The 115,343-nt window shown below is 43.4% G+C and carries 112 protein-coding genes, 7 tRNA genes, 6 rRNA genes and 4 pseudogenes (1 of these 129 running past the window's edge); 83 read left to right on the top strand and 46 right to left on the bottom strand.

The features are described 5' to 3' along the window. The 17 genes from TI10_RS19020 to cpxR all read right to left on the bottom strand — a co-directional run. Positions 1 to 615: the 5' portion of a DMT family transporter gene (locus TI10_RS19020; protein WP_049584926.1), read on the bottom strand. 345 nt of this gene lie to the left of the window's left edge; 615 of the gene's 960 nt are visible here — the first part of the coding sequence; its start codon is at positions 613 to 615; its stop codon lies off the left edge, out of view. 433 nt (positions 616 to 1,048) lie between these two features. Then, positions 1,049 to 2,923, bottom strand: a complete 1,875-nt coding sequence (locus TI10_RS19015) for a polysaccharide biosynthesis protein (RefSeq protein WP_049585040.1) — start codon at positions 2,921 to 2,923, stop codon at positions 1,049 to 1,051. 9 nt (positions 2,924 to 2,932) lie between these two features. Next, the gene (locus tag TI10_RS19010) at positions 2,933 to 3,544 is read right to left on the bottom strand and encodes a sugar transferase (RefSeq protein WP_049584925.1); all 612 of its coding nucleotides are present in this window, start codon (positions 3,542 to 3,544) and stop codon (positions 2,933 to 2,935) included. Beyond that, positions 3,545 to 4,702, bottom strand: a complete 1,158-nt coding sequence (locus tag TI10_RS19005) for a DegT/DnrJ/EryC1/StrS family aminotransferase (protein ID WP_049584924.1) — start codon at positions 4,700 to 4,702, stop codon at positions 3,545 to 3,547. Between the two features lie 10 nt (positions 4,703 to 4,712). Continuing rightward, positions 4,713 to 5,723 (bottom strand): glycosyltransferase family 2 protein, encoded by a 1,011-nt coding sequence (locus TI10_RS19000; protein WP_049584923.1) that lies wholly within the window; start codon positions 5,721 to 5,723, stop codon positions 4,713 to 4,715. A gap of 175 nt (positions 5,724 to 5,898) precedes the next feature. Next, positions 5,899 to 7,089 carry a glycosyltransferase family 4 protein gene (locus tag TI10_RS18995; RefSeq protein ID WP_244161660.1) on the bottom strand — a complete coding sequence of 397 codons (1,191 nt, stop codon included), beginning with the start codon at positions 7,087 to 7,089 and terminating at the stop codon, positions 5,899 to 5,901. Positions 7,090 to 7,133: 44 nt separating this feature from the next. Continuing rightward, positions 7,134 to 8,204 carry a non-hydrolyzing UDP-N-acetylglucosamine 2-epimerase gene (gene wecB / locus TI10_RS18990; protein WP_049584921.1) on the bottom strand — a complete coding sequence of 357 codons (1,071 nt, stop codon included), beginning with the start codon at positions 8,202 to 8,204 and terminating at the stop codon, positions 7,134 to 7,136. A 5-nt stretch (positions 8,205 to 8,209) separates the two neighbouring features. Continuing rightward, positions 8,210 to 9,298, bottom strand: coding sequence for a glycosyltransferase (locus TI10_RS18985; protein ID WP_244161659.1), 1,089 nt, complete (start codon positions 9,296 to 9,298; stop codon positions 8,210 to 8,212). Positions 9,299 to 9,309: 11 nt separating this feature from the next. After that, complete coding sequence (locus tag TI10_RS26210) at positions 9,310 to 10,104, bottom strand: hypothetical protein (RefSeq protein WP_244161658.1); 795 nt, start codon at positions 10,102 to 10,104, stop codon at positions 9,310 to 9,312. A gap of 424 nt (positions 10,105 to 10,528) precedes the next feature. After that, positions 10,529 to 11,641: a D-glucuronyl C5-epimerase family protein gene (locus tag TI10_RS18975; RefSeq protein WP_049584918.1), complete on the bottom strand. Its 1,113-nt coding sequence runs from the start codon at positions 11,639 to 11,641 to the stop codon at positions 10,529 to 10,531. A 1-nt stretch (position 11,642) separates the two neighbouring features. Further along, positions 11,643 to 12,866: an oligosaccharide flippase family protein gene (locus TI10_RS18970; RefSeq protein ID WP_049584917.1), complete on the bottom strand. Its 1,224-nt coding sequence runs from the start codon at positions 12,864 to 12,866 to the stop codon at positions 11,643 to 11,645. A 5-nt stretch (positions 12,867 to 12,871) separates the two neighbouring features. Continuing rightward, the gene (locus TI10_RS18965) at positions 12,872 to 13,942 is read right to left on the bottom strand and encodes a DegT/DnrJ/EryC1/StrS family aminotransferase (RefSeq protein ID WP_049584916.1); all 1,071 of its coding nucleotides are present in this window, start codon (positions 13,940 to 13,942) and stop codon (positions 12,872 to 12,874) included. Between the two features lie 15 nt (positions 13,943 to 13,957). Further along, a complete protein-coding gene (locus TI10_RS18960; protein ID WP_049584915.1) occupies positions 13,958 to 14,545 on the bottom strand; it encodes an acyltransferase in 588 nt (195 codons plus the stop codon). A gap of 18 nt (positions 14,546 to 14,563) precedes the next feature. Next, positions 14,564 to 15,613: a Gfo/Idh/MocA family protein gene (locus TI10_RS18955; protein ID WP_049584914.1), complete on the bottom strand. Its 1,050-nt coding sequence runs from the start codon at positions 15,611 to 15,613 to the stop codon at positions 14,564 to 14,566. Positions 15,614 to 15,627: 14 nt separating this feature from the next. Continuing rightward, positions 15,628 to 16,938: a nucleotide sugar dehydrogenase gene (locus TI10_RS18950; RefSeq protein WP_049584913.1), complete on the bottom strand. Its 1,311-nt coding sequence runs from the start codon at positions 16,936 to 16,938 to the stop codon at positions 15,628 to 15,630. Positions 16,939 to 17,339: 401 nt separating this feature from the next. Continuing rightward, complete coding sequence (gene cpxA, locus TI10_RS18945; protein ID WP_049584912.1) at positions 17,340 to 18,710, bottom strand: envelope stress sensor histidine kinase CpxA; 1,371 nt, start codon at positions 18,708 to 18,710, stop codon at positions 17,340 to 17,342. Continuing rightward, entirely contained in the window at positions 18,707 to 19,402 is a 696-nt protein-coding gene (gene cpxR, locus TI10_RS18940) for an envelope stress response regulator transcription factor CpxR (RefSeq protein WP_049584911.1), read from the bottom strand. Before cpxR ends, cpxA begins: the two co-directional genes overlap by 4 nt. A gap of 157 nt (positions 19,403 to 19,559) precedes the next feature. On the opposite strand from cpxR, the gene cpxP reads away from it, so the two are divergent. Beyond that, positions 19,560 to 20,051, top strand: a complete 492-nt coding sequence (gene cpxP / locus TI10_RS18935) for a cell-envelope stress modulator CpxP (protein ID WP_049584910.1) — start codon at positions 19,560 to 19,562, stop codon at positions 20,049 to 20,051. Between the two features lie 231 nt (positions 20,052 to 20,282). Here cpxP and TI10_RS18930 read toward each other — a convergent pair. After that, a pseudogene (locus tag TI10_RS18930) lies at positions 20,283 to 20,722 on the bottom strand (tyrosine-type recombinase/integrase); the annotation flags it as partial. A 131-nt stretch (positions 20,723 to 20,853) separates the two neighbouring features. Between TI10_RS18930 and TI10_RS18925 the strand changes: the two are divergent. From TI10_RS18925 to TI10_RS18910, 4 genes and pseudogenes are all read left to right on the top strand, one after another. Then, positions 20,854 to 21,027 carry a hypothetical protein gene (locus TI10_RS18925; RefSeq protein WP_155416497.1) on the top strand — a complete coding sequence of 58 codons (174 nt, stop codon included), beginning with the start codon at positions 20,854 to 20,856 and terminating at the stop codon, positions 21,025 to 21,027. A 2-nt stretch (positions 21,028 to 21,029) separates the two neighbouring features. Then, positions 21,030 to 21,929 (top strand): annotated as a pseudogene (locus tag TI10_RS18920) (DNA cytosine methyltransferase); the annotation flags it as partial. Between the two features lie 458 nt (positions 21,930 to 22,387). After that, the gene (locus TI10_RS18915) at positions 22,388 to 22,723 is read left to right on the top strand and encodes a type II toxin-antitoxin system RelE/ParE family toxin (RefSeq protein ID WP_015836364.1); all 336 of its coding nucleotides are present in this window, start codon (positions 22,388 to 22,390) and stop codon (positions 22,721 to 22,723) included. An 8-nt stretch (positions 22,724 to 22,731) separates the two neighbouring features. After that, entirely contained in the window at positions 22,732 to 23,037 is a 306-nt protein-coding gene (locus TI10_RS18910) for a helix-turn-helix domain-containing protein (protein WP_015836363.1), read from the top strand. Positions 23,038 to 23,245: 208 nt separating this feature from the next. On the opposite strand, the gene TI10_RS18905 is transcribed toward TI10_RS18910, so the two are convergent. Continuing rightward, complete coding sequence (locus TI10_RS18905; protein WP_049584908.1) at positions 23,246 to 23,530, bottom strand: type II toxin-antitoxin system RelE/ParE family toxin; 285 nt, start codon at positions 23,528 to 23,530, stop codon at positions 23,246 to 23,248. Next, positions 23,523 to 23,765: a type II toxin-antitoxin system ParD family antitoxin gene (locus TI10_RS18900; RefSeq protein WP_049584907.1), complete on the bottom strand. Its 243-nt coding sequence runs from the start codon at positions 23,763 to 23,765 to the stop codon at positions 23,523 to 23,525. Before TI10_RS18900 ends, TI10_RS18905 begins: the two co-directional genes overlap by 8 nt. A 299-nt stretch (positions 23,766 to 24,064) precedes the next feature. Between TI10_RS18900 and TI10_RS18895 the strand changes: the two genes are divergently transcribed. The 5 genes from TI10_RS18895 to TI10_RS18875 all read left to right on the top strand — a co-directional run bounded on the left by TI10_RS18895 (position 24,065) and on the right by TI10_RS18875 (position 28,965). Then, the gene (locus TI10_RS18895; protein WP_049584906.1) at positions 24,065 to 24,739 is read left to right on the top strand and encodes a CDP-alcohol phosphatidyltransferase family protein; all 675 of its coding nucleotides are present in this window, start codon (positions 24,065 to 24,067) and stop codon (positions 24,737 to 24,739) included. Further along, a complete protein-coding gene (locus TI10_RS18890; RefSeq protein WP_049584905.1) occupies positions 24,732 to 25,373 on the top strand; it encodes a lysophospholipid acyltransferase family protein in 642 nt (213 codons plus the stop codon). The genes TI10_RS18895 and TI10_RS18890 overlap by 8 nt, the downstream gene beginning before the upstream one ends. Then, complete coding sequence (locus TI10_RS18885; protein ID WP_049584904.1) at positions 25,370 to 26,314, top strand: phosphatidate cytidylyltransferase; 945 nt, start codon at positions 25,370 to 25,372, stop codon at positions 26,312 to 26,314. The genes TI10_RS18890 and TI10_RS18885 overlap by 4 nt, the downstream gene beginning before the upstream one ends. A 510-nt stretch (positions 26,315 to 26,824) precedes the next feature. Next, on the top strand, positions 26,825 to 27,796 hold the full coding sequence (pfkA, locus tag TI10_RS18880; protein WP_049584903.1) for a 6-phosphofructokinase: 972 nt from the start codon (positions 26,825 to 26,827) through the stop codon (positions 27,794 to 27,796). A gap of 173 nt (positions 27,797 to 27,969) precedes the next feature. Further along, the gene (locus TI10_RS18875; protein WP_049584902.1) at positions 27,970 to 28,965 is read left to right on the top strand and encodes a sulfate ABC transporter substrate-binding protein; all 996 of its coding nucleotides are present in this window, start codon (positions 27,970 to 27,972) and stop codon (positions 28,963 to 28,965) included. Positions 28,966 to 29,015: 50 nt separating this feature from the next. On the opposite strand, the gene tpiA is transcribed toward TI10_RS18875, so the two are convergent. Beyond that, a complete protein-coding gene (gene tpiA, locus TI10_RS18870; RefSeq protein ID WP_049584901.1) occupies positions 29,016 to 29,783 on the bottom strand; it encodes a triose-phosphate isomerase in 768 nt (255 codons plus the stop codon). A gap of 123 nt (positions 29,784 to 29,906) precedes the next feature. Next, positions 29,907 to 30,515, bottom strand: a complete 609-nt coding sequence (locus tag TI10_RS18865; protein ID WP_049584900.1) for a YiiQ family protein — start codon at positions 30,513 to 30,515, stop codon at positions 29,907 to 29,909. 61 nt (positions 30,516 to 30,576) lie between these two features. On the opposite strand from TI10_RS18865, the gene TI10_RS18860 reads away from it, so the two are divergent. Then, positions 30,577 to 31,011, top strand: coding sequence for a DUF805 domain-containing protein (locus tag TI10_RS18860; protein ID WP_049584899.1), 435 nt, complete (start codon positions 30,577 to 30,579; stop codon positions 31,009 to 31,011). A gap of 2 nt (positions 31,012 to 31,013) precedes the next feature. On the opposite strand, the gene fpr is transcribed toward TI10_RS18860, so the two are convergent. After that, the gene (fpr, locus tag TI10_RS18855) at positions 31,014 to 31,760 is read right to left on the bottom strand and encodes a ferredoxin--NADP(+) reductase (RefSeq protein WP_049584898.1); all 747 of its coding nucleotides are present in this window, start codon (positions 31,758 to 31,760) and stop codon (positions 31,014 to 31,016) included. 331 nt (positions 31,761 to 32,091) lie between these two features. Here fpr and emrD point away from each other — a divergent pair, with 331 nt between their 5' ends. After that, on the top strand, positions 32,092 to 33,276 hold the full coding sequence (gene emrD, locus TI10_RS18850; protein ID WP_049584897.1) for a multidrug efflux MFS transporter EmrD: 1,185 nt from the start codon (positions 32,092 to 32,094) through the stop codon (positions 33,274 to 33,276). A 67-nt stretch (positions 33,277 to 33,343) separates the two neighbouring features. Here the strand turns inward: emrD and glpK are convergent, their stop codons facing one another. Beyond that, positions 33,344 to 34,867: a glycerol kinase GlpK gene (gene glpK, locus TI10_RS18845; RefSeq protein ID WP_049584896.1), complete on the bottom strand. Its 1,524-nt coding sequence runs from the start codon at positions 34,865 to 34,867 to the stop codon at positions 33,344 to 33,346. Positions 34,868 to 34,892: 25 nt separating this feature from the next. Beyond that, a complete protein-coding gene (locus tag TI10_RS18840) occupies positions 34,893 to 35,723 on the bottom strand; it encodes an MIP/aquaporin family protein (protein WP_049584895.1) in 831 nt (276 codons plus the stop codon). Positions 35,724 to 36,027: 304 nt separating this feature from the next. On the opposite strand from TI10_RS18840, the gene zapB reads away from it, so the two are divergent. Further along, positions 36,028 to 36,270: a cell division protein ZapB gene (gene zapB, locus TI10_RS18835; protein ID WP_049584894.1), complete on the top strand. Its 243-nt coding sequence runs from the start codon at positions 36,028 to 36,030 to the stop codon at positions 36,268 to 36,270. A gap of 67 nt (positions 36,271 to 36,337) precedes the next feature. Here the strand turns inward: zapB and rraA are convergent, their stop codons facing one another. The 7 genes from rraA to priA form a co-directional block, all read right to left on the bottom strand. After that, the gene (gene rraA, locus TI10_RS18830) at positions 36,338 to 36,847 is read right to left on the bottom strand and encodes a ribonuclease E activity regulator RraA (protein WP_049584893.1); all 510 of its coding nucleotides are present in this window, start codon (positions 36,845 to 36,847) and stop codon (positions 36,338 to 36,340) included. A 108-nt stretch (positions 36,848 to 36,955) separates the two neighbouring features. After that, complete coding sequence (locus tag TI10_RS18825) at positions 36,956 to 37,870, bottom strand: 1,4-dihydroxy-2-naphthoate polyprenyltransferase (protein WP_049585039.1); 915 nt, start codon at positions 37,868 to 37,870, stop codon at positions 36,956 to 36,958. Positions 37,871 to 37,965: 95 nt separating this feature from the next. Continuing rightward, entirely contained in the window at positions 37,966 to 39,297 is a 1,332-nt protein-coding gene (hslU, locus tag TI10_RS18820) for an HslU--HslV peptidase ATPase subunit (protein WP_049584892.1), read from the bottom strand. Positions 39,298 to 39,308: 11 nt separating this feature from the next. Beyond that, positions 39,309 to 39,839 carry an ATP-dependent protease subunit HslV gene (gene hslV, locus TI10_RS18815; RefSeq protein ID WP_049584891.1) on the bottom strand — a complete coding sequence of 177 codons (531 nt, stop codon included), beginning with the start codon at positions 39,837 to 39,839 and terminating at the stop codon, positions 39,309 to 39,311. Positions 39,840 to 39,977: 138 nt separating this feature from the next. Then, positions 39,978 to 40,805 (bottom strand): cell division protein FtsN, encoded by an 828-nt coding sequence (ftsN, locus tag TI10_RS18810; protein ID WP_049584890.1) that lies wholly within the window; start codon positions 40,803 to 40,805, stop codon positions 39,978 to 39,980. 67 nt (positions 40,806 to 40,872) lie between these two features. After that, positions 40,873 to 41,901 (bottom strand): DNA-binding transcriptional regulator CytR, encoded by a 1,029-nt coding sequence (gene cytR, locus TI10_RS18805; protein WP_049584889.1) that lies wholly within the window; start codon positions 41,899 to 41,901, stop codon positions 40,873 to 40,875. A 324-nt stretch (positions 41,902 to 42,225) separates the two neighbouring features. Continuing rightward, positions 42,226 to 44,424, bottom strand: coding sequence for a primosomal protein N' (priA, locus tag TI10_RS18800; protein WP_049584888.1), 2,199 nt, complete (start codon positions 44,422 to 44,424; stop codon positions 42,226 to 42,228). A gap of 209 nt (positions 44,425 to 44,633) precedes the next feature. On the opposite strand from priA, the gene rpmE reads away from it, so the two are divergent. Next, on the top strand, positions 44,634 to 44,849 hold the full coding sequence (rpmE, locus tag TI10_RS18795; protein ID WP_036780114.1) for a 50S ribosomal protein L31: 216 nt from the start codon (positions 44,634 to 44,636) through the stop codon (positions 44,847 to 44,849). A 130-nt stretch (positions 44,850 to 44,979) separates the two neighbouring features. On the opposite strand, the gene metJ is transcribed toward rpmE, so the two are convergent. Further along, the gene (metJ, locus tag TI10_RS18790) at positions 44,980 to 45,297 is read right to left on the bottom strand and encodes a met regulon transcriptional regulator MetJ (RefSeq protein WP_011148822.1); all 318 of its coding nucleotides are present in this window, start codon (positions 45,295 to 45,297) and stop codon (positions 44,980 to 44,982) included. Positions 45,298 to 45,584: 287 nt separating this feature from the next. Between metJ and metB the strand changes: the two genes are divergently transcribed. The 5 genes and pseudogenes from metB to TI10_RS18765 all read left to right on the top strand — a co-directional run. Next, the gene (gene metB / locus TI10_RS18785) at positions 45,585 to 46,745 is read left to right on the top strand and encodes a cystathionine gamma-synthase (RefSeq protein ID WP_049584887.1); all 1,161 of its coding nucleotides are present in this window, start codon (positions 45,585 to 45,587) and stop codon (positions 46,743 to 46,745) included. A 2-nt stretch (positions 46,746 to 46,747) separates the two neighbouring features. Beyond that, complete coding sequence (locus tag TI10_RS18780; protein WP_049584886.1) at positions 46,748 to 49,183, top strand: bifunctional aspartate kinase/homoserine dehydrogenase II; 2,436 nt, start codon at positions 46,748 to 46,750, stop codon at positions 49,181 to 49,183. A 341-nt stretch (positions 49,184 to 49,524) separates the two neighbouring features. Further along, on the top strand, positions 49,525 to 50,409 hold the full coding sequence (gene metF / locus TI10_RS18775) for a methylenetetrahydrofolate reductase (RefSeq protein WP_049584885.1): 885 nt from the start codon (positions 49,525 to 49,527) through the stop codon (positions 50,407 to 50,409). A 749-nt stretch (positions 50,410 to 51,158) separates the two neighbouring features. Further along, positions 51,159 to 51,542, top strand: a pseudogene (locus TI10_RS18770) (hypothetical protein); the annotation flags it as partial. Beyond that, a pseudogene (locus TI10_RS18765) lies at positions 51,538 to 52,425 on the top strand (Tc toxin subunit A-related protein); the annotation flags it as partial. The pseudogenes TI10_RS18770 and TI10_RS18765, both read left to right, overlap by 5 nt. Before the next feature lie 643 nt (positions 52,426 to 53,068). Here the strand turns inward: TI10_RS18765 and TI10_RS18760 are convergent. Next, positions 53,069 to 53,725: an IS1595-like element ISPlu21 family transposase gene (locus tag TI10_RS18760; RefSeq protein ID WP_049581402.1), complete on the bottom strand. Its 657-nt coding sequence runs from the start codon at positions 53,723 to 53,725 to the stop codon at positions 53,069 to 53,071. 921 nt (positions 53,726 to 54,646) lie between these two features. Beyond that, positions 54,647 to 54,916 (bottom strand): type II toxin-antitoxin system TacA family antitoxin, encoded by a 270-nt coding sequence (locus TI10_RS18750; protein WP_049584881.1) that lies wholly within the window; start codon positions 54,914 to 54,916, stop codon positions 54,647 to 54,649. 326 nt (positions 54,917 to 55,242) lie between these two features. Here TI10_RS18750 and TI10_RS18745 point away from each other — a divergent pair, with 326 nt between their 5' ends. Both TI10_RS18745 and TI10_RS18740 read left to right on the top strand, forming a co-directional pair. Next, a complete protein-coding gene (locus tag TI10_RS18745; RefSeq protein ID WP_049584880.1) occupies positions 55,243 to 56,178 on the top strand; it encodes a hypothetical protein in 936 nt (311 codons plus the stop codon). Between the two features lie 128 nt (positions 56,179 to 56,306). Continuing rightward, positions 56,307 to 56,576, top strand: coding sequence for a hypothetical protein (locus TI10_RS18740; protein ID WP_244161657.1), 270 nt, complete (start codon positions 56,307 to 56,309; stop codon positions 56,574 to 56,576). Positions 56,577 to 56,724: 148 nt separating this feature from the next. On the opposite strand, the gene TI10_RS18735 is transcribed toward TI10_RS18740, so the two are convergent. From TI10_RS18735 to argE, 3 genes are all read right to left on the bottom strand, one after another. Next, on the bottom strand, positions 56,725 to 57,306 hold the full coding sequence (locus tag TI10_RS18735; protein ID WP_049584878.1) for a YolA family protein: 582 nt from the start codon (positions 57,304 to 57,306) through the stop codon (positions 56,725 to 56,727). Between the two features lie 317 nt (positions 57,307 to 57,623). Further along, positions 57,624 to 60,260, bottom strand: a complete 2,637-nt coding sequence (gene ppc, locus TI10_RS18730) for a phosphoenolpyruvate carboxylase (protein ID WP_049584877.1) — start codon at positions 60,258 to 60,260, stop codon at positions 57,624 to 57,626. A 283-nt stretch (positions 60,261 to 60,543) separates the two neighbouring features. Next, positions 60,544 to 61,701 (bottom strand): acetylornithine deacetylase, encoded by a 1,158-nt coding sequence (argE, locus tag TI10_RS18725; RefSeq protein WP_049584876.1) that lies wholly within the window; start codon positions 61,699 to 61,701, stop codon positions 60,544 to 60,546. Between the two features lie 101 nt (positions 61,702 to 61,802). Here argE and argC point away from each other — a divergent pair, with 101 nt between their 5' ends. The 5 genes from argC to oxyR all read left to right on the top strand — a co-directional run bounded on the left by argC (position 61,803) and on the right by oxyR (position 67,482). Beyond that, positions 61,803 to 62,807 carry an N-acetyl-gamma-glutamyl-phosphate reductase gene (gene argC, locus TI10_RS18720; RefSeq protein WP_049584875.1) on the top strand — a complete coding sequence of 335 codons (1,005 nt, stop codon included), beginning with the start codon at positions 61,803 to 61,805 and terminating at the stop codon, positions 62,805 to 62,807. A gap of 25 nt (positions 62,808 to 62,832) precedes the next feature. Beyond that, positions 62,833 to 63,606, top strand: coding sequence for an acetylglutamate kinase (gene argB, locus TI10_RS18715; RefSeq protein WP_049584874.1), 774 nt, complete (start codon positions 62,833 to 62,835; stop codon positions 63,604 to 63,606). 68 nt (positions 63,607 to 63,674) lie between these two features. Continuing rightward, positions 63,675 to 64,889, top strand: a complete 1,215-nt coding sequence (locus TI10_RS18710) for an argininosuccinate synthase (protein WP_049584873.1) — start codon at positions 63,675 to 63,677, stop codon at positions 64,887 to 64,889. A 153-nt stretch (positions 64,890 to 65,042) separates the two neighbouring features. Beyond that, complete coding sequence (argH, locus tag TI10_RS18705) at positions 65,043 to 66,422, top strand: argininosuccinate lyase (protein WP_049584872.1); 1,380 nt, start codon at positions 65,043 to 65,045, stop codon at positions 66,420 to 66,422. A gap of 154 nt (positions 66,423 to 66,576) precedes the next feature. Further along, positions 66,577 to 67,482: a DNA-binding transcriptional regulator OxyR gene (oxyR, locus tag TI10_RS18700; protein WP_049584871.1), complete on the top strand. Its 906-nt coding sequence runs from the start codon at positions 66,577 to 66,579 to the stop codon at positions 67,480 to 67,482. Here the strand turns inward: oxyR and sthA are convergent. Next, positions 67,474 to 68,871, bottom strand: a complete 1,398-nt coding sequence (gene sthA / locus TI10_RS18695; protein ID WP_049584870.1) for a Si-specific NAD(P)(+) transhydrogenase — start codon at positions 68,869 to 68,871, stop codon at positions 67,474 to 67,476. The genes oxyR and sthA overlap by 9 nt on opposite strands. A gap of 390 nt (positions 68,872 to 69,261) precedes the next feature. Between sthA and fabR the strand changes: the two genes are divergently transcribed. Both fabR and TI10_RS18685 read left to right on the top strand, forming a co-directional pair. Then, entirely contained in the window at positions 69,262 to 69,906 is a 645-nt protein-coding gene (gene fabR, locus TI10_RS18690) for an HTH-type transcriptional repressor FabR (RefSeq protein ID WP_049584869.1), read from the top strand. Between the two features lie 23 nt (positions 69,907 to 69,929). Next, on the top strand, positions 69,930 to 70,301 hold the full coding sequence (locus TI10_RS18685; protein ID WP_049585038.1) for a YijD family membrane protein: 372 nt from the start codon (positions 69,930 to 69,932) through the stop codon (positions 70,299 to 70,301). A 64-nt stretch (positions 70,302 to 70,365) separates the two neighbouring features. On the opposite strand, the gene trmA is transcribed toward TI10_RS18685, so the two are convergent. Then, positions 70,366 to 71,469: a tRNA (uridine(54)-C5)-methyltransferase TrmA gene (gene trmA / locus TI10_RS18680; RefSeq protein WP_139180590.1), complete on the bottom strand. Its 1,104-nt coding sequence runs from the start codon at positions 71,467 to 71,469 to the stop codon at positions 70,366 to 70,368. 179 nt (positions 71,470 to 71,648) lie between these two features. On the opposite strand from trmA, the gene btuB reads away from it, so the two are divergent. From btuB to birA, 10 genes are all read left to right on the top strand, one after another. Next, a complete protein-coding gene (gene btuB, locus TI10_RS18675) occupies positions 71,649 to 73,508 on the top strand; it encodes a TonB-dependent vitamin B12 receptor BtuB (RefSeq protein WP_049584867.1) in 1,860 nt (619 codons plus the stop codon). Then, positions 73,453 to 74,316: a glutamate racemase gene (gene murI / locus TI10_RS18670; protein ID WP_049584866.1), complete on the top strand. Its 864-nt coding sequence runs from the start codon at positions 73,453 to 73,455 to the stop codon at positions 74,314 to 74,316. The genes btuB and murI overlap by 56 nt, the downstream gene beginning before the upstream one ends. A 358-nt stretch (positions 74,317 to 74,674) precedes the next feature. Next, a 16S ribosomal RNA gene (locus TI10_RS18665) occupies positions 74,675 to 76,219 on the top strand. 82 nt (positions 76,220 to 76,301) lie between these two features. Then, positions 76,302 to 76,377: transfer RNA gene (locus TI10_RS18660), tRNA-Glu, on the top strand. A 191-nt stretch (positions 76,378 to 76,568) separates the two neighbouring features. Next, a 23S ribosomal RNA gene (locus TI10_RS18655) occupies positions 76,569 to 79,882 on the top strand. Positions 79,883 to 80,017: 135 nt separating this feature from the next. Then, positions 80,018 to 80,133 (top strand): 5S ribosomal RNA (gene rrf / locus TI10_RS18650). A 40-nt stretch (positions 80,134 to 80,173) separates the two neighbouring features. Then, positions 80,174 to 80,249, top strand: a tRNA-Thr gene (locus TI10_RS18645). A 21-nt stretch (positions 80,250 to 80,270) separates the two neighbouring features. Further along, positions 80,271 to 80,386 (top strand): 5S ribosomal RNA (rrf, locus tag TI10_RS18640). A 126-nt stretch (positions 80,387 to 80,512) separates the two neighbouring features. Beyond that, the gene (gene murB / locus TI10_RS18635; protein ID WP_049584865.1) at positions 80,513 to 81,538 is read left to right on the top strand and encodes a UDP-N-acetylmuramate dehydrogenase; all 1,026 of its coding nucleotides are present in this window, start codon (positions 80,513 to 80,515) and stop codon (positions 81,536 to 81,538) included. Then, positions 81,535 to 82,494, top strand: a complete 960-nt coding sequence (gene birA / locus TI10_RS18630; protein ID WP_049584864.1) for a bifunctional biotin--[acetyl-CoA-carboxylase] ligase/biotin operon repressor BirA — start codon at positions 81,535 to 81,537, stop codon at positions 82,492 to 82,494. Before murB ends, birA begins: the two co-directional genes overlap by 4 nt. 43 nt (positions 82,495 to 82,537) lie before the next feature. Here birA and coaA read toward each other — a convergent pair whose 3' ends face one another. Then, a complete protein-coding gene (gene coaA / locus TI10_RS18625; protein WP_049585037.1) occupies positions 82,538 to 83,488 on the bottom strand; it encodes a type I pantothenate kinase in 951 nt (316 codons plus the stop codon). A gap of 431 nt (positions 83,489 to 83,919) precedes the next feature. On the opposite strand from coaA, the gene TI10_RS18620 reads away from it, so the two are divergent. The 37 genes from TI10_RS18620 (at position 83,920) to TI10_RS18450 (ending at position 102,037) form a co-directional block, all read left to right on the top strand. Continuing rightward, a tRNA-Thr gene (locus tag TI10_RS18620) sits at positions 83,920 to 83,995 on the top strand. 16 nt (positions 83,996 to 84,011) lie between these two features. Next, positions 84,012 to 84,096 (top strand) — tRNA-Tyr (locus tag TI10_RS18615). Between the two features lie 100 nt (positions 84,097 to 84,196). Beyond that, positions 84,197 to 84,271: transfer RNA gene (locus tag TI10_RS18610), tRNA-Gly, on the top strand. Positions 84,272 to 84,277: 6 nt separating this feature from the next. Beyond that, a tRNA-Thr gene (locus TI10_RS18605) sits at positions 84,278 to 84,353 on the top strand. Positions 84,354 to 84,465: 112 nt separating this feature from the next. Continuing rightward, complete coding sequence (gene tuf / locus TI10_RS18600) at positions 84,466 to 85,650, top strand: elongation factor Tu (RefSeq protein ID WP_049584863.1); 1,185 nt, start codon at positions 84,466 to 84,468, stop codon at positions 85,648 to 85,650. A 771-nt stretch (positions 85,651 to 86,421) separates the two neighbouring features. Beyond that, positions 86,422 to 86,616: a bacterioferritin-associated ferredoxin gene (bfd, locus tag TI10_RS24190; protein ID WP_046393852.1), complete on the top strand. Its 195-nt coding sequence runs from the start codon at positions 86,422 to 86,424 to the stop codon at positions 86,614 to 86,616. Positions 86,617 to 86,692: 76 nt separating this feature from the next. Beyond that, the gene (bfr, locus tag TI10_RS18595) at positions 86,693 to 87,169 is read left to right on the top strand and encodes a bacterioferritin (RefSeq protein WP_049584862.1); all 477 of its coding nucleotides are present in this window, start codon (positions 86,693 to 86,695) and stop codon (positions 87,167 to 87,169) included. Positions 87,170 to 87,463: 294 nt separating this feature from the next. Then, positions 87,464 to 87,775: a 30S ribosomal protein S10 gene (gene rpsJ, locus TI10_RS18590; protein ID WP_001181005.1), complete on the top strand. Its 312-nt coding sequence runs from the start codon at positions 87,464 to 87,466 to the stop codon at positions 87,773 to 87,775. A gap of 32 nt (positions 87,776 to 87,807) precedes the next feature. Next, the gene (rplC, locus tag TI10_RS18585) at positions 87,808 to 88,437 is read left to right on the top strand and encodes a 50S ribosomal protein L3 (protein ID WP_049584861.1); all 630 of its coding nucleotides are present in this window, start codon (positions 87,808 to 87,810) and stop codon (positions 88,435 to 88,437) included. Positions 88,438 to 88,453: 16 nt separating this feature from the next. Beyond that, entirely contained in the window at positions 88,454 to 89,059 is a 606-nt protein-coding gene (gene rplD, locus TI10_RS18580) for a 50S ribosomal protein L4 (protein ID WP_049584860.1), read from the top strand. After that, positions 89,056 to 89,358 carry a 50S ribosomal protein L23 gene (gene rplW / locus TI10_RS18575; protein ID WP_021322796.1) on the top strand — a complete coding sequence of 101 codons (303 nt, stop codon included), beginning with the start codon at positions 89,056 to 89,058 and terminating at the stop codon, positions 89,356 to 89,358. Before rplD ends, rplW begins: the two co-directional genes overlap by 4 nt. 19 nt (positions 89,359 to 89,377) lie before the next feature. Further along, the gene (gene rplB, locus TI10_RS18570) at positions 89,378 to 90,202 is read left to right on the top strand and encodes a 50S ribosomal protein L2 (protein WP_036781895.1); all 825 of its coding nucleotides are present in this window, start codon (positions 89,378 to 89,380) and stop codon (positions 90,200 to 90,202) included. A gap of 14 nt (positions 90,203 to 90,216) precedes the next feature. Then, a complete protein-coding gene (rpsS, locus tag TI10_RS18565) occupies positions 90,217 to 90,495 on the top strand; it encodes a 30S ribosomal protein S19 (RefSeq protein WP_011148791.1) in 279 nt (92 codons plus the stop codon). Between the two features lie 14 nt (positions 90,496 to 90,509). Beyond that, on the top strand, positions 90,510 to 90,842 hold the full coding sequence (rplV, locus tag TI10_RS18560) for a 50S ribosomal protein L22 (protein WP_011148790.1): 333 nt from the start codon (positions 90,510 to 90,512) through the stop codon (positions 90,840 to 90,842). Positions 90,843 to 90,859: 17 nt separating this feature from the next. Continuing rightward, positions 90,860 to 91,561 (top strand): 30S ribosomal protein S3, encoded by a 702-nt coding sequence (rpsC, locus tag TI10_RS18555; RefSeq protein WP_015836279.1) that lies wholly within the window; start codon positions 90,860 to 90,862, stop codon positions 91,559 to 91,561. 12 nt (positions 91,562 to 91,573) lie between these two features. Continuing rightward, entirely contained in the window at positions 91,574 to 91,984 is a 411-nt protein-coding gene (gene rplP / locus TI10_RS18550) for a 50S ribosomal protein L16 (protein ID WP_011148788.1), read from the top strand. After that, positions 91,984 to 92,175: a 50S ribosomal protein L29 gene (gene rpmC, locus TI10_RS18545; RefSeq protein ID WP_010847484.1), complete on the top strand. Its 192-nt coding sequence runs from the start codon at positions 91,984 to 91,986 to the stop codon at positions 92,173 to 92,175. The genes rplP and rpmC overlap by 1 nt, the downstream gene beginning before the upstream one ends. Beyond that, positions 92,175 to 92,429, top strand: a complete 255-nt coding sequence (gene rpsQ, locus TI10_RS18540; RefSeq protein ID WP_011148786.1) for a 30S ribosomal protein S17 — start codon at positions 92,175 to 92,177, stop codon at positions 92,427 to 92,429. Before rpmC ends, rpsQ begins: the two co-directional genes overlap by 1 nt. A 178-nt stretch (positions 92,430 to 92,607) precedes the next feature. Further along, positions 92,608 to 92,979 (top strand): 50S ribosomal protein L14, encoded by a 372-nt coding sequence (rplN, locus tag TI10_RS18535; protein ID WP_036781889.1) that lies wholly within the window; start codon positions 92,608 to 92,610, stop codon positions 92,977 to 92,979. Positions 92,980 to 92,989: 10 nt separating this feature from the next. Next, positions 92,990 to 93,304 (top strand): 50S ribosomal protein L24, encoded by a 315-nt coding sequence (rplX, locus tag TI10_RS18530; protein ID WP_036781887.1) that lies wholly within the window; start codon positions 92,990 to 92,992, stop codon positions 93,302 to 93,304. A gap of 14 nt (positions 93,305 to 93,318) precedes the next feature. Beyond that, positions 93,319 to 93,858, top strand: coding sequence for a 50S ribosomal protein L5 (rplE, locus tag TI10_RS18525; protein ID WP_049584859.1), 540 nt, complete (start codon positions 93,319 to 93,321; stop codon positions 93,856 to 93,858). A gap of 12 nt (positions 93,859 to 93,870) precedes the next feature. Then, positions 93,871 to 94,176 carry a 30S ribosomal protein S14 gene (rpsN, locus tag TI10_RS18520; RefSeq protein ID WP_049584858.1) on the top strand — a complete coding sequence of 102 codons (306 nt, stop codon included), beginning with the start codon at positions 93,871 to 93,873 and terminating at the stop codon, positions 94,174 to 94,176. Between the two features lie 33 nt (positions 94,177 to 94,209). Further along, positions 94,210 to 94,602 carry a 30S ribosomal protein S8 gene (rpsH, locus tag TI10_RS18515; RefSeq protein ID WP_011148781.1) on the top strand — a complete coding sequence of 131 codons (393 nt, stop codon included), beginning with the start codon at positions 94,210 to 94,212 and terminating at the stop codon, positions 94,600 to 94,602. A gap of 14 nt (positions 94,603 to 94,616) precedes the next feature. After that, positions 94,617 to 95,150, top strand: coding sequence for a 50S ribosomal protein L6 (rplF, locus tag TI10_RS18510; RefSeq protein WP_049584857.1), 534 nt, complete (start codon positions 94,617 to 94,619; stop codon positions 95,148 to 95,150). 9 nt (positions 95,151 to 95,159) lie between these two features. Beyond that, the gene (rplR, locus tag TI10_RS18505) at positions 95,160 to 95,513 is read left to right on the top strand and encodes a 50S ribosomal protein L18 (protein ID WP_049584856.1); all 354 of its coding nucleotides are present in this window, start codon (positions 95,160 to 95,162) and stop codon (positions 95,511 to 95,513) included. A gap of 14 nt (positions 95,514 to 95,527) precedes the next feature. Next, positions 95,528 to 96,028 (top strand): 30S ribosomal protein S5, encoded by a 501-nt coding sequence (rpsE, locus tag TI10_RS18500; protein WP_011148778.1) that lies wholly within the window; start codon positions 95,528 to 95,530, stop codon positions 96,026 to 96,028. Between the two features lie 5 nt (positions 96,029 to 96,033). Further along, on the top strand, positions 96,034 to 96,213 hold the full coding sequence (rpmD, locus tag TI10_RS18495; RefSeq protein ID WP_036781914.1) for a 50S ribosomal protein L30: 180 nt from the start codon (positions 96,034 to 96,036) through the stop codon (positions 96,211 to 96,213). Positions 96,214 to 96,216: 3 nt separating this feature from the next. Beyond that, on the top strand, positions 96,217 to 96,651 hold the full coding sequence (rplO, locus tag TI10_RS18490) for a 50S ribosomal protein L15 (RefSeq protein ID WP_049584855.1): 435 nt from the start codon (positions 96,217 to 96,219) through the stop codon (positions 96,649 to 96,651). Positions 96,652 to 96,658: 7 nt separating this feature from the next. Further along, positions 96,659 to 97,990: a preprotein translocase subunit SecY gene (gene secY / locus TI10_RS18485; RefSeq protein WP_011148775.1), complete on the top strand. Its 1,332-nt coding sequence runs from the start codon at positions 96,659 to 96,661 to the stop codon at positions 97,988 to 97,990. A gap of 32 nt (positions 97,991 to 98,022) precedes the next feature. Next, the gene (gene rpmJ, locus TI10_RS24185) at positions 98,023 to 98,139 is read left to right on the top strand and encodes a 50S ribosomal protein L36 (RefSeq protein ID WP_002227352.1); all 117 of its coding nucleotides are present in this window, start codon (positions 98,023 to 98,025) and stop codon (positions 98,137 to 98,139) included. A gap of 149 nt (positions 98,140 to 98,288) precedes the next feature. Continuing rightward, a complete protein-coding gene (rpsM, locus tag TI10_RS18480) occupies positions 98,289 to 98,645 on the top strand; it encodes a 30S ribosomal protein S13 (protein ID WP_011148774.1) in 357 nt (118 codons plus the stop codon). 15 nt (positions 98,646 to 98,660) lie between these two features. Beyond that, positions 98,661 to 99,050 (top strand): 30S ribosomal protein S11, encoded by a 390-nt coding sequence (gene rpsK, locus TI10_RS18475; protein ID WP_002919257.1) that lies wholly within the window; start codon positions 98,661 to 98,663, stop codon positions 99,048 to 99,050. Between the two features lie 37 nt (positions 99,051 to 99,087). Next, the gene (gene rpsD / locus TI10_RS18470) at positions 99,088 to 99,708 is read left to right on the top strand and encodes a 30S ribosomal protein S4 (protein WP_011148773.1); all 621 of its coding nucleotides are present in this window, start codon (positions 99,088 to 99,090) and stop codon (positions 99,706 to 99,708) included. Positions 99,709 to 99,733: 25 nt separating this feature from the next. Further along, positions 99,734 to 100,723 carry a DNA-directed RNA polymerase subunit alpha gene (locus TI10_RS18465; RefSeq protein ID WP_011148772.1) on the top strand — a complete coding sequence of 330 codons (990 nt, stop codon included), beginning with the start codon at positions 99,734 to 99,736 and terminating at the stop codon, positions 100,721 to 100,723. Positions 100,724 to 100,763: 40 nt separating this feature from the next. Further along, positions 100,764 to 101,156, top strand: a complete 393-nt coding sequence (gene rplQ / locus TI10_RS18460) for a 50S ribosomal protein L17 (protein ID WP_049584854.1) — start codon at positions 100,764 to 100,766, stop codon at positions 101,154 to 101,156. 135 nt (positions 101,157 to 101,291) lie between these two features. Then, positions 101,292 to 101,708: a Zn(2+)-responsive transcriptional regulator gene (gene zntR, locus TI10_RS18455; protein WP_049584853.1), complete on the top strand. Its 417-nt coding sequence runs from the start codon at positions 101,292 to 101,294 to the stop codon at positions 101,706 to 101,708. A 128-nt stretch (positions 101,709 to 101,836) separates the two neighbouring features. Continuing rightward, the gene (locus TI10_RS18450) at positions 101,837 to 102,037 is read left to right on the top strand and encodes an alternative ribosome-rescue factor A (protein ID WP_049584852.1); all 201 of its coding nucleotides are present in this window, start codon (positions 101,837 to 101,839) and stop codon (positions 102,035 to 102,037) included. 324 nt (positions 102,038 to 102,361) lie between these two features. On the opposite strand, the gene trkA is transcribed toward TI10_RS18450, so the two are convergent. The 4 genes from trkA to def all read right to left on the bottom strand — a co-directional run bounded on the left by trkA (position 102,362) and on the right by def (position 106,640). Beyond that, positions 102,362 to 103,738, bottom strand: coding sequence for a Trk system potassium transporter TrkA (gene trkA, locus TI10_RS18445; RefSeq protein ID WP_049584851.1), 1,377 nt, complete (start codon positions 103,736 to 103,738; stop codon positions 102,362 to 102,364). 56 nt (positions 103,739 to 103,794) lie between these two features. Continuing rightward, on the bottom strand, positions 103,795 to 105,084 hold the full coding sequence (gene rsmB / locus TI10_RS18440; RefSeq protein WP_049584850.1) for a 16S rRNA (cytosine(967)-C(5))-methyltransferase RsmB: 1,290 nt from the start codon (positions 105,082 to 105,084) through the stop codon (positions 103,795 to 103,797). Positions 105,085 to 105,154: 70 nt separating this feature from the next. Continuing rightward, complete coding sequence (gene fmt, locus TI10_RS18435; RefSeq protein ID WP_049584849.1) at positions 105,155 to 106,102, bottom strand: methionyl-tRNA formyltransferase; 948 nt, start codon at positions 106,100 to 106,102, stop codon at positions 105,155 to 105,157. Between the two features lie 25 nt (positions 106,103 to 106,127). Then, a complete protein-coding gene (gene def / locus TI10_RS18430; RefSeq protein ID WP_049584848.1) occupies positions 106,128 to 106,640 on the bottom strand; it encodes a peptide deformylase in 513 nt (170 codons plus the stop codon). 133 nt (positions 106,641 to 106,773) lie between these two features. Between def and dprA the strand changes: the two genes are divergently transcribed. The 5 genes from dprA to TI10_RS18405 are packed head-to-tail and all read left to right on the top strand — an operon-like array spanning position 106,774 to position 110,135. Continuing rightward, on the top strand, positions 106,774 to 107,859 hold the full coding sequence (gene dprA / locus TI10_RS18425) for a DNA-protecting protein DprA (RefSeq protein WP_049584847.1): 1,086 nt from the start codon (positions 106,774 to 106,776) through the stop codon (positions 107,857 to 107,859). A gap of 53 nt (positions 107,860 to 107,912) precedes the next feature. Beyond that, complete coding sequence (locus TI10_RS18420; protein WP_049584846.1) at positions 107,913 to 108,452, top strand: DNA topoisomerase family protein; 540 nt, start codon at positions 107,913 to 107,915, stop codon at positions 108,450 to 108,452. 21 nt (positions 108,453 to 108,473) lie between these two features. Further along, positions 108,474 to 109,043, top strand: coding sequence for an L-threonylcarbamoyladenylate synthase type 1 TsaC (tsaC, locus tag TI10_RS18415; protein ID WP_049584845.1), 570 nt, complete (start codon positions 108,474 to 108,476; stop codon positions 109,041 to 109,043). 13 nt (positions 109,044 to 109,056) lie between these two features. Next, positions 109,057 to 109,875, top strand: coding sequence for a shikimate dehydrogenase (gene aroE, locus TI10_RS18410; protein ID WP_049584844.1), 819 nt, complete (start codon positions 109,057 to 109,059; stop codon positions 109,873 to 109,875). After that, positions 109,872 to 110,135: a DUF1488 family protein gene (locus TI10_RS18405; protein WP_049584843.1), complete on the top strand. Its 264-nt coding sequence runs from the start codon at positions 109,872 to 109,874 to the stop codon at positions 110,133 to 110,135. Before aroE ends, TI10_RS18405 begins: the two co-directional genes overlap by 4 nt. Here TI10_RS18405 and TI10_RS18400 read toward each other — a convergent pair. Then, entirely contained in the window at positions 110,111 to 110,656 is a 546-nt protein-coding gene (locus tag TI10_RS18400; RefSeq protein ID WP_049584842.1) for a gamma carbonic anhydrase family protein, read from the bottom strand. The genes TI10_RS18405 and TI10_RS18400 overlap by 25 nt on opposite strands. 470 nt (positions 110,657 to 111,126) lie before the next feature. Between TI10_RS18400 and TI10_RS18395 the strand changes: the two genes are divergently transcribed. From TI10_RS18395 to TI10_RS18385, 3 genes are all read left to right on the top strand, one after another. Then, positions 111,127 to 112,671: ribosomal RNA gene (locus TI10_RS18395) — 16S ribosomal RNA — on the top strand. A gap of 82 nt (positions 112,672 to 112,753) precedes the next feature. Continuing rightward, positions 112,754 to 112,829: transfer RNA gene (locus TI10_RS18390), tRNA-Glu, on the top strand. A gap of 191 nt (positions 112,830 to 113,020) precedes the next feature. After that, positions 113,021 to 115,343, top strand: a 23S ribosomal RNA gene (locus TI10_RS18385); the annotation flags it as partial.

Raw genomic sequence — 115,343 nt, 5'->3', positions numbered from 1 at the left:
TGATAATTGCCTTATAAAATAAGCGATATCAGCAGGTATATCTTTATTCATGCCGTAAGAGCTGATAACAACTTCGGAGCTCCAGCCGAGTGCGCATATAAAAGCAAAAATAAAGCCTATCCAGCCAGATATTGTCTGAGTTGATGCTGAATAACCTAGTATCATAGTACATACAACGGCTAGTATTAATCCCAATATACCGATAAGGTGAATACGATCTTTTAGTAGAAAAAAAGAAATTAACGCCCCAATAGCAGGGTAAGTTGCTGAAATAGTTGCTGTGTAGCTAATACCAATGTATTGAATAGCTAAAATATAACAAGACATGCCAATTGGGCCGCCAAATATAGCCGCCAGTATAATTATTCCATTTTTCTTATTCTTGGGGATAAGGCGTATCGTTCGGTATTTTCCTTTAACTACAAGATATATAAACATATATCCGCACGAAATCGTATCATTTAGGAATGCGAGTACGATGGGAATGAAAAAACAACAGGAAAGTGCGGTGTTTTTTAGTAATAATGCGAAAAGTACGCCACTTAGACCCCAGAAGACACCAGAGGAGAGTCCATAGGCATTGGCTGTTATTTTACGGTTGGTGAATATAGCCATTTGGGTACTGTTTCATAAATTTATAGACTCATGCTAAGAGATTAGCTCAATAATTTCCAGATGTTTAACCATTTTCCTTTGTTGAGGGAATAAATGAAGGAAGTATAATGCATATGATATATCTAATAATGAGATTTTTGTTGGCTTTTTATTTTAGTTTCCTGAATTATATAATTTTTAATTGCTCGTGTGTTAAAAATTTCATGGGATTATTGTTTATCCAGAAGACTAATATTGGCAATATAGACGGTTTTGTTGGTAGTTGATATATGGATATACTAGGTCTATTTAGTGAGAAGATTTATACCCAATAGATTTCGAGTTGCAGCGCGGCGGCAAGTGAACGAATCCCCAGGAGCATAGATAACTATGTGACTGGGGTGAGTGAAAGCAGCCAACAAAGCAGCAGCTTGAAAGATGAAGGGTATAGATATTATTTTAGAAGATCGTAAATATAATCTTTAGGATGAAAATCAATAGGAGCATTGATGAGGATCTTCCTAATATTTTCAAAATCGTAGTTTTCACAAGATGTTTTTAGATCATTTAATAGTGGATTTAATTTATCCCAGGTCAGAAAAACTTCATTGGCTGTCATTATTCTTGGGTGATTGGTGCCAGAAACATTATCACCAATTAAGAGCTCTTCATAAAGTTTTTCACCAGGTCTTAATCCGGTAATTTTGATTCCGATATCGCCATGAGGATTGGTTTCATCTTTCACTGTTAGTCCGGAGAGATGAATCATTTTGCGGGCGAGATCATAAATTTTTACTGATTCTCCCATATCCAGAACAAAAACATCGCCATTATTGCCCAGTGCCCCTGCCTGGATAACTAATTGGGCGGCCTCTGGAATAGTCATAAAATAACGAGTAATGTCTTTGTGGGTGAGGGTTATCGGTCCACCACTTTTTATCTGTTTTTCGAACAGGGGAACAACGGAACCGGATGAGCCAAGAACGTTGCCAAAGCGAACCATTGAGAATTTTGTGTGGCTGTTCTCTTTAGCAAAGGCTTGTAATATTAGTTCTGCGAATCTTTTTGTCGCGCCCATTGTATTTGTCGGGCGGACGGCTTTGTCGGTAGAGATTAATACAAATTTTTCAACTTTTTGATTGATGGCTGCTTTAGCAAGTGAGAGGGTACCAAAAATATTGTTATTAATGCCCTCTATGGTGTTCATTTCTACCAGTGGAACGTGTTTATATGCCGCCGCGTGGTATATGGTATTAATGTTAAATTTATTGATTATTCTGGTTATTTTGTCTGAATCTTTTATGTCGCCTAAAATTGCGGTAATCATGATATTCAGATTTCTATCTGAATTTATCTTTTGTAACTCTTTTTCTATTGAATAAAGGCAATATTCGGTTAATTCAAATAGGACTATCTGAGAGGGAGACTGAGTGATGATTTGTCGGCATAACTCTGATCCGATTGAACCGCCGGCACCGGTAATAAGAACATTTTTGTTTTTGATGTTTTTACTGAGTAGGCTTTGTAATGGATCAACTTGTTCTCTTCCTAATAGATCATTAATGGAAACGCGTTTCAGTGAGTTTATTTGCGCTTTGCCTTCAACCAGATCATTGAAGCTTGGAATGGTGAGGATTTCACAATGTTCTTTTTGGAGTCTTTCTAGTATTTTTTTTCTATTAGATATTGATGCGCTGGGTATGGCTAATAATATTTTCTTTATATGATATTTTTCTACTAAAATCGTTATCTTCTCTGGCGGGAAGACATAAACCCCATGAATCGATAAATGATGTAATTTATTATTATCATCAACAAAAGCAATTGGGTTGAATTCTCTATGTTCTCTTAATATGGGTAAGAGTTGCCGGCCAGATTCTCCTGCTCCATATATGATAACCGGAGCGCCTTTATATTTTATTAAATTACGTAGCGTTCTATAGACAAATCTTGTGCCGCAGAGCGAGATCACTAAGAAAGAAAAATAGATAATCGGTACGGTTCTAGGCAAAAATGCTTGTTGATATAAGGAAATGGCGGTTAATAGTAGAGTAGATAGAAATGAACCAATAATAGCCCATTTCAATATACTCATGTTGACATATTTTAATATCGATCGATAAAAGCCAATTCTTAAGAAAATGAATAGTGTGAAAGGTATGGTGAATATAATCGTTAACCAATGTTGTAAGCTGAAAATGGGTACTTCTCTATCAAGGCGTAGCCACATGCTTAGCCAGTATGAAATAATGATAATAAATATATCTACAATCAGAAGAACGATGGTCTTGATTAATCTCTCTTGGTTGAAAAGCATTTTCTTGTTCATCATGGTTAATTACCTAAAAACTACTTTGTAAATGGTTTTAAAAATAATTTTCAGGTCATAGAAAAATGACTTTTTATCAATATATTCCAGATAGTACTTGGCTTTTATCGGCATAATAATGTCGATATAGGCTTGATGAGGATCGTTATATTGGCTTAATATCTGGTTTTCATCGATCATTTCGATGGAAGCCAAATCTGTTATGCCGGGTTTTACCGATAATATTTTGTTTCTGACATCATCTGGATATTTTTCCATAAATTGTGGCACTTCAGGTCTTGGCCCGACTAAGCTCATTTTTCCTCGAACAACATCAATTAGTTGAGCTAATTCATCAATTTTATATTTGCGTATAAATTTTCCAGAGTTGGTAATACGGAGATCATGACCAATAGTAAGTTGTCCTTTTTGCTCCGATCCAGTGGTCATGCTCCTAAATTTGTGAATATAAAAATCGTGATTATATTGGCCCACTCGTTTTTGTCGGAAAAAAATAGGTCCTTTCGAATCCATTTTTATCCAGATAGCAATAGTGATTAAAATAGGGAGTAATAGGATGAGTCCAATGAGAGAAGAAACAAAATCAAAAAGCCTTTTTATCGCTAAATAATATGTCATCATTTATGCCAAGATCTCTTTAATTGTTTTGATAACGTAGATTTGGTCTTCTTTTGTCATTTTTGTGTATAAAGGAATGGATACAATTCTTTTAAAATTTTCTTCTGCAACTGGGAAGTTGTTTTCGTTAAGAGAATAGGTATTTTTCCATATAGGCTGTTTATGCAGTGGAATAAAATGGACAGAGCAGCCGATATTTTTTTCTGCCATTTTTATAATAAAGTCATCTCTGGATATGTTGACTTCATCATTTAATCTAATGGTATATAAGTGCCACGCGTGTTGGCTATTAGGTTCTTTAGGTTTCGTGGGTAAGGTAATGGGCAGATCTTTTAATTCATTATCATAGAGTTTAGCCATTTCCTCTCTTTTCTTATGAAAAGTATCTATTTTCTGTAGTTGGTGGATGCCGATGGATGCACAAATATCTGGCATGTTATATTTATAGCCTGGCTCAATCACTTCGTAATACCAGGCAGGTATTTTGGATTGATATCTATCAAAGGCGTCTTTGCTAATGCCGTGGAGACGCATTGTTTTTGCTCTTTTTATGATATTTGGATTTCTGGAGACTAGCATGCCGCCTTCCGCTGTCGTCATGGTTTTATTCGCGTAAAAGCTGAATACAGTGACATCAGTGTCTAGCGTGCCAATTTTCTTTCCCTTGTATAAAGTCGGAAATGAGTGGGCGGCATCCTCAACTATTCGTAGATTAAATTTTTTAGCGATTGCAATGATGGCATCCATATCACAGGATAAACCTGCAAAGTGTACCGGCATAATCGCTTTAGTTTTGGTAGTTATGGCTTTTTCTATTGCTGTTGGATCAATATTCAGGCTGTCAGGTAAGGAATCAACAAAAATGGGATGAGCCCCCAGATAACGGACAACTTCCGCTGTTGCGGTGAAGGTATAGGTAGGCACGATAACTTCATCACCCGGCTTAATATCTATGGCTTCCAGCGCTAAATGCAATCCCGCTGTTGCTGAATTTACCGCAATGGCCTCAACATCAGAATCTAAATATTGGGCAAAATCTTGTTCAAATCTTTTGGTTTTAGGTCCGGTGGTTATCCAACCCGTTTTAAGTGAATCAATAACTTCATTAATTTCTTCTTGACCGATTTCTGGGAGTGCGAAAGGGAGAAAAAAAGAGTTCATGTAATAATCCTTATCTTTTGTTTTTTACGTGGAATTTCTTATTGAATATAATTTTCATTATTCCAATGAGATACCCTGATCCATAAGATAAATGTATGCACAGAAATATTAATGGTAAGAAAATATAGTTTTTTTTATTTTTAAAATGGGCTTTTATTGTTACCAATAAAGTTAAGAAGAAATAAATAAAAATACAACCTATATATAGATATAAAAATATTGAACTAATGAATGAGAGGATTAATCCTAGGATTAACCCTAAGACAAAAATTGGTGGTATTAATTGCCGAAATGATGTTATTTTTTTCAATTTGAAATTGACTAGTGGTTTAAATAAACCGTATTGGTAAAACATAGAACAGATTTTTTTAATTGAGTCTCTGGGGTAATAATCAATAATAATATCTGGGGAAAGATATATATTACCTCCATGCTTTATAATTCTATTGTTAAATTCATCATCTTGGTTTCTGATTAAATCCTCATCAAATAACCCTATTTTATCGAATATTGTTCTTTTGAAAAACCCAAAAGGTACCGTATCAACTTTTTTTATATTATTAATGCCAGTTCGAAAATAGGCGTTACCCATTCCAAAGCGACTACTTAAGGAATATGCAATATTATCGGCAATGGTTGTAGAATTACATGGTTTTGTATTGAAAATTCCACCTATATTATCAGCATCAAGTTTTTTTGATAAACTATATAGTTTGGATAAATAGTTACTGGGATAGCTGGAATGAGCATCGATTCTGGCTATATATTCCCCTGATGAATTTTTTATACCAATATTCAGAGCAGCAGGGACATATTTCGCAGGGTTGTATAGTAATTTTATGAAGCCATACTTTTTAGTGTAACTCTGAATTATCTTTAAAGTATTATCTGAGCTATAACCATCTATAAAAATAATTTCTAATTGCCCGATAGGGTAATCTTGTTTTAGAAGTGATTCAATACACCCCTTTATATATTTTTCTTCATTTAATATAGGGCAAATAACTGATATGTTTATCATGGTTGAATAATCACTCTATTTGGATAGTAATGATAGCTATTTAAATGTAATTCCTATATTTTGTTCAAATCCTCCGGTTTTAGGTCCGGTGGTTATCTATCCTGTTTTAAGTGAGTCAATGACTTCATCAATTTCAGATTGCCCAATTTCAGGTAATGCAAAAAGGAGGAATTTATTATTCATGATTGATTATGGCCTTTAGGAAGTTATCTGCCAGTATGGAATAGGTGTGATTTTCTAAAGCGTAAATTTTGCCTTTTTGCCCCATTTGGTTTAATTTGTCAGTTGATAGCTTACTGAGTTTTAATAAGGCCTGAGCAATGTCTTCTGGCTTGCCTGATTTAACGCTGATACCGCAATTCACGTCAGAAACGGGATCGTTACCGGCATCAATTGCACATAAAATGGGTTTGCCTGCCATCATATAGTCAATAAGTTTATTCGGGCTGATGCCAAATCTGAATAATGATTGCTTTTGTAGTCCTATATAAGCAATGTCAATTTTATTGAGTAGTGTGGGTATTTGAGTTTTGGGGATTGGATCAAAGAATATAATGTTATTTGTTCCTAGTGATTGAGATTCTTTTATTAAGTTATCCTTTTCAAATCCTGTTCCGACTAATAAGAAAGTTATCGGTTTGTCATGAAGCAGTGAAGCCGTTTTGAGTAGTTTTCCCAGCGCATTTGGGCGTCCGTGGGCTCCGCTATAGCATACAATTTTATGGCCTTTATTTTTTTCAGTTATAATAAGTTCTTCTAGTGAATTGTCTAATGGAGTAAATTCACTTGCCCAATCCTCTACAACCACGCCATTAGGAATAATATGTAATTTGCTGAGGTCTAATCCATGTGCTTTCGTGTGTTCCTGTACATTTGGCAGCATGGAGATAACCACATCAGCATATTTATAAGCCGAGTTTTCAGCGAATTGACATAATTGAATAAATGGATGTTTAGGTGACATTCCACCTAATTCTATGGGTGAAAGAGGCCATAAATCATGAATTTCAAAGACCAGTTTTGCATTAGCTTTCTTAGCAAGACGCTTGGCAATCCATATATCCATTGGATATGTACTTGAAGCAATGACAACATTAGGTCGATATTTTTTGACTAAGTTATGACTATCAATCCAAATTTGTCGCAAAAAAGAGAAAATATTTTTGACTCTGGATAATCCATTTCCGCTATAGCTCGGGGTGGGATACCAGACATATTCTAATCCGTTAATATTTTCGGTGGTTTTTTTATTGTCTATCAGTTTAGGTTGTTTGGTCCGCACATGAGAATAAGAGGCGGCGAGTAGGGTAATATTATGTCCCGATTTAACCCATTCTTGCCCTAAATGATATGGACGAAATTCCATACCCAGGTCCGGCGAACCGGCATAATGGTTTATATAGACAATGTTCATAGTAATTTTTCTAATTCGTCAGCAATGCGTGTCGCGGCGATACCGCCGCCATACATGGATTGAACCGAGCTCATATCAATACCCATCATGTCATGAACGGATTGGGTTATTTTGTGACTGTCAGCCTCTGAGAGTTTGTTGACCCCTGCGGTAATTAATTCTATCCATTCAGTTTGATCCCTCACGGTTACACAAGGTTTGCGGAAGAAGAAAGCCTCTTTTTGAAGCCCGCCGCTATCGGTAATAATCAGGGCGGTGTTTTTGAGTAACCAGATCATCTCTAAATATCCCACTGGCTCAATTAAATGGACATCTAAATGCAAGCCGTATTGTGCTAACATTTTTTTAGTTCTTGGATGAATTGGTATTACAACAGTAGCGATTCTTCTGTGTATATCATTCAATGCGTTTACTATTTCAGTCAAACGTGCCTGATTATCGGTATTTTCAGCACGGTGGAGTGTGGTTAATATGAAGTTTTGTATCGAATCCAGCCCATCAGGTTTTTTGGCTGTTTGACTGAAATATAAAGCCGCATCTTCCATTACATCGCCGACTTTTCTGATATGAACGGGTTTTGAATTGAAGCCTTCTTCTTGTAGATTATTGACGGCGGTATCTGTTGGGCAGAAGAGAATTGAGCTGACATTATCGGTTAATATTCTATTGATCTCTTCGGGCATCTGCATATTAAAACTGCGTAGACCAGCTTCAACATGGATAATGGGAATATGTAATTTAGATGCGGCTAATGCGCCCGCTAAAGTTGAGTTTGTATCACCATATACCATAACGGCATCCGGTTTTTCTGTGATAAGGACTTTTTCAACTTCGATTAGCATCTTGCCGGTCATTTCACCGTGCGAGCCGCCATGAATATTGAGTGTGTAATTCGGTTTAGGAATGGCTAATTCATTAAAAAATATATCAGACATATTAGTGTCAAAATGTTGTCCGGTATGAATGATAATCTCTTTAAATTTATTATGATTTTTTAAAGCGCGAGACACTGGGCTGGCTTTAATGAATTGTGGTCTGGCGCCTAATACGGTAATAATTTTTTTCATATCGATTAACGTCCAATGTGTTGGTAAAAGTTGTTAAGTTTATTTTGTTCAATATCCCAATTGTATTTTTCATTGACTGCTATAAGCCCATTACTACCCATTTCTTCTGCTATATCAGGATTATTTGATAGGTAGTCTATCGCATTTGCTATTTCCTTAGGGTTTAATGGATCGATACAAATGCCACAGTGGTTTTTTACAACAATCTCTTTCCATAATGGGAAATTTGAAGCGATAACAGGGATACCCGCACTCATATATTCGAATATTTTATTGGGTTGGGCATCAATATGATTGGGGAGTGGATGATAGAGAACGATACCCGCAATAGATTTAGATAAGAGTTCTTTGGTTTCTATGCGATTTAAAAATCCCAATGCATCTATTTTGTGCCAATTTTTCATGCTTTTTATTTTATTCTCTAGAGCGTTATCCGAAAAATTGCCCGCGAGTTTCATTGTTGTATTCGTCGTGAGGTGAGAGAGGGATTCAACCATCTCGGCTATACCTCTAATGTCGGAGATGCCGCCGACATAGCAGACTTGTTTTTCTTTTTCGTGCCAGTTGGCATGTTTATTATGCAACTCGCCTAATATGGGGTAGTTATTAATGTCTAGGGTGTTGTTATTGAGTTTTAAGAATTTATCTCTTATTGACGGTGTGGCGGTAATAATGCCGTCAAATTTAGGCGTCGAATATTTCTCGTAGAGAGCGAATAATTTAGAGATAATCATCTTAGTCAATTTATTTAAATAGGGCTTGCCAAAAATTTGTTTAGGGACATCCTCATGGGAATCAAAAATAACTATTTTACCTTTCTTTTTCAGTTTTAGTCCGATAGGGATGAGCTCTGGATCATGGAAATGATATAAGTCAGAGTCTAATTCTAATGCTTTTTTATAAACTTTATGGGTTGTTTTAAAGATTCTATTTAATCGACCAGGTAATATACCGACATCAATGATAGCAATGTTATTCTTGATTTCATTACCTTTACCATCTGCGACAATAAGGGAGACCTCATGTTCTTTTTGTAAGGCAGAACATTCTTTTAGGAAAATACGGGTGTCGAAACGTGGATGTACCGAGGTCATGTGTGTGATTTTCATAAGGGTATTTTGTTAGTTTTCGTTGGGAATAAAAATAATAATATGCTTAATGCCAGCAGCCCATAGGTCAGTAGCAGTGCTGTAATCGCTGAGTTTGATATTGTGTATACGAAGGGTAAATAGAGTGTTGTTGAAAATTCAAATGGAACTTTTTTTGAACTCAGGTTCATGGCAAAGAGCAATATATTAAATATAAAAAAGTTTATGATTAAACCCAGTGTGCCGTATCTGGCGATACCGTCGCCAATAAAGCCGGTATTAGCTGAACCTGAGGTGCCATAATAGATTTGAGAAACTATTTGAGGCGCTTCTGTCGTAAATTCACTGTTGTTGTTGTAGATATAATCATAAAAGTAATAGGTATTTAATGTCGGTGTGAAGAATACTCTACGTAGCCAATGGATAAGTGGATCATAAAAATCGAAAATAAAATATAATACCCCGGCGGTAAGGAATAAATAGAGAATGATATTTATCACCGAATGACTTATCGATTTTGTTCCTTTTATATAGAAGTAGAGAATGATAACCGCAAGATTCATGAATGCTATGCTTTTTAATCCTGAAGAGCTGTAGATTAAATAGGAAATCAAAATGCTTATTGTAATGAGGAGATATTTAATCGGACCTCTTATATAGAGTGAAGCTAATAGTAGCAATGGTGAAATAACATATCCCCCATTGGTGATGATGTACATCGTGAGGAGCGGTGTGTTGTCTTTAAAGTGTTGTCTGATGGAGTAAACTTTAAATATATTAGGGGGTATTAAACTTAACCCAGGGTTACTCATGACAAATAAGAGTACAATAATACCACAGCCTATTATCAGTATTTTATATAAGTCCCACGGGATTTTTATTTTCGGTATCGTTATTCTATCTATTATCCGAAAGAATAATATCGATGAGAAAAATAATATATTTATTGTGCAGACGAAAATGATTGAATAGACAGAAGCTGAATTAATCAGTGGGAATATAATGGATACTGGTATAATGTAAGTGATATAGATTAACCATAAGAAAACCATCACCGGATTTTTTTGGTTGTTGAGTAAAATGAGCGGTAAAAATGATATCCAGCAGAAAAAAATACTTAAATAACCTTGTGGGGTAATATTATAGCCTCTTACCTCATGGAATGTGTCTAATATAAGCACAGAATTCAGGTAGATAATAACCTGATAGATAAATATTTTCAGGATTATTTTAATATTATTTTGCATTTTTTCTGATAAAGAAGTAAATGAGTGATAATACTAAGACAGACAGGAAATACATCGTGATAAATTGATAGTATGCCCAACTAATAGGGCCATGTTTTATGTAATAATACCCGCTATTATCTGCGGATTTATTCCAATTATTATATAAGTCTATTATTTCTTTGTTTTTGAAATTTTGATTTCTCTCTATTAGATCTTTTAAAAGAAGGGTATGTATTTTATGATATTTAATATTACTTGGATTGCCAATTAAATCATAACTGGACCATTCATTTTTTATGTCGAACTTAAATATATTATGACTGATTGATTGATATAATTTATCGGCTATTCGGGCATCTTCACGTATATTTAGATAATTCTCAAAGGATTCAATGCCATAAGTCGAGTAGATCATGCCGTTTAATACAAAAGCCAATTGGTCTGAATTGGCTTGGGGATCAACATATTCTTCAATCCAGGGCATATTATCTAAGGTTGTTAAACTGCCGCCTTTCTGGATAGGCGCTAGTGATGATTGATAGAGTAATTTCGACGTTAGCAGATATTTATCATCATCAAAATAGTCATAAGCTCTTAATAGCAGAATAATGGCATAGGCATCTGTTAGTCCAGACCACCAGGGGGCAGAGAGTTTATTATTTTTATAGCCTTTATATGACCAATCAAAATCATATAAGTAATGATTTTCACCATGAAATAGTTTTATGTTATTTAATAACCAGTCGGCTGAAAATTTAAAATTAGCCATTAATTCGTTTTGATTGAATGTCGGTGGCGGGACATTCCAGCCGGGTAAGGAGGAGTCAGTTCGCCATAATATATTGACGTTATCTTTATTTAAGCCTAAAGAAGAGTATATCAGGCCATAGTGAACAACATAAAATGGGGATAAGAATGGCTTTGAAATATGAGGTGAGTGTGATAAAGGAAAACCATTGCTATTAAATTCGCGCTGTGTGAATTTCCCTTTCATGACCAGGTTTCTCACATTACCGTTGAATTCATCCAGCTCATAAGCATATTTATTAAATGTATAGCTGACAATCATCACGATAATGAGATAGGGGATTATTTTTATTATATTTTTGCTTTTCTTCATTTTAACCTTCTTTGCGCATGAAAGATAATTTTAAAATATAGGCTGTACTTGTCATATAAAGAACAAAACTGATGAGTGAAAATAATAAAAGGGTCAGATAAATATCGCCTAATAGATATCCAGCAAATAGAGCTATTAATCTTAATATAATTGATGTTATCTGAATAAATAAATTGCTTTTCTGATGCTCATAAATCGATAAATATATCGATAACGATGAGTATATTATTTGTCCGCATAAGTGTGGTATTAAACATAATAGATATTTACCTGATTCATGCCATCCTTCACCAAAAATAAAGGTTATGATGGGTATGCCCGCGAAATATGTCACGATAGCAAATAGAATGGCAATGCCCGTTAGGCAATAAAATGTTTTTTTTATCTTGAAGAAAGGGGATATAAATGTGTCTTTTAAATATCCTTGTAATATAGACGAAACGGTTTGGCTTAATAGTGTAATGGGGGCGCCTGATATTCTGGCGGCAATTAAGTAAAACCCCGCGGATTTCAGCCCGTAGGTGGACATGATAAATAATTGAGGCAGCTCATTACTTAACGTGTTAATGAGAGCCGCAGGAAAATCATAAACGGGAAATTTATAATATTTATGAGCAAGCAGTTTTATTTTTCTAAATTCATGTTTGCCTATAATTAAACGATATTGGGATCTTTTACTTAAAAATAGGACGCCTAATGATTGACCTAATATTTGCCCTAAGATGAGGCTGCTTGCGCCTAAATGGGCAATGCCGCCAATGATTTGAGTGCCAATCATGGCAACGGTTTGCGTTATTTTAGTAATAGAGAGCGCATGGTATTGTTTTTCTCTTATACTATTGAAACTCACTGCCCGGTAAAACCCGTAGGTGATAATACCTAGCGGGATATAGTATAGATAATTTCCTATAATTATTTTCTCTGAAATATCAGATATTGCAAAAACAATGATAACTATTAGGCTAATGGTTATTGGAATAATGCAAGATAAGGTGACTAATGAATTAATTTCACGCGTTTTTCCTGATGAACTTATTGAAAATTCATAACGGAGACAAGCGCCGACGGCAAAAACACTTAAAAGCGATGAAAATGACGCATAAATACCTAATTCTTCCGGTGAAAATAATCTGGTTAATACAGGGGTTGATAGTAATAATAATATCTGGCTAATTAATGATGAGAGTAATAAGCCAGATATATTCCTCAATAATTTATAATTCATAGATTTTAAATTGAACGGGCAATTTTATTAATTAAATCTATGGATAAATAAGGATGCATCGGCAAGCTAATCACTTCTTGTGCGATTTCGTCCCCTATAGGCAGAACACTATGGCTGGCCACCGCCGGTTGTTTATTGAGGGGAATAGGGTAATGTACAGCGGTGGGAATGCCTTGTTCTTTTAATTTGTGTTGTAATGCATCGCGGTTTTTAACCCGGAGAGTATATTGGGCATAGGCGGAGAGATTGTGTGGCTCTATATATGGCGTGGTCAGGATGCCGATGTTATTCAATGCCTGATGATAGTTTTCCGCCACCGTCTGACGTAGTGCCATTTCTTCCTCAAATATCTCCAGTTTGGGCAGCAGAATAGCCGCTTGCAGAGTATCTAAACGGCTGTTCACCCCGACTCTGACATGATGATATCGGCGGTCTTGCCCATGACGGGCAATCTGACGAATAATTTTCGCCAGCTTTTCATCCTGGGTGAAAATAGCGCCGCCATCCCCGTAACACCCCAACGGTTTACTGGGGAAGAAACTGGTACAGGCAATGGTGGTGAGGTTACAGGAGCGTTTGCCTTTATAAGTCGCGCCAAAACTTTGGGCCGCGTCTTCGATGACGGTCAGGTTATATTTTTCTGCGATGGCATTAATTTCATCAAAATCGGCACATTGGCCGAATAAGGAAACCGGCATGATGGCTTTGGTTTTCGGGGTAATCGCCGCTTCGAGCTGCGCGGGATCTAAATTGTAGGTCGTGGGCTTGACGTCAACATAAACCGGCACCCCGCCCAGTAGCGCAACGGTTTCAGCGGTGGCAATGTAGGTAAAGCCGGGGGTAATCACTTCGTCGCCGGGTTTAATGCCAATCGCCATTAAGGCAATTTGCAGGGCGTCGGTGCCATTGGCGCAGGTAATGCAATATGGCGCCCCGGTGTATTCAATCAGCCTTTCTTCTAATTCGGCTACTTCGGGCCCTAAGATATATTTTCCGTGTGTGAGGACTTTCTGGATATTCGCGTCAATTTTATCTTTAATTCTCAGTTGTTGTGCTGCCAAATCAGTAAATTGCATGCCTTTATCCTTTAATTATTTTATTCGCACGACACGATTATTTTCTAGCTGATAAATATGGTGAGTATGAGGACAGGTGGCGGTGGCGTGTCCGTGTAGCGGTAAATCTAATTGTTCACCAAATTCACTCATCCAGCCAATCTGTTTAGCCGGCACGCCCACCATCAGGGCATAATCGGGGACGTCTTTATTCACCACCGCGCCGGCGCCAATAAAGGCATAAGCGCCAATGGCGACGCCACAAACAATGGTACAGTTGGCGCCTAAGGTGGCGCCTTTTTTTACCCGCGTGTTTTGATATTCACTTTTTCTTTCAATCAGTGAGCGGGGATTATAAACGTTAGTAAACACCATGCTAGGGCCGCAAAATACCCCGTCTTCCAGATGAACGTTGTCATAAACCGAGACATTATTTTGTATTTTGCAGTGATTGCCGATGGTGACTTGGTTGCCGATAAAGACATTTTGGCCTAAAGAACAGCCTTCGCCAATTTGCGCGCCAGAGCAGACGTGGGTGAAATGCCAGATACGGCTGTTTTTGCCGATTTGGGCCCCATCATCCACGATGGCGCTGGGGTGTATCATTACGTGTTCTGCTGACATGAGACCGGTTCCGTTGATTTAATAGGTTAAAGGCAAAGAAATAGTTTTATTGTCTCTGGCTGACAGATAGGCGGCGATAAGCAGCTCTAAGGATTTTAAGCCTTCCCGGCCATCGGTTATCGGTTTGGCTTCGCCTTTCATCACCTCAATGACATTTTTATAATAAAGCGGATGACCAAATCCGTACACCGACGTGGTTTCGTAATTGGCGGCTTTGACTTGCTGGTCATACTCTTTTTCATCAGCGAAATGCCATGCCTGGATTTCATTGACGGCTAAACCCCCCACTCTGACCGTGCCTTTTTCCCCTAAAATGGTGATTGACCCTTCGAGATTTTGCGGATAAGTGCACATGGTGACGGCCATCGACCCTAATGTGCCATCCCGCCAGCGGATATTGAGCACCCCGGTATCTTCCGTTTCGATATCTAAGTGGGTGGACGTCATGGCCTGAACATCTTTGACCGGGCCGATTAACCATTCAATTAAATCCACATAGTGGCTTGCCTGATTCATGAAGGCGCCGCCATCAAATTCCCAGGTACCCCGCCAGGCGGCCTGGTCATAATAGGCTTGGGGACGGGTCCAGAAAACATTGAGGTGGACCAGATGGATTTTGCCAAACCGTTTTTCGCTGACCGCGCGTTTCAGTAATTGCAGGGTGGCATTTAAGCGGTTTTGTTTGACGACAAAGAGGTGTTTGCCGGCTTTATCGGCGGCTTTAACCATGTTTTCCCCATCAGCCAGCCGGGTTGCCATCGGCTTTTCGGTGACGACATGAAAGCCTTTATCAAAGCAGGCCATCGCCTGTGCGGGATGCAGGCCGGAGGGGGTGGTCAGGATAATGATATCGGCGGTGATGTTATCCAGCATGGTATTTAAGTCGCTAAAACCCGGGACGCCGGTTTTTTCTACCGCCGCGTTTAATGCGTCTTGATCGTTATCACAGACGGCGACTAATTCGGCCGTTTCTTGATGTATTTCCAGCGAATTGAAATGATTTTTAGCGATCCGCCCACAACCGACTAAAGCAAATCTTATCTTTCTGTCTTTGATCATACTCAGCATATCTTATCCTAAAGTTAAGCTTTGATAATATTTGTGTGATTGGGTGAATATTTACCCCGGGTATCGACAATTAATGTGGCGTGGTTGATAATTAATTCATAATCAAATTTATCGTGGTCGGTGGCTAAAATAACGCAGTCGAAGTCTTTGAGACTATTTTCCGTGACAGGCTGGCTGATTAAATTAAAATGATGTTCCCGCATTTTAGGAAAGACGGGGACATGCGGATCGGCATATTCAATATCGGCCCCTAATTCTCTTAATTTTTCCATAATATGTACTGAGGGGCTTTCTCGCATATCATCCACGTTCTTTTTATAGGCGATACCGAGGATTAAGATGCGGCTGCCATTAATGGATTTATTCGCTTTGTTGAGGGCTAATACAGTTTTGGTGACCACATAATCGGGCATGGAAGAATTGACTTCGCCGGAGAGTTCAATAAAGCGGGTATTGATACCGTATTCCCGGGCTTTCCAGGTTAAATAGAAGGGATCAATTGGAATACAGTGACCGCCTAATCCGGGGCCGGGATAATAGGGAACAAAGCCGAAGGGTTTGGTGGCCGCGGCCCGGATCACTTCGTGGATATCAATCCCCATTTTATCGGCAACGAGTTTCATTTCGTTGACTAAGCCGATATTGACCGCCCGATGGATATTCTCCAGGAGTTTTGTCATCTCGGCGGCTTTGGTTGAACTGACGGGAACCACCTGGTCAATCGCGTATTGGTAAACGGCGATACCGGCTTTTAAGCAGTTTTCCGTGTGGCCGCCGATGACTTTAGGAATGGTGCGGGTTTCGAAATCAGGGTTACCCGGGTCTTCTCGTTCGGGTGAATAGACCAGGAAGATATCTTCGCCGACGGTTAACCCGCTTTCTTCAACCCGGGGAAGTAACTCTTCTTCGGTGGTGCCCGGATAGGTGGTGCTTTCTAAGGAGAGGACTTGCCCGGCTCTGAGATACGGTTTTACCCTGTCCGTGGTGTTAATCACGAAACTGATGTCGGGTTCACGGTATTTATTTAACGGCGTGGGGACGCAAAGAATAATGGCGTCGCATTGCGCGATGTGGGTGAAATCGGTCGTGGCTTCGAAGCCGGTCTTGATCGCGTGACTGATTTTGGCCGCGGGAATATGTTCAATGTAACTTTGGCCCTGATTTAATTTATCTGTTTTTTCTTGATCAATATCGAAACCAATGACTTTAAAACCAATATCGTTATATCGGAGCATTAACGGTAAGCCAACATAACCCAGGCCAACAATGGCAATGGTGGCGGTTTTATTATCAAATTTCTCGGTGAGAAGGTTGAGTGAGGACATATTTTGCCTTTTAAGATAATGACTTAAAAATAAAATTTATGAAAATAAGTTACATTTGGTTTTTAATAGGATGCTATTTATTTTCGTAAGTTTTATTTGGCAGGTGAAACTTTAATAGGTTTTTTAAATAGATTGTGTAAGATATATTGCTGAAATAATAAATAAAGTAATAACAAAGCTACCGCACTAGGTTATTGGCTCCCAGAACTCCATGAAATCCTATAGTTTTATCTACTGTTTTGATTTTTTAATGCTTTTGTCTGCTGTAATAGAAAAGCAATTAAAAATAATGTTTTTTAATGAATAACAGGGGAGGTTAAACCGTCAGACTTGCGGGGTCAAGCATAAACAAAGCTTATTTAATTAATTATTTTACTAAATAAGGTTAGCAGAAATCTGTATTACCGGCCATGAAGCGGTAACCAAATGATCAAGCGTAAGCCGCCGAGAGGGCTATCCTCGGCACGGACCCAACCGCGGTGCTGGTTAATCGCGGTTTCAACAATTGCTAAGCCAAGGCCAGTGCCGCCGGATTCCCGATCGCGGGCTTCGTCTGTACGGTAGAAAGGTCGGAATATGTGTTCGCGGTCTTCCGGGTTGACGCCCGGGCCATCATCATCAACGGTAATGGTGATCCCTTGATTATCGGTGTGAAATGCGACCGCAATATGGTGGTGGGAGTAGCGTAAGGCATTACGTACGATATTTTCAAAAGCACTGCCAAGTGCTAATGGGTTGCAGTAAATTGCCCAAGAGCTCGGTGGTAAGGTGGCTTCAAGGGTTTTATCCATCTGTTCAGCTTCGAAGCGGGCATTGTCAAGAATGTCGTTCCATAAATCTGTCATTTTGATGTTTTCTCTCAACAGTTCATTTTTATGCTGACTGCGGGAGAGCACTAACAGATCGTTAATCATGCTGTCTAGCCGTTGGGCTTCTGTCTCAATTCTTTCCAGCTCTTTATTTTCACCATGACGGCGGCGAAGTAATGCTGTTGCAAGCTGTAGGCGGGTGAGAGGCGTGCGTAGTTCATGAGAAATATCGGAAATTAGCCGTTGTTGTGCGGTGACCATTCTTTCCAATACACTGATCATCTGGTTGAAGCTGTTACCGGCGGCCAGAAATTCTTGTGGGCCGGCTTCCAGTTCTGGATGCTGACGTAAATTACCTTTAGCAACATCGTCTGCGGCATTTTTTAATTTGCGGGCAGGTTTAGCCAAACTCCATGCCAGCCATAGTAGGAGCGGCGCACTGATTAACATAGTAGCGGTTAATAGTAATAACGGCCGGTCAAACATCAGATTAATAAAATCCGATTGTGGGCTATTCGCTGGACGAACTAAATAAAGTTGATAATGATCTTCTCCATCTCGAATAGAAAAGGGCCCTAACATTTCAGAGCGACCATATTTTTTCTTTTTCGGGTGATCAGCGTTATCTGATTGTCCGATAAAGTTGCGGACAACTTGCATTTCACTCCTTTGCGCGCCAATAACTCGACCTTCGCTGGTGACCAGTATCAGGCGCTGACCTGGGGGGGCCCATTTTTCAATCGCGCGAAATAAACGGCGCCACCAAAGTAAATCGTTAGCGGGATCTTGAGCTAATTCTGCTTCAATATGTTGTTCCAGCATAACTCCCTGCCGGTATTCATTTTCCAGCAGAGAGGTGAGTTGTCTGGAATCCAGTTTCGGCACCATTAATACCAACATTAGGACTAACGCTAGAGTAAACCAAAAAATTGCGAAAATGCGTGCCGTTAAACTGTTTATCATGTCGCAGAAACCATTAAATATCCTCGGCCGCGTAAAGTCTTAAACCAGGGGAGTCCATCTTCCCGTTCAGGCAATTTACGGCGTAGGTTAGAGATATGCATGTCAATTGCTCGGTCAAATGGAGTGAGCCGTTTGCCTAATACTTCCTGGCTCAAATGTTCACGGGAGACAACTTGGCCTAAATGTTGAGCTAATAGATAGAGCAAAGTAAATTCGGTACCGGTTAAATCGAGAATGAGATTAGCAAAGCTGGCTTCCTGTCGGCCAGGGTTTAATTGCAGGTTATCCACCTGAAGAGTAGGTGGGCCATTGTCTGTTTGTTGTTGCTCACTCCAGTTTGAGCGGCGAAGAATAGCACGTATACGCGCCACTAACTCACGATCATTGAAGGGTTTGGCGAGATAGTCATCCGCCCCTAATTCTAGTCCCAGAACACGATCCAAATCACTTCCCCGCGCTGTCAGCATAATGACCGGAGTTTGGTGGTGTAGCCGAAGCTCCTTCAATGTTGTGATGCCATTTTTACGCGGCATCATAATATCGAGTAGTAGTAGGTCGATCGAATCGTCAAGGAATTTTAATGCCTGCTCTCCGTCATGAGCGATCACAACGTTAAATCCTTCCATTTCAAGTAGTTCTTTTAATAATGATGTCAATTCACGATCATCATCAACTAATAGGATTTTATGCATCGATTACTTCCTCCAAGAGCAAAAATACGATAACAAACTTTGCTATTCCACGACTTTACGTTCTTTTACAAGCTTTTGACGCTAGTTTGCAGCCGCGTAGGTATAGTTGTCCACATTGGACTTAATAGCATCGTTCGGGGAAACGAGGAGTTGTTTAATGCGTAACATAGCAGCGTTAGTTTTAGCGTCAATATTTGTTCTTGGCTCGACAGCATCTTTAGCTGGAACAGTAAGTACAATGCACGCTGCTACGGTACCCGATAATTGTGCGCCTTGCGATTATAAAAAGGTAGGAAACTATCATTATCGTAATAATGATGGTAGTGATAATTACCATATGTTCAGCGGTATCACTTTAACTGAGCAACAGCGTCAACAGATGCGTGATTTGGTCGGGCAGAAACATCAACCGCGTTCATCGATGTCAATGAATCGTACGGAGCGAGAAGAGATGCGCAAGCTGGTCACTGCGAAGAATTTTGATGAAGTGGCAGTAAAAGCTCTGATTGAAAAGATGATCAGATGTAATGTGGAGCATCAGGTAGAAATGGCGCGTATCCATCATCAGATGTACCAACTGTTGACGCCTGAGCAACAAGCACAATTGGAGCAACATTATCGACAGCGTATGTCTCAGTTACCGAACTGATTTGTAATACCCATAGCAGTTAAAGTAGTAGCAAATGAGAATTTTTCCTTGCCATAGACACCATCCCTGTCTTTTCCCCCGCCTTATGGCGGGATTTTTTTATCTGGCTAAGATTAATTCACTTTAAAATCAACCAGATAAAAGTTTTACAAGCAACTGTAAGTAGCGTGGAAATTTCTAAGTGTGGACACTAGTGTGGACACTTTTGAGTGCTACGGTTGCTTGTTACTGCTAAATTTCCATACCGCCATTCAGTGGATTTAACGTGATTGCAAATTGCAAATAGTCGGGTGCCAGATGAGCATACGCCATAGTTTGTTGTATATTGGCATGACCGAGTATTTGTTGCAGTGCAACATTCATCACAAAGTGACTCGCGAATGTGTGGCGTAGAACGTGGGTTGCTTGTCCTTCTGGTAAATCAGGTTTTACTACATGTAGGATCTTGCAGAAATTTCTGTAGTCAACATTGAACAGCTTGCCCATTTTTTTTACCGCGCATTTCTCTCTCCAATTTTTCAGAAATGGGAACGATACGTTGATCTCCATTTTTGGTATTTAGAAAAATTACACGGCCTTTTAATACCTGTTGAGCTACCAGACTTTCCGCTTCCCCCCAGCGCGCCAGTGCTAAGGCAGAGTAGAGCCAGCATTTTTTCCTCTTTATTTAGGCAGTAGTTCTTTAGGCAGTAGTTCTGTCAATAACTGTACGGGGAGTTACGGTACAGTCAGCGGGGGTGAGCGGTTAGTCGAAAAAATTATCGATTATGCGGATTCAATCGGGATGGATTTTTGCCGGGCTATGGCGAAATCATTAATCATTGGGGGAAAAATTAACATTGGTGAACAGTCGTTCAAGTTACAGGCGGATGGCAGCTTTATTCCGATAGAGACGGAGCGGCAGAGAGAGGAACGCCGCGTTGCGTTGCGGCAGCGGATTAAGAATATTGGTGAAATGAGGGAAAACCTATCGTGAATATGCGTTTCGGCTCGGTTTGTTCCGGTATTGAAGCAGTCAGTGTGGCATGGGAATCGCTGGGTATGTCTCCGGCATGGTTCAGTGAAATCGAAAAATTCCCCAGCGCGGTACTGCAATATCACTGGCCTTATGTCCGAAATCTGGGGGATATGACTGAAATCCCCGCCATGATTACCGAAAATCAGGCCGATGCGCCGGATATTCTGGTTGGGGGTACACCCTGTCAGGCGTTCAGCATTGCAGGTCTGCGTAATGGGTTGGACGATGAGTGGGGAAAACTAACATTATCATTCGCGGAGTTGGCAAATGTTATTGATTTCGTCAGAGCAGCAAACGGCGAACAGCCTTCAATTATCGTCTGGGAAAATGTCCCCGGAGTTCTATCCAGTAAAGATAATGCCTTTGGTTGTTTTCTTGCGGGACTTACCGGAGAAGATGAACCATTGCAGCCGTCAAGGAAGAAATGGACGAACTCAGGTTATGTGTCTGGACTACAAAGAGCCGTTGCATGGCGAGTGCTGGACGCTCAATATTTCGGAGTGGCTCAACGACGTCGCCGTGTGTTTGTTGTCGCAAGTGCTCGAACAGATGCCTGTCCCGCAAAAATACTTTTTGAGCCAGGCAGAATGCGCCAGGATTCTGAACCACGCAAAACGGCGGAGAAAGCAATTACCGGAAATGCTGGAAACCGTGTTGTTATCGGTAATCTCTGGGACTCAGAGTTAAACCCGCATCCGACATTAAGCTCAGGTGGTATTGGTATGAGCAATAAGGAGATATTTTCTCAGAGAACCAGCAGATTGGTATCTACGTATCGGTTGCTTTCGTTTGGTGAATACCGGACAGATGATGTTTCATCAGCACTGCGCTCCAGAGATGATAGAAGCGCTACTGATCTAATAGCAACTTATGGGGCTGTGCGCCGTTTCACACCAGTGAAATGCGAAAGACTACAGGGTTCCCGATAATCACACCCAAATTCCGTGGAATGGCAAGGCTTCGGCTGATTGTCCTGATGGTTACCGTTACCGGGCAATCGGAAATTCAATGGCTGTGCCTGTAATGGCATGGATTGGGAAACGAATTTTAATGCAAGCGAGGAATAAATAATGATGCGTTACAACGGAGTATCACTCTAGGAAATGACGAATTATCTCGTTAAATCGAAATTGTTCACTGAAACGACCGGGGCACGATCCCTATGAGGTGGTTGAATATCTGGCGTTGCTGATCCGCATCCGGTGACGGAATGCTGCTTCTTTGGCGAGGCTAGAGATTATTAGCGCAAGGGCTAAGTTAGCCCTTGCGCTAATTTGGCTAAAAGACTATTATTTAGGCATGAATAGGGGATTGCCGAATGTTTGAAATTAAGTTTCATGATGCTTTTAAGGAAGAATTAAAATCACTGCCTGACTCGCTGGAATTGCGTATGGTCGCGTTAATTAAGCGTTTGAGGGAAAACCCAACCAGCCTGAGAGAGCCGCATTCAAAACCGATAGAGGGATATAAAGGGCTGTTTGAGCTGAGAGCAAAAGCCAAAGACGGAATAGCCAGAAGTTTTTTTTGTTATGCCACAGGGAAGAAAATCTATCTGTTACGATGCTTTGTGAAAAAAACTAATGCTACTCCCCTGAATGAACTCAGGATAGCGATTGCGCGGAAAAATGAACTGACAGAACCATCAAGAGATTAAGAGGAAATATGATGCGTGATGACTTAGACCTCTACATTGAGGAAAGAACCAAAGAAAACCCTCGATTTAAAGCCACGTTAGCGGAAGAGGAGAAAGAGCTTGAGTTAGCGATTGAGATGCAGAATATGCTGACTGAATGGCGGAAACATGCTGGGCTGACCAGCGCTCAGGTTGCTGAAAAAATGGGTATCAAACCACCGACTGTATCAAAAATAGAAAGAAATATCGTTAAGGCATCCATTGATACACTCAGTCGCTATGCGCGTGCCTGTGGTGTTAACGATATCAAAATATCCTTATCTTTAACAAAGTGATCGTTTTTTATTCTTTTGTTGCGGGTGCGCAAAGGGGGCATAATCCCCCCGTTTCCCCGCACCAATCCGCAAGATCAAACAAGGATCTCATGCTTCGCCAAGCACCAGTACTGCTGGGCTTTTAACGATTCCTTACAGGTGCATAAAAAGCTTCACATACACCGCGCTGCTGTGGTGCGGTGCAGAGCACAACGTAGCCCCTGCCCGCTCAAAGAAGATAACGGGGGTGATTCATCTGTTGATGAAGGATACGCGCAATCAGAATATCGGTATCCCGGATAGTATAGAAAACCGTGTGGCAGTGAAACTCAACCCGCATTACACCTGGGACAGATGGGTATTCCCTTCCTATATGTGGCATCTCTGCTAGCGTGTCAAAAAATGCTTCCAGTGCTTTCGTATAATGGTCAGCCTGAGCTTCATCGAGCTGCAAAAGTGTATAATCATAAATCCCAGCAAAATCTTCAACAGCCTGATCCGTGAGCTTATACATTATGTCTGCGTTTCCGTTGTTCCGATATATCCCGTAGGGTCAGCGAGCTTTCCCCACTTTCCAAGCCAGCAATAACCGCCTTGCGTACAATCTCATCGTAAGCTTCTTGTTGCTCCAGCAAACGCAGCGCCGAACGTATAACTTCACTGGCATTTCCATAACGGCCACTTTCAATCATGCGCTGTACGAACCTGTCAAGCTGTTCGCCCATACTGACAGTAGTAATTTTTCTCATATCTCACCAATGTATTAATAGTTAATACGTCAAGTGTACAGCAAATCAGGCCGCATTATTAACGTTCTGAAGCCCCGAAAAAATCGGGGCTTATGTCGATGTGGTCAATGTGCGGGCACTTGTTGAAGTAAATTCTATTATTTCAAATTAATCAACAAGGGAAAATTAGCGCGATCTCCGTTTCCCTCCTTCCACCGACAGGTTTTTTTATTGTTGTTATTCTAACCAATCCTGTTTATCTTATTTCATTTAACTTAAGTAGATTTGATTGTTCATTTGTGCTCAAAAAGGGAAAGGATATGTCTGGTAACGAGGTAAAAGATCGGCGTCCGATCAAGACACGCAATGCAGTGTGGGCCGGTAAAATGGCTAAATGGTTGCAATGTAAAGGGGCGACACCAAATGGCATATCTGTTGCCAGCGTTGTTTTTGCTGCATTAGCTGGTGTGTGTTTTGCCGTGTGTTTTTTAGTCGAGTCTTTTTGGTTGACATCAGTTTTATTGATTATTGGCGCCTTGCTTATTCAAGGCCGGCTAATGTGTAATTTATTGGATGGCATGGTCGCTGTTGAAGGGGGATTGAAGACGGCTGCCGGTACTGTTTTTAATGATCTTCCTGATCGTATTGCTGATTCTTTTATTCTGATTGGGGTGGGGTATGGTTTAACACTTTTTCCATTTGCGATTTCTCTTGGCTGTATTGCCGCATTATTAGCTGTTTTGACCGCTTATATTCGCTTGTTAGGTGGGACTTGTGGTTTACCTCAGCGTTTCCTTGGGCCGATGGCAAAACAGCATCGAATGGCATTAATTACCGTGAGTTCAATTGTTGCTGCTTTTTTACCTCAGTTATGGGGCCAGTATCTTTTATTGGCGGTATTAGTCGTTATCACGTTGGGTTGTCTCTGGACATGTGTTCGGCGAACCAGAGTCATATTGGGTGAATTACAAGAGAAGGATGCTTGTAATGAATAGACCACAAGAAGTGACGCTGGTAAGTAAAGGTATGGGTTCGTTTCTGTCTGGGCTTTGCCGTTTGTTAACAGGAGTGAGGATTCGTTGGATTGGGTGTAAGCCGTCGGTAGCTTCCCGAATTTATTATGCTAATCATAGCAGTCATCTGGATGGGTTAGTTATCTGGGCCGGGTTTCCTCGGGTGCTACGTTCTCGGGTGCATCCAGTTGCTGCTCGTGATTATTGGAGTAAAACTTATCTGCGTAAATATTTTATTAATAAAGTTTTTCGGGCTGTGCTTATTGATCGTAAAGGAGAGGATTGTTTAAAGGGAAATACCCTGACGCCAATGGAAGATGTATTAAAACGAGGGGAGTCTTTGATTTTATTCCCAGAGGGGACGCGAGGAAGTGGGGAACAAATTAATAAGTTTAAAGGTGGTCTATATTATTTAGCGAAGAAATATCCTGATGTTGAACTTATTCCAGTTTATCTTGAAAATTTAAATAGGGTTTTGCCAAAAGGCTCGGCACTTGTTGTTCCTGTTATTTGTTCTGCAACATTTGGTCAACCTTTGGAAAAATTAGGTGTAAAAGAAGAAAAAGCTGATTTTTTACAGCGAGCTCGTTTGGCATTGGAGGCGTTAATATTATGATCATGCTTAATAAGCAACTGTTGCTATTGATGGGAGGCATGTTCGTACCATTAATTATTGCCAGTATTGTTGGGGCAATATTGGCCTCCAAATATTCAGGGGATAAGAATAATCCAGCAATCGATAACCTAAATGCCCGCATTCGCGGTTGGTGGATGATGTGCATTGTTTGTGTGTTGGCAGTTATTATTGGGCCAGTCGGCTCAGTTTTATTATTTGCAAGTATGTCATTTTTTGCCTTACGGGAATTTTTTACTTTGACGCCAACGCGGCGAAGTGACCATGAAGCCATGTTTTGGTGTTTCTTTATTTTTATGCCATTACAGTATGTTGCAGTTGGTATTCAGTGGTATGGCGTATTTTCTATTTTTATTCCTGTTTATGTGTTTCTATTTTTACCTGCCCGTATCGCATTAGCCGGGGATACGACTAACTTTCTGGAACGGACTGCCAAAATACAGTGGGGTATGTTAGTTGCTGTATTTTGTATTAGCCATGCTCCCGCTTTATTGATGTTAGATATTCCAGGCTATGAGGGGGAAAATGTCGAGTTATTGTTGTTTTTAATGATTGTGGTGCAGATGTCGGATGTTTTGCAGTATGTGTTTGGTAAATTGTTTGGTAAACATCCTATTGTGCCTAAATTGAGTCCGAATAAAACTGTTGAAGGTTTTGTTGGTGGCATTTTGGTTTCAGTGTTATTAGGAATGTCACTTTATTGGGTAACGCCATTTTCTCCGTGGGAGGCTGGCTTGATGTCGTTAGCCATTACATTGATGGGCTTTATTGGTGGATTATGTATGTCGGCGATAAAACGTGATAGTGGCATTAAAGATTTCGGCGAAATGATTGAAGGGCATGGCGGTATGTTAGATCGGATCGATTCGTTATGTTTTGCCGCTCCGGTCTTTTTCCACCTGACACGTTATTTTTATACATAGAGGTTAAATAAAAGATCATTTAAAGGCGCTTTTAAATGATCTAATGTCGAATTATATAGTTTATGAGGTGAGCAGCAATGGGATTATCTTGCTTGTTATTGCTATTGGTAAGCGGGCCGGAGATGTGGTTTATGCCCTCGCCAATGAACGGTAAAACGCACAGCGTATCTTGTTGGCATTAGCAAAAAACGCTGTAAATTCTTATCCAGTGTGGATGGGGGATATGCAAGAACGGGATTTCTCAGAGGTTGATTGATGAACGTAAGAGCTATGGAGGCATATTAAATGACTTTTTAGTCAACTTGATCTCAAAAAAGAGACTCAGTGTTAATGCAGACTTAGTTTTTTACCGTATTATATAAAGAGTTGAATCAATTCAGCCTGATTGTTTCAGTACGCTGGGCGATAACAGGTTAAGAAAAAGCGGATTTCAGTTCAGGCAAAGTGATTGCATATGGAGTCCGCCATTAGCGGGTTTGCAATTATTACATCTACAAGTCAGGGGTCATCATGAGTAATGAGATCAAAAGAATCGGTGTCTTAACGAGTGGCGGTGATGCGCCAGGTATGAATGCAGCTATTCGTGGTGTGGTTCGTGCGGGATTAACCGAAGGGTTGGAAGTTTTCGGTATTTATGATGGCTATCTTGGCTTGTATGAAAACCGCATGAAGAAACTTGACCGCTTTAGTGTATCCGACATGATTAACCGTGGCGGCACTTTTCTAGGTTCAGCCCGTTTCCCTGAGTTTAGGGATGAGAAGGTTCGTACTGTCGCTATTGAGAATATGAGAAAAAGCGGTATCGATGCTCTGGTCGTTATCGGCGGTGACGGTTCCTATCTTGGTGCGAAGAAACTAACAGAAGCGGGTTTTCCTTGTATCGGTCTACCGGGCACCATCGATAATGATGTGGCGGGTACTGACTATACCATCGGCTATTTCACTGCGCTGGAAACGGTGGTTGAGGCGATTGACCGTCTGCGTGATACTTCGACTTCCCATAAACGTATTTCCATTGTTGAAGTAATGGGCCGTTATTGTGGAGATCTCACTTTGTCAGCCGCTATTGCAGGCGGTTGTGAGTTTATCGTTCTGCCGGAAGTCTCGTTTAGTTGTGATGAGCTCGTGGCTGAAATTAAAGCGGGTATCGATAAAGGTAAACGCCACGCCATCGTTGCAATTACCGAGCATGTTTGTGATGTCTATGAACTTGCGAGACATATCGAAAAAGAGACGCATCATGAGACCCGTGCTACAGTTTTAGGTCATATTCAGCGTGGTGGTTCCCCGGTTGCCTATGATCGTATTCTGGCTTCCCGTATGGGAGCATATTCCATTCAATTACTGTTGGAAGGTTATGGTGGTCGTTGTGTTGGTATTCAGAACGAGAAACTTGTTCATCATGACATCATTGATGCAGTGCAGAATATGAAACGCGTGTTTAAACAGGATTGGTTGGAAACCGCGAAAAAGCTATATTGATCACGTCAATACCGGCAAATCTCAATCTGTTGCAGCCTCTTTGGAGGCTGTAATGTCTCCTTAGTATATTCCTATCACATATAAATAAATGCTTTTAATTATTTCTGAGTGATAACGCTTTCTGTCAGCCTTGAATGTCATAACCGTTAAAAATAGTTTGTGGAGAGATTCAAGTGAGAGTCAGATGGCATGTAGCATTGGCGTTACTATTGATTACCAGTAGCAGCGTATGGGCAAAAGATCTTCAACTTCTTAATGTTTCCTATGATCCAACCCGCGAGTTATATCAGCAGTATAATCAGGCTTTTAGTGCTTATTGGCAGCAGAAGACAGGGGATAAAGTGATAATCCGGCAATCTCATGGTGGTTCGGGTAAACAGGCAACTTCTGTTATTAATGGCCTTGAGGCGGATGTGGTGACACTGGCTTTGGCCTATGATGTGGATGCCATTGCGGAACGTGGCCGGATAGCGAAGGCGTGGATTAAGCGTTTGCCAGAAAATTCGGCCCCCTACACTTCAACCATTGTTTTTTTAGTGCGGAAAGATAATCCAAAACAAATTAAAGATTGGTCAGATTTAGTTCGTCCGGGTGTATCTGTTGTGACGCCTAATCCAAAAACATCAGGCGGCGCACGTTGGAATTATCTGGCTGCATGGGGTTATGGGTTGATTCATAACAATCAGGATCAGGACAAAGCGAAAGCATTTGTTAAAGCCCTTTACCAGAATGTTGAAGTGCTCGATTCTGGCGCAAGAGGAGCGACCAGTACTTTTGTTGAGCGTGGAATCGGTGATGTATTAATTGCCTGGGAGAATGAAGCATTATTAGCAATTAATGCGCTTGATAAAGATAAATTCGAAATTGTGACACCTAGCCTTTCAATCTTGGCTGAGCCGACGGTTTCTGTTGTTGATAAGGTGGTTGATAAACGTCATAGCCGTGAGCTAGCAACAGAATATCTGCAATACCTTTACTCTCCCGTTGGACAGGAGATAGCGGCTAAAAATTATTATCGGCCACGTGATAAAGCGGTTGCTGATAAGTACCGTTCCTCTTTTCCTGCATTGGAATTATTTACTGTCGATAACGTATTCGGCGGCTGGGGAAAAGCGCAAAAAGTGCATTTTGCGACGGGCGGTGTGTTTGATGAGATTATTCAACGCTAAAAATGAATAACCGCCGTAGGTATACGGCGGTCAATTATCATTAAAATGAATTATGCTTTTTTCGCAGCGGCTGCGGCTTTTACTATAACAGCGAAAGCATCAGCTTTTAGGGATGCGCCACCAACTAATGCACCGTCAATGTCTGGTTGAGCAAAGAGTTCAGTAGCATTATCTGCGTTCACAGAGCCACCGTACTGGATAATGACCTGTTTTGCGATTACTGCATCTTTTTGTGCAATATGATCACGGATAAATTTATGCACAGCCTGAGCTTGCGCTGGCGTCGCTGATTTGCCTGTACCAATTGCCCAAACAGGTTCGTAAGCGATGACCGCACCTTGGAATGCTTCTGCTCCCACTGTGTTCAGAACTGCATCAATTTGCCTTGCGCATACGGTTTCAGTCTGACCTGCTTCATTTTCCTGTTCAGTTTCGCCGATGCACAAAACAGGGATTAGACCTTGTTGTTTAAGAATGGCAAATTTTTTTGCAATGAATTCGTCACTTTCTCGGTGGTAAGTACGGCGTTCAGAATGGCCGATGATAATGTATTCTGCGCCAATGTCTTTCAACATTGAGGCGGAAGTTTCACCGGTAAATGCACCAGATAGGTTAACGTCAACATCCTGTGCGCCTAGGGCAATACGGCTGCCAGCCAACGCTTGTTTAGCCTGAGAGAGATAAAGTGCTGGTGGCGCGATAGCGACGTCACAGCCGGTAACACTGCTTAGTTCTTTACGCAGGCCAGTGATAAGTTCGTTTACCATATGGGTACTGCCATTCAATTTCCAGTTACCCATCACCAATGGATGTCGCATGTTTTTTCCTCCAACCAGAGAAGTTTAAGTAGTGAGCTGAATTTAGGATCGATTCGGTAGATCTAATGCTCCACAGTATAGTGATCATTGCAAGCAATAGCTTTTTTTTATTACTAATCTTGATTAGTTATCAGGTTCAGAGAGCCATAGCTTAATCGGTTCAATAGCGAAAGTAAGTGTTTTTTCGCTACTATTTACCACAATATAGCGAATGGCTCCGATGTTCTGGCTGTAAAATAGCGATTTTTTGCCGTTTCTGAGCAAATTATCAATATTCTCTTTGCTTTGTTCCTGTGAAAGCGTCGGGTTAAAATGGCGCATCAGGGCTGTCATGTACTGCTCTGCTAGAATTTGGTTTTGCTGAGTTTCAGCGGTATTTTCCGATGGTAGTAATGTCAGTTGCAGACTTTTTATTTTTTCACTTCCTCGCTCAAGTACGGCGGAAGAATAAAGTTTTTCATTAATTTTGCTGGCTGCTCGTGTCAATGGCAGATAAATGTTTTTACTTATGATTACCCGATATTCGCGTAGTGGCAATGTCGGGTTGCGGCGATTATATTTTTCGCGAAATCGCGGAATAGTTTCATCGAAGGAAGGGGCATTCGGCAGAAGATAGGTCGCTTGTACTGTGGGTTCTGTGGTTGTGGGTTTATCAGCATTGGCTACCAATGGTAAACCGACAATGCTTGCCGCTAATATTATGGTTAGAAATTTATTAACGTCCGTTTTCATGTTGCCGCTCGCTTAGGTTAAACTGCGCTGAGAAACAGAATACACGATTGGAAAAGAATAGATGACATTACAACAATGGGGTTTTTCATTCAAAGGACGAATTGGACGGCGTGAATTCTGGATTGGCATTGGTGTTTGCCTGGCCTTGATGTTTGTTATCTTGACTATTCAGGGAATGAATTCTTTGATCATGCACTATGCTGTTTTTGCGCTTGTCTTGGTGATGTATCCCGCAGCAGCAATGATGGTTAAGCGTTTGCATGACCGAAATAAGCGGGGAGGTTGGTCGCTGCTTTTATTACTGGCAGGGTTGTTGATCGCTGTTGATTGGGGTGGCATGGCGCCATTCTGGCAATGGGGGATTGGCCGTTTTATCCCCACATTGATCATTGTAATGATGGTGCTTGATTGCGGTGTATTCCGTGGTACGGATGGGCCAAACCGGTTTGGTGAGACGACAGAGAAAGTGGATTTTATTTCTGCCAAAGATGACTGAAATTACCAATATTGCTCACTGGTGATATGCCCCGGTTTGCGGCGTAAGTGTTTCGTCATGCCACGCTGCTCTTTTAGCAGTTGTTGGGTGTCTTTCACCATTTGAGGGTTACCGCATAACATAATATGGCTGTTGTCGTTTTTCATCGTAAGCCCGACAGCAGCCTCAAGTTCTCCGTTCTCGATAAGTGCCGGGATACGGCCAGTCAATGAGCCGGGGTTTTGTTCACGGCTGACAATAGTTTGAATTCGTAGCTTGCCATTGAAATGCTCAACTAATTGCTGCATTAAGGGCAGATAGCTTAAATCTTGTGTTAGTCTGACTGCATGCACCAATACGATATTCTCAAATCTTTCCAGATAGTCCCCTTGTTGAAGAATTGAAAGATAGGGGCCAATGGCTGTTCCCGTTGAAAGCATCCATAATGTTTTGCAATCAGGTATTTCATCAAGAATAAAAAAGCCTGCGGCTTGTTCTGTCACTAATAGATTATCACCAGGTTGCAACGCTGCTAATTGCGGACTGAGTTTGCCTTCAGGAACCGTAACTAAATAAAATTCAAGATTATTATCTGTCGGAGCGTTAACGTAAGAGTAGGCCCGTTGCACCCGTTCATCATCTATTTCTATTGCCAGTTTTGCAAACTGACCTGCGGTGAATTCTTCAACCGGTGCATGCATCCTGATGCTGAATAAGGTATTCGTCCAGTGAATAACTTGTGTGACTTTTCCTGTAACCCAGTTTGCCATTGGAACTTATCTCCTATCCTGAAAGAAATCCCCGAACCGTTTGTTTTTACATCGTTATTTTAGTCCATAGAGATAAATACCATTATCGATTCTGTGTTATAGAAAAATTAACCATTATTTTGTTAATACTTAGTTGATATGTACATATTTGTTGCCAGGTATGGCGTAATTAACTGTTATTTTTTCTGCAAAGAAGATTGTGCACTACCTCGCAAAATATTTTAAATTTGTTAAGTTAGTCACATTAGTGGAATAAGAGAATACAGGCCATTTCTTAGTAGCCTGGGGTTTCTTATGACTTTATGAATTGTATAAACTTGTTGTGAATGCGATGAGAAAATTAGAAAACTTTGATTTATTACTGATATTGATTGTACTGGCTGCTGTAGGCCAGATGACACAAACAATCTATGTGCCTATTATTGCAGATATTGCTAAAGATTTTAATGTGCCAATAGGTTCTGTACAACGTGTGATGGCTGCATATCTGTTTTCTTATGGGCTTTCACAGCTTTTTTACGGCCCTCTTTCAGACCAGATTGGCCGGCGCCCAGTTATCTTGGCCGGTATGATAATTTTCCTGTTTGCTACTGTATGTGCTTTATTCTCTCCTAATTTGGATGTATTGGTTGTCGCCAGTGCTTTACAGGGGTTAGGGACGGGGGTTGCAGGTGTGATGGCCAGAACGATGCCAAGGGATTTATATACTGGCACTGCGTTGCGTTATGCTAATAGTTTGTTGAATATGGGAATTTTGGTTAGCCCGTTACTTGCGCCGATGATTGGCGGTGTGATAGCGCATTTCTTTGGTTGGCGTTCCTGTTATCTGTTTTTATTACTTTTGTGTGTTGGTGTTGTTTATTACGTGTTTTGTAAGTTGCCGGAAACCCGGCCACAGCAAACCGAAAAACGAAAAATGCTCACTTCTTTCTATCAACTGTTATCGAATAGCGCGTTTACTGCTTATTTGGTGATGTTAATAGGCGGCTTATCAGGGATTGCGGTCTTTGAGGCTTGTAGTGGTGTGTTGATGGGCGGGGTGCTTGGGTTGAACAGTATTACCGTCAGTATTTTATTTATTTTGCCAATTCCAGCGGCTTTCTTTGGCGCGTGGTATGCCGGGCGAGAAGGAAGAACTTTTTATAATCTGATGTGGCATTCGGTGGTTTGCTGTTTATTGGCCGGTGCATTGATGTGGTTACCGGGATGGTTCGGCGTTATGAATATTTGGACGCTGTTGGTGCCAGCCGCTCTCTTTTTCTTTGGCGCAGGGATGTTATTTCCACTGGCGACAACAGGGGCGATGGAGCCATTTCCTTATCTGGCCGGTGCAGCCGGGGCGTTAGTCGGCGGTTTGCAGAATATTGGTTCTGGTTTGGCAACCTGGTTATCTGCAATGCTGTCGCAAAATAATCAATTCAGCGTGGGTATGTTGATGTTCTTTACGTCAGTTTTGATCTTGATTTGTTGGTTACCATTAGCGCATAGGATGCAGCGTCACGGACATGTCGTTTAATTAAGCAGTTAAAGAAAGGGTGATCATTCATTTCACCCTTTCTTTATATCTAGATATCTAGGGCATCTTAGCCTTTATCTTCCCAATCCTGCGCGCGGGCAACTGCTTTTTTCCAGCCATTGTATTTGTAATTACGTTCAGTGGTTTCAATACCTGGACGGAATTCTTTTTCAATGGTGGCTTTACTTTTCACTTCATCCAAGTCTTTCCAGTAGCCAACCGCCAATCCTGCAAGGAATGCAGCACCCAATGCAGTGCTTTCACGCACTACAGGGCGTTCTACACGGGTGCCAAGGATATCTGATTGGAATTGCATCAGGAAGTTATTGGCAACAGCACCGCCATCTACCCGCAGTGCTTGCAGTCGGGTGCCTGAATCAGCTTGCATGGCATCCAGTACATCGCGGGTCTGATAGGCGATGGATTCCAGCGTCGCACGAATGATGTGATTACTGTTGGTGCCGCGGGTTAGTCCGAAAATTGACCCTCGGGCGTAGGGGTCCCAGTAGGGGGCGCCAAGGCCGGTAAAAGCAGGGACTACATACACGCCGTTACTATTTTTAACTTTAGTGGCAAAATATTCGGAATCAGTAGCATCGGCAATGAGTTTCAGCTCATCACGTAGCCATTGAATGGAAGCGCCGCCAACGAAAACAGCACCTTCAAGCGCATAGTTCACTTCACCGCGGGGACCACAGGCAATGGTTGTCAGTAATCCGTGGTTGGAGCGCACGGCGTCTATACCTGTGTTCATCAGCAGGAAACAGCCTGTCCCGTAGGTGTTTTTCGCCATACCCGGTTGGACACAAAGTTGACCGTATAGAGCAGCTTGCTGATCGCCTGCGATACCTGCGATAGGAATTCGAGTACCGCCTTTACCGCCGATGTTGGTCTGACCATAAATCTCAGAAGATGAATGAACGGTCGGCAGTAGGGAACGCGGGATTTGTAACTCATCAAGAATATGCTGATCCCATTCCAGATTGTGAATGTTGAACAGCATTGTTCGAGAGGCGTTGGTGAAATCGGTAACGTGGACTCGGCCTTGGGTCATTTTCCACACCAACCAGGTATCCACAGTACCGAACAGTAGCTCACCTTTTTCAGCCCGTTCACGGGCGCCTGGGACATTATCTAAGATCCATTTGACTTTGGTGCCGGAGAAATAAGGGTCCACTACCAGCCCTGTATTCTGGCGAATATATTCTTCCAATCCCTCTTTCTGTTTTAGTTTAGTACACGCGTCTGCGGTACGGCGACATTGCCAAACGATGGCATTGTAGATAGGTTTACCGGTTTCTTTTTCCCAAATGATCGTTGTTTCACGTTGGTTGGTAATCCCAATACCGGCAATTTGATCGGAACTAATATCTGCTTTTGCTAATACTTCTACCAGAGTTGAGCTTTGGGTTGCCCAGATTTCCATTGGATCGTGTTCGACCCAACCTGGTTTAGGGTAAATTTGCTCAAACTCTCTTTGGGAAATCGAGATAATATTGGCGTCGTGATCAAGAATTATCGCTCGGGAACTGGTGGTTCCTTGATCAAGGGCGACAATATATTTTTTCTCAATCATATTTTCTGTTGTCATGATAATAACCTGTTCTGGTAATGCTCTAGGCTTTCTTTTTCTTCTGATCTTCAGTTTTATGAATATCAGAGGGTAAATGGCGACCAATAAGTTTGCGGTAACCAAATGCTCCTACAATACCGCCGATAATGGGTGCAGTCAGAGTAACCAGACAGTAAGGGATTTCACGTCCACCTGTCAGGGCAATATCTCCCCAACCCGCTAGATAAGCAATTAATTTGGGACCAAAGTCACGGGCCGGGTTCAGAGCGAAACCGGTTAATGGACCAAATGCGCCGCCGATAACGGCAATCACAATACCAATCAGTAATGGGGCCAGAGGACCGCGGGGAATACCGTTGCCATCGTCAGTCAGCGACAGAATCAAACAGAGCAGAATGGCAGCAATGATAACTTCTATCATAAAAGCTTGAGAAATGGACAGTTGCGCCATTGGATAAGTAGAGAATACACCTGCGGTAAACAGGCTTTCAGGCGTGCCGCGAACGATATTGTGTACCTGTTCGTAATCAAGGAATACACTGTAGTACATCATGTAAATGAGAGCGGCAGCGATGAAGCCGCCAATCATCTGGGCAATAATAAAAGGAATAACTTTTTTGCCATCAAAGCGGGCAAACAGCCATAAGGCAATCGTCACCGCTGGGTTGAGGTGAGCGCCGGAAACACCTGCGGTGAGATAAACAGCCAACGCAACGCTCATACCCCAAATGATACTGATTTCCCACAAGCCTAATTGTGCGCCGGCAAGACGTGCAGCGGCAACACAGCCTACGCCAAGGAAAACCAATAGTGCGGTACCAAGAAACTCAGAGATACATTGTCCGGTTAATGTCGTGCTAGTGGTTTGGCTCATATGTTCTATCCTACGAAGAAGATTTTAGAGGCGTAATGATTATTGTCACCTTTCAGAAATTGAAAGGGAGGTTTTGTAAATTTATCGTTAATGAGCGGAAACGAGAAATAGCGAAATTGAAATGTGTGTGTTGTGTCAACAAAATGAGCGAATCCGCATTTATCCGCTATTTTGCTAAAAATTAAAGTGTGAGACACTTTGAGGTTTTTATTTGACAGTTATTTTTCATGTGTTGGGGATGTTGCTAGACAGGGGCGCGCTGGCTACATACAATCAGACCATTGCTTATAAGGGGGAACCGAGAATGTCATTTGAAGTTTTTGAAAAGCTGGAAGCCAAGGTTCAGCAGGCGATTGATACTATTACCCTGCTACAAATGGAAATTGAAGAATTAAAAGAAAAAAATCGATCTTTGTCTCAGGAAATTCAGAATGCCACTAGCAACCGTGAGTCTCTGACTCATGAGAATGAGCAATTAAAACAAGAGCAGCAGGTATGGCAGGAACGCTTGCGTGCCTTGTTGGGCAAAATGGAAGATGTTCAGTAATTATAAATTTCTAACAGGCAAAAAGGGCGATCTAAAAAATCGCCCTTAATTTTATTATACGTTGCCATCAGATGATCTCATCTTCTTCGCTATCATCAAGTCCCAGTGGCTCTTCGGACAAAATGATACCGGTGTTGTCGGCGTACAAATAATCGCCGGAGAAGAAGGTTACACCACCGAAATTCACTCGGATATCGCTTGCACCTGTCCCTTCATCACGACAGCCAGCAGGAATAGCGGCTATAGCTTGAATACCGAGGTCGAGCTCTGCTAGCTGGTCAACCTGACGTACAGCACCGTAAACAACAATGCCCTCCCATCCATTTTGCACAGCGAGTTGTGCCAGCTCAGCGTCAATTAATGCTTGGCGTACAGAACCACCACCATCTACCAGTAAAATGCGTCCATGACCACTGTCTTCAAGCAGGTCGTAAAGTAACCCGTTGTCTTCAAAGCATTTAACCGTGATGATTTGACCACCAAATGAAGTACGCCCGCCAAAATTGGAGAACATAGGTTCTACCACATTTACTTCTTCTTGATAGATGTCACAAAGCTCGGAAGTATCATATTTCATAGGATTTACGTCTGGTTAAGGTATGGAACAGTAAGTATATCCCTTTCAGGTCGATGTTAGCAAAAGCATCAATTATTAAATTGATGTTGTTAACAGGTATTCATTTAATTAAAAAGTAAGACCAACTGAAAATAGAATATTAGTCAGTAATGCTACTTTAACCATCTGTCCCAACATTGGACGCATTCCTTCAGGTGTGGGGTCATTAAGTACATACCACATATGTTTGAACAACCAAGGCAGAGCGAGCAGGAACAGCCAGCCTGACCAGCCAGACGGGTTTTGTACGGTGAATAATACCAAGCAGAGTATTGCGGTGATTATTAAACAGCCGTGATAGTAACGGGCTTTTTTAGGGCCGAGACGGACAGCTAGGGTATTTTTTCCATGCTGTTTGTCATCTTCAATATCGCGCAAGTTATTGATATTTAAAACAGCAGTAGAGAGAAGGCCACAGGCTGTAGCCGGGAGTATGACAATCGAGTCAAAAAAACCGGCTTGAAGATAATAAGTACCGGCAACACTTAACCAGCCAAAGAAAATCAGTACTGAAATATCGCCAAGCCCCATATAGCCATAAGGTTTTGCGCCGACTGTATAGGTAATGGCGGCAATAATTGCTAGCAGGCCAAGTACCAGAAAACCGAATATATCGCTGGGTTCTTCACAGGCAATGGCAATCAAGGCACTACCAGACAGACAAGCTAGCAGGACAAGAATCTTCAGTGCTTTTTTCATCTGTGGGGCGGTAATAACGCCTTTTTGCATACCGCGTAGTGGGCCGATACGTTTTTCAGTATCACTACCTTTAATAACATCACCGTAATCATTGGCGAGATTGGACAGGATTTGCAGTATGGCTGCTGTTAATAGCGCTAGTAAGGCAACCGGTAACTTGAAATGCCCTGTCCAGGCAGCTAGGGCTGAGCCAGTGATAATGGCTGCAAGGGCGAGTGGCAGCGTTTTAGGGCGCAAACTTTCCAGCCATGCTTGAGTTTGATTAATAGAAGTTGATGAGTTCATTTCTGCGTTCACTTACTCCTGTAGGTGTATAAAAAACAAATGGGAGGCAAGCCTCCCATCATTAATTATAGTGGATCAGAAATCGTATACACCGATTATAGGATAAAGCGGCTCAGATCTTCATCTGCAACCAGTTCATCTAGATGCTGTTTAACATAGTCGGCATCAATATTAACTGACTGACCTTGGCGTTCGCTGGCTTCGAAGGAGATATCTTCCATCAGTCGTTCAAGCACAGTATGCAGGCGACGAGCACCGATATTTTCGGTTGATTCATTTACTTGCCATGCTGATTCAGCAATTTTGCTAATGCCATCAGCCGTGAAACTGATGTTCATTCCTTCTGTTGCCATGAGAGCTTTATATTGCTCTGTCAGAGATGCACTTGGTTCAGTCAGAATACGCTCAAAATCTTCTGTGGTTAATGCTTGTAGTTCCACGCGGATTGGCAAACGCCCTTGTAATTCAGGGATCAAATCGGAAGGGCTAGCAACCTGGAATGCACCTGAGGCGATAAACAGGATATGGTCTGTTTTTACCATGCCGTGTTTGGTAGATACCGTACAGCCTTCCACCAGTGGCAACAGGTCACGCTGAACACCTTCACGGGAAACATCAGGGCCTGAAGTTTGACCTCGTTTGCAGATTTTGTCGATTTCATCAATGAAGACAATACCGTGTTGTTCAACAGAATCAATGGCTTGTTGTTTCAATTCTTCCTGATTAACCAGTTTAGAGGCTTCTTCTTCGACCAGTAGCTTGAAAGCATCTTTGATTTTTAACTTACGAGATTTATGTTTCTGACCAGCAAGATTCTGGAACATAGATTGCAACTGATTTGTCATCTCTTCCATGCCCGGAGGCGCCATGATCTCGACACCTACAGGTGTGGTAGCAACATCGATTTCGATTTCTTTATCATCAAGCTGACCTTCACGTAGTTTTTTACGGAATGCCTGGCGTGCGGCCGATGGTTCGACTTGCGTCTCCGTTTGTCCCCAGTTATTTTTTGCTGGTGGGATCAGGACATCAAGAATACGCTCTTCTGCCAGTTCTTCTGCCCGATAACGGTTTTGTTCAATGGATTGCAGGCGAACCATTTTAACCGCAGCATCGGTCAGATCACGGATGATAGAGTCGACTTCTTTACCAACATAGCCAACTTCGGTGAATTTGGTTGCTTCGACTTTGATAAACGGCGCATTTGCCAGTTTTGCCAGGCGACGGGCGATTTCAGTTTTACCTACCCCAGTCGGGCCAATCATCAGAATATTTTTAGGCGTCACTTCGTAGCGCAGCGTTTCATCTAGCTGCATACGACGCCAGCGGTTACGGAGTGCGATAGCTACAGCGCGTTTCGCTTTGTCCTGACCAATAATGTGTTTGTCAAGTTCGCTGACAATTTCGCGTGGAGTCATTTCAGACATACTATCTACCCTTACGCTTTTGAAGGAAGTTCTTCGAAGTTGTGATTATGGTTGGTGTAAATACAGATATCACCGGCAATGGTTAGCGCTTTCTCTGCAATTTGTCTGGCGCTGAGATCGGTATTTTCCAGCATTGCTCGTGCGGCGGATTGGGCGTATGGGCCACCGGAACCAATGGCGATCAGATCATTTTCTGGCTGAACGACATCGCCGTTACCTGTGATGATCAGGGAGGTATTTTCATCTGCGACTGCCAGCAGTGCTTCCAGTTTGCGTAGCATGCGATCAGTGCGCCAGTCTTTAGCAAGCTCAACCGCTGCTTTGGTCAGATGCCCTTGGTGCATTTCAAGTTTACGTTCAAACAGTTCAAACAGAGTAAAAGCGTCTGCTGTACCGCCGGCAAAACCCGCGATTACTTTGTCATTATAGAGGCGGCGAACTTTACGGACATTGCCTTTCATGACGGTATTACCCATCGTTGCTTGTCCATCACCACCGATTACGACCTGGCCATTACGGCGAACACTTATGATTGTAGTCACGAGTAAGCCCTTGGTTACAAAAATAGATAAATGTGACGCACGGTACTTTCGACAGTGCATATTCGATAGTGTATACGGCTATCGAAAATACCGTGTGCACGGTGTTTAGCAGAATAGATGGGGGAGAATTATCATTTTTCAACCCCCAGTAATACGGAGAATGCAACCTGATACGCCAACGCCTTTCAGACGTTCCCGCATTTTTTCTGCGGTGTTTTTACTATAGGGACCAAGAACAACACGATGCCAGCCGTCTCCCGTTGTGATCTGGCTTTCAATGCCTGCAAATGCCAGATTGGCGCGTACTGATTCAGCTTGGTCCATGTTGCGGAATGAACCACATTGCAAAATCATACGCTGCGCCTTTTCTACAGGCTTAGGTTTACTGATTTCAGCCGGTGGCGGTGTTTGTGGTTGAACTGGCTGAGTCTGTATTGGTTGTTGTGGTAACGTTTGTTGAGGCTGTGGTTGTGGCCTTGTTTCCAGCGGTTGTTGTGTCTCCGTTGATGGCTTGATGATCACTTGTGAACGTGGCACTTGAACGCCATTGTATGGCACTTCTGGCAGAGAGGTTGCCGGTTGGCGCATATCTGCCTGCATTTGTTCAAGTAACTGTCGTTGCTCTGCGGTCAACTGAGTTTGTGAATTGATTTGCCCTCCCGATGAGGGATCACGTGGTGTCTCAATACCGACAGGGCGATTTTCCAATTCTTTGATATAGCGCCAGCGTTCTTCCGGTTTTGGTGGTAATCCATTGTTTTGCTGAGCATGTTTTGGCAGTGTGTCTGGTGCGCTTTCCTGTTTATTATGGGTAATAAAGTAAAGGCCGCCAATAAAGATAATGACTAATGCTACCGCGACGGTCAGCGTTGCTTTTGGCAGCCCCTGGGCTTGGTATTTTTTCTTATCGGTATTTTTACGGCGGGTGTTTGAACGCCCGCGACTCACATAATCTCGTTGTGCCACTGTCTAATTCGCTGAGTAATAAATAAAAGAAAATAAACGATATGTTACTTAACCTGTGGTTATTTGCCTAGCTTTTAGGCGAACAGGTGCTTTGCCGAATAATTAATTCCGATTCCAGTAACTGAGAACCGCCAAATGTTGTGTGACCTTGGATTTGATCTAGCAACAGTAACATTGCCTTGTGCCCAATTTGATAACGGGGCTGTCCAACGGTGGTCAACGGCGGATCGCTGTACATAGCGAGACTTAAGTTATCAAACCCAATGATTGATAAATCTTCCGGTATTTTTAGGCCCATTCTTTTAGCCTGCCACATCACGCCAATCGCCATAACATCGCTGTGGCAAAAGATGGCGGTAGGGGGATCTAACAGAGAAAGTAGTTGTTCGGTCAGCTTTGCGCCGCTTTCATGGGTAAAATTACCTTGGACAATATAATCTTCACGAATTGTTCCGCCAGAGCGACGTAATGCTTGAATATATCCCTGAAGGCGATAGCGGCAAATCGGTATGTTTTCTGGACCGGAGAGGCAGGCAATACGTTTATGCCCCAATGTTTGCAGATAATGAGTCGCATTGAATGCGGCGGTCAGGTTATCAATATGGATCGTCGGCAGTTCTAGCTCTGGCGCAAATTCATTTGCCATTACCATAGGCGGTAGGTTTTTTTGTTCTTCTTTGCTGGCATCAAACGGAATATTAGAACCCAATAGCAGCAGACCATCAATTTGTTTGGTGACAATCAGGTTGAGAAACGCGTGTTCCTGTTTTCGCTGATGTTGGCAATCACCAATTAAAACCAGATAGCCATGTTGTGCCGCTGTCTCTTCAACGCCGCAAATCACATCGGTGAAAAAGGGGTCGCTGATATTTGGCACTATTACTAAAATAGTTTTTGACTCACCGCGTTTAAGATTACGAGATAAGTTATTTGGGTAATAGCCTACAGCCAGTACAGCTTGTTCCACTTTTTGTCGGGTCTGGGAAGAAACTTTTTCTGGATTCATGAGTGTTCTTGATACTGTTGCCGTAGAAACGCCAGCCACTTCAGCGACATCTTTCATCGTTGCGGAGGTGCCATTCTTTTTCTGCTCCAAAACTCACTCCTCATTTCCTGACGGGGTAGTTAAATGATTGTCATTTTCTGGTTGCCGGGAAACCGTCAGTGACTTTAAGGAAAGCAACAACATGCGGTTTAAGGTTATGACAATGTTATTAAGGAATCATTCTAAACAGTTTGGCAAATTCATTTATTCCTTAGTTTGTAAAAAAGTGTGATATAAATCATTTATTCGATATGGCTCGCAAATTAGTGAATAATTTTTCATTGATTACTGATTTTCAGGTGTGATTTTTTATAGTAAATAAGAGTATGTTTAATCTGCTCAGGTTATGTGTTTTAAAATAGAGGCAATTAATCTCTAACTGTCTGTTGGATCAACATCGATATTCCATTTCACTTTTCGGATTTGCGGCAAAGTTGTTATTTGTGGATAAACCATCGCCATGATTTTTTGTAAAAAAGTTCTGGATGGATGTTGAATTAATAGTTGCCAGCGATAACGGCCACTCCTTTTGGGCTGTAATGCAGGAACCGGACCCATGATCCATAAGTTATCATCCCGTAAAGGATGATGTTCAAAAAGTAGTCGCAATTGCTGTAAAAAAGCAGGCGCCTGCTGATTATCGTGATCTTCTGATCGCAAGATAATATGACTGGTAAATGGCGGCAAAAATACACTTTTGCGTTCATCCATAGCTTGAATAGCGAAATCATCGTAGCCTTTATTGAGCAAAATTTGCAGTAATGGATGATCAGGATGATGAGTCTGGAGAACCACTTCTCCCTGTTTACCAGCCCGGCCAGCCCGACCAGAGACTTGTGTATAAAGTTGTGCGAAACGTTCCGCTGCCCGAAAGTCTGCTGAAAACAGGGCGCCATCAACATCGAGTAAAGCGACCAGAGTGACATCAGGAAAATGGTGACCTTTTGCCAGCATTTGGGTGCCGATTAATATACGGGCATTTCCGGTGTGAATGTCAGCCAGTTGTTGTTCCAGTGTTCCTTTGCGGCTGGTGGTATCTCGATCAATGCGGGTAATGGGTACATCAGGGAATAGGGCTAAAATACCGTCTTCAAGCTGTTCTGTGCCAAGGCCGACAGGTTGAAGATGGGTAGAGCCGCATTGTGGGCACTGGCGGGGAACGGGGCGCTGGCTGTCACAATGATGGCAACGTAACTGACGATGGTGTTGATGCAGTGTGTAATAATGGTCACAGCGTTGGCATTCTGCAATCCAGCCGCATTCATGGCAAAGCAGGGCAGGTGAATAACCGCGACGGTTAAGGAAAAGTATGACCTGATTATTGGCTTGTAGATGTTCTTCAATACGCTTTATTAGTGGTTGAGATAACCCGACTTTGAGTGGTAAACCTTTTAAGTCCAACAGATGTTGAGTCGCTGGTTGAGCATGGCCTGCTCGTTTGGATAATGTTAGCGGACGGTATTTGCCTTGTTGTACATTGTAAAGTGTTTCCAGTGCTGGAGTCGCAGAACCCATGATCACTGGGATATTCTCTTTTTTTGCTCTGAATACCGCCAAATCACGGGCATGATAACGCCAGCCTTCCTGTTGCTTATAAGAACTGTCATGTTCTTCATCAATAATAATGATGCCAAGGCAGGCAAAAGGGGTAAATAGGGCTGAACGTGTACCGATGACAATCGCGTTTTCACCCTGTTGCGCCCGTAGCCATACAGCAAGGCGTTCACTGTCATTCAGGGCTGAATGAAGAACGTCAACTGGTGCGTTGAAACGTTCACGGAAACGACGGATGGTTTGTGGTGTCAGGCCAATTTCCGGTACAAGTATCAACGCTTGTTTACCTTGAGCCAGAATATTCTCCAGCACACTGAGATAAACTTCTGTTTTACCTGATCCGGTGATGCCGGCCAGTAACCAGGGAGAAAATTGCTGGTCTTCTGCGCGGATAGCACCAACTGCTGTGGCTTGTTCAGTATTCAATTTCAGGCGTTCGCCTGTGATTTGAAAGTGATTTCGCCAGTTCTCAGATTCAGGTCGCACAGGGTATAAATCGATAAGTGACTTCTTTTTGAGCGACTGGAAGGCGCTTTCGCTCAGTTCCAGTTCTGTAATCTGATGGCGATATATTGCTTTACGGCGTAGGGTTGCCAGTACTTGTTGCTGTTTTGGTGAGCGTTTCAGTTGAGTCAGCGGTAATTCAGCACCTGTTGGCGTGATTTGCCATTGCCATAGTGGCGTTGATTCCGCGGGTTTTCCCTGACGAAGTAGTACCGGTAATGAATGGAACAGGACTTCACCGATGGGGTAATGGTAATAGCTGGATGCCCAGAGTAATAATTGCCAAAGATTTTCTGAAAATAAGGCGTGAGTATCGAGAATAGACTCTATGGTTTTCAGTTGTTCTGCCGGAATATCGCTGTTGTCAGTTATTCCGGTGACGATCCCAATTGCTTTTCGTTTGCCAAAAGGGACGCTTACCCGCATCCCTGCAACGGGTAATTGACTCTCTGCCGGCAATAGATAGTCAAAAGAGCGAGTAAGAGGGACAGGCAGAGCAACCTGAACAACAATCATAAAATTATTCCGAACGATCAATAAATAAAGCAAAAATTGGCTATAGGGTATCATAGACAATCAACGGATTTCATTGCGGGATAGGCAGATCTTCTGTATGATCCGCCGCCTTTGGTATGGAATATACCAAACTCATTTTATCAACACGACGTGTGGTGTCTGGCGGCAACAAGGCTGGATAGCGACACGGCCTTAACAGAGGTTATCCCATGAAAAAAGGTATTCATCCTAAATATGAAGAAGTTACTGCAACTTGTTCTTGCGGTAATGTAATGCAAATCAGATCTACCGTTGGTCACGCTCTGAATCTGGACGTATGCGGCCAATGTCACCCATTCTATACGGGTAAACAACGTGATGTTGCTACTGGTGGTCGTGTTGATCGCTTCAAGAAACGTTTCAACGTTCCAGGTGTCAGCAAGTAATTGCAGAATTGCGCCTGTCCGTAATGACAGGCCAACTGGTACTAACGCCCGGTGTTTTGCATCGGGCGTTTTGCATTTTAGCCATAATAAAAAAATCCCTGAGTTTTCACAGGAGTTTTTTGCGCTGCTATCAATATTCCCAGGTATCAGGATCAATCCCTAATTCCCGCATGATCTTTTTGGCCTCCTCTGGGATTTCATCATTACGCTCTTTGCGTAAATCAGCATCATCAGGTAGCGGTTGCCCAGTAAAGGCATGCAGGAATGCTTCACACAGCAATTCACTGTTAGTCGCGTGACGCAGGTTATTCACCTGGCGACGGGTGCGTTCGTCGGTGAGGATCCTCAACACTTTCAAAGGAATTGAGACTGTGATTTTCTTCACTTGTTCGCTTTTTTTGCCATGTTCAGCATAAGGGCTGACATATTCACCGTTCCACTCAGCCATGGGGTACCTTAAATAGTCGTAAAATCATAAAATTAAGCCGGATAACAGCACCAGCTTTCGTTGTGACATATTGCCATTTTATCGTGATTTCCTTATCAATTATACAGTTATAGTATATGCGATAAACTAATGGCTATTAATAGATAAAGTAGCATTAGTTATGATGAATAATTATCCCATTGCTTAATCTAACCGTAAAGAGGTTTGGATGTCTAGATGTGTTGACGTCTATTGTGGTAGCAGATATTCTTCCCTGAATTAATTTATGACAGACAGTGGTAGCTGATATGACACGCAAACCGGCAACAATAGCAGTTCGCAGTGGGTTGAATAATGATGAACAGTACGGCTGTGTTGTTCCGCCTATTTATCTTTCCAGCACATATAATTTTACTGATTTTAATCAGCCAAGGACACATGATTATTCCCGCAGGGGTAATCCAGGCCGTGACATGGTACAACGGGCGTTAGCTGAGTTGGAGGGAGGCGCGGGTGCTATCATGACCAGCAGCGGAATGTCAGCCATTCACCTGTTATGCACGGTTTTCCTTAAGCCCGGTGATCTGTTGGTTGCTCCTCATGACTGTTATGGCGGCAGCTACCGTTTATTTGACAGCCTGAGTCAACGCGGCGCTTATGAAGTGGCTTTTGTCGATCAGAGTGATGAACAGGCATTAAAGCAAGTCTTGTCCAAAAAACCAAAGTTGGTATTGATTGAAACGCCCAGTAATCCTTTATTACGTATTGTCGATATTACCCATATATGCCAGCTTTCCCATGAAGCTGGGGCGACAGTTGTTGTTGATAACACTTTCTTGAGTCCTGTACTACAGAAGCCTTTGGCGTTGGGGGCAGACCTGGTTGTGCATTCCTGTACTAAATATCTTAACGGACACTCTGATGTGATTGCCGGCGTCATTATTGCAAAGGATGAAGAGGTTGCTACGGAGCTCGCTTGGTGGGCGAATAATATTGGTGTAACCGGTGCGGCGTTTGATAGCTACCTGCTATTGCGTGGCATGCGTACTTTATCGCCACGTGTCTTGTTACAGCAAAAGAATGCATTAGAGATTGTCAATTACCTTCAACAGCAACCGTTAGTGAAAAAACTTTTTTATCCTGCTTTGAAAGATCATCCCGGACATGAAATTGCTTGTAAGCAACAATTTGGTTTTGGCGCAATGGTAAGCTTTGAGTTAGATGGTGATGAACAGGCGATACGTCGTTTTCTATCTGAGTTAACGTTATTTACTTTGGCGGAATCACTGGGTGGGGTAGAAACCTTAATTTCCCATACGGCTACCATGACTCATGCTGGAATGTCAGCACAGGCAAGGGCGGAAGCGGGGATTGCGGATTCACTATTACGTGTTTCTGTGGGTATTGAAGATAGTCAGGATTTAATCGCTGATTTGGAAAATGCATTTCAGGCAGTAGTAAAGGAGTGACCATGAGTGCACTGGCAATTGCAGCGGCGGAAAATGACCGCCAATTACATAAGTTTGGTGGAAGTAGTCTCGCGGATGTGAAATGTTATCAACGGGTAGCCAAGATTATGGCTAATTACAGTCAACCCGGTGATTTAATGGTGGTATCCGCGGCGGGCAGCACGACTAATCAGTTAATTAATTGGCTTAAACTTAGCCAGAACGACCGTATCTCTGCTCATCAGGTGCAGCAGGTTCTGCGCCGTTATCAGCAAGATCTGATTAAAGGTTTGCTGCCTGAAACAGTTGCTGAAGAGTTGGTGAAGCGTTTTGTTGCCGATCTTGAAAAGTTAAGTACATTACTGGATAAACCGGTTAGTGATGTGACTTATGCAGAAGTGGTCGGGCACGGAGAGATTTGGTCCGCACGTTTGATGTCAGCCGTGCTTGAAGCTCAGGGCATTCCTAGCGCTTGGGTAGATGCTCGCCAGTTTTTACGTGCGGAACGGTCGGCTCAACCGCAAATTGATATTGCACTTTCTCAACCGCTGTTAAATCAATTAATAACGCAAAACCCAAATAAGCGATTGGTCGTGACCGGTTTTATCTCCAGTAATCATGATGGAGAAACAGTTTTGTTGGGGCGAAACGGCAGCGACTACTCCGCAACTCAGGTCGGGGCTTTGGCAGGGGCGAAACGGGTAACCATCTGGAGTGATGTTGCGGGTGTTTATAGTGCTGATCCGAGAAAAGTCAAAGATGCCTGTCTGTTGCCATTATTACGTCTGGATGAAGCCAGCGAGCTTGCTCGTCTTGCCGCACCGGTGCTGCATGCCCGTACCTTACAGCCTGTTTCCATCAGTGATATTGATTTGCTGTTGCGTTGCAGCTACCAACCGGAGCAGGGATCAACGCGTATTGAAAGGGTTTTGGCCTCTGGAACTGGCGCCAAAATTGTTACCAGCCATGATGATGTTTGCCTGATTGAATTGCATGTGGCTGCTCATCATGATTTTAAACAGATATACAAAGATATTGATCTGTTGTTAAAACGGGAACAAATTCGCCCATTGGCGACAGGTATCCATCCAGACTGTAATTTGATCCAGCTCTGTTACACTTCTGAAGTGGTGAATAGTGCACTGGGTGTGCTGGAAGATGCTGCGCTTCCGGGCAGACTTTCACTAAGAGAAGGTTTGGCGCTGGTGGCGTTGGTTGGAGCGGGTGTATGCAAGAACCCATTACATTGCCACCGTTTTTATCAGCAACTTAAAGATCAGCCGGTAGAATTTATCTGGCATGCGGAGGATGGCATCAGCCTTGTCGCTGTGCTGCGGACTAATCAGACTGAACATGTGATTCAGGGATTGCACCAGAGTTTGTTCCGTGCTGAAAAGCGGATTGGCCTGATTTTGTTCGGTAAAGGCAATATCGGTTCCCGCTGGTTGGAGTTATTCGCTCGTGAACAGAAAAATATTTCGGCTCGCAGTGATTTTGAATTTATTTTGGCTGGAGTGGTGGATAGCTGCCGGAGCTTGCTCGACTATCAGGGGATTGATGCTAGCCGGGCATTAGCTTTCTTTGATGATGAAGCGACAGAGTATGATGTTGATGCGTTATTTCTGTGGATGCGAGCACACCCTTATGACGATCTGGTGATTCTGGATGTGACGGCCAGTGAAGAACTTGCTCGATGTTACAACGACTTCGCCAGCTACGGTTTCCATGTCATCAGCGCCAATAAAATTGCTGGCGCTTCCAGTAGCAGTGATTATCGCCTCATTCGTGATGCATTTGCCAAAACAGGTCGTCATTGGTTTTATAATGCAACAGTCGGCGCAGGCTTACCTATCAATCATACCGTGAGGGATTTACGGGAGAGTGGCGATACCATTTTGTCCATCAGTGGCATTTTCTCCGGCACGTTATCTTGGTTGTTTCTGCAATTTGATGGCTCAGTACCCTTTAGTGAGTTAGTTGAGCAGGCGTGGCAACAGGGATTGACAGAGCCTGATCCGCGTATTGATCTGTCTGGTCAGGATGTGATGCGTAAATTGATTATCCTTGCTCGTGAAGCAGGGTATGAGATTGAGCCAGAACAAGTGCGGGTTGAGTCATTGGTCCCGAAAGAAGCAGCATCTGGTTCTATTGAGCAATTCTTTGATAACAGCGGTGTTATCAATGAGCAAATGGTGCAGCGATTAGCCGCAGCGCAGGAAATGGGCATGGTGCTGCGTTATGTCGCTCGTTTTAATGCAAATGGTAAGGCAAAAGTGGGTGTTGAGGCGGTATGTCCTGATCACCCATTGGCTTCTTTGCTACCGTGCGACAATGTGTTTGCGATTGAGAGTCGTTGGTATCGTGACAATCCGTTAGTGATTCGTGGGCCGGGGGCGGGTCGTGATGTGACGGCAGGCGCAATTCAGTCGGATCTTAACCGTTTGTCACAACTGCTTTAAGTTTCTAACCTTTACTTATTGATCAAATATGATTTCCTTCGCTTGATATTTGAGGTAACCAGAGGATAGGTGTCCTGCATAGGGCATCTTTCCTCATTGCTGCCTTAGGCATCGATCCGCTAAGCCGATATAAACAAAACCAAAGATCCCTTGATGAAATTTTTTCCGATTCAGGGTGAATATTCCTCACCGATTTAACTCAATTTTGTTGTTGACTAAAAAATACCGATCCTTCATCTTATTTAGACGTCTAAACGTATAGGTGTTTAGAAGTGTAAATAAGAATAACTGGCAAATTATTGAGATGGGAAATTATTCCGCTTGTTAACGAGGTGCAGGGTATGAGTTTTTTTCACGCAAATCAGCGAGAGGCGCTGAATCAGAATCTGGCTGAACTGGAAGGACAGATCCGTGTTTCATTTGAATTCTTTCCACCGCGTACAGCCGAGATGGAAAAAACCCTGTGGAAATCCATTAATCGCCTGAGCACCCTTAAGCCTAAATTTGTTTCCGTTACTTATGGCGCTAACTCTGGCGAACGTGACCGTACTCACAGCATAATCAAGGGAATAAAAGAGAAAACTGGCCTTGATGCGGCTCCGCACCTTACCTGTATTGATGCCAGTCGTGATGAATTGTGCGAAATTGCCCGTGATTATTGGAAAAATGGTATTCGCCATATTGTGGCTTTACGGGGTGATTTACCGGAAAACAGTGAAAAACCTAAAATGTATGGGTCTGATCTGGTCGAATTACTTAAGAAAGAAGCTGATTTTGATATTTCCGTTGCTGCTTACCCTGAAGTTCATCCTGAAGCAAAAAGTTCTCAGGCTGATCTGATTAGCCTGAAAAGAAAAATTGATGCGGGTGCGAACCGTGCTATTACCCAATTCTTCTTTGATGTGGAAAGTTACCTGCGTTTTCGTGACCGCTGTGTGGCTGCCGGGATTGATGTAGAAATTGTACCGGGAATTTTGCCGGTATCCAATTTTCGTCAGCTTAAACGTTTTGCAGTAATGACCAATGTGCGTATTCCTAGCTGGATGACCAGAATGTTTGATGGGCTGGATGATGATCCTGAAAGCGCTAATTTGGTTGGTGCTTCTATTGCAATGGATATGGTGAAGATTTTAAGCCGCGAAGGTGTGAAGGATTTTCATTTTTATACCTTAAACCGCGCGGAACTGAGTTATGCAATTTGTCATACTTTGGGTGTTCGTCCTTAATCTTTGGCTCTTACTAAGGAAATTTCTTAGTAAGAGCATGTTTTTATAAAGTGTAAACTTTTATTATCTGGTTGGATAATTAAGGTTAATCTATTTCCGGTATCTAATTTTATAGAATTGAAAGAATGGAGTAATTAGAATGGTAATAAATAATACTTTGTTATTAATTAAATTATTAAAGATAAGCTATAGTAAATAACGACTCTGGTTATAATGTTTTTTACATAATTATCACTCTCTAAATTGCTTTGTTAGAAAATAACGTCACCCTACAGATAACTAATTATCGTCGTCAGACTTATCGTCTCGTGTAAAGTCCCGTATTATGGTTAATGTTAACCATTACCATATCATTTTTTAACACTCCAACGTAAAAAATATGTTTGTGGCTTTCACTTATTGGCTGATAAATATATTTCTAATGCCTGACATCATTATGTGGCATTTTGTCCTATTCACTATTTCATACCAATCAAATTAGAGGATAAATCAGCCCTGTGGGTGTTTTTAGACGATATTATTTCAATAATATTCGTCTGCGTTTTTGATCCCTAACCTGTTAGTACTGCACATTTGCAGTCAGTTTCTGTTTGCCTGCTGCAATAACATTATCAATGAGAGACAATTATGCAAAACTCATTATCAAGCACTATCGATACTATCTGTCAGAAACTTAAATTAACTTGCCCTGCGGAAATTGCGCTGTATCCCTTTGAGACTTTCCGGGAAAAAACTCGGGAAATGGTTAATTGGGTATCAGCTCCCATATTTCGCCAGAACTGTATAACTTGCTAATTGAGGAGATCCCGGAAAAAGATGAGGCCAAGCTTGATACACTTTATAAAACAAACTTTGGCGATATTACCACTGCTCAGTTAATGTCCCCAAGTTATCTGGCCCGGTATTATGGCGTCTCACCAGAAGATATTGCCTATGTTACTACTTCATTATCACATGTTGGGTACAGCAGTGATATTCTGGTTATTCCGTTGGTTGATAACGCGGGTAAGATGGAAGTGGTTCGTGTAACCCGAACACCATCAGATAATTATACCGGCCAGACGAATTATATTGAGCTGTATCCACAGGGTAGCGACAATTATCTGATTAAATACAATCTAAGCAGCAGCTATTCGCCGTGAAGCCGCTGAAATGTAAAAAGATTATCTGAAAACCCAACAAGCTCAGGCACAATTAACCTTCTTGCAAAGTAAATTCAGTAATCAAGCACTATATAGTTGGTTACGAGGAAGTTTGTCGGGAATTTATTTCCAGTTCTATGATTTGGCCATATCCCGTTGCCTGATGGCAGAGCAATCCTATCAATGGGAAGCTAATGATAATTCCATTAGCTTTGTCAAACCGGGTGCATGGCAGGGAACTTACGCCGGCTTATTGTGTGGAGAAGCTTTGATACAAAATCTGGCACAGATGGAAGAGGAATATCTGAAATGGGAATCTCGCGCTCTGGAAGTGGAACGCGCCGTTTCATTAGCAGAAGTTTACGGTTCGCTGTCGGATAAGGATCGTTTTAATCTGGCGGAACAAATACCCGTATTACTGGACAAGGGAGAAGGGACAGCGGGAACTAAAGAAAATGGTTTGTCATTAGCTAATGCTATTCTGTCATCTTCGGTCAAATTGTCCGATTTGAAATTGAAAACGGATTACCCGGACAGTATTGTTGGTGATAACAAGATTCGTCGTATTAAGCAAATCAGTGTTTCACTGCCTGCGTTGATTGGGCCTTATCAGGATGTTCAGGCTATGCTCAGTTATGGTGGCAGTACTCAGTTGCCGAAGGGCTGTTCAGCGTTGGCTGTGTCTCATGGTACTAATGATAGCGGCCAGTTCCAGTTGGATTTCAACGATGGCAAATACCTGCCATTTGAAGGTATTGCGCTTGATGATGAGGGTACACTGAACCTTCAATTCCCTAATGCTACCGACAAACAGAAAACTATATTGCAAACTATGAACGATATTATTCTGCATATTCGTTATACCATCCGTTAATTAATTTCGCGATTACATAATACAGGCTCTCCTTTGGGAGAGCTTGATAGAAGTAATTTTTGAGATGTTTATAGAAGGTAGGTTTTTAAATTAATTTTAGGTTTATATATTATTTAAGTTTAATTTATATGATTTCTATTTTTTTATTCTTAGAACATTATGTTAAGGCGTGTAATGCAAAAAGGTAAAATTTATTTTAATATTTCTGATTGGCTTTAAGTAAAGTTTTTATGATTTTATTTTAAGGTGTGGTATAAGTTGATAATTTCGGTATCGTACCTGAAACGATCATTATTAGTGATTAAACTAAAAAGAAGTTCTGGGTTTCCCGTACATATATTTTTGTCTTATTTATAATTATAAATTAAAGATTGTTTATGAAGTATTGTGGAAAATAATTATTTTGTATAATATCTATTGGTTAGAATTAATAATGCTCTCACTGGGAATGTTTATATGTCATTGTTTATATTTGTTAATTGAATTGGTTATTGGAGCATTTAATTAATTATTGTTTAGATGTGATGAGAATTGTAAGGCGATTTGGTATAAAAATCTTTATATCTATTTTTTTGGAGATATTTTTTCAACTCCAAGATAATACATGGTTACTATTAATTTTAGGGGCTGTCCTAGATAGCGATTATATTTTTCCCTTAACTATTTGTTTTAGAATATGTAATTGGTCTTTTACACCCGGTGTATTAAATCTCCACTCACATTCCTTGAGAAAGAACTCAAAATGTTCCTTTGGTATGCCATTAAATTTACGCAGATGACGTTTGGCTTGGTTCCAAAAGTTCTCTATCCCATTGATATGGTTTTGGCCATTTTTAGCGTCTACAAACTCCGTGCTATGGTTAATTCGATAGTGTTTAAAATCGGACACGTCCAGCACATCATAGCTGGCAAAATTGTCTGTGTAGACTAGGCTGTCAGGCTTAATTTTCGCCGTGATTATCGGAATCAAAGTATCGGATTTGGCGTTAGGTATTAGGCGGGTGTAAACCTTACCACCTCGCTTGAGAAGCCCGAAAACAGGGACTTTTCCGGCTGAACCTCGCCCGCGTTTTCCCTTACGTTTACCCCCGAAATAGCTTTCGTCTATCTCGACTTCACCTTCAAACATGGAGTGTTCATCGACATAATCAGCGATAAGAACTCTGAGGCGGTGAAAATAGTAAGCTGAAGTCGTTTTGTTGACCCCCACTAACTCAGCCGCAGTGCGAGCTGTAGCCCCTGCCACAAAGAGCTCCTGAAGACGTTTTTGCTTGTATTGGCTAATCCGACTTTTTCTCATTTGGATATCCTAGATCAAATTACTTATCTAGGACAGCCCCTAATTTTATATCATAATTCAGGGAGGAAATTATTAAGAACTGGAGTGGTTTTATTTTTAATGGTCAAGAATATAGACTTAATCATCTTGATGAATTCGGATTCATTTACATTCAGGAAAAAGAAGGTATCAAGCCGGAGAAAAGCTATAAATTTATTGTTGAGTTTAGCCTACATTGCTTTACTTTGAAGCCTAATAAGCGCAAGGGTGAAACTCTTTCTAATTATCCCAGGGATCTCTATTATTCAGATTCTCGAGAAACACGTGTTTTCTGTTTTAAACGATACGCTATGTCTTTCTGCCTTCCAGATATAGTAAAAACAATAAGTTCAAGAATTTGTTATAAGACAGGGAAAGGAAATTTTTTTACTATTGAAATTACTAATGACAATGGAGAAATTGTAGATTATGAAATCTATTTCAAAGTATCACGAGAAAGTCGAGGGAAATTGCGATTATTTGTAGAAAGTGCTTACGTCAGAGATAGCGATCATAGTACGATTCAGCCACAGAAGAAAAAAATAAACTTTTTTGTTATTGCTCACAATATTCAGGTTAGAAAAGTTATAAAGTAAAAAGCCTCATCATTGTGAGGTTTTTTACTTTATAACTAAGAAATTTAACTGGGAACTCTTTATAACCGCTCTTGGGCTGGTAACCATTGGTTGGATTAGACGCCTAGCTTCCGCTATCCCGTTCATACGCCTTTTAAAGTATATAACTAACACTGTATACACTCCATATTCTACACATATATTGTAAAATATTCTTGTTCATTTCGTGCCAAATAGCATACGGATATCAACTCAATGCAAATATGGGTTTTTGTTTTTTTCTGATAATGTAGTTTGTGTTGGGTACGTTTAGCTCAAAAAACTCTCTTTAGGCATGTTTAATCTTGTGTGTTGTGTTTATTGCGTTTTGTAAAGCAGTATTGGGGGCGAAAGCGTCATTCAAAGCGGTTGTGAATGCCTGAAAATCCTGGGCTGTCATTGTTATGCGAGAGTCTCTATCTAATAGCTCACGTGCTTTCTCTTTAGCTGCTGGGCGCACGAATACGGCCATTGTTGTGCCCATTAAAGCCGCGGCGCGAGAAATAACTTCCTTTTCATCTGTGTCCATCTTTAAATCAAATCGAGCGATAGCAGCCATTATCATGCCTCTTTAAGTACGGTAAATTAATGTATACGCTATTTTGCTGTTTAAAAATTGAGTAAGCAAGTTTTAATATTGAGTTTGTATCCCCACATTACATTGTCATTGTTAGATCATCTCGGTTTAATAAGTAAAGTCCATCATAAGCCTTCGTCCAGTATGATATGAACTGCTGTGGTTCATAATTTTGGACACCTATCCCCAAATGATCTTTCTCTTCTGACACCTAAAACAGATAAAAATCGGGTCACTTTTTTACATAAAGCAAGGCAGGAAAAATACTAAGATGCCCTTAATGAATTCAATTTATGTTGGAAAAGGTAATGCCAATTTCATCCATTAGCGGCCATGCACCGCTTAGCCAAACACAAGCTCCTCAGCACACTGTATCTTCTCCCCTACTCGAACAGGGTAATCGTTTGTTTGAACAGTCTGTCCGACGTGGACCGCTGCATTTCCAGAGCTCGGATCTCAAGCATTTGATCACCGAATTGCGCCAGTTGCAGAATGCTCCCAACAGCGCGCAAGCCCAACGGGTGCAGGATGCTATCCAGCACTGGGAGAACCACCATCCCAAAGAGGTGGCGGCCCGTAGCACCCGCCTTGCCGATCTTAAACAGGCTCTGGCAGAGCAAGGCGCCGTGGTGCGTACCTTTCAACCAAAGGTAATGGCGTCCGATTCCCAAGCGATGTTACAGCAGGCTATGCCAGTCTTACAGAAAATGGGGACCTATGCATGCACCGATGCCGGTACTTTCGTCAGTAAGCAGAATCCCCATTATCAGCAAATTATGGAGAGATTGCGGTTATTCAATGACAGCCCGGAGCGCCTGAGGGGTAACAACCAAGCCAACATGATGTCCAACATGGCGGCTATCGCCGCTAGACAAGGCAACGTTAGCCTCAACCAACTGCAATCTATCGCTGCCCGTGTCGCTCAAGCTCAGGCTGGTTGCTGCACTACCTTGGCCTATTCTGCGGCAGCCGAACTGATGAAGCACAATCAAGGTGACCAACAGCGCATTGAGGTAGTCGCTCATCGTGGTGCCAAGGGGCATAGCCAGACCCACTGCTTTGTAGTGGTCGGTCGTGATCCCAACAGTGAACTCAGCAAACCCGAAACTTGGGGTAAGCAAGCACACGTCATCGATCCTTGGGCTGCGACCATAGGTGGTAGGTTGCAAGGCACGCCGAGTAATCCACCGATCGCTAACCTGTGGCCGCCGACTGAATCTGTGTTTGACAACCATAAAGAGTAACTATGTTCAATGCCTTATTATCGGAGCTGTGCCGACGCCTCGGACAGACCGAAGAATCTCTGCACTCGGAGGGGCTCGATCTGCCGCTCGGCCCTTTTAGTCTGCATATCCGCCAACGCGACGAACTGGTGACTTTGTTTATCCCGCTAGGTAATGTTGAACCTCGTTCGTTGGCTACACTGGCCGACTGGCCATCACTGCAATTGAGTCGCAGTGGTGAAGGCGAGACTCTGCTCTGGAGCCGTGAATGGTTGGAGAGACTAGATGCTGAGTTGCTGACCAGTTTGGTGGAACGGATGTTACAACAAGCTAGGGACCTCATAGCTACGTCTTCTACCACAGAAAGCCAAGAATGGTTGCCGTTCGGCAACCAAGGGGCTTCGTGGCACAAAGTCTAGCAAAAATCGTTTTAAACTCTCACCCAATGTGGGCGGAGAAATTAGGTGAAAAATCTAAAGGGTTTTGAGAGATTAGTCAGGTGCATGATTGCAAACTTTAATCAAGGGCGGTTTCCCGCCCCTGACAGATTGAGTGGGTTTCAGCAAGTCAAAGGATGCTGATCTGCACTGACATGGTATTCTGAGGCCAATTAGCGGAAGTATTCTGGTATCTGAAAATACCATTCTGGTAGCCGTCGAGGCTGTATTCCTTAAGGAAGCCAACCACAATTTGGCCCGCAGCACATGGCCAATTGTAATGCCCGTTTGTAATGCAAACTGGTGTAGAAGAGTACAGCGAGTATGGCAGTATACCGCCGTTCATCCAAGTAAAGGAACTGTATCCGTAGCCAATTTCCAGAACGGCAGCGCGTAGCTGCTGTCCCCCGTGATTGCAGTTTGTCACCAGCAAGTTGGAAGTGTACTCCCATCCGCAATTCGTTGAGCCAACGGCATAGACCCACATATTGGTTAGCGGAGGTGCAGGGATGTAAGCTACCCCAGATTTAGCGTTGAGCTCTTTCTCTTCTTCGGCCCGGATAGGGCTCTCAGGGTTAGGCAGCAACTGGGGTTGCGCTGTCAGGGCATTTTGAGCAGTAGGAACCTCCTTCGGTTGCTCTGTTTGGGCATAGGCATTAACGCCAAACAAGGAAGCAAGAGATAGTAAAATGGCAAGTTTATTTTTCTTCATGATTTAATCCTCTTAGAAATGGGAAAGTACAATTCTAGGGAAGTGAGCAAAAATCACATTATCAAATTTTATTTATGTATTGATGGTGGTTTAATCGAGTGATGTCACGTGTTTTCTTATTTTTCTTGCTAATAAGAGGGTGTTAATGATAAGTGATTTTTATTAAATTACGTTTCGCCAGGTGAGAAATAGCTTGCTTTTCGCTTCATGTATTGAGCACGTCTTGTACGGGGTTATCTGGAGACGAAAGATATCAGTACCGTGCTCAATGGTGTCACTACTGTCGTGTGGAGATTGTCTACTACTGACTGCTGTTACTAACCTGTATTTCGCATTCCTGCGGCTATACCGGCAATGGTTACCATCAACGCTTGTTCAACTTGGGGATCGGGATGCTGTTGTTGACGGGAACGCAGTAATAGTTCTGCCTGTAGAACGTTTAATGGATCAGTGTAAACATTACGCAAGGCGATTGATTCTGCAATCCACGGTAAATCTGCCATCAGGTGTTCATCTTTGGAAATGGCTAATACCGTCTTAATATCCGCAGAGAGTTGCTCGCGCAGTTTCTGACCTAACGGCCATAAGCTCTCATCTACCAAACGATGATCGTAATATTCTGCCAACCACAAATCAGCTTTGGCGAAGACCATTTCCAACATCCCAATGCGAGTGGTAAAGAAAGGCCAATCCCGGCACATTTCTGCTAGTACATCCTGTTTTCCCTCATTCACAACTTTTTGTAGCGCAGCACCTGCTCCTAACCAAGCTGGCAACATGAGGCGATTTTGTGTCCAGGCGAAAATCCACGGGATAGCGCGTAAACTTTCTACACCACCCGCAGGATGACGTTTGGCTGGGCGAGAACCCAAAGGCAGTTTAGCGAGTTCCTGTTCTGGTGTTGCAGCACGGAAATAGGGCACAAAATCGGGCTGTTCACGCACATAATCACGATACATCTTGCAAGAAACATCAGACAGGGTATCCATGACCTGATGCCACTCCGGTTTAGGCTCCGGTGGCGGTAGTAGGTTTGCTTCCAGAATCGCACTGGTATACAAGGCTAAGCTACTGATAGTGACCTGTGGCAGACCGAATTTAAAGCGGATCATTTCACCCTGTTCAGTCACACGTAGGCCACCTTTCAGGCTTCCTGGTGGTTGGGAAAGCAGCGCAGCATGTGCCGGCGCACCGCCACGGCCAATGGTGCCGCCGCGACCGTGGAACAAGGTTAGCGTAACGCCCTCGTTTTCACAGACTTTGATTAAGGCGTCCTGTGCTCGGTATTGCGCCCAGGCAGCAGCCATCACTCCGGCATCTTTCGCTGAGTCAGAATAACCAATCATCACCATCTGTTTGTCCTGAATCAGCGCACGATACCATTTAATATTCATCAATTGTTGAATGACATTTTCGGCATTATTTAGATCGTCAAGAGTTTCGAACAGTGGGGCAACGGGTAAGGTGAACGGACAACCCGCTTCTTTCAGTAGCAAGTGAACTGCTAATACATCAGAAGGTACTTTAGCCATTGAAATAACATAAGCGGCGATAGCGTCTTGCGGTGACTCTGCAATGACTTTACAGGTTGCGAAAACTTCTTGCGTTTCAGCGCTTGGTTGCCAGTTATGTGGGATCAATGGACGTTTAGAATGCAGTTCATGTAGCAGGAAAGCTTGTTTCTCTTCTTCTGACCAACTAGTGTAGTTGCCTAATTCTAGGTATTGCGTCAGTTCAGAAATCGCGGTTGTATGGCGAGTGCTTTCTTGACGTACATCAATGCGTACCAGTGATAGGCCGAAGCAACGGATACGGCGTAAGATATCCAATAATTGACCATTGGCGATGATTTCCATCCCGCAGGTTTTTAGTGACTGATAACAGGCGTAAAGTGGTTGCCAAAGTTGTTCATTGTCCACCAGCAAATCGGTTGGCGGCAGAACTTGTTCACCTTTCAGTTGTTTCTCCAAATAGGTCAGCGTATTGTTGAGTTGTGTCCGCAGTTTTTTAGCAATTTCTCGGTAAGGTTCTAGAATTCCATCACCACCCGCCAGTTTACGAACTTCTGGTGTACATTCAGACATGGATAGCTCAGAAACCAGAACCTGAATATCTTTCAGAAATAGATCCGCTGCTTTCCAGCGGCTAAGGAGTAACACATGGCGAGTAACTTCAGATGTGACATTCGGGTTGCCGTCCCGGTCGCCGCCCATCCAAGAGGTAAAGCGAACAGGCACCTCTTCGACCGGCAGACTGTAGTCGATTGACTCTTCCAGTTGCTCATTAAATTCGCGCAGGAATGCCGGTACACCTTCCCACAAGCTGTTTTCCACCATAGCAAACCCCCATTTAGCTTCATCAATTGGGGTAGGACGGATTTTGCGGATTTCATCGGTATGCCATGATTGGGCAACTAATTGACGCAGACGGCGCATAATGTTGTTACGCTCATAATCTGCGAGATCATCGTGATCAAGTTGTGATAGGCAGGTGTTAACGGCCACCAGTTTATGGATCAATGTACGACGTGCGATCTCAGTTGGGTGAGCAGTGAGAACCAGCTCAATAGACAATTCATTTACCGCTTTTTTCAGATCGTCGTTACTGAAATTTTTTTCTTTTAAGCGGGTGAATAATTTCGCTAACGCAACGGGGTTACTGGCAGCTTCACCATGTGGGGAGATACTGTGATACTGTTCTGCGACGTTTGTCAGGTTGAGAAATTGGTTAAAAGCGCGGGCAACTGGCAACAGTTCATCATTGGATAGGTTTTGCAAGGTAGATAATAGTTGCTGGCGGTGTGCTTCATTGCCCGCACGCGATGATTTGGATAATTTGCGTATAGTCTCAACTTTATCGAGAATATCCTCCCCTAAAGCTTCTTTGATTGTGTCTCCGAGCAGCTTACCTAGCATGCTGACATTACTGCGCATTGCGGAATATTGTTGATTCATGTGACTCTTGGCCTTTATTGCTGGCGGAATGTTGATTCTGTTCCGGTAGAAAAATTTCATTTAGGTGGCGAAAAGTTATTTTTTTGTGGCGCCACAACGTCGTATTTACCCTAAACCCTCATATTCATATCAGAAAACCATCAGTTTGGGCGAAATTTCTAAAATTTAATGGCAGGTCATGTTCTATAAGTATTACTTATGCGCCAGAAGATTTGGGAAGGGGGCTTTTGTTACTTGTTGTGATGCTTGAGTCCCCCTGACTTTTGGGGGACGAATAAAACAATTAACTATTGCTTAGACAAAAATGATCTATTAACTGGGAAATTATCTTTCTGGTGGGTTCAATAAACGACATATCAATGAATTCATCTGGTTGATGTGCCTGTTCAATAGATCCTGGGCCAAGGACTAATGTCGGACATAATTCCTGAATGAATGGTGCTTCGGTACAGTAGTTGACCGTTTCAGCCTTGCGACCTAGCAGTTTCTCTATCACATCAATCATCTTGTGATCGGTTGGGCATGCATAACCGGGAATAGGGGGATGTAATTCGTTGATAGTCAGACGGCCAGGCCAACGTTGCTTCACGGGTTCCAGTGCTTCATTTAACAGTCCGTTCAGATCCTGCAACGTTAGGCCCGGTAATGGGCGAATATCCATATGTAATTCACAATGGGCACAAATACGGTTTACTGCGTCACCTCCGTGAATATAGCCGAAATTCATAGTTGGATATGGAATGGCAAATGCCGGGTTGTTATAACGCTCTTTTAGCGTATTGCGTAGTTCAATCAAGTGACCAATAGATTCGTGCATCAAATCAATGGCGTTTATACCACGATCTGGATCACTGGAATGCCCGGATTGACCAACAATACGGATAGCGTTCGATAAATGTCCTTTATGCGCACAGATAGGATGCAATGAAGTCGGTTCGCCGATAATCGCGAAATCCGGTCGAATAGCGGTACTTGCGGCAAAATAACGGGCTCCTGCCATTGTCGTTTCTTCATCTGCGGTTGCCAGAATGTACAGCGGATGGGTTATTTTACTGACATCAATGTCCCGTAATGCATCAATAATAAAGGCGAAAAAGCCTTTCATATCTGCTGTACCTAAACCGTACAGTTTGTTATCTCGCTCTGTCAGGGTGAAGGGATCTTTAGTCCAGAGCCCATCGTCAAAGGGGACAGTATCAGTGTGTCCACATAAGAGTAGCCCACCTGGGCCACTCCCCAGTGTCGCCAGTAGATTGTATTTTCTGTGGGCTTCGGGGACGGGTTGTATCTCAATCTCGAAGCCAATTTCCTTTAACCAACTTGCCAGTAGGTTGATGAGAGATTCATTACTCTGGTCAATACTGACATCGGTGGCGCTGATAGATGGAGTAGCGATTAATTGCTGAAATAGCTCAATAAATGGAGGTAATTTAATATTCACTGTTGACAGCCTTTATTCATGATAGTATCAATATTCATGCATTTTTTTTGAATAAAAATACATTATCCTGTTTAAATACTGAGCACAAGGTAAGATATCCTATGTTGAATACGCTGGTTGTTGGTGCAAGTGGTTACACCGGAGCAGAACTGGCAGCATATCTGCATCGTCACCCGTATACGAATCTGATTAGACTCATGGTTTCTGCTCAGAGCGTTGATGCAGATAAATGCTTCTCAGACTTACATCCACAGTATAAAGGCATTGTTGATCTACCGCTGCAACCAATGACTGATATTACTAATGCTGCTAAAGGGATTGATGTGGTTTTCCTTGCCACAGCCCATGAAGTTAGTCATGACATTGTGCCGCTATTTCTAGCAGCAGGTTGCACTGTATTCGATCTCTCCGGTGCCTATCGCGTACAAAACGCTCAGATTTATCAACAATACTACGGATTCAAACATAAGCATACTCAATGGTTAGCACAAGCCGTATATGGACTTGCCGAATGGCAGGCTGAAAAGATCAAACAGGCTCAATTGGTTGCTGTACCGGGGTGTTACCCAACAGTTTCTCAACTCTCTCTGAAGCCATTGTTGGAAAATAGTTTGCTAGATACCAGCCATTGGCCAGTGATTAATGCTACCAGCGGCGTGAGTGGCGCAGGTCGGAAAGCCAGTATGACCAGCAGTTTCTGCGAAATCAGTTTGCAACCTTATGGAATATTTACCCATCGCCATCAACCGGAGATTGAAGAACATCTGGGAACCAGAGTGATTTTTACTCCGCATCTTGGCAATTTCGCACGGGGTATTCTTGCCACAATTACCTGTAAATTGAAGCCGGGTGTTACCGCAGAACAGATAAATGAAGTTTATCAGCAAGCGTACAAAGATAAGCCATTGGTGAGGCTCTACAGCAAAGGAGTGCCGGCATTGAAATCCGTTATTGGGTTACCGTTCTGTGATATTGGTTTTGTTGTACAGGGTGACTACCTGATTGTTGTAGGTACTGAAGATAATCTTCTGAAAGGTGCGGCAGCTCAGGCGGTTCAGTGTATGAATATACGTTTTGGGTTTGAAGAAACTCAGGCATTACTTTAATTATTGACGTGAAGGAGTAGAGCAGATGGAACCTTTAGTCATAAAGTTAGGTGGCGTGTTACTGGACAATGAAGAAGCATTGGAACGCGTGTTTACTACATTGCAGGAATATCGGCAAACATACGAACGCCAGTTGGTTATTGTTCATGGTGGTGGTTATTTGGTGGATGAACTGATGCAGAAGTTGCAACTGCCAATAGTAAAGGAGCAAGGGTTGCGGGTAACACCCGCAGATCAGATTGGGATTATCACCGGCGCATTGGCTGGTATAGCCAATAAAACCTTGTTGTCGTGGGCGACTAAATATCAACTTGCATCAGTTGGATTATATTTAGGAGATGGTAATGTGGTCAGGGTTTCCCAACTGAATGAAGAGTTGGGACATGTGGGAAAAGCGATACCGGGCGATGCTAAGTTGCTGAAAACGCTACTGGATGCAGGTTACATACCCATTATCAGCTCGATTGGGGTAACAGATAAAGGAGAGTTGATGAATGTGAATGCTGATCAGGCAGCAACAGCGGTAGCTCAGACACTAGGCGCTGATTTAGTATTGCTCTCTGATGTTAGCGGTATTTTGGATGGTAAAGGGCAGAAAATCCCTGACATAAATGCTGAGAAAGCAGAGCAACTTATTGCACATGGCATCATTACTGACGGCATGATTGTGAAGGTGGATGCTGCTTTAGATGCAGCCAGGACATTAGGTCGTCCGGTAGATATCGCTAGTTGGCGTCATGCAGATCAACTAACCGACCTGTTTAACGGTGTTCCCGTCGGTACTCGTATTCTGGCTTAAATTAAGTTTGATTAATTTTCGGCAAAGCTTTGCTGATAAATAACAACGAAATTTCAAAGGGTAACTTCATGCATACTAAAGATATTAAAAAGATCGTTCTTGCCTATTCTGGTGGTTTGGATACTTCTGCCATTATTCCTTGGCTGAAAGAGCATTATGGCAACTGTGAAGTTGTGGCATTTGTTGCCGATGTAGGGCAAAGCCGTGAAGATCTGGAGGGCGTGGAGCAGAAAGCTTTGCGCTCTGGCGCATCAGAATGTCACGTTGTGGATCTGCGTGAGGAATTCATCAAAGATTATGTTTATCCAGTACTAAAAACAGGTGCTTTGTATGAAGGTAGCTATTTATTAGGCACTTCAATGGCACGACCTATTATTGCTAAAGCACAGGTTGAGTTGGCACTGAAAGTGGGGGCAGATGCACTTGCTCATGGCGCAACAGGTAAGGGTAACGATCAGGTTCGGTTTGAAAGCACTTATACGGCATTAGCCCCTCAGCTAAAAGTAATCGCGCCGTGGAGAGAGTGGGATTTGCGTTCTCGTGAAGCGTTGTTGGATTATCTGAAAGTGAGAGATATCCCAACAACGGCAACATTGGAGAAAATTTACAGCCGTGATGAGAATGCATGGCATATCTCGACCGAAGGTGGAGTACTGGAGAGTACCTGGAATGCATCCAATAAAGATTGTTGGGTGTGGACAGTTGATCCAGAAGAGGCGCCAGATGAAGCGGAGTTGGTCAGTGTCACGATTGAGAAAGGCGAGGTTGTTGGAGTCAACGGCAAGATAATGTCGCCATATCAATGCCTTGAAGCGCTGAATGTTCTGGGAGCAAAACATGGTATCGGTCGGATCGATATCGTGGAAAATCGGCTGGTGGGCATAAAATCTCGCGGTTGTTATGAAACGCCGGGGGGAACCATCATGATGGCTGCGTTGCGTGGTATTGAACAACTGGTATTGGACCGCGATAGCTTTAAGTGGCGTCAGCAGCTTGGGCTGGAAATGTCCTATGTCGTTTATGACGGACGTTGGTTTGCCCCGCTACGTCAATCTATTCAGGCAGCCGCTGAGATGCTGGCTGCGGATGTCTGCGGTGAAGTTGTGCTGAAACTCTATAAAGGCCAAGTGACAGCGATCCAGAAGAGATCAACAAATAGCCTTTATTCTGAAGCGTTTGCAACGTTTGGTGAAGATGAGGTTTACGATCACAGCCATGCAGCAGGATTTATCCGTCTGTATTCGCTCTCTTCACGTATTCGAGCCTTAAATAGTAAAGAGTAATTTCATCGTTCATAGTTATGGAGATAATGGCTAGGTTATGAGCTTATGCTTAATATTTGATTTCTCTAGTCTATTATCTCCATATTGCGAATGAAATTGCTGTTTATGAAAGGTAATCAATCACTCAGACATCAGATAATCAGGAACGAAAATATGGCACTCTGGGGCGGGCGTTTCAGTCAGAAAGCAGATCAACGGTTCAAACAATTTAATGATTCACTTCGCTTTGATTACCGGTTGGCGGAACAGGACATTACCGGTTCAGTTGCATGGTCGAAAGCGCTGGTAACGGTTGGTGTGCTAACCGTTGAGGAACAACAAAAACTGGAGTTGGCATTAAATGAATTGCTGAATGAGGTTCAGTTTAATCCACAAGCCATCTTGCAAAGTGATGCAGAAGATATCCATAGTTGGGTAGAAGGGCAGCTAATCAGTAAAGTTGGCGATCTGGGTAAGAAGCTCCATACTGGCCGTAGCCGTAATGATCAGGTAGCAACAGATCTCAAACTTTGGTGTAAAGAATACATTTCACATCTCTATCAGGCCGTTGTGGGGTTACAGCAGGCATTGGTGGTTACTGCGGAGAATAATCAGGACGCAGTGATGCCGGGTTATACCCATCTGCAAAGAGCACAGCCTATTACATTTGCTCACTGGTGCTTGGCATATGTAGAAATGCTGGTCCGTGATGAAAGTCGGTTACAGGATACTTTAAAACGGCTGGATACTAGCCCGCTAGGGTGTGGCGCATTGGCTGGAACCGCTTATGATATTGACCGTGAACAACTGGCATCATGGCTAGGTTTTGCTTCAGCGACGCGTAACAGCTTGGATAGTGTTTCAGATCGTGACCATGTATTGGAACTGCTATCTAATGCCAGTATCAGTATGATCCATCTTTCCCGTTTTGCGGAAGACCTAATTTTCTTTAATAGTGGTGAGGCAGGATTTATTGAACTGTCAGATCGAGTCACTTCCGGTTCTTCTCTGATGCCACAAAAGAAAAACCCGGATGCACTGGAGTTAATCCGTGGGAAATGTGGCCGGGTGCAGGGGGCATTGACCGGTATGATGATGACCTTAAAAGGTCTGCCGTTGGCCTATAATAAAGATATGCAGGAGGATAAAGAAGGGTTGTTTGATGCGTTGGACACCTGGCTAGATTGTTTGCATATGGCGGCGTTGGTATTAGATGGCATTCAGGTTAGGCGTTCACGTTGTGCAGAAGCAGCTAAACAGGGTTATGCTAACGCGACCGAATTAGCTGATTATTTGGTTGCAAAAGGTGTTCCATTCCGTGAAGCTCATCATATTGTTGGGGAAATTGTGATTATGGCGCTTTCTCAGGGTAAGGCACTGGAAGCGTTGTCATTGGCAGAGTTGCAGAAGTTCAGCAGTGTAATTACTGAAGATGTATATGATATTTTGTCTCTGCAATCTTGTCTGGATAAACGCCTTGCAAAGGGTGGCGTATCGCAAAAACAGGTCATGAAAGCGATTGTAGAGGCTAAGCAGAGGCTAAAATTAAGTTAGTCATTATCAGCAGGGGGGATTAATCTATCCCCTGTAAAATAAATGAGATCTTTATATATCAGTTTTTAATGATTATCTGATAGTCTTTTCCTCACATTGATATAATTATCTATTGGTAGTTTCTATCATTTATATTAAATATGTTGAGGTGGGAATGAATATCCGCGATCTGGAATATCTTGTGGCGCTTGCTGAGCATCGGCATTTTCGCCATGCTGCTGATTCTTGCCACGTCAGCCAGCCTACATTAAGCGGGCAAATTCGTAAGCTTGAGGATGATCTGGGTGTTATGTTATTGGAACGTACCAGCCGTAAAGTTTTGTTCACTCAACAAGGGATGTTATTAGTAGAACAGGCCAGAACGGTTCTCCGTGAGGTGAGGATTTTGCAGGAAATGGCGTCACTTCAAGGGGAAAATATGTCTGGTCCTTTGCATATTGGTCTGATCCCCACAATTGGCCCATATCTGTTGCCTCATATTATTCCTGGGCTTCATGGTTTATTTCCTAAGTTGGAAATGTATCTGTATGAAGCCCAGACTCAAAGTCTGTTAGCCCAGTTGGATAGTGGCAAATTGGATTGTGCGATTCTGGCAATGGTTAAAGAGACAAGAGCCTTCATTGAAGTGCCATTGTTTGAAGAACCTATGAAACTAGCTATCTATGATGGCCATCCTTGGGCAGAGCGAGAAAAAATTGCTATGGATGAATTGGCAGGTGAAAAATTGCTGATGCTAGAAGATGGTCATTGCTTGCGTGATCAGGCTATGGGGTTCTGTTTTCAGGCTGGCGCGAAGGAAGATACCCATTTTCGTGCAACCAGTTTGGAAACTCTGCGTAATATGGTTGCTGCCGGTAGTGGAATAACCTTATTACCTGATTTGGCAGTGCCACAGGAGAAAAAACGTGATGGTGTTTGTTATCTGGAGTGTAGCAATCCTGAACCTAAGCGATCTGTTATTTTGATTTATCGTCCAGGTTCACCTCTGCGTGGTCGCTATGAGCAACTGGCAGAGGCTATTAGAGCTAAAATGGGCACTTATTACGAACAATCAAAATAGCCGGTTCAGGCCATTTAGAGCTGCGACACGATAGGCTTCAGCCATAGTCGGATAGTTGAAAGTAGTATTGACGAAATATTCGATAGTATTACTTTCACCTTTCTGTTCCATAATCGCTTGGCCGATATGAATGATTTCAGCCGCACGTTCCCCGAAACAATGAATACCAAGAATCTCTTTTGTTTCTCTATGGAACAGTATTTTCAGGCTTCCTACGTTCATCCCCGCAATTTGTGCGCGTGCAAGATGTTTAAATTGTGCGCGTCCAACTTCATAAGGCACTTTCATTGCTGTTAATTGTTGTTCGGTTTTACCTACAGAGCTGATTTCAGGAATGGTATAGATACCTGTTGGAATATCTTCAATCAGATGAACTTCGGCGTTTCCTTTCGCCATTGCTTGGGCGGCAATTCGGCCTTGATCATAAGCAGCGGAGGCCAGGCTTGGATAACCGATAACATCTCCTACAGCGTAGATATTTTCATTGCTGGTTTGATAGATCTTATTAACTTTCAGTAAACCGCGGCTATCTGCTTCCAGACCAACGTTTTTCAGCCCTAAAGTATCAGTATTACCTGTTCGGCCATTAGCATAAAGTAGACAATCAGCTTTGACTTTTTTACCGGATTTGAGATGAACGATAACACCATCATCAACACCTTCAATTTTAGAATATTCTTCATTGTGGCGGATAACTATACCGCTATTCCAGAAATGGTAAGAAAGTGCGTCTGACATCTCTTGATCAAGGAAAGCCAGTAAATGGTTACGAGTGTTGATCAAATCAACTTTTACGCCTAATCCACGGAAGATTGAAGCGTATTCGCAACCAATTACTCCGGCGCCATAAATAATGACGTGCCGTGGTTCATGATCCAGTTTCAGAATGGAATCGCTGTTATAAATACGGGAATGGGTGAAATCAACATCTGGTGGACAATACGGGCGAGAACCGGTTGCGATAATAATCTTATCTGCGCTTAAAATATCGTAGTTATCGTCGGCATAGCGCACACTCACCCGGTGATCATCAATGAATGTTGCTTCTCCGGCAAACATACGACACCCATTACGTTCGTAAAATCCCTGCCGCATTCTCGTTTGCTGATTAATCACCATTTCAGCACGGCGTAAGATTTCAGCAAATGAAGAGCGAAGAATGCGGGAATTATCACTGTACAGAGGGTTTTGGTTAAATTCGATAATACGGCTGACGGCGTGGCGGAGGGCTTTGGACGGGATGGTGCCCCAATGAGTACAACCACCACCAACATTATTATAGCGTTCGATAACAGCAACGCTTTTACCCTGCTTCACCAATCCCATTGCTGCTCCTTCTCCACCAGGACCAGAACCAATGACAATGGCGTCAAAATGAATATGTTGCATATGAGGAAAGACCTGTTTTTACACAAAATTACAACGCTATATTAACATTGGTTGACTTAATAACCCAATCGTCATAAGGATTTTATATCATCGTTTATGGTAAATTGAACATAGTTTTACCCGTTACGTTAATCTGGCGCAAGACCATGAAGCTTTTGGGAAATAAATAATTGTCTAACGACTGAATTGAATTAACGAAGGGGAATGCTCCCCTTAATGATTTTCTGATTGCGTGTAGTTACCTTTATCATCCTAATATCTAATAAGAAAATGCGCTGAGAAAATGACATTGATCATTATAAATGACATGATAAGTACATCATTACGGCAAACGCGTTAAAATTTGGTATATTTCCTAACATGTAGTTCAGATAAAGAGTCAGGATTCGTGTGAGTAACGTTATCGGCATCAGAGCGAAACAGAAAGAAAAAACTCGTCGTTCACTAATTGAAGCTGCTTTCAGCCAGTTGAGTGCCGAAAGGAGTTTTACCAGCCTTAGCTTGCGTGAAGTCGCCCGCGAAGCAGGTATTGCGCCAACTTCATTTTATCGTCATTTTCGCGATGTTGATGAGCTTGGGCTGACTATGGTGGATGAAAGTGGTTTGATGTTACGTCAGTTAATGAGGCAAGCCCGGCAACGTATTGCTAAAGGCGGCAGTGTCATTCGCACGTCTGTTTCAACTTTTATGGAATTTATCGGTAATAATCCAAATGCATTCCGATTATTATTACGTGAACGTTCAGGGACCTCTGCTGAATTTCGTGCCGCTGTCGCACGGGAAATACAACATTTTATTGCTGAACTGGCAGACTATTTAGAACAGGAAAGCTGTATGCCGAGGCATTTTACTGAAGTGCAGGCAGAGGCGATGGTAACAATAGTATTCAGTGCAGGTGCAGAAGCGCTGGATATTGATTTGGAGAAAAGACAGCGTTTAGAGGAACGTTTAGTCTTGCAGCTACGGATGATTGCTAAAGGTGCATATTATTGGTATCGCAAAGAAATGAATCCACCGAACCCTAAACTTAAATAACTATGAAGGAGGAGAACGAAATGATGGAACAATATCGCCAGGACAAAAGTACATTGTTACTCGCTTTTATTGTCGGACTAGCAACGAATGGAACGTTTTCAGCAGTTTTTAGCTCAGTTGTTTCTTTTTCAGTTTTCCCATTGATAACGCTAATTTTATCGATTTATTGTATCCATCAGCGCTATTTGAATTACTCAATGCCAGATGGAATGCCTAAGTTGGTTGTTGCTTGTTTCCTCTTAGGATTATTTGGTTATAGTGCGATTATCAGGGTTGAATACCCTGAAATTGGCTCTAATTTTCTACCTGCGGTAATAGGTACCGTACTGGTATTCTGGATTTACAGAAAGGTAAAAATTCGTAAAAACCAGGCAATTACAGAAAATAGTCATTAATTGATGAAAAACGCCGGAGAGATAACTATCTGCCGGCGTTTCTGTTTTATATGTCCGTCAAGTATCAGTTTAATTTTTCCAGAAGTACGCCGCATTCCATATGATGTGTATAAGGAAACTGGTCAAATAGAGCCAGACGGCTGATTTTATGTGTTTGAGTTAATGTTTCCAGATTATGGCAAAGGGTTTCCGGGTTACAGGAAATATAAAGAATCCGTGGATATGCTTGGACCATTTCAAGCGTTTTTTCATCAAGGCCGCTACGAGGCGGATCAACAAAAATAGTTTCACATTGATAGCTTTTTAAATCGATCCCCTGAAGGCGATTAAATTCGCGTTCACCATTCATTGCTTGGGTGAATTCCTCTGCTGACATTCGGATAATTTGTACATTATCAATACCGTTGGCTGCAATATTGTATTGAGCGGCAGCAACGGATGGCTTGGCGATTTCTGTTGCCAATACGCGTTCAAAATTTTGAGCTAGTGCCAGAGAGAAATTGCCATTACCGCAATAAAGTTCAAGTAAATCACCTTTTGAATCCTTGGTAATGTTAATTGCCCATTCAAGCATATGAATATTGACGCTAGCATTGGGTTGGGTGAAGCTGTTTTCCACTTGGCGATAAATCATTTCCCGGCCTGCAACAGGTAAAACCTCATCAATATAATCATGATTCAATGTGATTTTGGTTTTAGCAGCTCTGCCGATTAACTCAACGTCAAATCCTTTATTTCTTAACGTCTCACGCAGTTTTAATGCCTGTTGTATCCATTCATCACCTAGTTTTTTGTGATAAAGCAAAGAAACAAGGATTTTATTACTGCAAGTAGACAGATAATCAATTTGAAATAACTTATGACGCAAGATCTGTTCAGATCTAATGGAGTCGATTAATTCTACCATCATTTTGTTGATTAACTTACTGGCGACAGGAAATTGAAAAAGACGAATACGCTGTTTCGTTTGTTGATCGAACATAATATGGTACAAATCATCCTGCTCATGCCAGATTCGAAATTCTGCTCGCATTCTGTAATGGGATTGCGGTGAGCGGAAAACCTCTGGCTCCGGAGGCTGGAAAGGCTCCATCATGTTTTTTAAGCGGCTGACCTTCTCCGTCAGTTGCTGCTCGTAGCTTTCCGTTGGCAGGGGATTTTGCATTATGTTTGTTCTCTTATTATCTGTAGTAAGAAAAATTTTCGTGCGAAATTGTAGGGAAAGAGCAAAGGATGTCCAGTTTTCTTATTACTCATGCATGATCCTGTCTATGCTTACTATTACGAGTAAGTTTCACGCTTCATCGTAGCGTGTCCTTTTGACAATAAATTGTGGGATGTTTTCTCATGATAAATAAAAATCGGTTTTTATTATCCACTGTTTCAATCGTGGTGATTTCTAGTTGGAATCAAGCCTCCGCTATGGTGGAGTCGCAGGATTCATTGGTTGTGACGGCGAGTCGTTTTAAACAGCCAGTGTCAAGCATACTGGCTCCTTATACTGTTGTAACACGAGATGAAATTGATCGTTGGCAGTCAAATAGTGTAGCCGATATTTTGCGTCGTCTACCCGGTGTTGATATTGCACGGCATGGTGGTATTGGACAGTTAAGCTCTTTGTTTATACGTGGTACTCATGCTAGTCATGTATTAGTACTAATGGATGGAATACGTTTGAATCAAGCAGGTATTAGTGGCTCCTCTGATTTAAGCCAAATACCTGTATCATTGGTTCAGAAAATTGAATATGTCCGTGGACCACGTTCCGCTGTTTATGGTTCTGATGCTATTGGTGGTGTTATTAATATCATTACCACCAGAGAGAAACTAGGAACCAACCTTAACGCAGGTATCGGCTCACATGGTTATCAGACTTATGATGGCGCGACTCAGCAAAAGTTAGCTGAAAATACAACCCTGACAGCAGCAGCTAACTATACCTATACCAAAGGATACGACGTTGTTGCTGATGGTAATACCGGTGGTTTTAGACAGCCTGATCGTGACGGTTTTATGAGCAAAGTGCTTTGGTTGGGAGTCGATCAAAAATTTAATGAACAAATCAGTGGATTTGTTCGAGCTTATGGTTATAACAATAGAACATCTTATGATGCAGATATTAATTGGAGTTATCCATATGCCAGACCGGATACCCGTGAACTTTATAGTCGCCACTATGACACAGGGGTCAGATTTAACCGGGGGATCTACTCATCCCAACTAATTGCAAGTTATAGTCATATAAAAGACTATAACTTTGATCCTAAATATGGGCGCTATGACAAGTCTGCTAGCCTTAATGATTCTGAACAATATAACCTGCAATGGGGAAATACTTTTCAGCTATATCAGGGCATGGTCAGTACAGGTGTGGATTTCCAAAAACAATTGATAGAAGCTGGAACCAGTTATATTCCGAAGAGTGAAACGGTACGTAATACAGGAATATATCTGACAGCACAGCAACAACTAAAAGATTTTATTTTAGAAGGTGCAATTCGTTCAGATAAACATTCAGAAGCTGGTTGGAATACCACATGGCAAGCCAGTTTAGGTTGGGAGTTTATTAAAGATTATCGTTTGATCGCTTCTTATGGTACGGCATTTAAGGCTCCAACGCTTAGCCAGATGTATGGTTTTGGTGGTAATCATGATTTGAAACCGGAAGAAAGTATACAATGGGAAGGTGGTATTGAAGGCGTCACAGGCCAGCTAAATTGGCGTCTGACTGTATATCGCAATGAGATTGAGCAATTGATCGATTATGCAAATAGCCGTTACTACAATATTGGTAGAGCAAAAATTAAAGGTGTTGAATGGACTGGCTCAATGGACACCGGCATTTTTCAGCATCAATTGACAATACAGTATATTGAACCCCGTAATAGTGAAACTAATGAAATTTTAGTTCGTCGTGCGAAGCAGCAAGTGAAATATCAACTTGACTGGCAGCTATATGATTTTGATTGGGGGTTAACTTATCAATATCTAGGGCGGCGTTATGACAACGATTTCAGTACATTCCCAGCTAAACGTGTGAAATTAGGCGGCGTCAGCTTTTGGGACTTAACGGTTTCATATCCAGTCACTTCTTATCTGACAATCCGTGCTAGAATAGCCAACCTGCTTGATAAAGATTACGAGACAGTTTATGGCTATCGCATTCCAGGACGTGAATACTACCTCACTGGGAGCTATAACTTCTGATTTAAATAAAGTCGCACGCCCGACAGTTTTAGTGTTTGATTCCGGGGTAGGCGGCTTATCTATTTACCAAGAGATACGGCAATTATTGCCAGATCTCCACTATATATATGTTTTTGATAACGAAGCATTCCCTTATGGTGAAAAATCGGAAGAATTTATTGTTGAACGAGTGGTTCAAATTGTTGATGCTGTTCAGCAAAAACATCCTCTGACAATAGTGGTTATTGCATGTAACACTGCAAGTACAGTCAGTTTGCCAGCTCTGCGTGCGCGGTTCGGCTTTCCGGTCGTTGGTGTGGTTCCAGCGATAAAACCCGCAGCAAAGTTAACTCGTAATGGTGTCGTTGGATTATTGGCGACTAGAGCGACAGTTAATCGTTCCTATACAAAAGAACTTATCGAAAAGTTTGCGGTAGGTTGCAGGATTGAATCTATAGGCTCTGCTGAGTTAGTAGAATTAGCTGAAGCTAAACTGCATGGTGGTAAGGTCTCTGCCGACATTTTAAAAAAGATACTGAAGCCGTGGCTCGGAATGAAAGAACCCCCTGACACAGTAGTATTGGGTTGTACTCATTTTCCACTATTAGCAGAAGAATTAGTTCAGATACTCCCTGATGGCACACACTTAATTGATTCTGGCGCCGCTATTGCCCGAAGAACAGCTTGGTTGGTTAAACATCAGAAAAATCTTGTTTGTACTTCAGCAGATAGTCTTGCTTATTGTATGAAAGTGAATGCTGATACTGGTGCATTAATCCCCATTTTGCAGGAATATGGATTCTCAAAACTGGAAAAATTGATAACTTAAGTTAAATTTGATGGAATAATCATCGGTCGTTAACTTTTTTAAAAATAATTATTGCCAGCGCCAAAGAACTCCCTATAATGCGCCACCACTGACCGACACAACGCTGATAAACATTGTGAGGTCGGGCAGAGAGAAGTCAATAAGCGCTTGACTCTGCGGGCGAACAGCGTAATATACGCAGCCCGGCTGAACGAGAATGTTAATTTTTATGTCAGCCTGCTCTTTAACAATTAATCAGACAATCTGTGTGGGCACTCACAAGACCGTATCACAAAAAAATATGTTTTAAAGTCTTGAAGAGTGAACAACAGTTAATTCATTACGAACTAACAGTCAGTTTCTTTGAGCATCAAGCTTTCAATTGAAGAGTTTGATCATGGCTCAGATTGAACGCTGGCGGCAGGCCTAACACATGCAAGTCGAGCGGTAACAGGAAAGCGCTTGCGCTTTTGCTGACGAGCGGCGGACGGGTGAGTAATGTCTGGGGATCTGCCCGAGGGCGGGGGATAACCACTGGAAACGGTGGCTAATACCGCATAATGTCGCGAGACCAAAGTGGGGGACCTGAAAGGGCCTCACGCCGTCGGATGAACCCAGATGGGATTAGCTGGTAGGTAGGGTAAAGGCCTACCTAGGCGACGATCCCTAGCTGGTCTGAGAGGATGACCAGCCACACTGGGACTGAGACACGGCCCAGACTCCTACGGGAGGCAGCAGTGGGGAATATTGCACAATGGGCGCAAGCCTGATGCAGCCATGCCGCGTGTATGAAGAAGGCCTTCGGGTTGTAAAGTACTTTCAGCGGGGAGGAAGGGTTCAGCTTGAACAGAGCTGGATTTTGACGTTACCCGCAGAAGAAGCACCGGCTAACTCCGTGCCAGCAGCCGCGGTAATACGGAGGGTGCAAGCGTTAATCGGAATGACTGGGCGTAAAGCGCACGCAGGCGGTCAATTAAGTTAGATGTGAAATCCCCGGGCTCAACCTGGGAATGGCATCTAAGACTGGTTGGCTGGAGTCTCGTAGAGGGGGGTAGAATTCCATGTGTAGCGGTGAAATGCGTAGAGATGTGGAGGAATACCGGTGGCGAAGGCGGCCCCCTGGACGAAGACTGACGCTCAGGTGCGAAAGCGTGGGGAGCAAACAGGATTAGATACCCTGGTAGTCCACGCTGTAAACGATGTCGATTTGGAGGTTGTGGCCTTGAGCTGTGGCTTCCGAAGCTAACGCGTTAAATCGACCGCCTGGGGAGTACGGCCGCAAGGTTAAAACTCAAATGAATTGACGGGGGCCCGCACAAGCGGTGGAGCATGTGGTTTAATTCGATGCAACGCGAAGAACCTTACCTACTCTTGACATCCAGAGAAGACCTCAGAGATGAGGTTGCGCCTTCGGGAGCTCTGAGACAGGTGCTGCATGGCTGTCGTCAGCTCGTGTTGTGAAATGTTGGGTTAAGTCCCGCAACGAGCGCAACCCTTATCCTTTGTTGCCAGCGCGTAATGGCGGGAACTCAAAGGAGACTGCCGGTGATAAACCGGAGGAAGGTGGGGATGACGTCAAGTCATCATGGCCCTGACGAGTAGGGCTACACACGTGCTACAATGGCGGATACAAAGTGAAGCGACCTCGCGAGAGCAAGCGGAACACACAAAGTCTGTCGTAGTCCGGATTGGAGTCTGCAACTCGACTCCATGAAGTCGGAATCGCTAGTAATCGTAGATCAGCATGCTACGGTGAATACGTTCCCGGGCCTTGTACACACCGCCCGTCACACCATGGGAGTGGGTTGCAAAAGAAGTCGGTAGCTTAACCGCAAGGAGGGCGCTGACCACTTTGTGGCTCATGACTGGGGTGAAGTCGTAACAAGGTAACCGTAGGGGAACCTGCGGTTGGATCACCTCCTTACCTGAGATAGGTTGAGTGCAGTGCTCACACAGATTGTCTGATGAAAGTAAAGTGCAAGCGCGTCTGCGAAGCTGACCATCGGGTCCCCTTCGTCTAGAGGCCTAGGACACCGCCCTTTCACGGCGGTAACAGGGGTTCGAATCCCCTAGGGGACGCCAGCTTGCGAAGATGACGGGTGAAAGGCGTTGTCGTTAAGGTATCTTTAAGCGGATTTTCGGAATCGGTTTAGCGATATAAGCTCTTTAACAATCTGGAACAAGCTGAAAAATTGAAACAGTCAATGATACCGGTTGCGGTGTGATTGACGAGTCTCTCAAGCTGAACAATCCGAGACAGTTTCGGGTTGTGAGGTTAAGCAATTAAGCGTACACGGTGGATGCCTAGGCAGTCAGAGGCGATGAAGGACGCGCTAATCTGCGAAAAGCGTCGGTAAGCTGATATGAAGCGTTATAAGCCGGCGATGTCCGAATGGGGAAACCCAGTGCAATGCGTTGCACTATCATTAACTGAATCCATAGGTTAATGAGGCGAACCGGGGGAACTGAAACATCTCAGTACCCCGAGGAAAAGAAATCAACCGAGATTCCCCCAGTAGCGGCGAGCGAACGGGGAGGAGCCCAGAACCTGCATCAGCCACAGCATCAGAGGAACGGTCTGGAAAGGCCGGCGAGAGAGGGTGACAGCCCCGTACTCGAAGATGGCGTGGTTGTGAGTTCGATGAGTAAGGCGGGACACGAGAAATCCTGTCTGAAGAAGGGGGGACCATCCTCCAAGGCTAAATACTCCTGACTGACCGATAGTGAACCAGTACCGTGAGGGAAAGGCGAAAAGAACCCCGGCGAGGGGAGTGAAAGAGAACCTGAAACCGTGTACGTACAAGCAGTGGGAGCCTTGATGAATCAGGGTGACTGCGTACCTTTTGTATAATGGGTCAGCGACTTATATTCTGTAGCAAGGTTAACCGAATAGGGGAGCCGCAGGGAAACCGAGTCTTAACTGGGCGAAATGAGTTGCAGGGTATAGACCCGAAACCCGGTGAGCTAGCCATGGGCAGGTTGAAGGTTGGGTAACACTAACTGGAGGACCGAACCGACTAATGTTGAAAAATTAGCGGATGACTTGTGGCTGGGGTGAAAGGCCAATCAAACCGGGAGATAGCTGGTTCTCCCCGAAAGCTATTTAGGTAGCGCCTCGTGAGTTCATCTTCGGGGGTAGAGCACTGTTTCGGCTAGGGGGCCATCCCGGCTTACCAACCCGATGCAAACTGCGAATACCGAAGAATGTCATCACGGGAGACACACGGCGGGTGCTAACGTCCGTCGTGAAGAGGGAAACAACCCAGACCGCCAGCTAAGGTCCCGAAGTCATGGTTAAGTGGGAAACGATGTGGGAAGGCCCAGACAGCCAGGATGTTGGCTTAGAAGCAGCCATCATTGAAAGAAAGCGTAATAGCTCACTGGTCGAGTCGGCCTGCGCGGAAGATGTAACGGGCTAAACCATGCGCCGAAGCTGCGGCATTCAGAGGACAGATTTCAGAAGACAGAGGACGGAATGATGTCATATGGATTCGAGCAATTGGACGTGTTTAAGAAAGCTTATCGAATTTCGTTAGAAATTCATCAGGTGAGTTTGACATTTCCTCAGTACGAACAATATGGATTAGCGGACCAGGTCGGGCGGGCAAGTAAGGGCATTTGCGCCAACCTTGCCGAGGGCTTTGGTAAGCAGCATTATTCCAAACCCGAGTTCAGGCGTTTCATTAGTATAGCCTTAGGCAGTGCCGATGAGATGCGTGTATGGTTAAGATATTGTCTGGATTTGGGCTATATCAATCGGGTTCAGTGGCAGGAATGGCGCGATGGCTATGAAGAGATAGCGAAAATGCTGACTGGACTGGGGCGGCGTCTGTAAGCTGTATTCTGACGTCTGTTCTCTGAATGGGTAGGGGAGCGTTCTGTAAGCCGTTGAAGGCGGCGCCGTGAGGCCTGCTGGAGGTATCAGAAGTGCGAATGCTGACATAAGTAACGATAAAGCGGGTGAAAAACCCGCTCGCCGGAAGACCAAGGGTTCCTGTCCAACGTTAATCGGGGCAGGGTGAGTCGACCCCTAAGGCGAGGCCGAACGGCGTAGCTGATGGGAAACAGGTTAATATTCCTGTACTGAATGTGACTGCGAAGGGGGGACGGAGAAGGCTAGGCCATCCGGGCGACGGTCGTCCCGGTTTAAGCGTGTAGGTGGGAGGAGCAGGCAAATCCGCTCTTCTTTTAACACTGAGGCGTGATGACGAGCCGCTACGGCGGTGAAGTGGTTGATGCCCGGCTTCCAGGAAAAGCCTCTAAGCATCAGGTGACATTGAATCGTACCCCAAACCGACACAGGTGGTCAGGTAGAGAATACTCAGGCGCTTGAGAGAACTCGGGTGAAGGAACTAGGCAAAATGGTGCCGTAACTTCGGGAGAAGGCACGCTGGCGTTAGGTGAAGGGGTTTGCCCCCGGAGCCGAAGCCAGTCGCAGAGACCAGCTGGCTGCAACTGTTTATTAAAAACACAGCACTGTGCCAACACGTAAGTGGACGTATACGGTGTGACGCCTGCCCGGTGCTGGAAGGTTAATTGATGGGGTTAGCCGTTAAGGCGACGCTCTTGATCGAAGCCCCAGTAAACGGCGGCCGTAACTATAACGGTCCTAAGGTAGCGAAATTCCTTGTCGGGTAAGTTCCGACCTGCACGAATGGCGTAATGATGGCCAGGCTGTCTCCACCCGAGACTCAGTGAAATTGAACTCGCTGTGAAGATGCAGTGTACCCGCGGCAAGACGGAAAGACCCCGTGAACCTTTACTATAGCTTGACACTGAACATGGAGCCTTGATGTGTAGGATAGGTGGGAGGCTTGGAAGTGCGGACGCCAGTCTGCATGGAGCCATCCTTGAAATACCACCCTTGAATGCTCGATGTTCTCACTTAGGCCCGTCATCCGGGCTGAGGACAGTGTCTGGCGGGTAGTTTGACTGGGGCGGTCTCCTCCCAAAGCGTAACGGAGGAGCACGAAGGTTGGCTAATCACGGTCGGACATCGTGAGGTTAGTGCAAAGGCATAAGCCAGCTTAACTGCGAGAGTGACGGCTCGAGCAGGTACGAAAGTAGGTCTTAGTGATCCGGTGGTTCTGCATGGAAGGGCCATCGCTCAACGGATAAAAGGTACTCCGGGGATAACAGGCTGATACCGCCCAAGAGTTCATATCGACGGCGGTGTTTGGCACCTCGATGTCGGCTCATCACATCCTGGGGCTGAAGTAGGTCCCAAGGGTATGGCTGTTCGCCATTTAAAGTGGTACGCGAGCTGGGTTTAGAACGTCGTGAGACAGTTCGGTCCCTATCTGCCGTGGGCGCAGGAAGATTGAAAGGGGCTGCTCCTAGTACGAGAGGACCGGAGTGGACGCACCGCTGGTGTACGGGTTGTCATGCCAATGGCATAGCCCGGTAGCTAAGTGCGGGAGAGATAACCGCTGAAAGCATCTAAGCGGGAAACTTGCCTTGAGATGAGTCTTCCCTTGACTTGAGGTCACGGAAGGAACGTTTAAGACGAAGACGTGGATAGGCTGGGTGTGTAAGTGCAGCGATGCATTGAGCTGACCAGTACTAATGAACCGAGAGGCTTAACCTTACAACGCCGAAGGTGTTTTGGTGTCAGAAGACAGCGGACAGCGGTCAGAAGACGGAAGAGAGATGAATTTCAGCTTGTTCAGAGATTGATTCGGGCGGTTGTGGAGAAGCAACGGCCGGGATAAAACGGAATATGCCTGGCGGCGATAGCGCGGCGGTCCCACCTGACCCCATGCCGAACTCAGCAGTGAAACGCCGTAGCGCCGATGGTAGTGTGGGGTCTCCCCATGTGAGAGTAGGGAACTGCCAGGCTTTAATATTTTGCGCCAACAGTGAGTTTGGGCAACCATTTGCTGATATGGCTCAGTTGGTAGAGCACACCCTTGGTAAGGGTGAGGTCCCCAGTTCGAATCTGGGTATCAGCACCATGATAACGTATAAAGAATTTGTCTGGCGGCGATAGCGCGGTGGTCCCACCTGACCCCATGCCGAACTCAGCAGTGAAACGCCGTAGCGCCGATGGTAGTGTGGGGTCTCCCCATGTGAGAGTAGGGAACTGCCAGACTTTATTTTGAGACAGAAAGGCCATCCAGAAGGGTGGCCTTTTTGCATTTAATAAAGAACTAACTTAGTTTTCCACTCCTATAGCTGATAAACTACTTATTAAATAGCTTTATTGAGTATTGAATAAATGCTTTCTCTTAAAGAATTTAATACCTTTGGATTATCAGTCTATGCTAAACGTTTAGATATAGCTGAATCTGCCGAGTCCTTATTAGCTTTATGGCAGAAAGCCAAAAGTGAAAAACAACCTACCTTACTACTTGGTGAAGGCAGCAATGTCTTATTTACTGCAAATTTTGAAGGAACTGTGATTCTGAATAGAATTATGGGGATTCAGCAGCGAGAGACAGATGAATCGTGGCATTTACATGTAGGGGCAGGAGAAAATTGGCATGAATTAGTCTGCCATTCTCTTAAAAATCAAATCTATGGATTAGAGAATCTGGCTTTAATTCCTGGTTGCGCTGGTGCTGCGCCAATTCAAAATATTGGTGCATATGGTATTGAATTTAGAGATGTGTGTGAATATGTAGATATTATCAATCTAGAAACTGGAGAACAAACGCGTCTTAGTGTTGGTGAATGTCAGTTTGGATATCGGGATAGTATTTTCAAGCATAAATATAAAGTAAATTATTCCATTATCTCCGTAGGATTATTGTTGAAGAAGAATTGGCAGCCGATATTGAGCTACGGTGATTTAATTAAGCTGTCGAAAGATAATGTAACTCCTCAGAAGATCTTTGATTCAGTATGTGCAATGCGCACCAGTAAATTGCCTGATCCTGCAATAACAGGAAATGCGGGGAGTTTCTTTAAAAATCCAATTGTCAGTGCGCAAGTTGCGGCAAAAATCAAAGAAAATTACCCTGATAGCCCCCAATATCCTTACATGAATGGGATGTTTAAATTAGCGGCGGGTTGGCTCATTGAACATTGTAATTTAAAAGGTTATCGCATTGGAGGTGCATCTGTGCATCTTAGACAAGCTCTAGTATTGATAAATCAGGAAAATGCTACAGGTAAGGATGTAGTCTCATTGGCTGCCTACATTCGCCAGCAAGTGATAAGTAAGTTTGGTGTATTACTTGAACCTGAGGTTCGTTTTATTGGCTCTAAAGGCGAAATTGATGCTGTGGAATGTATTTCATGAAAGATATAACCGTGCCATTACAGTTGATTAAGATTTTGTCTGACGGTGACGTTCATTCTGGCCAACAATTGGGACAAGATTTAGGGATGAGTAGAGCTGGAATTAATAAACATATACAGACAATTCGTGAATGGGGAATTGAACTAGAAACGACTCCTGGCAAGGGTTATAGCCTTATGGCACCTATGCAGTTACTTGATGAATCTACTATTTTTCAATACTTACCTCAGGATCGTATAACTGTTTTGCCAGTTATTGATTCGACTAATCAGTACTTGCTTGAACGTTTATCTGAGTTGAAATCAGGGGATGCTTGTGTTGCAGAGTACCAGTACGCTGGCAGAGGGCGGCGTGGAAGGAAGTGGGTTTCGCCTTTTGGTAAAAATCTTTATTTATCTATGTATTGGCGCCTTGAACAAGGACCTGCTGCTGCAATCGGATTGAGTCTGGTTGTTGGCATTGTTATTGCTGAAGTATTACATCGATTTGGTGCTGATAGAATTAGGGTAAAATGGCCAAATGATTTATATCTTGATGATAAGAAATTGGCGGGAATCTTAGTTGAACTAATAGGAAAGACTGGTGATGCTGCTCAGGTTGTGATAGGTGCGGGTATAAATATTTTAATGGATCATAAGGACGAAGAATCTATTAATCAGCTATGGATTAATTTGTTGCAGGCAGGAATTGAAGTTGATCGTAATAAATTGGCTGTAGAAATAATACGTTATCTAAGGAAGGCGCTAATTCAGTTTGAAAATGAAGGTTTGTCTTCATTTGTTTCTCGGTGGTTTGAGTTAGATAATTTTATGGATAGACCGGTGAAATTGATTATTGGTAGTCAGGAAGTGTATGGTATAGCTAGGGGTATTAATCAGCAAGGTGCTTTATTACTCGATCAGAATGGTGTTATAACCCCATATATCGGCGGGGAGATTTCTTTAAGAGGTTGTTAAAAACGACCGGAAGAGAAATGTCTTCCGGGTTCGGAAACTATTTTTACTTACGTAGTCTTACGCTTTCAATAGTGTGATTAGTACCTTTTGTCATGATTAGGCTTGCGCGTTCTCGAGTTGGTAAAATATTTTGTCGCAAATTCAGTCCATTGATCTCTTGCCAGATATCAGATGCAGTATTTATGGCTTCTTCTTCTGATAGCTTGGAATAGCTGTGGAAATAAGAGTCTGGATCGGAAAAAGCACCTTGTCGGAATTTTAAGAAACGACTGATATACCAACTCTTGAGTAGTTTTTCTGGTGCATCGACGTAGATAGAAAAGTCGACAAAATCAGAGACAAATACATGGTGTGGATCATGGGGATAATCCATACCGCTTTGTAATACATTCAAACCTTCTAGAATCAAAATGTCTGGTTGTCTAATGAGTTTTTGTTCGTTTGGTACGATATCATAGGTAAGATGAGAGTAAACTGGTGCGGATACTTGTTTAGATCCCGATTTAATATCAGATACAAATTTCACTAAGCTATGCATATCATATGATTGCGGGAACCCTTTCTTTTTCATTAATCCACGTTCATTCAGCACGTTATTAGAATGTAGAAAACCATCTGTGGTAATTAATTCTACACTTCTGTGTTCAGGCCAACGACTTAGCAGGGCTTGCAATAGACGTGCAGTAGTACTTTTACCAACAGCAACACTACCAGCAATTCCTATGACGTAAGGAACTTTTTGTCCATCAGTACCTAGAAATTGTTCGAGCACTGCTTGACGACGTAAATTTGAACTAATATAAAAATTAAGTAAGCGAGATAAAGGAAGGTAAATCTCAACAACTTCTTCTAAAGAAATTTCTTCATTAATTCCTTTTAAATCAATTAATTCTTCTTTTGTTAGTGTCAATGGAACTGAATCGCGTAAGGTTGCCCATTGTTCACGATTGAATTGCAAATATGGAGTAGCCAAAAAAGGTTCTTTTTTATTCATAAACCAACATCTGCCTGTTTGTGCAGGTTGGACAAGTTGTAATAAACAACCTGTACCCGACAAAAAATAAATCGCATGATATCGACTGATGAGCGGCAGGCGTAGGCTTTTTTGTATTTTTAGCGGTTTTTTTTGTAAGAAATGTAGAATCGTAAAAAATTGAGTTGCTTTACTTAATGTTAGCTTTAGCTGTTTGTTTATCATGATGGAAATTTAAATGATGCAACATGAAGTTACCTACCAAGTTTTATCGGACACTGTGATTAATTCCTCGATAGTTACAGATGATTTTATGTTTATTATTTGATCTAAACATATTGAAAAAAACAGCTAATCGAATAAAAATGAGTGTTTTGTGACCGAATGATCAAGGATGGCAATTTTTTTGTTGCATAGTGCGCTCACACTGCCTAGAATGCGCAGCACTTGATGCCGGCATAGCTCAGTTGGTAGAGCAACTGACTTGTAATCAGTAGGTCCCGAGTTCGATTCTTGGTGCCGGCACCATTAAAAATTTGGAAAAGGTGGGGTTCCCGAGCGGCCAAAGGGAGCAGACTGTAAATCTGCCGTCACAGACTTCGAAGGTTCGAATCCTTCCCCCACCACCAAAGAATCAGACTTAGTCTTGGTATCCCTTTAGTATTTACTAAAGGAAAAGCATATCGAGACCAACGTACAGCTGATTAAAGTCAGGTAGCCGAGTTCAATGCGGGCATCGTATAATGGCTATTACCTCAGCCTTCCAAGCTGATGATGCGGGTTCGATTCCCGCTGCCCGCTCCAAGATGTGCTGATATAGCTCAGTTGGTAGAGCACACCCTTGGTAAGGGTGAGGTCGGCAGTTCGAATCTGCCTATCAGCACCACTTCCTTAATGTCCTTGTCTCCCGATTTTATTCCTGTAAGCGATATCCAACGAGCAATTGCTTGGTTGATGTGGTGGAACCACCGATTCCGTGTCTTAGAGGGACAATCTAAATGTCTAAAGAAAAGTTTGAACGTACAAAACCGCACGTTAACGTTGGTACTATCGGCCACGTTGACCACGGTAAAACTACCCTGACTGCTGCCATCACTACTGTACTGGCTAAAACCTACGGTGGTAACGCTCGCGCATTCGACCAAATCGATAACGCGCCAGAAGAAAAAGCGCGTGGTATCACCATCTCTACTTCTCACGTAGAATACGATACCCCAAGCCGCCACTATGCGCACGTTGACTGCCCAGGCCACGCTGACTATGTGAAAAACATGATCACCGGTGCGGCTCAGATGGACGGCGCAATCCTGGTAGTTGCTGCGACTGACGGCCCAATGCCACAGACTCGTGAGCACATCCTGTTAGGTCGTCAGGTAGGCGTTCCTTACATCATCGTGTTCCTGAACAAATGTGACATGGTAGACGACGAAGAGCTGCTGGAACTGGTTGAGATGGAAGTGCGTGAGCTGCTGTCTCAGTACGATTTCCCAGGCGACGATACCCCAGTTATCCGCGGTTCCGCGCTGAAAGCGCTGGAAGGCGATGCTGAGTGGGAAAGCAAAATCCTGGAACTGGCGGAAGCGCTGGATAGCTACATCCCAGAACCAGAGCGTGCAATCGACCAGCCATTCTTGCTGCCAATCGAAGACGTATTCTCTATTTCAGGTCGTGGTACTGTAGTTACCGGTCGTGTAGAGCGCGGTATTGTTAAAGTGGGTGAAGAAGTTGAAATCGTGGGTATCAAAGACACGACTAAAACCACTTGTACTGGCGTAGAAATGTTCCGCAAACTGCTGGACGAAGGCCGTGCGGGTGAGAACGTGGGTGTTCTGCTGCGTGGTACCAAACGTGACGAAATCGAACGTGGTCAGGTACTGGCAAAACCAGGTTCAATCAAGCCACACACCACTTTCGAATCAGAAGTTTATATTCTGAGCAAAGACGAAGGCGGCCGTCACACGCCATTCTTCAAAGGCTACCGTCCACAGTTCTACTTCCGTACAACTGACGTAACCGGCACAATCGAGCTGCCAGAAGGCGTGGAAATGGTGATGCCAGGTGATAACATTCAGATGAAAGTCACTCTGATTGCGCCAATCGCAATGGACCAGGGTCTGCGCTTCGCTATCCGTGAAGGCGGCCGTACTGTCGGTGCTGGTGTTGTTGCTAAAATTATTGCTTAATAGCTAATAATTAAGTACCTAACTTTAGGACAAGTTTGTATTTTGGCTTGTTTTAGAACAGACACCTGGTTGTGTTGCACTAGGTGTCTGTTAGTTAATATTTTAATTGATATCACCCTTCCTTAAATTCCCTGTATGAACTACCCCATTATGTTATCTCTTAGTGTCTTAATTCTTTGATTTTGGCTGCTTGTTTCTAGTGGTGTCATCGTTATCTAGCTGTTCTACCTACTCTTCTAGAGTATATATATTCATCATTCATCGATAGAATGCGTTAGCGGTAACCAACTCGTGATTTTCCCGAATAAGTATTTGTTTTCAAACTTAGATGAGTCATCTTTTCTTTTATATATAGGTAGTAATATCTAACTCATGCTTGTTCTGCCTCTGTTGGTATGCTCTAACAAAAAGAGAAGAGATCACCGAAAAGGTTACGATATAGCATGCTTGTTTTCGTATAACTAAATGTGTGAATTCTGTATCCCGTAATATCTTAAGTGGATTGTGCTGTCTAACTATCAGTTCTGGAGCAAATTGCTGATGTGAGGTAGGAGATAGTTTTAGGATGAAATAAGTTCAAGAAAGCTCCCAAGAGGGATAAAAATTCTTTTTGACCAATGTGTTACAGAAATGAGATAACTATCTCTATTTGATAAAGTTAAAAGGGTATTTGGAAAAACTTGAATCAGAAAATTAAAATGCGAATGATTATTGAAATGAGACTCATTATTATTTAATATGCGCTATAATGTGTACCAGAGAGTGTTATTTATGTATGTCTGCCTATGTAATGCGGTAAGTGACAAAACAATACGTAATGCGGTGCGTCAACATCATATTCACTCTATTAGAGAACTAAAACGTATTGTGCCTGTAGGCCGTGATTGTGGCAAATGCATACGTCAAGCTAGAGAGCTTATTAATGAGGAGATTGCACAGCTGCCTAAGATAGATAACGTTGCTTGATAAAAAAGGGATAAGTTTACTACTACTCTGCTGAATAGGTACTACACTTTAAGTACTGGAAGCGGAGGAGTAAACTATGAAAGGTGATAAAAAAATGATTGCTCATTTGAACAAACTTCTTGGAAATGAGCTTGTTGCAATTAATCAGTATTTTCTACACGCCCGGATGTTCAAAAACTGGGGCCTTACCCGCCTTAATGATAAGGAATATCATGAATCTATCGATGAAATGAAGCATGCCGATAGGTACATTGAACGTATTCTTTTTCTTGAAGGAATTCCTAATTTACAGGATTTGGGAAAGCTTAATATCGGAGAAGATATTGAAGAAATGCTCAAATCTGACTTGCAGCTCGAATTGCAAGGAGCTAGAGATTTGAAAGAAGCAATTGCTTATGCTGATTCGATTCATGACTATGTTAGTCGTGATTTGATGATCGATATCTTAGATGAGGAAGAAGAGCACATTGATTGGTTAGAAACTCAATTTGAACTAATTGAACGTATGGGGATTCAAAATTATACTCAAGCACAGATCCTTGAAGGAGAATAGTTACAAATGCCCTATCTGTTAAGTTAGGGCATCTTGTTTCATGCTCCTTTAACTCTACTCTGAACAGATCTTCATCTGTATCTTGCTTTGTTAATTGATTTGCGTATAATACGCCATCTTACCTACGTGTAAGTCTGGTTTGTTAACCAGTATAAATGTGCAGTATTGCTTTGCTGCCATTTAAAATACTCCCGATGTGGGGGTTATATATTGAACGATTACACTCTCCCGTCAATCGAAATGGGTACGAGGAGTAATTATTTACGTTTATAAAATAGTTGGAGCTCTGGTCTCATGCAGAACCAAAGAATCCGTATTCGCCTGAAAGCATTTGATCATCGTTTGATCGATCAATCAACTGCGGAAATTGTCGAGACCGCTAAGCGTACTGGTGCGCAGGTTCGTGGTCCGATCCCGCTACCGACTCGTAAAGAGCGTTTTACCGTTCTAATTTCTCCGCATGTTAATAAAGATGCGCGTGATCAGTACGAAATTCGCACTCATAAGCGTCTGGTTGACATCGTTGAGCCAACCGAGAAAACCGTTGATGCTCTGATGCGTCTGGATCTGGCTGCCGGTGTAGACGTGCAGATCAGCCTGGGTTAATCAGGTCATTGAACGATTGAGAGGTTGAAACAATGATTGGTTTAGTCGGTAAAAAAGTGGGTATGACTCGTATCTTCACTGAAGATGGCGTTTCTATCCCTGTAACTGTTATCGAAATTGAAGATAACCGAGTCACTCAGGTTAAAGATCTGGATAGTGATGGTTATCGTGCAATTCAGGTTACTACTGGTAGCAAAAAAGCTAACCGTATAAACAAACCTGAAGCAGGCCATTTCGCTAAAGCTGGCGTTGAAGCTGGCCGTATCCTACGTGAATTCCGTCTGTCTGAAGGCGAAGAATATGCTGTAGGTCAAAACATTAGCGTTGAGATTTTCGCTGACGTTAAGAAAGTCGACGTTACTGGTACATCTAAAGGTAAAGGTTTTGCTGGTACTGTTAAGCGCTGGAACTTCCGTACCCAAGATGCTAGCCACGGTAACTCTTTGTCTCATCGTGTTCCGGGTTCTATTGGTCAGAACCAAACTCCGGGCAAGGTATTTAAAGGCAAGAAAATGGCAGGCCAACTGGGTAATGAACGTGTAACTGTTCAAAGCCTAGATGTAGTACGTGTTGACGCTGAGCGCAACCTGCTGCTGGTCAAAGGTGCTGTTCCAGGTGCAACTGGCGGCAACCTGATCGTAAAACCGGCTGTCAAGGCGTAACGTCGAGGAGATAGGAATGGAATTGGTAATGAAAGACGCGCAAGGCGCGCTGACTGTTTCCGAAACTACCTTCGGGCGTGATTTCAATGAAGCGCTTGTGCATCAAGTAGTTGTTGCTTACGCAGCTGGTGCACGTCAAGGTACTCGTGCTCAGAAAACCCGTGCTGAAGTTTCTGGTTCAGGTAAGAAACCGTGGCGTCAGAAAGGCACTGGCCGTGCACGTTCTGGTTCTATTAAGAGCCCAATTTGGCGCTCTGGTGGTGTAACTTTTGCAGCTAAACCACAGGACCACAGTCAAAAAGTTAATAAGAAAATGTACCGTGGTGCTTTAAAAAGCATCCTATCTGAATTGGTGCGTCAAGATCGTTTGATCGTTGTCGAGAAGTTTTCTGTAGAAGCTCCTAAAACCAAGCTTCTGGTTCAGAAACTGAAAGAGATGGCTCTGGAAGATGTGCTGATTATCACTCATGCAGTTGATGAGAATTTATTCTTAGCAGCTCGCAACCTGTACAAGGTTGATGTTCGTGATGTAGCTGGTATTGATCCAGTTAGCTTAATCGCCTTTGATAAAGTGGTTATGACTGCTGATGCTGTGAAGCAAGTTGAGGAGATGCTGGCATGATCCGTGAAGAACGTCTGCTGAAAGTACTGCGCGCGCCGCACGTATCTGAAAAAGCTTCTACAGCGATGGAAAAGAGCAACACCATCGTTCTCAAAGTTGCAAAAGACGCGACTAAAGCAGAAATCAAAGCTGCTGTGCAGAAACTTTTTGAAGTCGAAGTTGAAGGTGTTAACACTTTGCTGGTTAAAGGCAAAACTAAACGCCACGGTCAGCGTATTGGTCGTCGTAGCGACTGGAAAAAAGCTTACGTCACACTGAAGGAAGGCCAGAACATGGACTTCATCGGTGGTGCAGAGTAAGCCGGAGGAGTAAAGAACAATGGCAATTGTTAAATGTAAACCTACGTCTCCGGGCCGTCGCCACGTTGTTAAAGTGGTTAACCCTGAGCTGCATAAGGGTAAACCTTATGCTCCATTGCTGGAAAAAAGCAGCAAAACCGGTGGTCGTAACAACAATGGCCGTATTACCACTCGTCACATTGGTGGTGGCCACAAGCAGCACTATCGTTTGATTGACTTTAAACGTAATAAAGATGGTATCCCTGCTGTAGTTGAGCGTTTGGAATATGATCCAAACCGTTCAGCGAATATCGCCCTGGTTCTGTATAAAGATGGTGAGCGTCGTTATATCCTTGCACCTAAGGGGCTGAAAGCTGGTGATCAGATCCAATCTGGTGCTGACGCAGCTATCAAAACTGGTAACGCATTGCCAATGCGCAATATCCCTGTTGGTTCTACCGTGCATAACGTAGAAATGAAGCCGGGTAAAGGTGGTCAATTGGCTCGTTCCGCTGGTGCATACGTTCAGATCGTTGCCCGTGATGGTTCTTATGTAACTTTGCGTCTGCGTTCTGGTGAAATGCGTAAAGTTCTGTCTGATTGCCGCGCCACCTTAGGTGAAGTTGGTAATGCAGAACATATGCTACGCGTTCTGGGTAAAGCTGGTGCAAGTCGCTGGCGTGGCATTCGTCCTACCGTTCGTGGTACGGCGATGAACCCGGTAGATCACCCTCATGGTGGTGGTGAAGGTCGTAACTTTGGTAAGCATCCTGTAACTCCTTGGGGTGTTCAAACTAAAGGTAAGAAAACCCGTAGTAATAAACGTACTGATCAGTTCATCGTACGTCGCCGTACTAAAAAATAATTAGAGGATAAACCATGCCACGTTCTCTCAAGAAAGGTCCATTTATTGACCTGCACTTGCTGAAGAAGGTAGAGAAAGCGGTGGAAAGCGGAGACAAAAAGCCTATCAAGACTTGGTCCCGTCGTTCAACGATCTTTCCTAACATGATCGGTTTGACCATCGCTGTCCATAATGGTCGTCAGCATGTACCAGTTTTTGTTTCCGACGAAATGGTTGGTCATAAACTAGGTGAATTCGCGCCGACCCGTACTTATCGCGGCCATGCGGCCGATAAAAAGGCTAAAAAGCGCTAAGGTAGGAGGAAGAGATGGAAACTATCGCTAAACATCGCCACGCTCGTTCTTCTGCTCAGAAGGTTCGCCTTGTAGCTGACCTGATTCGCGGTAAGAAAGTGTCGCAAGCTCTGGAAACTCTGACCTATACCAATAAGAAAGCTGCTGGTTTAGTGAAGAAAGTACTTGAGTCTGCTATTGCTAATGCAGAACACAACGATGGTGCTGACATTGATGATCTGAAGGTCACGAAGATTTTCGTAGACGAAGGCCCGACCATGAAGCGTATTATGCCTCGTGCAAAAGGTCGTGCAGATCGCATCCTGAAGCGCAGCAGCCACATTACTGTGGTTGTGTCCGATCGCTGAGACTCTGGAGACTAGCAATGGGTCAGAAAGTACATCCTAATGGTATTCGCCTGGGTATTGTCAAACCTTGGAACTCTACTTGGTATGCGAATACTAAAGAATTCGCTGACAACCTAGACAGCGATTTTAAAGTTCGCCAGTACTTGAATAAAGAACTGGCAAAAGCGTCTATTTCACGCATTGTTATTGAACGTCCTGCTAAAAGTATTCGTGTAACTATTCACACTGCTCGGCCAGGTATCGTAATCGGTAAGAAAGGTGAAGACGTAGAAAAATTGCGTAAAACTGTAGCGGAAATCGCTGGTGTTCCTGCGCAAATTAATATCTCTGAAGTGCGTAAGCCCGAACTGGACGCGAAACTGGTTGCTGACAGTATTACTTCACAGCTAGAACGTCGTGTTATGTTCCGTCGCGCTATGAAGCGTGCAGTTCAAAATGCGATGCGTTTGGGCGCTAAAGGCATTAAAGTGGAAGTCAGCGGCCGTTTGGGCGGTGCTGAAATCGCGCGTACTGAATGGTATCGTGAAGGTCGTGTACCGTTGCACACACTGCGTGCAGATATCGACTACAACACTTCAGAAGCGCACACCACTTATGGTGTACTCGGCGTTAAGGTATGGATCTTCAAAGGTGAGATCTTGGGTGGTATGGCTGCTGTTGAACAGGCGGAAAAACCGGCTGCGCAACCGAAAAAGCAGCAGCGTAAAGGCCGCAAGTAAGGAGAGTCGCTGATGTTACAACCAAAGCGTACGAAATTCCGTAAAATGCACAAAGGCCGTAACCGTGGCCTGGCAGCAGGTGCGGATGTTAGCTTCGGCACTTTCGGTCTGAAAGCTGTGGGCCGTGGCCGTCTGACGGCACGTCAGATTGAAGCGGCACGCCGTGCTATGACTCGTGCAATTAAACGTCAAGGTAAAATCTGGATACGTGTATTTCCAGATAAACCTATCACTGAAAAGCCACTCGAAGTGCGTATGGGTAAAGGTAAAGGTAACGTAGAATATTGGGTTGCCTTGATCCAGCCTGGTAAAGTCCTTTATGAAATGGACGGTGTGCCTGAAGAGCTGGCTCGTGAAGCATTCAAGCTGGCAGCAGCGAAACTGCCTATCAAGACCACCTTTGTAACTAAGACGGTGATGTAATGAAAGCACAAGAGCTGCGCGAAAAAAGCGTTGAAGAGCTGAACACTGAGCTGCTGAATTTGCTGCGTGAACAATTTAACCTGCGCATGCAGGCTGCAAGTGGCCAGCTACAACAGTCTCATCTGTTGAAACAAGTGCGTCGTAATATCGCACGCGTTAAGACTTTATTGACTGAGAAGGCGGGTGCGTAATGACCGATAAAATCCGTACTTTGCAAGGTCGTGTTGTAAGTGACAAAATGGAGAAATCTATTGTTGTTGCTATTGAGCGTAAGGTGAAACACCCTCTGTATGGTAAATTCATCAAACGTACGACTAAACTGCATGTACATGACGAGAACAATGAATGTGGCATCGGTGATGTGGTGGAAATCCGCGAAACCCGTCCACTGTCCAAAACTAAATCTTGGACTTTAGTTCGCGTTGTAGAGAAAGCGATTCTGTAAGCTGGCTCGAATAGAGTAAACGGCTCAGGCGATGAGCCGTTTATTTTTTCTATCTATATCTGAGATGTGGTGTTATAATGCCGCGCCCTCATGATATGGGGTATCTGAACGGCCTCTTCATATTAAATTATAGTAGTGAAGTGGCTCAGTAGTAGTTGACATTTAGCGGAGCACTAAAATGATCCAAGAACAGACTATGCTGAACGTGGCCGACAACTCCGGTGCACGTCGCGTAATGTGTATCAAGGTTCTGGGTGGCTCGCACCGTCGCTATGCACACGTCGGCGACATCATAAAAGTCACCATCAAGGAAGCAATTCCTCGTGGTAAAGTGAAAAAAGGTGATGTCCTGAAAGCGGTAGTGGTGCGCACCAAGAAGGGTGTTCGTCGCCCTGACGGTTCTGTCATTCGCTTCGATGGCAATGCTTGCGTGTTGTTAAACAACACAAGTGAGCAAGTTATCGGTACGCGTATTTTTGGGCCGGTAACTCGTGAACTTCGTAATGAAAAGTTCATGAAAATTATCTCCCTGGCACCAGAAGTACTCTAAGGAGCGGACAATGGCAGCGAAAATCCGTCGTGATGACGAAGTTATCGTGTTGACTGGAAAAGATAAAGGTAAGCGCGGTAAAGTAAAACAGGTTCTTTCTACTGGGAAAGTCATTGTTGAAGGTATCAACTTGGTTAAAAAGCATCAGAAGCCTGTTCCGGCTCTGAACCAGCCAGGTGGCATCGTTGAAAAAGAAGCTGCAATTCAGGTTTCAAACGTTGCGATCTTCAATGCGGCAACCGGTAAGGCTGACCGTGTAGGTTTTAGATTTGAAGACGGAAAAAAAGTTCGTTTCTTTAAATCTAACAGCGAAACTATCAAGTAATTTGGAGTAATACGATGGCGAAACTGCATGATTACTACAAAGACGAGGTAGTCCAAAAACTGATGACTCAGTTTGACTACAATTCTGTCATGCAAGTCCCTCGGGTCGAGAAGATCACCCTGAACATGGGTGTTGGTGAAGCGATCGCTGATAAGAAACTGCTGGATAATGCGGCAGCGGATCTGGCAGCAATCTCTGGTCAAAAACCATTGATCACCAAAGCACGCAAATCAGTTGCAGGCTTCAAAATCCGTCAGGGCTATCCAATCGGCTGTAAAGTGACCCTGCGTGGTGAACGTATGTGGGAGTTTCTTGAGCGCCTGATTTCTATTGCTGTACCTCGTATTCGTGACTTCCGCGGTTTGTCTGCTAAGTCATTTGATGGTCGTGGCAATTACAGCATGGGTGTACGTGAGCAAATCATCTTCCCTGAAATCGATTATGATAAAGTGGATCGTGTTCGTGGTCTGGATATTACTATCACCACAACTGCGAAATCTGATGATGAAGGCCGCGCACTGTTGGCTGCTTTTAACTTCCCGTTCCGCAAGTAAGGCAGGGTATTCATGGCTAAGCAATCATTGAAAGCACGTGATGTAAAACGTGCGAAATTAGCTGAAAAATTCTTCACTAAACGCGTGGAATTGAAGGCTGTCATTTCTGATGTGAATGCATCTGATGAAGAGCGTTGGAATGCTGTTCTTAAGCTGCAAACACTGCCACGTGATTCCAGCCCTTCTCGTCAGCGTAACCGCTGTCGCCAAACTGGTCGTCCGCATGCGTTTTTGCGGAAGTTTGGGTTGAGCCGTATTAAAGTCCGTGAAGCCGCCATGCGCGGTGAAATTCCGGGCCTTAAAAAGGCTAGCTGGTAATTGTCACCAATTGAATCACGGGAGTAAAGACAGATGAGCATGCAAGATCCCATCGCGGATATGCTGACCCGTATCCGTAACGGTCAGGCCGCGAATAAAGTTGCGGTCACCATGCCTTCCTCCAAGCTGAAAGTGGCAATTGCCAAGGTGCTGAAGGAAGAAGGTTATATTGAAGATTATAAAATTGAAGGCGACACCAAGCCAGAGCTGGAATTAGTACTGAAATACTTCCAGGGTAAGGCTGTTGTAGAAAGTATTCAGCGTGTAAGCCGTCCAAGTCTGCGCATCTATAAGAAAAAAGATGAGCTGCCACAAGTTATGGCTGGTTTGGGTATCGCTGTTGTTTCTACCTCTAAAGGTGTAATGACTGATCGTGCAGCTCGCCAAGCTGGTCTTGGTGGCGAGATTCTCTGCTACGTAGCTTAATTCGGGAGGAAAGAATGTCTCGTGTTGCAAAAGCACCCGTCGTTATTCCTGCCGGCGTAGAGGTAAAACTCGACGGTCAGGTTATTTCGATTAAGGGTAAAAACGGCGAGCTAAGTCGTACAATCCACAGCGCAGTTGAAGTTAAGCATGCAGATAATCAACTGACTTTCGCTCCACGCGATGGTTATGTTGATGGTTGGGCACAGGCGGGTACAACTCGTTCTTTGCTGAATGCTATGGTTATCGGTGTTACCGAAGGCTTCACTAAGAAGCTTCAATTGGTAGGTGTTGGTTATCGTGCAGCAGTCAAAGGCAATGCTATCAACATGTCTCTGGGCTTCTCACATCCAGTTGACCACGAACTGCCAGCAGGCATTACTGCAGAATGTCCGTCACAAACTGAAATCGTACTAAAGGGTGCTGATAAACAGGTAATCGGTCAGGTTGCGGCAGAATTGCGTGCCTATCGTCGTCCTGAGCCTTATAAAGGTAAGGGTGTTCGTTACGCCGACGAAGTCGTGCGTATCAAAGAGGCTAAGAAGAAGTAAGGTAACACTATGGATAAGAAAGCAGCTCGTATCCGTCGTGCGACCCGCGCACGCCGCAAGCTCCAGGAACTGGGTGCAACTCGCCTGGTGGTACATCGTACCCCTCGCCATATATATGCGCAGGTTATAGCACCAAACGGTTCTGAAACTTTGGTGGCAGCTTCTACTACAGAAAAAGCTATCAATGAGCAACTGAAATACACTGGAAATAAAGAAGCAGCAGCAGCGGTTGGCAAGGTAATTGCTGAACGTGCTCTGGAAAAAGGTATTAAAGATGTATCCTTTGACCGTTCTGGTTTCCAATATCATGGTCGAGTCCAGGCACTGGCAGATGCTGCCCGTGAAGCTGGCCTTCAGTTCTAAGGTAGAGGTGTAAGATGGCTCACATCGAAAAACAAGCTGGCGAACTGCAGGAAAAGCTGATTGCGGTAAATCGCGTATCTAAAACCGTAAAAGGTGGCCGGATTTTCAGCTTTACCGCACTGACTGTTGTAGGTGATGGTAATGGTCGCGTTGGTTTTGGCTACGGCAAAGCACGCGAAGTTCCGGCAGCAATCCAGAAAGCGATGGAAAAAGCCCGTCGCAATATGAAAACCGTCGCACTGAACAGCGGCACTTTGTATCACCCAGTAAAAGGTGCACACACTGGTTCCCGTGTGTTCATGCAGCCTGCTCACGAAGGTACTGGTATCATCGCAGGCGGTGCTATGCGTGCTGTTTTGGAAGTGGCTGGTGTTCGTAACGTACTGGCTAAAACCTATGGTTCCACTAACCCTATTAATGTGGTTCGTGCAACTCTGGATGCTTTAGACAGCATGAAGTCTCCAGAAATGGTCGCAGCTAAGCGTGGTAAATCCGTCGAAGAAATTCTGGGGTAATGACCATGGCTAAGACTATTAAAATAACACAGATTCGCAGTTCAATCGGCCGTCTGCCTAAGCATAAGGCAACTTTGGTTGGTTTAGGTCTGCGCCGTATCGGTCATACAGTAGAGCGTGAAGATACTCCTGCTATACGTGGTATGATCAACTTGGTTTCCTATATGGTTAAAGTTGAGGAGTAACAGATGCGCTTAAATACTCTGTCTCCGGCTGAAGGTTCCAAGCATGCGCCTAAACGTGTAGGTCGTGGTATTGGTTCTGGCCTGGGTAAAACCGGTGGCCGTGGTCACAAAGGCCAGAAGTCTCGTTCTGGTGGTGGCGTACGTCGCGGTTTTGAAGGTGGTCAGATGCCTTTATACCGTCGTTTGCCAAAATTTGGTTTTACTTCACGTAAGGCGATGGTTACAGCAGAAGTTCGTTTGTCTGATTTTGCTGCCGTTGAAGGCGATATTATCGATCTGAATGCATTGAAAGCCGCTAATGTTGTTGGCACTCAAATTGAATTCGCGAAAGTTATTCTTTCTGGTGAAATCAATCGTGCAGTAACTGTGCGTGGCCTTCGTGTTACTAAAGGCGCTCGTGCTGCAATCGAAGCTGCTGGCGGTAAAATTGAGGAATAAGTAACAGATGGCTAAACAACCAGGATTAGATTTTCAAAGTGCTAAAGGTGGACTGGGCGAGCTGAAACGTAGGCTGTTGTTTGTTATTGGCGCGTTAATTGTTTTCCGCATTGGTTCTTTTATTCCTATCCCTGGTATTGATGCCACTGTGCTTGCCAAATTGCTCGAACAGCAAAGGGGCACCATCATTGAAATGTTTAACATGTTCTCTGGTGGTGCTTTGAGTCGTGCTTCTATCTTTGCACTGGGGATAATGCCGTATATTTCTGCGTCTATTATTATTCAGTTGTTGACGGTGGTTCATCCAACGTTGGCAGAGATTAAGAAGGAAGGGGAAGCTGGTCGTCGTAAGATTAGCCAGTATACTCGCTATGGTACTTTAGTGCTGGCTATATTCCAGTCAATCGGTATTGCTACTGGTTTGCCGAATATGCCAGGAATGCAAGGGCTGGTGATCAATCCAGGGTTTGCTTTCTACTTCACGGCTGTTGTGAGCCTAGTTACTGGGACTATGTTCCTAATGTGGCTGGGTGAACAGATTACTGAACGTGGTATTGGAAACGGTATCTCTATCATAATCTTTGCTGGTATTGTTGCGGGTTTGCCGCCGGCCATCGGCCATACCATTGAGCAAGCTCGGCAAGGCGATCTGCACTTCCTCCTGTTGCTGTTGGTTGCAGTGTTAGTGTTTGCAGTAACTTTCTTCGTTGTTTTCATGGAGCGTGGTCAGCGACGTATCGTTGTTAACTATGCGAAACGTCAACAGGGTCGCCGAGTTTATGCTGCACAGAGCACACATTTACCGTTGAAAGTGAATATGGCTGGGGTTATCCCTGCAATTTTTGCTTCCAGCATTATTCTGTTCCCTGGTACCATAGCTTCTTGGTTCGGGGGAGGAACTGGCTGGAACTGGCTGACTACTATTTCAATGTACTTGCAGCCTGGGCAACCGCTTTATGTGTTACTCTACGCGTCTGCAATCATCTTCTTCTGTTTTTTCTATACTGCGTTGGTTTTCAACCCGAGAGAAACAGCAGATAACCTGAAGAAGTCCGGTGCATTTGTACCAGGAATTCGTCCGGGAGAGCAAACAGCCAAGTACATTGATAAAGTAATGACACGCCTAACTTTAGTTGGCGCGATGTATATTACTTTTATCTGCTTAATCCCGGAGTTCATGCGTGACGCGATGAAGGTGCCATTTTATTTTGGCGGTACTTCGCTACTTATCGTAGTTGTAGTCATCATGGACTTTATGGCTCAAGTGCAAACTCTGATGATGTCAAGTCAGTATGAGTCTGCATTGAAGAAGGCAAATCTTAAAGGTTATAACCGTTAATTGGTTTGCTTGAGAAGTTACGGAGAGTAAAAATGAAAGTTCGTGCTTCCGTCAAGAAATTATGCCGCAACTGCAAAATCGTTAAGCGTAACGGTGTCGTTCGTGTGATTTGTAGTGCAGAGCCTAAGCATAAACAACGCCAAGGCTGATAAAATAGCATATTTTTCTTGCAAAGTCGGTTTGAGCTGGCTAAATTAGCCAGCCAATCTTTTTTATATCACAGCAACATTGTTTGAGTATCCTGAAAACGGGCTTTTCAGAATGGTGTTGCGGTAAATAAATAACTTAGGAGTGCATAGTGGCCCGTATAGCAGGCATTAACATTCCTGATCAAAAACATACTGTAATCGCTTTAACATCGATTTACGGAATTGGTAAAACTCGCTCCCAAGCCATTTGTGCGGCGGCGGGTATTGCTGAACATGTTAAGATCAGCGAGCTGTCTGAAGAGCAAATTGATAAGCTGCGTGACGAAGTTGCTAAATACGTTGTAGAAGGCGATTTGCGTCGTGAAGTAACCCTGAGCATCAAACGTCTGATGGATCTTGGTACTTATCGTGGTTTACGTCACCGTCGTGGTCTACCTGTTCGCGGCCAGCGTACTAAGACCAATGCACGTACCCGTAAGGGTCCACGTAAGCCGATCAAGAAATAATCGGGGTATTGTATAATGGCAAAAGCACCTATTCGTGCACGTAAGCGTGTAAGAAAGCAAGTCTCTGACGGTGTGGCTCATATCCATGCTTCTTTCAACAACACCATCGTGACCATTACTGACCGTCAGGGTAACGCCCTGGGTTGGGCAACTGCCGGTGGTTCCGGTTTCCGTGGTTCTCGTAAATCTACTCCGTTTGCAGCTCAGGTTGCAGCAGAGCGCTGTGCCGAAGCAGTGAAAGAATACGGAATTAAGAACCTGGAAGTTATGGTTAAAGGACCTGGTCCTGGCCGCGAGTCAACTATTCGAGCGTTAAATGCGGCAGGTTTCCGCATTACTAACATTACTGATGTGACTCCGATCCCTCATAACGGTTGTCGTCCACCTAAAAAACGTCGCGTTTAATAGCGTTTACTTTTTTAGGTTCGATTGGAGAAAGAAAATGGCAAGATATTTGGGTCCTAAGCTCAAGCTGAGCCGTCGCGAGGGTACAGATCTATTCCTGAAGTCTGGCGTTCGCGCGATTGACACCAAGTGTAAATTAGAACAAGCACCTGGGCAGCATGGCGCACGTAAACCGCGTCTGTCTGACTACGGTGTGCAGTTACGTGAAAAACAAAAAGTTCGTCGTATTTACGGTGTTCTGGAGCGTCAATTCCGTAACTATTATAAAGAAGCAACTCGCCTGAAAGGCAACACAGGTGAAAACCTGCTGAGTTTGCTAGAAGGTCGTTTGGACAACGTTGTTTACCGTATGGGTTTCGGGGCGACTCGTGCTGAATCACGCCAAATGGTAAGCCATAAGGCTATCATGGTAAATGGTCGCGTTGTTAACATCGCTTCTTATCAGGTATCCCCGAATGACGTAGTCAGCGTTCGCGAGAAATCGAAAAAGCAGTCTCGTATTAAGGCGGCTTTAGAGCTGGCTGAGCAGCGTGAGAAACCAACTTGGTTGGAGGTTGATGCTGTGAAGATGGAAGGTGTGTTCAAACGTATTCCAGAACGTGCTGATCTATCTGCTGACATCAACGAACACCTGATCGTCGAGCTTTACTCTAAGTAAAGCTTAGCACCAAAGAGAGGACACAATGCAGGGTTCTGTGACAGAGTTTCTAAAACCGCGCCTGGTTGATATCGAGCAAGTCAGTTCGACGCACGCCAAGGTGACCCTTGAGCCATTAGAGCGTGGTTTTGGCCATACTCTAGGTAACGCACTGCGCCGTATTCTGCTTTCGTCTATGCCGGGTTGTGCGGTGACTGAGGTTGAGATTGATGGTGTACTGCATGAGTACAGCACCAAAGAAGGTGTACAGGAAGATATCCTGGAGATTCTCCTCAACCTGAAAGGGCTGGCGGTAAGAGTTCAGGGAAAAGATGAAGTTATTCTTACCTTGAATAAGTCTGGCATTGGCCCTGTGACTGCAGCCGACATTATCCACGACGGAGATGTCGAAATCGTCAAGCCGCAGCATGTAATCTGCCACCTGACTGACGAAACTGCTTCTATAAGCATGCGCATTAAAGTTCAGCGTGGTCGGGGTTATGTGCCGGCTTCTGCCCGGATTCATTCGGAAGAAGATGAGCGCCCTATTGGTCGTTTGTTAGTAGACGCTTGTTATAGCCCAGTAGAGCGTATTGCCTACAATGTTGAAGCAGCGCGTGTAGAACAACGTACCGATTTGGACAAGTTGGTTATCGAGATGGAAACTAACGGTACAATCGATCCTGAAGAGGCGATTCGCCGTGCAGCTACTATTTTGGCTGAACAGCTAGAAGCTTTTGTTGATTTACGTGATGTACGTCAGCCAGAAGTAAAAGAAGAGAAGCCAGAGTTTGATCCGATCCTGCTGCGCCCTGTTGACGATCTGGAATTGACTGTCCGCTCTGCTAACTGTCTTAAGGCAGAAGCTATCCACTACATCGGTGATTTGGTACAGCGTACCGAGGTTGAGTTACTTAAGACACCTAACCTGGGTAAAAAATCTCTTACAGAGATCAAAGACGTACTGGCTTCACGTGGCTTATCTCTGGGCATGCGCTTAGAAAACTGGCCACCAGCAAGTATTGCTGATGAATAACTAGATCACAGGTTAAGGTTTTACTGAGAAGGATAAGGTCATGCGCCATCGTAAGAGTGGTCGTCAATTGAACCGCAACAGCAGCCATCGCCAAGCTATGTTCCGCAACATGGCAGGTTCTTTGGTTCGTCATGAAATCATCAAGACGACTCTGCCTAAAGCGAAAGAACTGCGTCGCGTCGTTGAGCCGCTGATTACTCTTGCCAAGATCGACAGTGTAGCTAATCGTCGTCTGGCATTCGCCCGTACTCGTGATAACGAAATCGTGGCAAAACTGTTTAATGAGCTGGGCCCGCGTTTTGCGAGCCGCGCAGGTGGTTACACTCGTATTCTTAAGTGTGGCTTCCGTGCTGGTGACAATGCTCCGATGGCATACATCGAGCTTGTTGACCGTGCCGTTGAGCCTCAGACAGAAGTTGCGACTGCGGAGTAATCTGTAGGGGCATATAAAAGAACCGGGTTTATCCCGGTTTTTTTACGTTTGTATATAGTGAATCTCTAACTTATTTCTTTTCATCCTGCTATGCTGATCTCTCAAGCAATGTGATCTATTGTAGGAGACATAACAGTGTATCGTATTGGTCAATTGGCTAAATTAGCGAATGTAACTCCTGATACTGTGCGTTTCTATGAAAAACAAGGGATGATGGAACATCAGAACCGTACAGAAGGAGGGTATAGACTTTATACGGATCAAGATTTACAGCGTCTTCGGTTTATACGCTATGCTAAGCAATTGGGATTTACATTGGAGGCTATTACAGAATTATTGTCTATCCGTGTAGATCCCGCCCATCATACTTGTGAAGAGTCGAAGCAAATTGTAGATTCTAGGTTAATGGAAGTGGAGGAAAAACTTCTTGAAATGCGAAAAATGCGGGATTCACTTAAGATGTTAAGTGATGCTTGCTGTGGTAGCTCTCATATAAGTACTTATTGTTCTATTCTTGAAATTTTAGAACAAGGTGCTTTAAATAAGAAATAAGAAATAAGAAATAAGAAATAAGAAATAAGAAATAAGAAATAAGAAATAAGAAATTTTTCTTTATTATTGAAAATTCAGAGAGTACAATTGCTATGTTCTCAGATAAATTAATATGATAGAGGCATATGATGGCTATATATCACCATAAAAAAGGTGTAATAAAGGATAATGCTCTAGAAGCTTTATTACGTGATCCACTATTTAAACAGCGAGTTGAAAAAAATAAAAAGGGAAAAGGAAGTTACCAGAGGAAAGAAAAACATAGTAAAGCAAGTAACTGGGAGACCAGTGGTAAGGGGTTATTAGATTCTTTACTACTGGTCTTTTAGTTTAATAGACCTATCTCCTATTTTTCAGTAACCTACGAATTTCTAATAGTGATTTTGTTTCAGTAATTGAGGGTGTTTAATTTCTTTTTACTAAATGATCTGTTTATTGGTTTCATTGTGTATAAAATAGTGAATGATGATACGGTGTTTTTTTATAATTATACCGATGCTGATGTCAGCAGTTAAATTGGTAAAATTACTTTTCATAGTAAATCCACAAAATAATTTAAAAATTTCATCACATTCCTCTAATTGAAATATACCAAGTTGTATCAGTTATTATGTTAGAATTATATGACTGGTACATAACTATTTCTTTGGTTTTTAAAGGAAAAAAGGGCTCGGCTGGAATAATTTCTCTACTTCGGGGACAAATTTTTTATCTGTAATAAACATAATTACATGATCTCCTTGTTCGATCACGCTGTAATCATTAGCAATAATGACTTCCTCACCGCGGGCTATTGCACCAATTGTAGTGCCTGGTGGTAATTTAATATCACCTACTGCTCGACCAACCACCTTTGACGTATTTTCATCTCCATGAGCAATCGCTTCAATAGCTTCGGCCACTCCACGACGTAATGAGGAAACGCTTACGATATCTGCTTTGCGAACATGACCTAGTAGAGCGGAAATCGTCGCTTGTTGTGGAGAGATTGCAATATCAATGACACCACCTTGAACTAAATCGACATATGCACTACGTTGGATGAGAACCATGGCTTTTTTGGCTCCCATGCGTTTGGCAAGCATTGCGGACATGATATTTGCTTCGTCATCGTTGGTTAGAGCAATAAATACATCTACTTGTTCTACATGTTCTTCGGCTAATAACTCTTGATCGGAGGCATCCCCGTAGAAAACTATGGTGTCATGTAATAATTCAGCTAGTTCTGTAGCTCTTTGTTGATTTCGTTCGATTAATTTAACCCTGTAATCTTTTTCGAGACGTAGTGCAAGACCGGCACCCACATTACCACCACCTACGATCATAATACGCTTGTAGGGCTTTTCTAAACGTTGAAGTTCACTCATTACAGCACGAATATGTTGTGATGCAGCTACAAAGAAAACTTCGTCACCGGCTTCAATAATTGTAGAACCTTGTGGTCTTATTGGTCGATCCTGACGGAATATTGCAGCAACTCTGGTATTAATATGTGGCATGTGTTCACGAAGTGAGGAAAGTGCATTTCCTACAAGTGAGCCTCCATAATAAGCTTTTACTGCAACAATACTTACTCGTCCTTCGGCAAAGTTAACAACTTGTAGGGCGCCAGGATATTGAATTAGTTTGTAAATATAATCTATAACAAGTTGTTCTGGTGAAATAAGATAGTCAATAGGAATGTCATTAGGGAGAAAAAGTTTATCTGCTTCGCGGATATATTCTGCTGCGCGTATTCTAGCAACTTTATTTGGTGTGTTGAATAAGGAATAAGCAATTTGGCATGCAATCATGTTAGTTTCGTCAGAATTAGTTACAGCAACTAACATGTCAGCATCTTCAGCTCCAGCTTCTCTTAATACCCTGGGGTAAGAACCATGACCATTGACTACTCTGAGATCGAATTTATCTTGTAATTGGTGTAAACGGTTAGGATCAGTATCGACTATAGTGATATCATTATTCTCACCTACCAGATTTTCAGCTAATGTACCACCAACTTGACCCGCGCCAAGAATAATTATTTTCATAGTATTCTCTAATTTATTGTAAACAAATAATTATCTCTATGAATTATAGAGATATATTACTGTTTAATTAATCGAGCGTAAAAGAAACCATCACCACCATTTAACTCAGGTATTATTTGTTTTCCCGGATAATCATTTGTTCCTGTTCCCTCTAGTTTTGCATCTGGGTGGCGTTTTAAAAACGAGCTGATTTGCTGGCTATTTTCATCTGGTAGAATAGAACAGGTTGCATATACTAATGTTCCGCCTTTCTTTAAGAATGGCCAGATTGCATCAAGAATCTCAGCTTGTAATTGAACTAATTGAGTAATATCTTCCTCGCGGCGTAACCACTTGATATCAGGATGGCGACGGATTACTCCTGTTGCTGAACATGGGGCATCTAAAAGGATGCGGTCGAATTGCTGGTTTTCTGCCCATTGTTCAGGGTGACGTCCATCACCGGTTTTTACTGTAGCGTGGCAATTAAGGCGTTGGAGATTTTCTTTTACTCGTTTGATTCTTTGCTCATCAATATCTACCGCTAATACTTGAGATTCTGGTGCTGTTTCGAGGATATGTGTTGTTTTCCCTCCTGGTGCTGCACAAAGATCGAGAATTTTCTCTCCATCAATGGGTTTTAGTAACTCGACGCACTCTTGTGCGGATACATCTTGGACAGTGACCCAACCTTTGTCAAATCCAGGTAATATTGTTACAGGACAAGGGGAAATTATGCGGATAGCAGAAGGTGATTTGGGTGTTGGTTCCGCATCAATACCTGATTTATGAAGAAGAGAGAGATATTCATCTCGGCTATGGTATATACGATTAACTCGTAACCACATAGGTGGTTTTTCATTGTTAGCGTTAATAAGTTGTTGCCATTGTTGTGGATAGGCTTTTTGGATTCGAGTGAATAGCCATACTGGGTGTAAGTGATGATTAGGATTATTTTGTACATATTCGATTAACTGTAGCTGTTGTCTCTGAAATTGGCGAAGAACGCCGTTAATTAGCCCTTTTAATTGAGGATACTTCAGAGTTGCGGCTCCGTTTACTGTTTCAGCAAGTGCTGCATGGGCTGGAATGCGAGTATAGGTAAGTTGGTATATTCCAACCATAAGCAGGTAATGAAGAATACGTTGTTTACCTTTTAATGGTTTTGCCATTAGTTGACCTATTATCCACTCTAATTGTGGTAATACGCGTAATACTCCGAAAGATAATTCCTGTAACAAGGGTTTATCTTTAGAGGTTATATTTTGTTGCAGTTTGGGTAAGACTGTACTCAGAGACTGTCCTTGATCCAGAACTTGATTGATTGCTTTTGCGGCGACACTTCGCAGGTTATATGTGTTTTTCATAGTTAAAAAAGCTGACAAAAGCCAGCATTAAGAGAAAGTTTGTGAGAGAGCTTACAGCATAAAATAGTATTTAGTTGATTTTATTGCCTGGTGTAAACCATTCATGTTTAGAGTTAAGTAGATTTGCTGCTGACATTGCTTTTTTACCAGCAGGTTGTAATTGAGTAATGTTCAGAATTCCATCAGTAGTGGCAATATAAATGCCTTTTTTGTCTGCTTTTAATACAGTTCCCGGTTCTACAGAAGTTTGTTCTGCAATGGCTTCTGCTTTCCAAACTTTAACAGGTTGTCCTTCCATCTCGAAAAAGCTCATAGGCCAGGGATTGAATGCGCGAATACAACGTTCGAGGTGGGTTGCAGATAGTTCCCAATTTATACGGGCTTCTTCTTTGCTTAGTTTTTCAGCGTAGGTAACTAAATTTTCGTTTTGAATTTCAGGTTGACTTTTACCCGATGTTATTAACGATAATGTTTTAAGCAACGCATCTGGCCCAATGTTGGCCAGTTTTTCGTATAAACTGGCACTGGTATCCTCAGGAGTAATAGGGCAGCTTGCTTTATATAGCATGTCACCAGTATCAAGACCTATATCCATTTGCATGATCGTTACGCCTGTTTCTGTATCGCCGGCCCAGAGCGAGCGTTGAATGGGGGCTGCACCTCTCCAACGTGGTAATAGGGAGCCATGTACGTTTAGGCAACCTAATCTTGGAATATTTAAAACAGTTTTAGGAAGGATCAATCCATAGGCAACAACTATGAGAACATCAGGCTGTTGTTTTAGAATCCATTGTTGGTTTTCTTCTGAACGTAAAGTAGCTGGCTGAAAAACGGTGATGTTACGTTCCTCTGCCAGTACCTTTACAGGACTGGGTGTCAGTTTTTTACCTCGTCCTGCCGGTCTATCTGGTTGAGTTAGAACGCCAACCACCTCATGCTGAGACATTAACAAAGCCTCTAAATGGCGTGCTGCAAAATCAGGTGTTCCGGCAAAAACAATACGTAAAGAATCAGACACGTTTATTTCCTGTATTAATGTAATTTTACTTGGTTCGGGCTTTTTGTTTATCCAGTTTTTCTACTTTCTGGCGTATACGTTGGCGTTTCAGCGGAGATAAGTAATCCACAAAAAGTTTACCAATTAAATGGTCCATCTCGTGCTGAATACAAATTGCTAGTAAGCCATCAGCTTGTAATTCAAATGATTGACCATTGTAATCAAGGGCTTTGATTTTGACTTTTTCGGCTCGTGGCACCAGTGCTCGTTGCTCAGGAATAGACAAACAGCCCTCTTCGATCCCAGTTTCACCACTTTTTTCCAGTAATTCTGGGTTGATAAGAACGAGACGTTCATTACGTGTTTCTGATACGTCAATAACAACAATACGCTGATGAATGTCAACTTGTGTTGCTGCCAAACCAATACCTTCTTCTGCATACATAGTTTCAAACATATCATCAATGATACGTCGAATCTCTGCATCAACTGTTCCAACAGGCGTTGCAATAGTGCGAAGCCGCTCGTCTGGGTAATGTAATACTTGTAATACTGACATATATGTTTAGATCTGCGTCCAAAATGTTAATGGTATTCTATGTCTATTCTAGACATTTCCCGTTTAGATTGACAGTATCGATTGCTGATTGAGCAGTTTAGTTTTGTCCGTCAATCTTAGCCAGGATGACAACATGGAAGCTATGGAAGTATGGTTGCGAATGAAGATGGTTTCTCATTTGGCAACAGAGAGAGCAGCAAATGTTGCAGAAAAATTATTACATTCCGGGAATCGTTACCTCACTGTGCTGAAAGATAGTGGATTATCGCCGGCACAATCTCTGCAATTTACTAAAGTAAATAAAACCTTACTAGCTTCATGCCTTAAATGGCTGGAACAACCAGAGCATCATTTATTGACATATTCTCACCCTTCGTATCCACCTCTATTAAAGCAGATACATACCCCTCCGCTTGTGCTTTTTGTGTCAGGAAAACCAGATATTCTTTTAAAGAAGCAGGTGGCGATGGTCGGGAGCAGGACAGCAAGCTATTATGGTGAGAAATGGGGAAGAATTTTTGCAAGTGAACTGGTTGGATATGAGTTAGTTATTACTAGTGGTTTAGCTATTGGTATTGATGGTATTTGTCACCGAGCTGCGTTGGATAGTGGAGGTAAAACAATAGCAGTATTAGGTAGTGGGCTTGGGCAGATTTACCCTCATAGACACGGCTCATTAGCAAAGCAAATTGAGGAGAATGGTGCTCTTGTTTCTGAATTTTTTCCGGATACTCCGCCACGTGCAAAAAATTTTCCTAAAAGAAATCGGATTATCAGTGGATTAAGTTCAGCAGTGATTGTTGTAGAAGCAGGTCAAAATAGTGGTTCGTTAATTACTGCTCGTTGTGCCCTTGAACAAGGAAGGGATGTATTTGCACTACCAGGGCTTTTGGGAAATTCAGTGAGCGAAGGGAATCACTGGTTAATAAAACAAGGTGCATATTTAGCCACAAACGCAATGGATATTGTGGAACATGTTTACAGTTCACTACAATGGTTGAATATGGAAAGAATAGAGGAAGAAGTAAAACCGCAGTTTGAGCAAACTGAGTTGCCATTTATGGATGTGCTAGTTAACGTAGGTGCTGAAATAACGCCTGTTGATATTATTGCTCAGCGTTCCTCATTACCTATAACTGAGGTAATGACAAAGCTCCTTGAACTGGAACTACTGGGTCAGGTGGCTGTGGTTGCTGGTGGTTATGTGCGTGTGGGTTAAATTAACTGAATTTCCAGAGTCCTATTTAAAATAATTTTTTGAGTGAAAAGAGTATGGCAAAAATGGTTCCTTTCTCCACTAATGAAACTGAATATTGCCCTGAATGTGGTTCTGTATTGGTTATACGTAATGGTACCCACGGTCCATTTCTTGGATGTTCTGGTTATCCATCATGTCAATATATTCGTCCATTAAAAGGGCAAAGTGATGGTCATGTGGTAAAAGAACTTGAAGGGCAGCTATGCCCGGCGTGTGGGGCTAATTTGATTTTGTGTCAAGGGCGTTATGGAATGTTCATTGGCTGTAGTCGTTATCCTGAATGCGAACATGCAGAGCTAATTGATAAGCCGGATGAGACGTTAATAGCCTGCCCGCAATGTAAACAAGGACAACTACTCCAAAGGAAATCACGTTTCGGAAAAATTTTCCATGCGTGTAACTGTTACCCTAATTGCCAGTTTGTATTAAATAATAAGCCAATTGCGAGTAAATGTATGTTTTGTTCTTATCCATTGCTGGTGGAAAAGCGTACATCACAAGGTGTAAAGTTATTTTGTGCCAGCAAATTGTGTGGAAAACAGCAAATAAATTAAGTAATTAAACAGAGTAATAAAATGAGCAATGAAGAATTATCTGCATTTGAGGATGTATTAACTGCATTAAAAGCAGAAAAAGTGATTGCCTATCCGACTGAAGCTGTTTTTGGACTTGGATGTGATCCTGACAGTGAAAAAGCGGTAAGTGAACTGCTTATATTAAAGAAACGTCCTTGGCAGAAAGGATTGATTCTTATCGCAGATAATTATGAACAATTACAGCCATATCTTGATGATAAACTTCTAACAGAAGAACAAAAAGAGACTATGTTTGCTTGTTGGCCAGGGCCTGTAACTTGGGTAATCCCTGCCAAATTCAGTACATCTAAATGGTTGACTGGGCAATTCACTACCTTGGCTGTCAGAGTTAGTGATCATCCTTTGGTGAAGCAGTTGTGTACTTTTTATGGTAAACCGTTGGTGTCGACTAGTGCAAATTTGAATGGTCTTGAACCATGCAGAACAGTAGAAGAAGTTAGACAACAGTTTGGGAATAAGCTTCCTACATTAAACGGAGATGTTGGAGGTCGAAAAAATCCTTCAGAAATTCGGGATGCTTTAACTGGTGAGCTTTATCGTCAAGGATAGGGGAAGAATAAATATGGATCAATTTGCTGTCTTTGGTAATCCTGTTGCGCACAGTAAATCTCCGCGTATCCATCAGTTATTTGCTGGACAAACAGGTATTGAGCATCATTACGGGAAAATTCTAGTACCGATAAGTAAATTTGAAGAGGCATTGGATATATTTCTTAAACAGGGAGGTATAGGAGCCAATATTACTGTGCCATTTAAAGAGCAGGCATTTATTCGGGCAAATGAGTTGACTGAACGAGCAAGACTCAGTGGTGCAGTTAATACCTTGAAATTACTGGATAATAAGCAATTGATTGGTGATAACACTGATGGTATAGGGTTATTAACAGATTTGATACGACTTGGGTTTATTACTCAAGGACAACATATTTTAATCATTGGAGCTGGTGGTGCTGCCAGAGGTGTTTTATTTCCATTATTAGAATTTGGTTGTGAAATTACAATAACAAACCGCACGTTTAGTCGCGCTGTACAGGTTGCTAATGATTTTTCGTCAATAGGTAATATTCGGCCTGTTGAGATGAAAGCACTTAATAATCCTGAGTTTGATCTCATTATCAATGCGACTGCATCTGGTATTAATGGTGAGGTTCCTACCATATCTCCATTCATATTTAATGAAGATTGTGTCTGTTATGACATGTTTTACCAAGCTAATTTGACGCCCTTTATTTTCTTTGCTAAGAAGCATGGTGTTTCTCGTTATGCGGATGGATTAGGGATGTTAGTAGGGCAGGCAGCTCATTCATTTAAATTATGGCATGGCGTGTTGCCTGAAATTGCGCCCGTATTGCTAACATTGGAACAGGAATTACATTCGTGAATCAATCTATTCAATTTCCTGAGAGAGAAGAGTGGAACGAGCAAGAGCAGATAGTCATTTTTCCTGCACTGGTAAATGGATTATTGGTTCAATGCGTGATAAGCGCGGAGGATCTTTTATACCGTTATGGAACGAAAGATCATCATCCACTAAGTCTTTTTCGACAAAATCGTTGGGATATAGAAGAGGAATTCGAATTAGTAATTAATAATGAGGATGATGATCGTTTGGGACGTTACATATTACCTTCCTGCAAGTAGTTATTTTTCAAGCTAACGTAGTGGCTTGCTGAATAACATAGCCCTTTTAATTCTTCAGGTTTTAGTTTTCTGACCTGACGGGCAGGGCTGCCAATGTAAAGGTACCCACTTTCTAATACCTTGCCTGGGGCTACTAGGCTGCCTGCTCCAATAATAACGTTATCTTCAATCATTGAACCATCAAGTAGGATGGAGCCCATACCGATGAGTACTTGATTACCGATAGTGCAGCCATGAAGAATAACTTTATGTCCAATCGTGACATCATTCCCCACAATTAAAGGGAAACCATCAGGATTGTCTGTTGTTTTGTGTGTCACATGTAATATAGAGCCATCTTGAATGTTAGTACGTGCACCAATAGATACATAATTAACGTCCCCACGGATGACGACTAAAGGCCATATACTGACATCATCAGCAAGCCTAACATCACCAATGATTACACTAGATGAGTCTAGCATAACGTTCTGACCAACTTTGGGTTGTGTATCAAGGTAACTGCGTAACGTTTCGGACATGTATACCTCTGATGAGAAGATGGAGATTTACTTTAAATAAGATTTTAGTGAGGAAAATACCAGTATGCAATGAAAGAAACTTGCTGAATTGAGCTATTCTGGTTTGAATTTCGCTCAAAAAGAACAAGGATTAGCCTGTTGGTGATGAATGTGAAAAAAAGTATTGTATAAAAATCTGAGCTCCCTATAATGCGCCACCACTGACCGACACAACGCTGATAAACATTGTGAGGTCGGGCAGAGAGAAGTCAATAAGCGCTTGACTCTGCGGGCGAACAGCGTAATATACGCAGCCCGGCTGAACGAGAATGTTAATTTTTATGTCAGCCTGCTCTTTAACAATTAATCAGACAATCTGTGTGGGCACTCACAAGACCGTATCACAAAAAAATATGTTTTAAAGTCTTGAAGAGTGAACAACAGTTAATTCATTACGAACTAACAGTCAGTTTCTTTGAGCATCAAGCTTTCAATTGAAGAGTTTGATCATGGCTCAGATTGAACGCTGGCGGCAGGCCTAACACATGCAAGTCGAGCGGTAACAGGAAAGCGCTTGCGCTTTTGCTGACGAGCGGCGGACGGGTGAGTAATGTCTGGGGATCTGCCCGAGGGCGGGGGATAACCACTGGAAACGGTGGCTAATACCGCATAATGTCGCGAGACCAAAGTGGGGGACCTGAAAGGGCCTCACGCCGTCGGATGAACCCAGATGGGATTAGCTGGTAGGTAGGGTAAAGGCCTACCTAGGCGACGATCCCTAGCTGGTCTGAGAGGATGACCAGCCACACTGGGACTGAGACACGGCCCAGACTCCTACGGGAGGCAGCAGTGGGGAATATTGCACAATGGGCGCAAGCCTGATGCAGCCATGCCGCGTGTATGAAGAAGGCCTTCGGGTTGTAAAGTACTTTCAGCGGGGAGGAAGGGTTCAGCTTGAACAGAGCTGGATTTTGACGTTACCCGCAGAAGAAGCACCGGCTAACTCCGTGCCAGCAGCCGCGGTAATACGGAGGGTGCAAGCGTTAATCGGAATGACTGGGCGTAAAGCGCACGCAGGCGGTCAATTAAGTTAGATGTGAAATCCCCGGGCTCAACCTGGGAATGGCATCTAAGACTGGTTGGCTGGAGTCTCGTAGAGGGGGGTAGAATTCCATGTGTAGCGGTGAAATGCGTAGAGATGTGGAGGAATACCGGTGGCGAAGGCGGCCCCCTGGACGAAGACTGACGCTCAGGTGCGAAAGCGTGGGGAGCAAACAGGATTAGATACCCTGGTAGTCCACGCTGTAAACGATGTCGATTTGGAGGTTGTGGCCTTGAGCTGTGGCTTCCGAAGCTAACGCGTTAAATCGACCGCCTGGGGAGTACGGCCGCAAGGTTAAAACTCAAATGAATTGACGGGGGCCCGCACAAGCGGTGGAGCATGTGGTTTAATTCGATGCAACGCGAAGAACCTTACCTACTCTTGACATCCAGAGAAGACCTCAGAGATGAGGTTGCGCCTTCGGGAGCTCTGAGACAGGTGCTGCATGGCTGTCGTCAGCTCGTGTTGTGAAATGTTGGGTTAAGTCCCGCAACGAGCGCAACCCTTATCCTTTGTTGCCAGCGCGTAATGGCGGGAACTCAAAGGAGACTGCCGGTGATAAACCGGAGGAAGGTGGGGATGACGTCAAGTCATCATGGCCCTGACGAGTAGGGCTACACACGTGCTACAATGGCGGATACAAAGTGAAGCGACCTCGCGAGAGCAAGCGGAACACACAAAGTCTGTCGTAGTCCGGATTGGAGTCTGCAACTCGACTCCATGAAGTCGGAATCGCTAGTAATCGTAGATCAGCATGCTACGGTGAATACGTTCCCGGGCCTTGTACACACCGCCCGTCACACCATGGGAGTGGGTTGCAAAAGAAGTCGGTAGCTTAACCGCAAGGAGGGCGCTGACCACTTTGTGGCTCATGACTGGGGTGAAGTCGTAACAAGGTAACCGTAGGGGAACCTGCGGTTGGATCACCTCCTTACCTGAGATAGGTTGAGTGCAGTGCTCACACAGATTGTCTGATGAAAGTAAAGTGCAAGCGCGTCTGCGAAGCTGACCATCGGGTCCCCTTCGTCTAGAGGCCTAGGACACCGCCCTTTCACGGCGGTAACAGGGGTTCGAATCCCCTAGGGGACGCCAGCTTGCGAAGATGACGGGTGAAAGGCGTTGTCGTTAAGGTATCTTTAAGCGGATTTTCGGAATCGGTTTAGCGATATAAGCTCTTTAACAATCTGGAACAAGCTGAAAAATTGAAACAGTCAATGATACCGGTTGCGGTGTGATTGACGAGTCTCTCAAGCTGAACAATCCGAGACAGTTTCGGGTTGTGAGGTTAAGCAATTAAGCGTACACGGTGGATGCCTAGGCAGTCAGAGGCGATGAAGGACGCGCTAATCTGCGAAAAGCGTCGGTAAGCTGATATGAAGCGTTATAAGCCGGCGATGTCCGAATGGGGAAACCCAGTGCAATGCGTTGCACTATCATTAACTGAATCCATAGGTTAATGAGGCGAACCGGGGGAACTGAAACATCTCAGTACCCCGAGGAAAAGAAATCAACCGAGATTCCCCCAGTAGCGGCGAGCGAACGGGGAGGAGCCCAGAACCTGCATCAGCCACAGCATCAGAGGAACGGTCTGGAAAGGCCGGCGAGAGAGGGTGACAGCCCCGTACTCGAAGATGGCGTGGTTGTGAGTTCGATGAGTAAGGCGGGACACGAGAAATCCTGTCTGAAGAAGGGGGGACCATCCTCCAAGGCTAAATACTCCTGACTGACCGATAGTGAACCAGTACCGTGAGGGAAAGGCGAAAAGAACCCCGGCGAGGGGAGTGAAAGAGAACCTGAAACCGTGTACGTACAAGCAGTGGGAGCCTTGATGAATCAGGGTGACTGCGTACCTTTTGTATAATGGGTCAGCGACTTATATTCTGTAGCAAGGTTAACCGAATAGGGGAGCCGCAGGGAAACCGAGTCTTAACTGGGCGAAATGAGTTGCAGGGTATAGACCCGAAACCCGGTGAGCTAGCCATGGGCAGGTTGAAGGTTGGGTAACACTAACTGGAGGACCGAACCGACTAATGTTGAAAAATTAGCGGATGACTTGTGGCTGGGGGTGAAAGGCCAATCAAACCGGGAGATAGCTGGTTCTCCCCGAAAGCTATTTAGGTAGCGCCTCGTGAGTTCATCTTCGGGGGTAGAGCACTGTTTCGGCTAGGGGGCCATCCCGGCTTACCAACCCGATGCAAACTGCGAATACCGAAGAATGTCATCACGGGAGACACACGGCGGGTGCTAACGTCCGTCGTGAAGAGGGAAACAACCCAGACCGCCAGCTAAGGTCCCGAAGTCATGGTTAAGTGGGAAACGATGTGGGAAGGCCCAGACAGCCAGGATGTTGGCTTAGAAGCAGCCATCATTGAAAGAAAGCGTAATAGCTCACTGGTCGAGTCGGCCTGCGCGGAAGATGTAACGGGGCTAAACCATGCGCCGAAGCTGCGGCATTCAGAGGACAGATTTCAGAAGACAGAGGACGGAATGATGTCATATGGATTCGAGCAATTGGACGTGTTTAAGAAAGCTTATCGAATTTCGTTAGAAATTCATCAGGTGAGTTTGACATTTCCTCAGTACGAACAATATGGATTAGCGGACCAGGTCGGGCGGGCAAGTAAGGGCATTTGCGCCAACCTTGCCGAGGGCTTTGGTAAGCAGCATTATTCCAAACCCGAGTTCAGGCGTTTCATTAGTATAGCCTTAGGCAGTGCCGATGAGATGCGTGTATGGTTAAGATATTGTCTGGATTTGGGCTATATCAATCGGGTTCAGTGGCAGGAATGGCGCGATGGCTATGAAGAGATAGCGAAAATGCTGACTGGACTGGGGCGGCGTCTGTAAGCTGTATTCTGACGTCTGTTCTCTGAATGGGTAGGGGAGCGTTCTGTAAGCCGTTGAAGGCGGCGCCGTGGAGGCCTGCTGGAGGTATCAGAAGTGCGAATGCTGACATAAGTAACGATAAAGCGGGTGAAAAAACCCGCTCGCCGGAAGACCAAGGGTTCCTGTCCAACGTTAATCGGGGCAGGGTGAGTCGACCCCTAAGGCGAGGCCGAACGGCGTAGCTGATGGGAAACAGGTTAATATTCCTGTACTGAATGTGACTGCGAAGGGGGGACGGAGAAGGCTAGGCCATCCGGGCGACGGTCGTCCCGGTTTAAGCGTGTAGGTGGGAGGAGCAGGCAAATCCGCTCTTCTTTTAACACTGAGGCGTGATGACGAGCCGCTACGGCGGTGAAGTGGTTGATGCCCGGCTTCCAGGAAAAGCCTCTAAGCATCAGGTGACATTGAATCGTACCCCAAACCGACACAGGTGGTCAGGTAGAGAATACTCAGGCGCTTGAGAGAACTCGGGTGAAGGAACTAGGCAAAATGGTGCCGTAACTTCGGGAGAAGGCACGCTGGCGTTAGGTGAAGGGGTTGCCCCCGGAGCCGAAGCCAGTCGCAGAGACCAGCTGGCTGCAACTGTTTATTAAAAACACAGCACTGTGCCAACACGTAAGTGGACGTATACGGGTGTGACGCCTGCCCGGTGCTGGAAGGTTAATTGATGGGTTAGCCGTTAAGGCGACGCTCTTGATCGAAGCCCAGTAAACGGCGGCC

This window comes from Photorhabdus luminescens subsp. luminescens (genome assembly GCF_001083805.1).
GTDB classification, from domain to species: domain Bacteria; phylum Pseudomonadota; class Gammaproteobacteria; order Enterobacterales; family Enterobacteriaceae; genus Photorhabdus; species Photorhabdus luminescens.
This window is presented reverse-complemented; position numbering and strand designations above follow the sequence as displayed.

Coding starts and splice junctions, on each gene's coding strand:
- metJ (WP_011148822.1), bottom strand. CDS start 45,297: ATGGCTGAGTGGAACGGTGAATATGTCAGCCCTTATGCTGAACATGGC.
- dprA (WP_049584847.1), top strand. CDS start 106,774: ATGGAAGCTATGGAAGTATGGTTGCGAATGAAGATGGTTTCTCATTTG.
- btuB (WP_049584867.1), top strand. CDS start 71,649: ATGATAAATAAAAATCGGTTTTTATTATCCACTGTTTCAATCGTGGTG.
- rplX (WP_036781887.1), top strand. CDS start 92,990: ATGGCAGCGAAAATCCGTCGTGATGACGAAGTTATCGTGTTGACTGGA.
- tpiA (WP_049584901.1), bottom strand. CDS start 29,783: ATGCGACATCCATTGGTGATGGGTAACTGGAAATTGAATGGCAGTACC.
- rplE (WP_049584859.1), top strand. CDS start 93,319: ATGGCGAAACTGCATGATTACTACAAAGACGAGGTAGTCCAAAAACTG.
- TI10_RS18965 (WP_049584916.1), bottom strand. CDS start 13,942: ATGCAATTTACTGATTTGGCAGCACAACAACTGAGAATTAAAGATAAA.
- rpsC (WP_015836279.1), top strand. CDS start 90,860: ATGGGTCAGAAAGTACATCCTAATGGTATTCGCCTGGGTATTGTCAAA.
- secY (WP_011148775.1), top strand. CDS start 96,659: ATGGCTAAACAACCAGGATTAGATTTTCAAAGTGCTAAAGGTGGACTG.
- rpmJ (WP_002227352.1), top strand. CDS start 98,023: ATGAAAGTTCGTGCTTCCGTCAAGAAATTATGCCGCAACTGCAAAATC.
- TI10_RS18970 (WP_049584917.1), bottom strand. CDS start 12,866: ATGAATTATAAATTATTGAGGAATATATCTGGCTTATTACTCTCATCA.
- TI10_RS18780 (WP_049584886.1), top strand. CDS start 46,748: ATGAGTGCACTGGCAATTGCAGCGGCGGAAAATGACCGCCAATTACAT.
- oxyR (WP_049584871.1), top strand. CDS start 66,577: ATGAATATCCGCGATCTGGAATATCTTGTGGCGCTTGCTGAGCATCGG.
- glpK (WP_049584896.1), bottom strand. CDS start 34,867: ATGACAACAGAAAATATGATTGAGAAAAAATATATTGTCGCCCTTGAT.
- rplB (WP_036781895.1), top strand. CDS start 89,378: ATGGCAATTGTTAAATGTAAACCTACGTCTCCGGGCCGTCGCCACGTT.
- birA (WP_049584864.1), top strand. CDS start 81,535: ATGAAAGATATAACCGTGCCATTACAGTTGATTAAGATTTTGTCTGAC.
- TI10_RS18895 (WP_049584906.1), top strand. CDS start 24,065: ATGTCTGGTAACGAGGTAAAAGATCGGCGTCCGATCAAGACACGCAAT.
- TI10_RS18985 (WP_244161659.1), bottom strand. CDS start 9,298: ATGACCTCGGTACATCCACGTTTCGACACCCGTATTTTCCTAAAAGAA.
- coaA (WP_049585037.1), bottom strand. CDS start 83,488: ATGAATAAAAAAGAACCTTTTTTGGCTACTCCATATTTGCAATTCAAT.
- zapB (WP_049584894.1), top strand. CDS start 36,028: ATGTCATTTGAAGTTTTTGAAAAGCTGGAAGCCAAGGTTCAGCAGGCG.
- TI10_RS18400 (WP_049584842.1), bottom strand. CDS start 110,656: ATGTCCGAAACGTTACGCAGTTACCTTGATACACAACCCAAAGTTGGT.
- cpxP (WP_049584910.1), top strand. CDS start 19,560: ATGCGTAACATAGCAGCGTTAGTTTTAGCGTCAATATTTGTTCTTGGC.
- def (WP_049584848.1), bottom strand. CDS start 106,640: ATGTCAGTATTACAAGTATTACATTACCCAGACGAGCGGCTTCGCACT.
- TI10_RS18420 (WP_049584846.1), top strand. CDS start 107,913: ATGGCAAAAATGGTTCCTTTCTCCACTAATGAAACTGAATATTGCCCT.
- rraA (WP_049584893.1), bottom strand. CDS start 36,847: ATGAAATATGATACTTCCGAGCTTTGTGACATCTATCAAGAAGAAGTA.
- TI10_RS18685 (WP_049585038.1), top strand. CDS start 69,930: ATGGAACAATATCGCCAGGACAAAAGTACATTGTTACTCGCTTTTATT.
- rpmC (WP_010847484.1), top strand. CDS start 91,984: ATGAAAGCACAAGAGCTGCGCGAAAAAAGCGTTGAAGAGCTGAACACT.
- trkA (WP_049584851.1), bottom strand. CDS start 103,738: ATGAAAATAATTATTCTTGGCGCGGGTCAAGTTGGTGGTACATTAGCT.
- TI10_RS18910 (WP_015836363.1), top strand. CDS start 22,732: ATGATGCGTGATGACTTAGACCTCTACATTGAGGAAAGAACCAAAGAA.
- rpsS (WP_011148791.1), top strand. CDS start 90,217: ATGCCACGTTCTCTCAAGAAAGGTCCATTTATTGACCTGCACTTGCTG.
- rpsQ (WP_011148786.1), top strand. CDS start 92,175: ATGACCGATAAAATCCGTACTTTGCAAGGTCGTGTTGTAAGTGACAAA.
- argH (WP_049584872.1), top strand. CDS start 65,043: ATGGCACTCTGGGGCGGGCGTTTCAGTCAGAAAGCAGATCAACGGTTC.
- TI10_RS18760 (WP_049581402.1), bottom strand. CDS start 53,725: ATGAGAAAAAGTCGGATTAGCCAATACAAGCAAAAACGTCTTCAGGAG.
- TI10_RS18950 (WP_049584913.1), bottom strand. CDS start 16,938: ATGTCCTCACTCAACCTTCTCACCGAGAAATTTGATAATAAAACCGCC.
- TI10_RS18860 (WP_049584899.1), top strand. CDS start 30,577: ATGACATTACAACAATGGGGTTTTTCATTCAAAGGACGAATTGGACGG.
- bfd (WP_046393852.1), top strand. CDS start 86,422: ATGTATGTCTGCCTATGTAATGCGGTAAGTGACAAAACAATACGTAAT.
- rplP (WP_011148788.1), top strand. CDS start 91,574: ATGTTACAACCAAAGCGTACGAAATTCCGTAAAATGCACAAAGGCCGT.
- TI10_RS18745 (WP_049584880.1), top strand. CDS start 55,243: ATGCCAATTTCATCCATTAGCGGCCATGCACCGCTTAGCCAAACACAA.
- argC (WP_049584875.1), top strand. CDS start 61,803: ATGTTGAATACGCTGGTTGTTGGTGCAAGTGGTTACACCGGAGCAGAA.
- TI10_RS18825 (WP_049585039.1), bottom strand. CDS start 37,870: ATGAACTCATCAACTTCTATTAATCAAACTCAAGCATGGCTGGAAAGT.
- TI10_RS19005 (WP_049584924.1), bottom strand. CDS start 4,702: ATGAACTCTTTTTTTCTCCCTTTCGCACTCCCAGAAATCGGTCAAGAA.
- rpmE (WP_036780114.1), top strand. CDS start 44,634: ATGAAAAAAGGTATTCATCCTAAATATGAAGAAGTTACTGCAACTTGT.
- bfr (WP_049584862.1), top strand. CDS start 86,693: ATGAAAGGTGATAAAAAAATGATTGCTCATTTGAACAAACTTCTTGGA.
- TI10_RS18750 (WP_049584881.1), bottom strand. CDS start 54,916: ATGGCTGCTATCGCTCGATTTGATTTAAAGATGGACACAGATGAAAAG.
- TI10_RS19010 (WP_049584925.1), bottom strand. CDS start 3,544: ATGATGACATATTATTTAGCGATAAAAAGGCTTTTTGATTTTGTTTCT.
- cpxA (WP_049584912.1), bottom strand. CDS start 18,710: ATGATAAACAGTTTAACGGCACGCATTTTCGCAATTTTTTGGTTTACT.
- sthA (WP_049584870.1), bottom strand. CDS start 68,871: ATGCAACATATTCATTTTGACGCCATTGTCATTGGTTCTGGTCCTGGT.
- tsaC (WP_049584845.1), top strand. CDS start 108,474: ATGAGCAATGAAGAATTATCTGCATTTGAGGATGTATTAACTGCATTA.
- TI10_RS18905 (WP_049584908.1), bottom strand. CDS start 23,530: ATGTATAAGCTCACGGATCAGGCTGTTGAAGATTTTGCTGGGATTTAT.
- TI10_RS18710 (WP_049584873.1), top strand. CDS start 63,675: ATGCATACTAAAGATATTAAAAAGATCGTTCTTGCCTATTCTGGTGGT.
- murB (WP_049584865.1), top strand. CDS start 80,513: ATGCTTTCTCTTAAAGAATTTAATACCTTTGGATTATCAGTCTATGCT.
- rplC (WP_049584861.1), top strand. CDS start 87,808: ATGATTGGTTTAGTCGGTAAAAAAGTGGGTATGACTCGTATCTTCACT.
- rplN (WP_036781889.1), top strand. CDS start 92,608: ATGATCCAAGAACAGACTATGCTGAACGTGGCCGACAACTCCGGTGCA.
- ppc (WP_049584877.1), bottom strand. CDS start 60,260: ATGAATCAACAATATTCCGCAATGCGCAGTAATGTCAGCATGCTAGGT.
- priA (WP_049584888.1), bottom strand. CDS start 44,424: ATGATTGTTGTTCAGGTTGCTCTGCCTGTCCCTCTTACTCGCTCTTTT.
- TI10_RS18955 (WP_049584914.1), bottom strand. CDS start 15,613: ATGCTGAGTATGATCAAAGACAGAAAGATAAGATTTGCTTTAGTCGGT.
- TI10_RS18975 (WP_049584918.1), bottom strand. CDS start 11,641: ATGAAGAAAAGCAAAAATATAATAAAAATAATCCCCTATCTCATTATC.
- rpsE (WP_011148778.1), top strand. CDS start 95,528: ATGGCTCACATCGAAAAACAAGCTGGCGAACTGCAGGAAAAGCTGATT.
- tuf (WP_049584863.1), top strand. CDS start 84,466: ATGTCTAAAGAAAAGTTTGAACGTACAAAACCGCACGTTAACGTTGGT.
- TI10_RS18450 (WP_049584852.1), top strand. CDS start 101,837: ATGGCTATATATCACCATAAAAAAGGTGTAATAAAGGATAATGCTCTA.
- metB (WP_049584887.1), top strand. CDS start 45,585: ATGACACGCAAACCGGCAACAATAGCAGTTCGCAGTGGGTTGAATAAT.
- rplF (WP_049584857.1), top strand. CDS start 94,617: ATGTCTCGTGTTGCAAAAGCACCCGTCGTTATTCCTGCCGGCGTAGAG.
- argB (WP_049584874.1), top strand. CDS start 62,833: ATGGAACCTTTAGTCATAAAGTTAGGTGGCGTGTTACTGGACAATGAA.
- rplD (WP_049584860.1), top strand. CDS start 88,454: ATGGAATTGGTAATGAAAGACGCGCAAGGCGCGCTGACTGTTTCCGAA.
- TI10_RS18735 (WP_049584878.1), bottom strand. CDS start 57,306: ATGAAGAAAAATAAACTTGCCATTTTACTATCTCTTGCTTCCTTGTTT.
- TI10_RS18925 (WP_155416497.1), top strand. CDS start 20,854: ATGGCGAAATCATTAATCATTGGGGGAAAAATTAACATTGGTGAACAG.
- metF (WP_049584885.1), top strand. CDS start 49,525: ATGAGTTTTTTTCACGCAAATCAGCGAGAGGCGCTGAATCAGAATCTG.
- TI10_RS18890 (WP_049584905.1), top strand. CDS start 24,732: ATGAATAGACCACAAGAAGTGACGCTGGTAAGTAAAGGTATGGGTTCG.
- murI (WP_049584866.1), top strand. CDS start 73,453: ATGGCTATCGCATTCCAGGACGTGAATACTACCTCACTGGGAGCTATA.
- TI10_RS26210 (WP_244161658.1), bottom strand. CDS start 10,104: ATGAGTAACCCTGGGTTAAGTTTAATACCCCCTAATATATTTAAAGTT.
- rpsD (WP_011148773.1), top strand. CDS start 99,088: ATGGCAAGATATTTGGGTCCTAAGCTCAAGCTGAGCCGTCGCGAGGGT.
- cpxR (WP_049584911.1), bottom strand. CDS start 19,402: ATGCATAAAATCCTATTAGTTGATGATGATCGTGAATTGACATCATTA.
- rplW (WP_021322796.1), top strand. CDS start 89,056: ATGATCCGTGAAGAACGTCTGCTGAAAGTACTGCGCGCGCCGCACGTA.
- wecB (WP_049584921.1), bottom strand. CDS start 8,204: ATGAAAAAAATTATTACCGTATTAGGCGCCAGACCACAATTCATTAAA.
- rsmB (WP_049584850.1), bottom strand. CDS start 105,084: ATGAAAAACACATATAACCTGCGAAGTGTCGCCGCAAAAGCAATCAAT.
- TI10_RS19000 (WP_049584923.1), bottom strand. CDS start 5,723: ATGATAAACATATCAGTTATTTGCCCTATATTAAATGAAGAAAAATAT.
- emrD (WP_049584897.1), top strand. CDS start 32,092: ATGAGAAAATTAGAAAACTTTGATTTATTACTGATATTGATTGTACTG.
- TI10_RS18995 (WP_244161660.1), bottom strand. CDS start 7,089: ATGGAATTTCGTCCATATCATTTAGGGCAAGAATGGGTTAAATCGGGA.
- hslU (WP_049584892.1), bottom strand. CDS start 39,297: ATGTCTGAAATGACTCCACGCGAAATTGTCAGCGAACTTGACAAACAC.
- TI10_RS18915 (WP_015836364.1), top strand. CDS start 22,388: ATGTTTGAAATTAAGTTTCATGATGCTTTTAAGGAAGAATTAAAATCA.
- fpr (WP_049584898.1), bottom strand. CDS start 31,760: ATGGCAAACTGGGTTACAGGAAAAGTCACACAAGTTATTCACTGGACG.
- rpmD (WP_036781914.1), top strand. CDS start 96,034: ATGGCTAAGACTATTAAAATAACACAGATTCGCAGTTCAATCGGCCGT.
- TI10_RS18885 (WP_049584904.1), top strand. CDS start 25,370: ATGATCATGCTTAATAAGCAACTGTTGCTATTGATGGGAGGCATGTTC.
- rplR (WP_049584856.1), top strand. CDS start 95,160: ATGGATAAGAAAGCAGCTCGTATCCGTCGTGCGACCCGCGCACGCCGC.
- TI10_RS18865 (WP_049584900.1), bottom strand. CDS start 30,515: ATGAAAACGGACGTTAATAAATTTCTAACCATAATATTAGCGGCAAGC.
- rplQ (WP_049584854.1), top strand. CDS start 100,764: ATGCGCCATCGTAAGAGTGGTCGTCAATTGAACCGCAACAGCAGCCAT.
- rpsK (WP_002919257.1), top strand. CDS start 98,661: ATGGCAAAAGCACCTATTCGTGCACGTAAGCGTGTAAGAAAGCAAGTC.
- TI10_RS18465 (WP_011148772.1), top strand. CDS start 99,734: ATGCAGGGTTCTGTGACAGAGTTTCTAAAACCGCGCCTGGTTGATATC.
- rplV (WP_011148790.1), top strand. CDS start 90,510: ATGGAAACTATCGCTAAACATCGCCACGCTCGTTCTTCTGCTCAGAAG.
- TI10_RS18960 (WP_049584915.1), bottom strand. CDS start 14,545: ATGTCAGCAGAACACGTAATGATACACCCCAGCGCCATCGTGGATGAT.
- rpsH (WP_011148781.1), top strand. CDS start 94,210: ATGAGCATGCAAGATCCCATCGCGGATATGCTGACCCGTATCCGTAAC.
- TI10_RS18900 (WP_049584907.1), bottom strand. CDS start 23,765: ATGAGAAAAATTACTACTGTCAGTATGGGCGAACAGCTTGACAGGTTC.
- rplO (WP_049584855.1), top strand. CDS start 96,217: ATGCGCTTAAATACTCTGTCTCCGGCTGAAGGTTCCAAGCATGCGCCT.
- rpsJ (WP_001181005.1), top strand. CDS start 87,464: ATGCAGAACCAAAGAATCCGTATTCGCCTGAAAGCATTTGATCATCGT.
- rpsN (WP_049584858.1), top strand. CDS start 93,871: ATGGCTAAGCAATCATTGAAAGCACGTGATGTAAAACGTGCGAAATTA.
- TI10_RS19015 (WP_049585040.1), bottom strand. CDS start 2,923: ATGAACAAGAAAATGCTTTTCAACCAAGAGAGATTAATCAAGACCATC.
- aroE (WP_049584844.1), top strand. CDS start 109,057: ATGGATCAATTTGCTGTCTTTGGTAATCCTGTTGCGCACAGTAAATCT.
- TI10_RS18840 (WP_049584895.1), bottom strand. CDS start 35,723: ATGAGCCAAACCACTAGCACGACATTAACCGGACAATGTATCTCTGAG.
- pfkA (WP_049584903.1), top strand. CDS start 26,825: ATGAGTAATGAGATCAAAAGAATCGGTGTCTTAACGAGTGGCGGTGAT.